Here is a 115,343-nt window from a genome sequence, read left to right as displayed (position 1 = left end):
CTACACGCATATTTGCTACCATTTGTGGCGGTGGAATGGTGATGATTCCTACTGATTTTTGATTGACACCTGCTGCTGCTAACCAGTTTCGTAACCATATATCATGGGTTCCTCCTGGGAAAGTCATAGCGAAGGTAACTTCCTTGCGAGTCTGAACATTTTTTACGGCAGCTACTACTTTATTTACTTCTTTGAAACCAACCATGCCGCAGAAGTCTTTCGAAAGGGTGATACCTTGCCCATTGTTGTTGATTACCATGGCAATCTTCATTTCTGAGCCAGCTTTACCACCAATTCCTGTATATACTGACAAGGGCATCGAGAAAAGACAGTGCGCTCCATCCAATTCACCATTCAAGATTTTATCACGAACATTGGCCCATGAAGCTTCTTTCGAAAGCTCAACATCGACACCATATTTTGCGAATAATCCCAACTCTTTAGCGGCTACTAGCGGAGCGCAGTCTGTCAGTGGAATAAACCCTAATCTTATTTTCTTTCCAGAAGGTGTCGGATTGGCCGACAATTGTAGTGTTGTAGCTACTAAACATACCAACACTAATACTTGCTTCAACAGAGTTTTTGCGTTCATAACGATTATGAAATGGTTTAAACTATCCTTAGACCGACCCCCATCAGTCTAAGGAAGTTGTATAATGAAAAATTAGTAAGTCAGTTAAAAGGTACAAAGTGAACAGGCACAAAGTCACAAAGTGGTTTCATATTATGAGTTAAACTATGGAATTAAGTCTAAATGATATGGAGTTTAGAGTGTTGATAACTTGATGTTTACATTCACAACTCACCACTCAAAATTCATCACTCAAAACTATCTTAACGCTACTGGTTTTGAGTAAAAGAAATCTGGACGAATGTTAATCATTGCATAAAACCATGTGCCTGTTTTGTCGTAAGTTGCTGTTGCACTTTGTGCTTTGGCAATTGGCATACTGTCGGTCGCATTCATGATTGAATAGCCCAATTCGATATTGGTAAACTTGTTCATGTTGTAATTCAACGTAAAGTCTAACTCAGTACCTAATTGGTTGTTAATTGTGTTTTTGATACCATCAGAACCTGTTTTTACCATAGCTTTGTTTAAGGCAAATGAGTGATAATCCAAGCCAACTGTCAATACATTGGTCGTATATTTTACCTTGAAATAAGCATTGTTCAAGCCTCCTGCTGGTGCACCTGTACCTACATAAAAGTAATCCATATAGCCCCAGTGACGGTGTGGTGTTCCATAAAGTGGGTCAAAGCGATTGTCTTTGCCACTAGGATTTACAGCATCATTTCCTGAAAGAACATCATATCCTGGCGTAAAAGCCCATTTGCCTTTTTGGTAAGTTGCCGAAAGCGTGTAGTGATAAGCATCCATGTCTACCCCATCACGATTTTTGCCTGTTTGCGCATAATATGCTCCTTGGAAAGCAATTTTACCAAATCCTGAAGCATTGCCCAACGTGTGATTAACCATCAAACCATAAGTTACACGACTGTTAACCCCTTTTTGTCCTCTAAAATCTTTTCCATACAAATACCCTGTCGTACTGTTTCCAACCAAGGTATCCATCTTATATTTTCCAAAATCATCATTGAAAAATAGACCTGAAAATTTGGTCTGATTAAACTTACGTGATATATATACGCTTTTGAATGATTTGTAATCTTGCGTCGCACCGTTGGTACTTGGATTACTCGTAAATACTGCTCCGTTTGGAATCGTTCCTGCGGGTACTGCTACCAAAGCGCCTTTCGAATTGGGCATATACTGTGGTGTGTTGGCAGGCGTATAAATGGTTCCAGTTGTATTAAAAGCATCAGTATTTTGGTTAAAAGCATAACCAACATCAAACTGCCAACCTGAGTGCATTCCTTTGAGTAATACCATGTCGTGACGACGACCTTGTTGTAACCAATCCAAATTTCCTATTAATCTTACATCGTCATAACTTAATTCTTGGCGACCAATTTTGATTGAAAGTTGATCAACTGCCTTGAATTTAATCGTAGTGTCAGCTTTGTTGGCTAAGGTTACCTCAGCCCATCCTTCATGTAACATCAGGCGACTGCCATCGTTGTTTGAGATACTCGAAGCATCTTGTCCCCATACACGAATGTCCTGAACGGTAGCTCCAAATGTTACTCGATCCCATTTGTATCCAAAAATCAAGCGAGTACGTTGAGAGGTAAATGCCGCAGCATCTGAACCTGTCGGTACTAAATTACCTAGTCCATTACGAACCTCAGTACGAGTTCTAACTTGACCTTGAAGAGTGAATTGTGCCTTCGACACAAAGTGAGTAGAAACCCCCACCAATAAGGCTAAAGCAGCCTTGATTTTGTAAGTTTTTTTCATACTTTTGTAGCTGATTGTAAGATTTTAACAGAGTTTTGCGATTTTCGCCCGAATTGAGACCCCCATCTCATTCGGGTTTTTTTGTTTGTTTTAAAAGAAAAATAGATGTGAATGGTAGATTTTTGATTTCCAATTTTAGGATTTACTACTATAATTCCGAAATCAAAAATCCTAAATCTGAAATATCATTTAGGCCATTTCTGGTTCTAACTTTAATTTTTCTGAAGTTTGTGATTGTTTTTCGAAACGACTTATGGCTACCACTAAGCCAATAGCGCCTACCACTAAACCGATATAGAAGAAAGCTTGGTTATAAGTAATGTTTTCAGATTTGAATAAAAAGCCTGCTAGCACACCACCAAGGTTGCCACCAGCACCTACGATTCCTGAAACAGAGCCTACATTTTTTGAATCAATAAAAGGTACGATTGCATAAGTGGCACCATTTGCCATTTTCAAGAAGAACGCAAAACCTAACATCGCTACCACTGCCATAGCCAAAGAATTGGTTTGAGCAAAGAGAATAATACCTATACCCTCAAAAGTCAACAATCCTGCTAATAACCAACCTTTACCACGCATTCCCATTTTAGCACCTACTTTATCGGCTACGATTCCACCGATGGCTCTTGCAAACAAGTTCATGAATCCGAAGATACCTGCCAATAAGCCTGCTGTTGCTAAATCACATTTGAAGTATTCTGAAAAGTATAAAGCGGCTACATTGTCGAACGTAATTTCGATACCAAAACAAGCTCCATACGCTAAAAACAAAATCCATGTACGAAAATCAGAGGCTGCTGCCCAGAACGAACCTTTTGTTTGTTGTTGGCGAGTAATTTCTGAGAAGTTACCGGCTGGCGTATCTTTTGTATAACGGAAGTACACAAATGCCATTACCAATAAAATTACTCCAGGAATCATCATAGCTAATCTCCATGCTTCAGGTTTGGTATAACCCGCTCCAACAAATGTTGCAAATACTAAAGGCATAACCATGTTGGTGATACCACCACCCAAGTTACCCCAGCCTCCTGCTACAGCGTTGGCGGTTCCTTTAATTTTAGGAGCGAACATCATGGAAGTATGGTATTGTGTAATCACAAATGATGCGCCAATAACACCAATAGCAAGACGAAACAATAAGAAGCTTTCGTAGCTATTCGCCAAACCAATACCAATTACAGGAATAGAGCCAAGGAGTAGCAAACCAGTGTACGTCAAACGTGGACCTAACGTGTCGCATAAACGTCCGATAATCAATCGAGCAAAAATTGTTGCCGAAACCGAAGCAATCATTACATTTCCGATTTGAGCTTTGGTAAGTCCCAAATCATCTTTGACGATTTTCATCAATGGCGCGATGCCAAACCAACCAAAGAAGCAAAAGAAAAAAGTAATCCATGTAATATGAAAAGTCTTCATTTGGATTCCTTTCCACGACAATACATTCAAGGACTCTAACGGAGCCCTGTTTGATACAGAGTTTTGCGATAACATAATTTATTCCTGTTTTCAGTAACATGATTGCCCCCACAATCATAATACAGATGGTTTTACATTCGCCCCCACGAATGACCATTTTCAACTAACTGTTGAAGGGAAATAAAGAACTAAAGAGCCCAGAAAGCGAGCAAGGTATAAGATTTATTAATTTTGAGAGTGTTGATGAAAAATGAAGTAGTCTAATTTATCAAGGTAATTAGTGGAACGGTTTCGCAGAATTATCGTTGAAACCTTTTTGTTTTATATAGTGCTTGATTACGTTCTAACTAAAATGAAATGTCCTTAACCACGCATCGTTCTAATTTCTTCTTTTAGGTAAGTTTCTATAAACTCTGGATGAAGACTTACCACTTCGCCAATGACAATCACTGCTGGATTGCTGAGTTTTTTAGTTTTTACTTTTGATACAATATCCTCAATGGTTCCGACAAGATACTTGGCGTTGTCGCGTGTGCCATTTTGAACTATTGCTACTGGTGTATCTTGTTTTTGGTAGTCTGTAAAAATAGCACAAATCTGTTCTAATTTACTCATACCCATCAGCACTACCACCGTTGCGGTTGACTGTGCCGCTAGTTTAATATCATTTGAAAGTTCGCCTGTTTTGGTCGTGCCAGTAATTACCCAAAAACTTTCAGCATATCCTCTCGTGGTAACTGGAATTCCTACCGAAGCTGGCGCCGCAATGGCAGAAGTAACACCCGAAATCACTTCACAAGGAATATTAAATGAACGAACATATTCTATTTCTTCGAAGCCTCTTCCAAAAACAAAAGGATCGCCACCTTTGAGCCTTACTACATGTCCATATTCAAGTGCCAATTGTACTATCTGATAATTGATTTGCTCTTGCGTATAAACATATTTACCTAAGCGTTTTCCCACATATACTTTTACGGCATCTGGCTTGGCATACGCCAAAAGTTCTTCATTAGCTAAGGCATCATAGAGAATAACATCTGCTGACTCTATTGCTTTGATGCCTTTTAGAGTAATTAACTCTATATCACCTGGGCCAGCTCCAATCAAACTTATTCTTGGAATATTCATATTCTATTCTTTTTTGATATTTTTGCTTATGATTGAAACTACTCAGTTATGATTTCGATACAAAAATGGCATAAAAATGTTTAAATCCAAAATTTAAGTTAAAATTTTAGGTATTTTTTTGAAAAAATTTGCAAAATCAATAAAAATAGGTTTAAATTTGATACATAAATCAAGGGGTTGTGGGAAAAAATGAATAAATTTGTTATAGAATTAATACAATTAGATTCAATTTTTCATTTAGTATTTATAGTGATAAATAACTAATTACACATTCTCTATTTACCACACAGTATCTGAGTATTTATTACTAGTTAGTTAAAAATACTTAACTTTTTTAAAGACAAACTTCACAACGGCTTAAATAGAGTAAAGATACTCACACCTTAATAGGGTATCTATATGAATCAGTAATCAAGCATTTATCATCCTATAAATAACCATCAAATGAAAAAGAAAATTGTCGTAGTGGGGAACGGCATGGTGGGGTATAAGTTTTGTGAAAAGCTTATTGCAAAAGACGCCGCTCAGGAGTTTGATTTGGTTGTATTTGGCGAAGAAATTCGTCCAGCTTACGACCGTGTACATTTGTCTGCATACTTCGCTGGTAAAACAGTAGAAGACTTGACAATGGCTCCTGCAAGTTGGTATGCCGAAAATGGCATTACCCTTCACCTTTCTGACCCAATCGTGGACATCGATAGAGATGCCAAGACGGTTCGCTCGCACCATGGTTTGGTCGAGGCGTATGATTATTTAGTATTAGCTACGGGCTCGGCTGCCTTTGTGCCTCCGATTCCTGGCGTTGAAAAAGACGGAGTGTTTGTGTATCGTACTATTGAAGATTTGGATATGATGCAGAATCATGCCAAAAAAGCCAAAAAAGGTGCGGTGATCGGTGGAGGTTTGTTGGGTCTTGAAGCAGCTAAGGCATTGCTCGACCTAGGATTAGAAGAAACGCATGTAATCGAATTTGCACCAAGACTAATGCCTCGCCAAGTAGATGATGCAGGCTCAAAAATGCTTCAGACTAAGTTAGAAGAATTAGGTTTGAAGATACATTTGAATAAGAATACCCAAGAAATTCGTGGCAATGGCGCTATCTCTTCGATGCTCTTTGCTGATGGAGTAGAGTTGGAAGTAGATATGTTAGTGATTTCGGCAGGTATCAAACCTCGCGACGAAGTAGCTCGCATTGCAGGATTAGAAGTAGGTGTGCGTGGAGGTGTGATTGTAAATGATTATTTGCAGACTTCAGACCCAAATATTTATGCTATTGGCGAATGTGCTTTGGCTCATCACATGATATATGGCTTGGTTGCACCAGGTTATGAAATGGCAGATGTAGTAGTAAATCAATTGGTAAAGGATAAAGATAAATCATTCAAGCCGTTTGATATGTCTACTAAACTCAAATTGATTGGGGTAGATGTGGCAAGTTTTGGAGATGCTTTTATTCAAGAACCCAATTGTCAGACTATCGTTTACGAAAATTCTGCGAAAGGTATTTATAAAAGAATCAATATCTCCAACGATGGCAAGTATTTGCTCGGAGGAATTTTGATTGGCGATGCAGAGCAATATAATATGCTTTTGCAAAATGTCAAAAACCAAACAGTTCTTCCTCCTGACCCAGAGGACTTGATGCTCGGGGCTCGGGGAGGCAAGGAAGAATCAGGTGCTGGTGTAATGGCATTACCAGACGACGCTTCGATTTGTTCATGTGAAGCTATATCAAAAGGACAAATCTGTGGGGAAGTTTTGGCAGGAAATAATACGCTTGACGCTATTAAAAAATGTACGAAAGCGGGTACTGGTTGCGGTGGTTGTGTACCAATGGTAAAAGACCTCATTAACGAAACCATGAAAAGCCAAGGGGTGTATATCCGCAATATCATTTGCGAACACTTTGATTATACACGCCAAGAGCTTTTTGACCTTGTCAAAATCAAAGGATATAAAACCTATGAGGAGGCTTTGGATGGATTGGGTCACGGCGATGGGTGCGAAACTTGTAAGCCTGCTGTAGCTTCTATCTTGGCAAGTTTATGGAACGAGATGATTTTGGTAAAAGGCAATGACACTGTTCAAGATTCGAACGACCGTTATTTGGCTAATATCCAGAAAAATGGCACTTACTCGGTTGTCCCTCGTATCCCTGGCGGAGAAATAACGCCAGATAAATTGATTGTAATTGGACAAGTCGCGTTGAAATACGGACTTTACACCAAAATCACAGGTGGTCAGCGTATCGACCTTTTTGGTGCTCACGTATCAGACTTGCCTGCCATTTGGGAGGAATTGGTCAATGCTGGATTTGAGTCAGGACACGCTTATGGCAAGGCATTACGTACTGTAAAGTCTTGTGTGGGGTCTACTTGGTGTCGTTTTGGTTTGCATGATTCTGTATCTTTTGCCATCGAAATCGAAGAGCGCTACCGTGGACTGAGAGCGCCTCATAAGTTTAAATCGGCAGTTTCGGGCTGTACACGTGAGTGTGCCGAAGCGCAATCGAAAGACTTTGGAATTATCGCTACCGAGAAAGGTTGGAACTTATATGTATGTGGCAACGGCGGCGTAAAGCCTCAACACGCTTTATTATTAGCCAGCGACATCGACTCAGAAACCTGTATTAAGTACATCGACCGTTTCTTGATGTTTTATATCAAAACGGCAGAACCTTTGACTCGTACTGCCACATGGCTCAATAAACTCGACGGTGGAATAGATTATCTCAAAGCCGTTGTAATCGATGATGTATTAGGCTTAAATAAGCAGTTTGAAGATGAAATGAATATGCTAGTAGAGGCATATCGTTGTGAATGGAAAGAGGTAGTAACAAACCCTGAGCTTCGCAAACGTTTTACACACTTTGTCAATGCGCCACACGTAAAAGACCCGAATGTCAAATTCGAGCCAATGCGTGACCAAATTAAAGCAGCAGAGTGGGTGAAATAATGATTCAACAGATTGAAGGCAATAGATTGCTATTGCCCAAAGTCCTTAAAAAGCAAATACAATGAGCAACATATTAGAAGAAGATACTCTTGTTTGGCATTTGGCATGTTCAGAAGCCGACATACCCGAAAATGGCGGAGCTTGTGCACTCATCGAGGGAGAACAAATCGCTATTTATAATTTTAAAAGAAGAGGTGAATGGTTTGCCACACAAAATCTTTGCCCACATCGCCAACAAATGGCTCTTTCGAGAGGCATGATTGGCTCGACGGGCGAAGAACAAGAACCTAAAGTGGCTTGCCCTTTTCATAAAAAGACTTTTTCCTTGAAAACAGGAGCTTGTCTTTCTGGCGACGATTATCAGATTCAAACCTATCCCGTGAAAGTAGAAAACGGAATGGTTTACGTAGGCTTGTAACGACCCAATACAGCTTTGGGCTTGTTTTTAGCTTCTTATTTTAGGACAAGTCCAAAGCAAAATATTATACTTTTAAGATTTTTTTGAAACAATTTGATAACCAGTAAATTACTTGAAACGACTTAGCGATTTATTTCGAAAAATTGGTATATTTCAGGTTATGAGGCCTTTAGATACCCAAGTTTTTCAACGATTGACCCGCTTGTATGTGATTGCACTTACAACGGTTGCCGCTTTGTCTATGTCAGGACAATTGGTTATTCAATTGTTTCTACACCAATTACTAGACGATTCTCATGTTATTAATATCGCAGGTCGTCAAAGAATGCTCAGTCAGCGATTATGTAAAACATCGATTTTGCTTTGTCGCCCTGATATTTTTCCTGCCGATGCCGAGCACTATTCGCAAGATATTAAAGATATTATTCGACTGTGGGAAGGCTGTCACAATGGGTTGAAAGGAGGAGAGTTAGATACGCCTGAGCAAACCTATACGGTTCGCAACAGTCCTACTATTGATAGTTTATTTTTGGAGCTAAATCCGATTTTTACGGTTATGCTTACCAATGCCAAAACTATCAGTTACATTATTGAGAACCCTGTAAAAAACCAAGCAGATACGCTTCATACTTCGCTTCAGCAAATCTTGAGTAATGAGCGTAATTTCTTGAAAATGATGGATAAAATCGTTTTCCAATACGATAAAGAAGCCAGTCAACGAGTGGATACCATTAAGCGTATCGAGTTGATTTTGTTTGTGTTATTATTTGTCGTTTTGGTACTCGAAGGACTCTTGATATTTAGACCAATAGCCAACTATATCAGAGTGGTTATAAAAAAACTGACTGATTCAGAAACAGAATTGCGTGACTCCAATGAGATGCTCGTAACTACCCAAGCGGCGCTAGTTCAGGCTACAGAGGAGAAATATAAATTACAATTAGCAGAAGAAAAAGTACGCTCAGCTTCTTTGATGGAGGGGCAGGAGCTAGAGCGCAAGCGTCTCGCTCGTGAGCTGCATGATGGTATTGGCCAGATGCTCACAGGCTTACGATTGCTTGGAGAAAGAGTACGAAGTACGCCATTTACCAACGAAAAACAAGAAAAGTCTTTTGAGGAGCTACAGAAATTGATTCAAGAAACCATTGAGGCTACTCGTACAGTTTCTTTCAATTTGGCACCATCGGTATTAAGTGATTATGGATTGGGACCTGCCGTGAGAATTTTGGCAGAGCAAACTTCTAAAATGTCAGGAGTGGGAATAGATTTTCATGATAATATTCAGAAGCGACTTCCTGAAAATATTGAAACTACTCTATATCGTATTGCCCAAGAAGCTTTACACAATGCCGTAAAATACGCTGATGCTAGTTTGATAAGTATTCATTTGGAGGAAGCCAATCAACGTGTTTTAATGCATATTATCGACAACGGCAAAGGTTTTGAAGTTGGTCCAAGTAAAAAAGGCTTGGGAAGTAATGGCTTGAAAAATATGCAAACTCGTAGTAATTTATTGAACGGACAATTCAAAATACAGTCAGGAATTGGAAAAGGAACTGCTATTCAGGTGGTTATTCCTTTATCGAATAAAAAGAAGTCATCCACTATTTCAAAGAAAAAACCATTAACTCAACAGACAACGATATGAATCCTATAAAAGTATTACTAGCCGACGACCACGATGTGGTGCGTAAAGGCATGAAAATGCTCCTTGAGGACGAAGAGGGTGTACTTGTAATTGGCGAAGCTGCCGACGGTGCCGAAGCTATCGAAAAAGTAAAAGCTTTGATGCCCGATGTGGTTATCTTAGATCTTACTATGCCCAAAATGACAGGTATCGAAGCTGCCGCTGTAATTTCACAGGAATATCCATCGGTGAGAATCTTGATTTTCTCGATGCACAACAACCGTGAATACATCATCAATTCTGTAGAGAATGGTGCAAGTGGATATTTGCTAAAAGATACAGGTAAAGACGAGTTACTTCGTGCTTTAAGCGTTGTTTCGGAAGGTCGTAAGTATTTTCCACCTGAAATATCCGAAGTGATTATTGACGAATTACTGGCAAAAAATCTTTCGGGAGGTGCGCCTGTGGAAAGCAAGCCTATTTTTCAGAAAATTACGCCTAAAGAGCGCCAAATTCTTGACCTTATTGTGCAAGGATATAATAGCCGTGAAATTGCAGATAAGCTGTTTTTGAGTATTCGTACTGTAGACAATCACCGTGCGAATATGATGAAGAAAACTAAAGCAAAAAATACCGCTGATTTAGTAAAAATGGCAATACAGTAACCATTGAGTGAGTTGAGATTGAGTGAATGAGTGATTTTTATCTATCTCATTCACTCAAATATTAATGGGCAAAACCTTAACCTACAATAGGCTAAAATCTTCAATATGATGCTTGGAAGCTATAAAAAATATTTTACCGAGTACTCATAGCCGATAACCGAAAGCTCAATAATGCAGCATTAAGTTGAACGAGTTAATGAGATAAAAAAATTACACTCAGAACTCATCACTCATACTTATATCGCGCGTTTTAATGTTAAAGTTGTTACAAACAAGCCATTACCTCTTTTTACCACAAAATTGAGAGGTTTTCCTTCGCCTTTTTGGAATAACTTGTACAGCTCACTTATGGATATATCGCGCGAAGATTTGTCATTCACAAATAATAATTTGTCCCCTTCTTGTAAACCTGCACTTTCAGCAGGAGAATTAGCCTCGATTCTTTCAATCAAGTACTCGTTATAGTTCTGACCTTTGGCTGCCAATTCCATTCCTGTCATATTATGTTCAAAAGGCTCTTTAAGATTTTTGTTTGAGGCTTTCAAAACAATATATTGATCTCTGTAGTTGAAAGTAACTCTGAATCTTCTCAAAAACTCACAACCAATATTTCCTTGACGAGGATTTACCATGACATTAGGAATTACTTTGTAGGAGTTACTATCAGGAAAGGACGCAACCAAGTTTTGTAAGGTATATTTCCCAATCTTTAACTTTTGAATACGACCTAATTTGCCATTAATAATACCGCTTAGTCCTCTACCCAACTGAGCGCTAATGAGCTTTTGTGGAAGCTTGATTTTAGAGTTAGCTGTTGCATCCAACGAAAGGGCATGACCTGCTCCTGTATCTAACACTACTTTGATAGGAACGCTAGTAACGCTATCTACAAGCTCAAGTGTATTGAGATAAGGTTTTTTATCTTCAATCGAAATCGGAATTTTTTCTCCTTTTGAAGGTTTGTATTTATAGTTATCAGGATTTTGAAAGGTTATTTCCCTCATATTAAAATCAATAGTTACTGCAAACCTGTCAAATAGTTCATAGCCAATAATTCCATGTATGGGACGTCCAACAAATTCACTTAACTTGAGGATGTCTTCTTTCAGGATAACCAAATTTTGGTGGTATCCTGTCACTTCCCCCATTTGAATGGTATTATTAAGTACGATATTAGCCTCCAATTTTTCACCTTCGCCAGCTCCTGCAATCTTAACTTTTCGAATAGGAATCAGGTTTTGTTTTTGTAGGCAAGTAGGGTCTGTAATCAGGATTGTGCTTACACCAGTGTCGAGGATAAAGTGTAAGGTATCTGAATTATTGATTTTTAATGGGATGATGATTAAATTTGCCTGAAGCTCAAAAGGAATTTTAGTAATTTTCCTATTTTTAATAAATTGAAACCCAAATTTTTCTTCCACAACCTTTTCCTTGGTTCGAGTGGGAGAAAGTGACTTAGGAAAGCCAAGCGACGTCACGAAAGCATGATGGATGAATGCGAATTGCTGCTCATGAGAAATAAAAACAATGAACAGCGCAAGAACAATTTTCAATAAAGAGGTTCTCATATTCTTGTCTGTTTAGTATCTATCTAATTTATAGTATTTTAGGATATAAAACAAATGTTTTTCTTAGATTGTTTAAATTTATCATTGGAAAGATACAAAAGCTAAAAAGAGCCCTTAGAATTAATTATATTTAGGAAAATTAGCAATGATAAAGCAGTAAAACCGCCAGATTTCTGCAAGAATTTTATAGATGATATCAACGATTAATCGCTAGTTTTATAGAACTGATTACCGAGTATTCATCAATACCCACATTCCCATAAAAACCAACGCCCATGTCCAAAGTAGTTATTAAACCAATACTCTATGCTGCACTAGCAGGAGGACTTTTGTCTTCTTGTGTTAGCCAGCAAAAATACCAAGCGCTCATACAAGACAAAGACCGTCTTGACGTAAGTGTCGAACGAGCACACAAAGAAATTAAGGAACTGAAGGAAACCAAGCTCAACTTAGAAGATCAAATCAAATACAAAAACGTGGAGATTGCTAAGCTAGAGAATCAGGTAAGTATCATCAAAAAGCAAGCAGATGCAATGGGGCAAAAATTTGATGAGCTGGAGGACCAAATGAAAAAAATGAGTGCCGACCTAGAAAGCAAAAAATATGAAAGTGCTTTACTTGTGGCAAGTTATGAGCGTAAAATTGCAGAATTACAATTGCTTGGCTCAAAGCTTAAAGCCAAAAAGAAAGCTAAAGTCACCAAAAAGACCGATAAAATACTAGCCGTCAAAAACTAGGCTGTATAAAGATCAATGGGAGCCTCGCAATATTTGTGAGGCTTTTTTTATGAAAGCTAAAAGGTTGATTTTTAGGAAAAGAGTTCTGCCATTTGCGAGAGGATACTCAATTATGCTTCGCCGAAACAAATCCCTAAATTTTTAGTGCAAAGCATATTTTATCTATAAATTTGTAGGGTAATTAAGTTTCAACCAAAAAACAGTGGTTCAATAGATTCAGCGCAAGCTGTTTCTCTCCCCGACTTTACTTAAAAAAATGAGAAAGAAAATCGTTGCTGGTAACTGGAAAATGAACAAAACAGCTGAAGAAGCATTAATCTTAGCTTCTGAAGTGGCAAACATGGTGAAAGATGAAGTTTCTACAGACGTTACTGTAGTTATTGCTTCTCCGTCTTTGTACTTGAGTACTTTGACAAAATATGCTGAGCCAGTAGTAAATTTGGGTATTTCGGCTCAAAACTGCCACCAAAAAGCCTCTGGTGCTTATACAGGTGAAATCTCAGCTCCAATGTTGAAATCAATCGGTGTAGAATATGTAATCTTAGGTCACTCTGAGCGTCGTCAGTACTTTGGCGAAACTAATGAGCAATTGGCTGAAAAAGTAAATATCTCTCTTGAAAATGGTTTGACTCCAATCTTCTGTTGTGGAGAATCTCTAGATCAACGCAATGCTCCAGGATACTTGGAGTTTGTAGCTTCACAATTGACTGATAGCCTTTTCCACTTGTCAGTAGAAGATTTCGGTAAAGTAGTAATTGCTTACGAACCAATCTGGGCAATCGGTACAGGTGTAACAGCATCTTCTGATCAGGCACAAGAAATGCACGCATTCTTGCGCGCTCACGTTGCTACAAAATACGGACAAGAAGTAGCAGATAATACTTCTATTTTGTACGGTGGTAGCTGTAACGAGAAAAACGCTCCTGAGTTGTTTTCTCGTGAAGATATCGACGGTGGCCTAATCGGTGGTGCATCATTGAAATCTCGTGAATTTGTGAATATCGCAAAATCATTCTAGTTGATATAGGTTATAAGTTATTTGTTAGTCGTTATTAGAGACGAACCCAAGTACAAGCGATAAATTAGTAGTGTACGAAGGATTTCCAACTATTTCAGATTTCTGATTTCGGAAATAAAGTAAAATACCTTTATTTTTTACAAAAAAGAAGGTTACACTTCCGAAATCCAACATCCGATATTCGAAATAGAGAGGAGTGAGAGCTCGATAGCAATAACTAACATGACGAAATAGATTAAAGAGCGCCGTAGGTGCGATAGAAGCCCGTTTTCTGTCACATTTACGGTGCTTTTGGTATTTATGGGCTTACCGTAAATAGTAGTTTTTCAGCATTTTACTACTGACATTACACAAGTTTTATACCTTCTTCTCTGAAAGTTTTGAGTTAGAAAAATAACAAGCTAAAAAAAATCATAGTCTTTAAGAACTTTTCTGAAAAACAGCACGTTATAACTTTCCCTATTTCTAAAATCATCATAAACTATGCAGAAATTAAATGTAACTATTTCATTAGAATCTTATGACTCAGAAACTGAATTGAGTGCAAAAGAACAGTTGTTGTTGATGGAAGCTCGTAAGGCTACTTATAAGTCTTATGCGCCTTATTCACAGTTTCATGTGGGTGCTGCTATATTACTAGAAGACGATACTATTATCACTGCCAATAACCAAGAAAATGCAGCCTTTCCATCAGGCTCTTGTGCTGAGCAATCAGCGATATTTTGGGTAGGAGCTAACCATCCAGACAAAAAAATCAAATCTATTGCGGTTATCGCTCGCCCTGGGAAGGGTGATGAGTTTAGAGGCGTTCCTCCTTGCGGTGCTTGTCGCCAAGCAATGCTTGAATACGAAGTGCGTCAAAAACAGCCAATTCGCTTATTGATGCTTGGAGCAAACAACCAAGTATTAGCAACGGAATCAATTGGAGACTTACTTCCTTTGAAGTTTGAAGAATTTTAATCAGATTTCGAGTAAATTTTATTCGAAACCAATCCTTATGAATTCATTTTTTAAACAGAATACCTTTTCGTTGGTCTATGCCTTTTTTTTAGGGGTAATGCCCTTAGTCGTAAGTTCTTCGATTACGGTATGGGTGATGTTTCATGAAGCAAATATCCATCAGTTCGATTTGTCTACATGGACGATGGTATATGCCGCTGCAAGTTTGACAATGGCCTTTGCACTTACGCCAACTACCTTTATAGCGCTATTGAGTGGTTATTTTTTGGGTTGGCAAGCGTTAATTCCTGTTTGTATCAGCTATTGGCTAGCTTCTTGGATTGGATATATAATGGCCGCTAAAATAGATGGTGGACGATTATTGAGTGCTTTGGAGGAAAGAGAAGGGGTAAAGGAACTTCTTCAAAATCTTCAGAAACAAGAGTTCAAAATCATTTTGTTGGCGCGACTTTCACCTGTATTGCCTTTTGCGGTGAGTAACTTATTGTTTTCATGTTCGGGAGCCAAGCTAAAAAACTTCCTTACTGCAGGTTTTATTGGGATGTTGCCCCGCACGCTTTTGTCGATATGGGTAGGAACCCAAGCCAAAGAAATTAAAGCATTAGTCGAGCATCCAAGTGAAGGCGCTGTAGCGCAAGTGGCTATTATACTGATGATTGGAATTTCGTTGTATGGATTATTTAGAGTCGTAAGAAAAGCAATAGGAGAGTAGGTATATTTTAGAAGAGAAAATATACTTGAAATTAGGACTGTACGAAGAATTTCAAGCTATTGCAGATTTGAGATTTTTGATTTCGGAAAGATAATTAAAGAAATAGGTTATACTTCCGAAATCCAACATCCGATTATAATACTTCGTACACAACTAACTTTAAATTGTCCTTTGTTGACGATAGACTCCACATGTATCAATATTAAGGTAAATATTTTTTTCTCATTCATTTTCAGAATATTAGAAAAATTTTATACCTTTGCACCCCCAATCAATTGGGATTAACTAACTATAATTCAATGTGTTTTGCCCGCCACATTGATGTATCAGGGCTTTTATTTAAACATGGCTAATCAATTAGCAGATTTCGACTGGGATTTAGTCGGCACTAAAGGTATCGGTGGTGGTTACTCTACCGAAGAGAGAGCAAGATTAGAAGCTCTTATTGAAGGTACATTGAACCTTGTAACTGAGAAAGAAGTAGTAAAAGGTACTGTAGTAGGTATCACAGACCGTGAAGTGATTTTGAACATCGGTTTCAAATCAGACGGTATGGTTCCAACTTCAGAATTCAGAGATATGCCTGAATTGAAAGTTGGAGATGTAGTAGATGTTTACGTTGAGAACCAAGAAGACAAAGCAGGTCAATTGATTCTTTCTCGTAAATTGGCTAAAGTAATGACTGCATGGAAAAACATCGAAGAAGCTCTTGAGCAAGATATCGTTATCGATGGTTTCGTTAAGCGTCGTACTAAAGGTGGTCTTATCGTTGATATCTTCGGTGTTGAGGCGTTCTTGCCAGGTTCACAAATCGATGTGAAACCAATCCGTGACTTTGATATCTTCGTTGGTAAGAAAATGGAAGTTAAGGTTGTTAAAATCAACCATGCTAACGATAACGTTGTTGTTTCTCACAAAGTTCTTATCGAGAAAGACCTTGAAGAACAACGTCAATTGATCTTGAACAACCTTGAAAAAGGACAAGTTCTTGAAGGTGTTATCAAGAACATGACTAACTTCGGTGTGTTCATCGACTTAGGTGGTGTTGACGGTTTGTTGCACATCACAGATATTTCTTGGGGTCGTATCAACCATCCACAAGAGTTGCTTAAATTGGATCAGAAAATCCAAGTGGTTGTTTTGGACTTCGACGAGAACAAGAAACGTATCTCTTTGGGTATGAAACAATTGCAAGCTCACCCTTGGGATGCTTTGGCAGCTACAGTAGAAATCGGTTCTAAAGTAAAAGGTAAAGTTGTAAACGTTGCTGATTACGGTGCTTTCTTAGAAGTATTGCCAGGTGTTGAAGGTTTGATCCACGTTTCAGAAATGTCTTGGTCGCAACACTTGCGTAACCCACAAGACTTCTTGAAAGTAGGTGACGAAATCGAAGCAGTTGTATTGACTTTGGATCGCTCTGAGCGTAAAATGTCATTGGGTATCAAACAATTGACAGAAGATCCTTGGACTAAACAAGATTTGTTGAGCAAATACGCAGTAGGTACTAAGCACACTGGTACTGTACGTAACTTGACAAACTTCGGTTTGTTCCTTGAATTGGAAGAAGGTATCGATGGTTTGGTTCACGTATCTGACTTGTCTTGGACTAAGAAAATCAAACACCCTTCTGAGTTCATCAAAGTTGGTGAGAAATTAGACGTTGTGGTATTGGAGCTTGACGCGGACAACCGTCGTTTGGCTTTAGGTCACAAACAATTGGAAGAAAACCCTTGGGATACTTTTGAATCAATCTTCACTGTAGGTTCTGTTCACAAAGCAACTATCGTTGCTAAAAATGACAAAGGAGCTACTTTGGAATTGCCTTACGGTATCGAAGGTTCTGTACAGTTGAAACAATTGGTGAAAGAAGATGGTTCTGTTGCTGAAGCTGGTGAACAACTTGACTTCAAAGTAATCGAATTCAACAAAGAAGATCGTAAAATCGCTCTTTCTCACACAAGAATTTTCAACGACGCTAAAGAAGAGGCTGTTCAAGAAGAGAAGAAAAAAACTGCTAAAGATGTAGAAAAAGTTACTAGCTCTGTTGAGAAATCAACTTTGGGTGACTTAGATGCTTTGACAGCTTTGAAAGCTCAAATGGAAGACTCAGCTCGTGAAGAAGCTAAGAAAAAATTGGAGAAGAAGAAATAATCATCTCTGATTAAGTATATAAAAAGGCTCTGCTGACGCATGTTGGCAGAGCCTTTTTTATTGCGTTATCGGGTGTCAGCTTTCAGCTTTCAGTCACTGAAGAACTGCAAAAAATGTATCAAGGACAAATCTCAACTCCCAACTCCGCACTCACAACTCAACACTCACTAATGTCCTAGCGTGATGCTCATCAAACCAATTACTACGTCGTTTGTAAGGGTTTTGAGTGTAATACTTTTGAGTGTTTTCTTTGGATTAAGAGACATATCTAATACTGTTGCGGCACCACCTTCTATCTTTTTACCATTCCAAAACGCCTTGGATTCTTGTCCATTTACTACCTTTCCTGTTGCAAGATGTACTCTAATCGGACGAGACTGCTTTAGTTTGAATGCAAAGTCATCTGTGAAATAATCTTGATCGATAGGCCACCACGTTTCAGGATTTCGCAATGCTAATAGTTCTTCTGTACCATCAGTATATTTAACTGTGATGATACCATTATCTAGCTGACTTTGCATAGGGTTAGTCGAGCCAGCCATCAAAAACCACGCGTGCGAGGCATTTCCTGATAATGGAATCACTTTTTCGTTAGGGTAATTATCCCATTGTGAGGTAAAAACAATATTGTTGACTTTTGGGTTAGAAGGTGTCTTGAAACGAATCCCCTGAGACAACTCGAATTGGTCATTAGTTTGTGCTAATTTTCTCAAACCTTCATCTTTTACTTCAAAGCTTTCATGTGGATGTGGCCAATCTCCAATACCTTGCCAAGGCAACTGCAAAGTCGTAGCCTGTGGACGTGGGGAAAGGTATTTATTTTGAAAAATTTGAATGACTTTATCATTAAAAAAGGCGGTAAGATCAACGGTTTCCTGACGAAGCTGTAGTTTGCCTTGCCAATTGACTAGCGTAGTTTCTATGGTTTGATTTTTCCCAAAAACGATACGCACTTTGTTGGTTCCGCATAGTAAATCGTTTTCAGAAATAGTAATGGTATCAGAGAACTTACCTGCTTCTATTTTCAAATTGGTTCTGAAATGATTGATGAATACCTGAGCCAATAGAGGATTTGACGTATTGTTTTGAAGACAAAACTTAGTAATATTTTCTTCTTTTTCATGACTACTTATTAACTCAATAGCGGGTCTTACCTTAAAACATATAGGCATCCACCAAGATAAACTACCTTGTTGGAGTTGAGCAAAAACGGTGTAATTACCCTCTATGGCTTGTATTTGGGCAGAAAACTGATTGTTTATCACTTGAATATTTCTCAATACTTTTTGAGCGTCAAAAATCTTTAAAACTTTAGCACCTACAAAGCTTTGCTTTATGAATTCCTGATTCGTATAGGTTTTTTCAGTTTTGGGTAAAATTGGCTTTTCACCTTTCCACTCAATAATAATTTCATATTGTGGTAAATAAGGAAGTGCTATTTCAACGACAGGCTTTCCCACAGATTGGTCAAGATTTTTCCACCCAACTATTTTCCCATTTACAACGATTTGAGCTACTTGTCCTTGAGCCAATACCTGAAATTTGAAATCTAAAGCTGTAGGTAGAGTAGGAGTGATTACATAGGTATCTGTTTTTAGTTTTCTCTTAAAATCAAAGCTAATATCAGGTGTTTTGAAAGAAGCATAATCCCAAGTTGTAGGTAATCCTGGGCGAATCAATAAGGTGTTGTTTAGCGCATCAGGAACGATACCAAATAGACCTTCTACCAAGGTGCGTGAGAACATACCAATGGGGTCTGCAAAATCTCGATAAGCCTCGCCACGGGCAGCATCAAAGTACGAAATCTGAACAATATTGCCAGGACTTCCACCCAAATACATCGACTGTAATACTTCGCTTTTGAATAGTTTGAAGGCTTCGTCTGTACGACCAGCTTGCCAGTTTGCCAAAATAATATGCATCGATTCTGCTAAAGCGACATTATTGAGCGACCACATATATGGCATCCAGTTGGTGGTAGAAAGTGTGTAGTAACCTTTGTCTTCCAGCCCCTTCGCTCTAATCGGAATATGTGGAATTTCATTGTCTACATACCTGAGCATTTGATAAGCTTGAAACTTATCTGGCACTTCCGAATCGATGCTATGATAAATCGTCCAAATACCCGCTGAAGGATGCAGTAGCTTATTTCCTAATGCATCTTTAAACTCGGCAAAAGTTCCTTTTTGTGGTATCCATAAAATTTGATTCATGGCTTTCAAAATCTTTTCAGCTTTTTCAAGATAAGGATTCGGATTGTCGCCCATCAATTTGGCTATTTGTGCGGCTTTTTTAAAACCCAAATAATTATAAGCTGAAGTGTGAGTGACATCACCACCGCTATATTGGAGGGCATCACTTGCCCAAATGGCAGCATAGGCATCAAATAGATTGTTTTTATCTATGTCAAAATTTCTTACTTCCCAGTCCAAATGCCTTTTGATGACCGACCATGTTTGGCGCATGAAAGTAGTATCTTTTGTCCAAGCAAAATGGCGTAGTAACTGGTCGATATACACCAAATTCATATCGTAATGGTGTGGACGTAGGTTAGTGCCATTCGGATCACGGTTGATATAGCCACTGGTAAACATTCCTATGCCCGATTTTTCGGTACTTCGAGCAAAGTGCATGGCACTATCGGGTTTGATAGGGCCTGCAAGTGGCGTGGTAAATTGTGATAAAGCATAAGCTTCAAAATGTGTTTTGGCTCTATTGTGCCAACCCAGCACATCGGCAGTATAAGGACCACGCCAACCTGGCAAACGCATCCGCCAGCCAATTGAGCCATGCATATAGGTAGGTGAGTCCCAGATAGCGTCAGAGGCAATGGCTAAAGTGCCTCCAATCGTATTGATAAATGGATCGGGAGTATTGATTTGGATACGATTAGCTAAGGTTTCACGAGTATTTTGAGCTTCTTGAAAAATACGTGGTAACTCATCATATTCAATATTGGCTTTGGTTGTAGGATTATAAATTGTAAAGAAATATTCGGATGGGTTTGTTATAACGAGCTTTCCACAAATGACAGGAGCTTTTTCTGTTTGTGATTGGTATAAAGATAGGGGAGAAGCCAACGCTTGTGCATCTACCACCTTAAGTTCTGATTCGGTCGGGAAAGTGCCTTGGAGGGTCTGTTCTTTGCTTGGTTTGGCAGGCACCTTGGCATCTTCCACAAAATATCGTCCATCACCTGTAGCGGGCAAGCCTGTACCATATTTGAGGATGAATTTTCCTTTTTCTGGAATTACATACTGGTTGTCTTTACAATTGGCTGCTTGTAGGTAAAAATTAGATTCTGGGTCGGGTCCCATATCCCCATCTCTGGAAAACTTTTTGCCTGTTGCTCCTCCAAATGCCCAATATAGCTCGGTAGATTGAGGAGTATTTTTAAACTGGGTTTTCAGAACAAACCCTTCTGCATTGGCTAAAGCTAAAATCTCAATTTCGAGAATACCATTTCCCAATATTGCATCTTTGATGGTATAGAGCCTTGCGCCAGCTCGATAGCGTGCAATAATGCTATCGGCTTGGATTAACCATTTGCTTTGTCGGTTGACAGAAATCCCCAATTTGAAGTTGCCCCCCATGCCTGGCATATACAAGGCAAATTCAGGACGGTCACCTGTTTCGATGCGAAAGGCGGTGTTTGTGCCATAAAGCGCTCGTGTGAATAGTCGTTTGCCATTGGTAATCACAAAGTCTTTGCCCTCGGGACGATAGCGTAATTCTAGTTCTTGATTATGCCATGTTTTAGGAGAAAGTTTTACAGGATATAGTTCTTGAGAAAAGGTGTTCTGTGTAAAGGAAAATAGACATATATACCCTATACAGAAAAGTTTTAAGAATAGATTTAGTTTTTTCGCTTTCATGAAAATAGCATTTTATTGAAAATACAAATAAAAGAAGCTAATCTCATAAAAGCGTCATGCTTACCCGAAGACAGAATACTTTATAAACGTACAATAAAATGCGCTTGAAGACTATGTTCTTCATCGAATTCGATGAGTGAACTACGTTGTCGGTGATTCCACATATAGCCTGTTTCGACCGTAAAATGAGGAGAAAAGTTATGAGAATATCCTAGATAGACCTGATTTTGACTAAATGAATTGGCAGGAATATTTGGAGATACGTTTTGTAGTAACTCTTCACTTATAAAAACATTGTTTTTCGAATTGAGAATATAGCGCAATTGTCCTCTTAATCTAGCACGCCCTTGTGACTCATTCCAAGCATCACCATCATTTTTGAAAAGTCGATATTCATAACCACCTCGTAGTCGAACCATCCACTTTGGACTGAGTGAGTGTAACCATTCAGCCATCAAAAAAGGGCGAAACTCCCAACGGTCTTTTTTGCTAAAATCGGATGTTTTGGCGTAAAGTTGATAAGAATGAAAAAAAGAAGGGAATAGCGATACCACAAGGTTTTGCCCTCGGTGTACCAATCCAAGTCGGTAAGCTTCCATCAATGGGAGTGCTGTTGGATTAATAGAACTCTCACGATAGTCATTTTGGCGTCTATACTGATACTCAAGATTAACCTCGAAGTTCTTATAGATTTTCTTCTGGAGCGCAAAGCGAGTCCAGATTGCATAGTGGTTATAATTTTGGGCTTGGGCACAACAATATGCACATACCCAAAGGGTACATAGGATAATTTTAAATCTCATTTAATCAATCTTGGAAAGAAATACTATGTGCACTAGGAGTCTACTATTTTAGTAGAGAAATCCTAGTGCAAAAGTAATTGATTATAAGAGTTTATGAGTCTTTTTTAGGATTTTTATACTTTATTCCAGAGAAAAGATATAGAAATAATACTCTAGAAATACGGAAGTTGAAAGGAACAAATAACAACGAAATTAAGACAATGGGAATGATATATCCAAGTGGTTCAGGATCACCAAAGAAGTTATAAATCACAAAGCCTCCCACAAGCATAATCCCAACAGTAAATGCATAACTCACATACATAGCACCATAGAAGAACCCTGGTTCACGCTCATAACGAAGTCCGCATTCAGAGCAATGTTCATGCATTTTATCAAATTTGAATATGTTCCACCATGGGTGTGTAAATAATTTACCTTTATGGCATTGTGGACATTTGGCTTTGACCATTGCCCCTACTTTGCTATCGTTGTTCATAGAGTTATTTAGATAATTCGTTAATATTAAAGATAAGTAAATTTTGCACGCAATAGATAGGCATTAGGCTTTATGCCATAAGTTAAAAGTTGTACTTGAATATATTTTATCTAATGCCTACGACTTATGTATCGTAAGAAAATTAAGCAAATTGCTTTACCGTGTATTCCAACTGATGTACAGGAACTACACCCGACTGTCGCCAAACTTGCTGTCCATTTTTGTATAGAATTAAGGTAGGAACGCCACTAATTCTAAGCTCTTGTGCTAGTGCCTGAGCTTTATCTACGTCTATTTTAATGATCTTTATATCCTCGCCTAATCGCTTTTTGAGGTCTTCTAAAATGGGTGCCATTGTCTTACATGGACCACACCATGTGGCAAAAAAATCAACCAAAACAGGCTTGTCTGAGTTGATAATATTTTCAAATGAACTGTTCATGGAATGAATTAGCTATAGGCTTTAGGCCGTTATTGGTTAATAGAAAGCTGTTATTAGTTAATAGAAGGTCGTTTTACTCACTAGTTCAAGACTAAGTCTCAAGCTAGATAATAAAACAATCTTATTTTACCCGCATTAGGCTCTAGATTTTATGCTGTGGGCTAAAAGTTGAAAAGAATTTTTCATGAAATAATTTAAGCTTTTTTGCCTAATGCCTATAGCTTACAGCCTAATGCAAATTAATACTTACAAGTCCTTTTTTACCCATTTTACAAATAACTCATTGCCTTGGCGTGGGCGGATTGAATTACGGCATGGCTCCAAAATAGCATCAGTAAAATAAGGACTAAATAGTTGTAAATACTCCTCTGTTGTTCCGCCAAAAGGAGGTCCTGCTTTGTCAAATTCTGTGGCAAATAATAATCCTACCAATTTACCTTGTGGAACCAAGAGTTCAGCCATTTTTTGCACATATTGCTCTCGCATACTTGGTGGTAAAGCGCAAAAAAAAGTTTGCTCCAAAATTAGGTCATAGTTATCGACATGCTCAAAAAAATCTTCACAAAGAATCCTAACCGATGGGTAACTCTGTAGTCTATCTTGGAGCTTTTCCACTGCTAAAGGAGCTATATCTAAAACTGTCAGATTAGTAAAGCCCAATTCCGCCATCAATAATGCTTCATACCCATTTCCACAGCCAGGAAGAAGAATTTTTAGGTCTTTATTACCAAGCTGCTTTATATAATCTTCAAGAGGAGGAGAGGCTTTTCCCAAATCCCATCCTGTTTGTCCTGCTGCATAGCGCTCGTTCCAATAGTCTTTATTCATCTTTTTACTAATTTATAACTAAATGATTATATGAATGTTTTTTCATGTATTTTTCGTTAAAAAAAGCCAGAAAAGAGATAAGCAAAATCTTATGTTTTCTGGCTAAATCTATTCCTAGGTTGATAATTTTCTAGTCCTAAAAATTACAATTACAATTCTCAATACATTCAATTAACTTGGTTACATCACGTTCTTTTAAAGAATAAAATACATTGAGTCCATCCTTTTCTGAGCGTAAAATTCCTTTTAATTTCATATTGATAAGATGATGTGAAAGTAGCGACTGTTCACATTCCAGAATCGTACATATTTCATTTACTGAAAGTCGCTCTTGCATCGATAATAAATCTACGATAGCCAACCTCGTAGGATGCGCTACCGTTTTGAGAATAAAAGCGGCTTTTTCGAGTTTTTCTTTGTTGATTTTGTAGGCTACAGCTGCCATAGCAAAAATATTTTAATATTTTAAAGGGATGATTCTCTTGTTCTTGATTCGACGGATTGTCTATAAATCAGAACTTTACTATACAAATATATGATTGTTTATTCATATTTAAAAGTAAAAAAATAGTTTATCTAGTGTATTTGTAGACCTTTGCTGGTTTTATGAAAAGCTCTTTGCTTAAACTGCCCCGCTATTCTAAAATATAAGCCTATGTATTGGTGATGATTTTATAAAAAATCTCTAATTTCGTCGTCCCAAACACCATGATTATGGTGGAGGCGGATACGAACTTCTTCAACAACAACTATGATAAAAAATCCTATTACAACTTCCATTTTTGATTTATTCAAAATTGGACCAGGACCATCGAGTTCACATACCATTGGACCGATGAAAGCTTCGTACGATTTTTTAAAGGAACTTAATGCGCTTTCTCCCAACCAAATCGACACTTCTTTACAAATCCAAATTCATTTATACGGTTCATTGAGCGCTACAGGCAAAGGACACGGCACCGACCGAGCAGTTATTGCTGGGCTTTTGGGCTGGACTCCTGAAACCTGTGATCCTGTTTTGTTTTCAGCTCTTCTCAAAGACACAACAGAGCAGTATCCCGTAAAAGTTCATGAAATAGAGATTCCTATTTCGGCTGAGAGTATTGTATTTGAAAAAGGAAAATATGACTCTCCTTACGCCAACACTATGGTACTAAAACTGCTTCGTGCTGAGCAAGTTGTACTTCAGCATGAATACTATTCTGTAGGAGGTGGGTTTATTTATCGTAAGGGTCAAAAAGTAACAACGAGTACGCTTACACCTGCGTATCCATACACCAATATGAAAGAGTTGAAAGCGCAGTTACAAAGTAATGGCTTGACACTTTCAGAACTAATGTATGCCAATGAAATAGCCTTGACAGGAGCTAGTCGTAAAGAAATAGACAAAAAAATAGATGCCATCTTGGACTTTATGCACAAAGCGGTAAAGCGTGGTTTGAAAGACAAACGAGTATTGCCTGGCACCATCAAGCTTCGTAGAAAAGCACCGTTACTTTACGAAAAGGCCAAAAAACTTGCTTTGACGAGTGATAGTTTTCTTATCTTTTTGAACGCTTATTGTTTGGCAGCATCAGAAGAAAATGCTGCTGGGAATATCGTAGTTACTGCTCCAACTTCAGGTGCCTCTGGTGTTATTCCAGGCATTACGTATTTGTTGAAAAATCACTTTCATTATTCTCCCAACGAGATGCGTGAGGGAATGTTGGCGGCTGCGGCTGTTGGTTTTTTGGTAAAACATAATGCAAGTATTTCGGGTGCCGAGATGGGTTGTATGGGCGAAATTGGCTCGGCTTCGGCTATGGCAGCGGCTATGCTGACGTATTGTGCTACCAAAAGTATTCACGCTATGGAATCGGCAGCCGAAATTGCTATCGAACACCATTTAGGGATGACTTGCGACCCAATTGGAGGCTATGTCCAAATTCCATGTATCGAGCGCAATGCCATGGGAGCTGTAAAAGCCTACAATGCGTTTTTGTTGGCAACAGCAGGGGATAGTTCTTTACAAAAAATCTCGCTCGATAGCGTGATAAAAGTAATGAAGGCAACAGGAAAAGATATGTCTAAAAAATATAAAGAAACCTCCGAAGCAGGCTTGGCATTGAGCGCCACAGAATGCTAATAGGCTTGCAGGAGTCATTTAAAATTGAGTGATTTGTGATTGAGCGAGTGAGTGATTATTGGTAGATACGCAATGCTTCGCGTCTTTTAGCTAGTGTACAAATTTTCAAATAATCACTCATACACTCAATTGCCATTTGGCTTTCAGCTATGAGCCGTAGGCTAAAAGTTGAAAAAAATTCTCATGAAATAATTGGAGCTTTTTTGCCTAATGCCTACAGCCTAAAGCGCATTAATGCATTTTATTTTGCATTAATACTTAACTATTAAACCTTACAGTAAAACAAGTTCCTTTGCCGATTTGACTATGACAGCTTACGGTTCCGTCCAGTTGTTCGGTTAATTCTTTGACAATAGAAAGCCCCAACCCCGTCGAAGACTCATTGGAGGTAGGTTTGGCACTTAATTTTTGAAAACGACCAAACAATAAATTCATTTCTTCTGGCAAAATCCCTTGCCCTTGATCTTGTACTGAGATTTCGAAATAGCTACTCGTACACTCCAATTTTACAGATACGGAAGAATCGGCATACGAAAACTTAATGGCATTTGAAACCAAGTTATCAATGATTTCGGTAAGATATTCTTGGTCTGTTTTTGCCATAAACAATGGTGCTTGGCTCTCAAAATGCAAGCTTATGCCTTTGCGATTGGCAATTTCTTCAAAGCGATTGAGCGAGGTAGTCAATAGCTGAACAATATTGTGATAGTCGATTTCGGGCGTAATAGACTCTCTTTCAAGGCGATTAACACTTAACATATTCTTGATAAGCGACGCCATTCTTTCTGAAGTACTCACCAATTCATCAATCCAACGTTTTTGACTATCAGTTAGATTTTGAGCGGTTTTTCTAAACTTTCCCGCAATGAGCTTAATATTAGTAATGGGATTTTGTAAGTCGTGAGAGGCAATACCGATGAAGCGATTTTTTTCTTGATTAATATGAAAAAGCTGTTCGTTGAGATGGTTCAGCTCCTGATTTTTTTCCATCAACTCCTTCTCCAAAGCTTTTTTGTGAGTAATATCTACTATCACCGAATTACTAGCGATAAAGTTGCCGTCTTTGTCATAAATCGCATTGGCGTTGAGGAGCACTTGTACGTGGTTTCCTGTTTTGGAAACTAACTCTAGTTCAAGGTTTCGGGTAGTACCTGTTTGCTTGAATTGGCGATAAAACTCCTCTGCACTTTCGGTTAGAAGGGTGATTTGTAAATCAAAAAAACGTTTTTTCCCGATGAGCTCTTCACGGGTATATCCGAGCATTTTGAGTTCGGTATCATTGACTTTTAAGAAGTAGCCATCGGCGTCCAATGAATGATAGGCATTGGGCGCATTGTTATAGAATTCTTCAATAAAAGAAATGTAGTCAGAGGAATGTTCAGCGGAGAATTTTTCTCCGAAAAACCCAATTAACTCTTTCAAAATACAAGCGGGATTGAATTGGATTATTTTTGACCAAATTTAACACAAAAAAGCAGTCCTGAACATCAAGACTGCTTTCTTTTTTAACCTCTAAACCTACAAGTATGAAGTAAATCTACCACTTGATGACACAAAGTTCGTATTTCGGCACTTCTTAAACCTTGACCAGATTCAAGGTTTAATTATGATAGTCGTCAGTATTTATCAAGATTGAGAATCTGAATTTTGTAGAAATCTCTTTGTATATTAGTCAAATTGTGTTGTGGTATCGGGTGTTATTTTGGGAGAATTCGTGCGTTTGAAAAACATCCGAGCATAGATATTAGTGCTCATAAAAGTAAACCAAAACGATTCACATATAAATTAATATCCAGTCCTAAATTCATGCTTAACCCCACACTAAAAGATGCTATACTCGATGCTTTGCTCACACACTTAAATGTTTTTGTGAGTATCTATAACTATGAAACCAATGAGGTAGTTCTAGTAAATGACTCTGGTTTAGAGTTATTTAAGGTTCGAGACGAGAAAGAGTTTGCTGAGAAATACGGAGTTGAAGTGCGAGAAATGCCCATTACAAGCGAGCAAAATGCCAAACTTAGGAAAAGCCTAGACGAAAGTGGTAAATGGTCGGAAGAAGTACAATGTAAAGTGCATGATGGTACTACTTTTTGGGCTATTATCAATATTGATGCATTTCAATGTGATTCTCAAACGTATTTAATTACCCGTATTATTAATTTGGAGAAACTTTTACAATTTGAAAAAGAAAACGGTATCAAGGGTCGTGAATATTTTAAAAATCAAATCGACCAAATGATTTCGTATCGCACTTCAGCGTTGCTCGAAACGCTTACGAAATTAGAGCATTCGCAACATGAATTATCGGAAGCATTGCACCGCGAGCATCGACTCAATGGGCTAAAATCTCAGTTTATTACTTACGCCTCACACGAGTTTAGAACACCACTGGGGATTATATCATCTTCGGCGAATCTTCTAAGTAAATACAACAAAATCGGGAACGTACAGAAGCAAGAAGAACATATCCAAACGATTTTGGAAAATGTAAAAACGCTCACAGCACTTTTAGAAGAATCATTGAGCATGGGAAGATTGGATGATAACGCCATCGAACGGCCTTTAAATTTTTATCTTTCCAAAGTGATGCAACAAATGAACGATAGCTAGGATAATTGATCATGAGCTGATGATGTCTTTTCGGTAAAGTGTTAATGCTTTTACCCCAATAAATACAAAACAATCACCAAGAATATGCAAAAAATATTGCTCATAGAAGACGATGACCAGTTGCGGAGAAATACCGCCGAAATACTCGAGTTGTCCAACTATGAGGTGTACACCGCCGAAAATGGAAAAATTGGAGTTGAAAAAGCCCTGCAATGTCAACCCGATTTAGTGATTTGTGATTTGATGATGCCTGTATTGGACGGCTATGGTGTACTGAAGGTTTTACACAAAAATCCTGTTTTGAATACAATACCTGTAATTTTATTAACCGCCAAATCAGAAAGAGGGGATTTTAGAAAAGGAATGGAACTTGGCGCAGATGATTACCTGACTAAGCCTTTTGATGAAGTAGAACTGATTTCAGCAATTGAAACTCGCTTGAGTAAAGTCGAACATCAACAGCATAGTGTCACTCCTCAAACTAATGTGGTAGAAGAAGCGCATGTGAGTGCTAATTTTAACTATGCATATCTGACTGAAGGGTTACAGCAACTCTTAGAAGATAAGCGTCCGCATCATTACAAAAAGAAATCGGTAATATATGCCGAAGGCGATGACGCCATCCGTTTGTATTATGTACAGTCAGGAAAAGTAAAGGTGATTTTGCAAAATAATGAAGGCAAAGAATTGGTGACAGGTTTGTATAAAGTAGGTGATTTTGTCGGAATACAAGCACTCTTGAGCGGTAGCGCTTATGTAGAAACTGCTGTTGCATTAGAAGAAACAGAATTGCTGTATGTTCCAAAGGATTTGTTTTTACAGGCGATTCACCAAAATCGTGCTATGGCCAATGGGTTGATTCAATGGATGGCGCAAGAAATTATCCAACAAGAAAAGTATCTGTTGGGATTGGCTTATAATTCTTTGAGAAAACGTGTGGCAGAGTCTTTGGTGTTTTATGCCAAACATATTCATCCTGATCAAACCGTTGACATTATTGTTCAGCTCTCAAGAGAAGATTTGGCGTCGATAGCAGGTACGGCTACAGAGTCGCTGATTAGAACGCTTTCTGATTTTAAACAAGAAGGATTAATAGAAATAACGTCAGGAAAAGTAATTATCCTAGATTTATTGAAAATACAACACTTGAAATATTAAAGAAGCTTTAGACTATGAGCTGTAGGCATTAGGCAAGATGTTTCTGTTGATAAAAAACAAAAATGCGGTCGAAAAAATAATTTCGACCGCATTTTTGATACTATATTTTCTTTAGACGCAAGCATTGCGTCTCTACGACAGAGGCATTTAATAAAAACACTCAATCTCCATTCTCTCAATATCCTAGTGAACATCCGAGCCACCTGTTACGCTCTTTTTCACAACTCTGGCATTGCCCGAAATATATACATCTGAACCACCTGTAGCAGAGATACTAATTTCTTTTTCAGCCCAAACATACGCATCCGAACCACCTGTTGCGGATACACTACAAAAACTTGAACGTAGTTTGTTGGCCTTTAAGTCACTACCGCCAGTTGAGCTTGCCTTCAAAACGGTTGTATTACCAATGAGCGTAACATCCGATCCTCCTGTTGTACTACAGTCAATTTCGTCGGCGTCTATTTCTAGTTTAATATCCGAACCACCCGTTGCACGAATCGTAAGTTTAATCAATTCGAGTTTCTTTTCAGAATATACATCCGAACCGCCTGTTGCCGAAATAGAATTGAGGTCTTTCACCGTCACGTAGGCTTTTACGGGTTTATTGTTCCATTTGAACCAGCCCCATTTTGAGTTTTCGATATATATGCGGATTACGCCGCCATTGTTATCTACTTTAATATCATCTTGGCGATCTTCAGCGGCACTAATACTAACAGATTCGCTAGAGCCTTGTGTGAGGTACAAATCGATTCCGCCCGAAATTTGAATACCTTTAAATGAACCCACATTACGTTTTTGTGTTACTACCTGTGCTTGAATGACAGTAACGCACGAAATCAATACAATAGAAACGAGGAAAAGAATCTTTTTCATAGTAAAACCTTTATTTGATGACAGTATATTTTATGTCTATTAGATGCAAGGCTTAAACTAAAGGTTGCATCTACAAAAGATTATTCTCTAAGAATTTAAGAAGGAAAAGAAATTTTTCCCATGGTTACCGAAGGAATTCCTCTACGAGTACCAAAATCAGACTCGCCACCCGCTACGGTTTCGTTTGCTAAAATGGCAAACAATACGGCTTCTTTCGCATCGCCATTGATACCCAGTTCATTGGTTCTTGCAAATTTGGCGGGAATAAGTTCTTGAAGCCATTCCATTAGCAAAGGATTGTGCATCCCTCCACCCGAAGTGTACACCGTAAAATCAGAAAGATTGGATAAATTGAGCGAATGCACAGCTTCGGCAATCGTCTCAGCACTAAATCGTGTGAGTGTTGCCAATAAATCATGACTCGGAATATGTAGCGTGTCACTGACTTCTTGAGCACGATATACATAAGCTTTGCTAAATAATTCGGGTCCTGTAGTTTTTGGAAAAGGCTTTTTGAAAAACTCATCTTGCTTCAACGCCTCCAATAAGGCTTGATTGACAATACCTTGTTTTGCCAAAAGGGCATCTTTGTCGTAAGCCATATCAGGATAGAAGGTTCTGGTAAAAGCATCGAGCAAGGTATTACCTGTGCCTGTATCGGTCACAAAAACCTCTTCAGGGTTCATATTGGCAGGTAAATAGGTAAAGTTGGCAATGCCGCCCATATTGAGCATAATACGATTTTCGCCTTTCTTACCAAAAATAAAATAGTCTCCATATACAGCTAATGGCGCACCTTCGCCACCTGCGGCTACGTGCTTTTGTCTAAAGTCAGCTATGGTGATAATACCTGTATTGACTGCTATATGGTCGCCATCTCCAATTTGAAGCGTTGCATTTGGGAATTTTTCGATACCATGCAAAATTTTTGGTGCGTGCATCACCGTTTGTCCATGTGAGGCAATAAGGTCAACGTCCTCGGGTGAAATGTTCCATTTTTGAAGGCATTCCAAAATCATATTGGCATGCAATACCCCAATCCACTCGTTGAGCATCGCCAAATGAGGAAAGTTGATGGTTTCTTTGGCAAAAACCTGTCGAATTTCTTCTTTAATATCTTCGGTGTAAGGAATGGTGTCAAAATCTAACAATTTGACTTCCGTGCTTTCGCCCGCACCCGAAATCTCGCAAAGAGCCACATCAAGTCCATCCATTGACGTTCCCGACATCAAACCAATAATTTTACGAGAAGGTTTTTGGGCAATTTGATAAAGAGATTGAAGGTTTTTGTTCATGAGGTCGATTTTTGTTGATGATTTTCAAATTTACGAAGTTGGAATGTATTTAGTGTATCAACGTGAGGTTTTGTTTTTTACCCCAAAACTGTTTTAAATAATAAATCCTTTATCTGTGTGTAACAAATAAAGGATTTACCAAAAATACTATCAAGAATACTATTCAAGTAATTACTTCGCTACTGCAATGGTGATGTTTCTAAACTCAATTGGGCCGTGATCACCTTGGAACATAATTGGTCCTGCTTCTGCCTCATTGCTATCAATAGCACCACCTGTAATGCCTGGTATCTCAGCTTTGTAGATGGTTGTTTTGCCATTTAGCATTACAGTCACAACTCTTCCAACTAAAGTAATATCATAACTTTGCCATTCTCCCGCTTTTTTAGCAGGCATTTCTAAAGGCTTCACAAAACCATAAATTCCTCCCAGTTCAATAGCAGATGGTTCAATGCCGAAGCCGTCTGTAATCTGTACTTCATAACGTCCACGAAGATATACACCGCTATTGCTACCTTCTGGCACACGGAATTCAACATGTAATTTGAAATCGCCAAAGGTTTTTGTCGTTCTGATATTGGCACCTGATTTTGGACTTTTCAAAACACCATTCTCAACAATCCATTGATTTTCGCCTGCGGCAGGACGGTCTTCTCTTCCAATAATTTCCCATCCGTCTAAGTTTTTACCATTGAAAATAGGCATTGGTTTTGCGAAAATAGGCTCACTAGACTTGATCAATTTTGGAGCTTTTACACCCACCCAATTCAGCACTTCGCCATTAGGCTGATTCATCGTTCCTTCTAATTTTCCATCTTTCAATTCAGCCTCTACCACAAGATCTTTATCTTCTCTGTCCCACTGTGGCGGAATGGAAAAAGACATTTTATTATCCTTAAAATAGACTCTAGAGATAGGTCTAGCACTACCGCCACTACCTACAAAACGCCCATTGAAGTATTTTACCCCAGAGTGGTTAATTTCCAACCAAGACGGGAATTTTTTATTTCCTTTCGTAATGGTAATATCCCAACGTCCTTCTACACTTTGAGCCGTAACGACCAATGTTGAGCATAAAATACACAGAATTATCAAAGGTAATTTTGTAATGAGTTTTTGCATGGTAGTATTGTTTTTGGTTAAATGGTTCACACAACTATTTGTCATTGTCGGGGAGACAACGATGCTAAAATTAGTTAAAATTTTGTAACATAAACCATTGAATAGAAATGGAAGGCATATAGATAATGATAGGAGGGCATTATCTATTGAGTGAATTGGTGATTGAGCCAATGAGTGATTATGGTAAAATTTGTATGCTAGCAGTAGAGACGTAATACTTTACGTCTTGAGCCAAGTTAGCCATAGGATGCTGATAGCAAAAAAGCGGTCGAAAATTGTTTTTCGACCGCTTTTTAATGAATTTCATAAAATCCTCCTAGTCTCAATATTGGGGATAATTTATGTTTAGCTTGCTGTTGTGGAGACTATTTGAGTTATTTCAATCGAACAAAGCCAAAAATCTCTTCAATTCTGCCAAAACAGGAGAATCTAAATCCCAGATATGGGTTTTATTTTGAAGACTATATTCCAAAGTACAGTATCTCCCTACATGTTGTCTTTCTTGATGAGTGGCGGTATCATATTTGAGGTAATAATGAACCCAAAGTTTATCAAATTCCTTTTGGCTTACCTTTTCTGATAAACAATTTTGCCATTGTTCTAAGCAATCAGCATTGCTTGATGGATGGTTTTTTATTAATCGTAAAATTGTTTCTAACTCTCCTTTTCCACCGACATTCATGAAATAGCAAGCAATTTGTAGAGGAATTTTATCAATTGTTAAATCTACAAATGTTTGACTATCTGACAATTATATATCAAAACTTTCTTGTAAACATTCATTTATAAACGCTAATCTTTCTTCCCTTGTAAATGAATCTTGGTCGATGATAATACCCAGTTTTTCAAAAGGATTTTTGAGGAAACCAGTCTTTAAACTAGCTAAACGTTTTGTCAAAGCATCTTTACTTAAACCTTCTAAAATATTAACTGAAAACTCTTTAACATCAACACCTTGTATTAAATATTCGATGAAAGCTTTGTCGTCTTTTCCTTCTACTAAAATGATATTTTTCATTATTCTCCTCTGATAGGTGTATTGGTTGCTAATTCATATTCAAGGGTATCGATGTCATGTTTTATACCAATAATTTGATTGGTTTTAGCGTGACGAGCCATTTCAAAATAGGCTCCTTCTCCTTTAAATTCTTCACAAACTTCTTCAAAGGCGGTAATCATTTCATGGCTATGAGTTGTGGCAAATAATTGAATATTATGATGTTTGCATAATTTAAAAAGCATTTGCCAAACTTCTTTTTGGGCGGTGTAGTGGATGCCGTTTTCTATTTCGTCTATGAGGAGATAGTTATAAATGGATTTTTTATAATTCAATATAATACCAATATAAAGTATAACCTTACCTAAGGCATCACCATGATAACTAATAGGCTGAAATATAGTTCCTTCCTTTTTTAGAAATAGCGTATTTGGATAACTTCCGAATGTTCTAATCTCTGTAATTGTACTGTCGATGATTTTTACACTATCTAATATTTCTTTATCTAAACCTGTGATTTGAGCTTGGTCAAATAGCTGAACTAAATTTATTGAGCTATTATTTTTTTCGTTTATCTTTTTAGGCTCATTAAGATTAAGTGTTGATAATTGTGGATATTTTCTGTTCTTATCAAGAATTAATTGTACATCATTATTGTGAGTAAAGTTTTCTCCTGTTTTATCATCTTTAAACGAAAATTCAGGCTGATATTTAAAACCAAACTCTTCATTATTTACAGTAAATTTGAAATTTATGGCTCCTATATCTTGGTTTTTCATTAAAGAGTAACCTGTGTTTTCTGTTCCTTCGTAACTACGAGTATCAATCGTTCCTTTAGTATCCTGACTCAAACCAAAATACAAAGCCTCCAACAAACAAGTTTTTCCAGAGTTGTTCTTTCCAGTAATGACATTTATCCTTGAAAAACCTTTTATTTCGGTTTTATCAAAACATCTAAAATTCTCTATTGAAATATTTTGTATCATATCCTGTCAATTATTTTTCTAAATATACTCTATTCGCTCGAAAGCCAAATCTGCAATCCCAAATCGTAATTCCAAAATCAAAAAAGCTCCTCTTTCAAGAAATGTGCTGTAAAACTACCTTTTACCTTGGCTACTTGTTCTGGCGTACCTTCAGCGATGATTTGTCCACCGTTGCGACCACCGTCTGGACCCAAGTCAATCACATGATCGGATACTTTAATGACATCCAGATTGTGCTCGATAATCAAAACGGTATTTCCTTTATCGACAAGTTTTTGTAAAACTTCCATCAAGGCTTTAATATCTTGAAAATGAAGACCAGTCGTTGGCTCGTCGAGGATATAAATTGTTTTTCCTGTATCTCTTTTCGAAAGTTCCTCTGCTAGTTTTACTCGTTGAGCTTCGCCACCCGAAAGGGTCGTAGCTTGCTGCCCTAAAGTCAGATAGCCCAAGCCAACCTCATGTAAGGTTTGAACTTTACGCTGAATTTTAGGTTGATTTTCAAAAAAGCTCACCGCCTGTTCCACCGTCATATCCAACACATCGGCAATGGATTTTCCTTTAAATCGAACTTCTAATGTTTCTCGGTTAAAGCGTTTGCCTTTACAAGTTTCACAAGCGATATGTACATCAGGTAGGAACTCCATTTCGATTTTTTTCATCCCTGCGCCTTCACAATCTTCGCAACGACCGCCTTTTACGTTAAAACTAAAACGTCCTGCTTTGTAACCACGAATTTTAGATTCTGGCAACTCACAAAAAAGCGAACGAATATCCGAGAACATTCCCGTGTAAGTGGCAGGGTTGGAGCGTGGCGTACGACCAATCGGTGACTGATCCACTTCAATTACTTTATCCAAAAACTCCAAACCTTCTACAGCCTTAAATGGCATAGGTTCACGTTTGCTATTGAAGAAATGGCGATTGAGAATCGGGAAAAGTGTTTCGTGAATCAAGGTAGATTTGCCTGAACCACTCACACCAGAAATCGCAATCATTTTGCCCAAAGGAAGTTTTAGCGTAACATTTTTGAGGTTATTGCCATTAGCACCTTTGATTACTAAAGTATTGCCATTGCCTTTACGACGTTGTTTGGGAACTTCAATATTGGTATCGCCACTCAAAAACTTAGCAGTAGTCGAATTATTTTTCAAAAACTCCTCTGGTGTTCCCTGACCCACAATCGAGCCACCATGACGACCAGCACCAGGACCAATATCCACGATATAGTCAGATTCGAGCATCATATCTTTGTCGTGTTCTACTACCAAGATAGAGTTACCCAAATCACGCAAATCTTTGAGTGCTTGAATCAATTTTACGTTGTCACGTTGGTGCAAGCCAATACTTGGCTCGTCCATGATATACAAGACATTGGTCAGTTGTGTACCAATTTGGGTTGCCAAACGAATACGTTGTGCCTCGCCACCCGAAAGCGTTTTGAGTGGGCGATTGAGCGTAAGATATTCTAAGCCGATACCCGTCAAGAAACCGATACGTTTGCGGATTTCTTTGAGTACCTCACGACCGATTACATTTTGGCGTTCAGACATGCGCTCTTCGAGTCCCTCAAACCATTTGGCTAAGTCCGAGACATCTAATTGGGCTAATTCCGCAATATTTTTGTTATCTATTTTGAAGAAAAGCGCTTCTTTTTTCAGACGTGCCCCATTGCAATCTGGGCAGGTGCGAATCATCATAAAATCCTTGAGCCACTCTTGAATTTTATCAGAGCCACTTTCTTGTTGTCTTTTCAAGAAATTGATAATTCCCTCATATTTGGTATTCCATTCGGTACCTTCATATTTTTTAGAAGGAACTGGAACAGGCTCGTCAGAACCATACAACATGATTTCGACAGCTTCTTTAGGAAATTTATCGAGCGGAGTGGTCAAACTCACTTTAAAAGGTTTGAGTAATACCTCTAATTGTTTGAAAATCCACATTTCACGGTATTCACCGATAGGAGCAATGGCTCCACGGCTAATACTGAGGCTTTTGTCGGGAAGGATAGCTTCTTCTGTAATTTCCTCAACCACTCCCAAACCTTGACAACAAGGACACCAGCCATAAGGAGAGTTAAATGAAAAGGTATTAGGCGCAGGCTCGTCGTAAGAAATCCCAGTTTTAGGATCCATCAAGAATTTTGAAAAATTACGGACTTCACCTTTTTCGTCACGAATCATCATCAAACCTTTTCCTTGGTTCAAGGCTGTTTGAACAGACTGCGATAAGCGGAAGCGGTCTTCAGTTTTTACCACAATACGGTCAATGACAATCTCTATATCGTGGATTTTGAAACGGTCGAGCTGCATTTTGGGCTGAATGTCCATCACCACGCCATCGACACGTACTTTGGTATAACCCAATTTGGCAATCTGCACAAAAAGCTCACGGTAATGTCCTTTACGACCTTTGACAATCGGAGCCAAAATGATTAGTTTTTGATTGTCATAATCATTGAGAATTACATCAATGATTTGATCGACAGACTGTTTAATCATTTTTTCACCCGACAAATAACTAAATGCTTCTCCTGCACGAGCATAGAACAAACGCATAAAGTCATAGATTTCGGTAACAGTACCTACGGTCGAGCGAGGGTTTTTGGAAGTGGTCTTTTGCTCAATCGAAATTACAGGCGAAAGCCCATTGATTTTATCCACATTGGGGCGCTCCATTCCACCGATAAAGCTTCGGGCATAGGCCGAAAAGCTTTCCATATAACGACGCTGTCCTTCAGCATAAATGGTATCAAATGCTAATGAAGATTTCCCCGAACCACTGATGCCAGTAATAACGACAAGTTTGTTGCGAGGAATAGTGAGGTCAATATTCTTTAGGTTATGTTCTCTTGCTCCGAGCACTTCGATATGCTCATAGCCTGTGTTGTCTGTGAGGTTGGACATGAAATAAGGAATATAATTGAATGCAAAGGCAAAGGGGTAATTCACCAAGCCGTTAATTGGATAACATTAATTGCCTTAGTAAAGTTACCAAAATTTATGAAGGTTTTAGAAGAAAGCTTTTAATAGTGGAGAAGGTGCAAAGGCACAGAGGCACAAAGTGGGGAAAGGATTAAGTGAAATTGAGTGATTTTAAGAAAAATTTATTCTGTAGAGATGCAAAACCATACATCTCTACAGAATGGTTGAGTATTTCAATAATCACTCAATCACAAACCACTCAATCACTCAATATCTCTAGCTTAAATAAACGCCAACTTCATCAGGGTTATCTAGGATAACTTTTACGTGCTCGTTAATCGTTGTAGACAATTCGTACCCGATATAATTTGCGGCAATTGGGAAACGATGGTAGCCACGGTCTACGATAACGGCTGTTTGAAGACGCTTTACATGCAAACGCAAAAATGGCGATAAGCCATAAGCAAAAGTACGACCAGTATTCAATACGTCGTCTACTACGATAATGGCTTTTTGCTCGAGTAGGCTATCCTCGCAATCAAAAGTGATACTTGGATTAGGCACTTCCTTGTCCATGTCAATAAGTACTGCAATAGCCTTGATAGAGGAAATATTCCCAATCATTTCGGCAAGTAATTTGGCAAATGAATACCCTTGACCCTTGATACCAGCAATGATAATTTCTGATTCTTCGAAATTGTTTTCGTATATCTCAAACGCAATACGTTTAATTTTTTGGAGTACCTGCGTTTGGTTTAGTATTTGATTATCTGTTAGTTCCATGCTGCGAAGATATTAAAACTTTATTGACCTCTATAGCTCTTTCTTAGCAATTATAGAGACGACTCTAATTGCAAGTCGCAATATTAAGACTTGAAAGATAAATTTTTAGATAATTGGATAAATAATATTCAAAAAAAAAAGCTTTCAAGAGGGCTGGCACAATTTGTGCGGATTCACTGTCATATAACTTCATCCAGTTATATTGACACACAACATGAAAATACTACTTTCATTTATTCTTACTTTAATATTTTGGACTTCGTGGGGCGGTGCTGACCCACAAAGTTTTGCGGTTGGAAAATTACTTACGTCACTCAAACAAGGTCAAGCAAGTGAGCTAGCTTCGATGTTTGACGAGAATGTGGATTTATTGATTGATGCTGAGCAAATTGATTTTAGTGAGATTTCACAAACGCACGCCGAAATCATCCTAAAGTCGTTCTTTAAACGTTGGCCACCTCAAGATTTTCAGTTAGTTCATCAAGGTGCCAATTCTTTGTCTCAGTATTACAGAGGTCTGTATAAGACAAATCGGGGGAATTATGCGGTGTATATCCTGCTCAAAAGAAATCAGGATAAGTTTTTAGTCGAAAGTATTCAGTTTAGAAAAGAAAAGTAATGGTTTGGAATGTGTTGGAGATGTAGAGGTTAGCGCAAATAACTTGGTGTAATTCCTCTCATAATTTAGATTTGTTAAGAAATATTGACAGCGTAGCAAGTGAAAATACTTAGCTACGCTTATTTTTTGTACATTTGCAGTCTGTTTGCGAACAATAGCATAATTTACAATAAAGCATAAAGAACAACGACATGGCAAAAGGATATGCACAGGGTCAGCAAAGACGAATGGTGCAAATGCCAGTAAATCCACTGGCTATCAAAACAAAAAAGTATGCGCTTGATAAAAACAAGTTTATTACTCTCAATATGAGCCAAATGGTCAAAAATCAATGGTATTGGGGTTTTGTACCACTTGGACTTATCGCTGTGAACGCGGTGCTCAATATTACAGGTATTTATCATAACTACTGGATTTATGTATTGACGCTTATTGGGGCGATTGGTTATGTTGCTTTCTGGGCAATTCAATTTACGGGTGTAACGCAGTTGGATCAATACAAACAACTTTTTGAAAAATATCGCTACGAAATCGATAGCCGTCAAATTTTGATGAAAATTACAGACGAGCAAGGTGGTGTTATCAAATGGGATATGATTAAAACTGCTAGAAAAGAAAAAGAAGCTTATGTGTTGGATTTAGGTCAATATCAGTTTATTTATTTGCCATTCAATATTTTCTCAAGCGATAACGATAAAAAATTGATGGATAAAATCTTGAGAGATAAAGGTTTTATTTCTTAGAATATGGTTGAATATTTTATCTGGTATTTGTAAAAAGAACAAAGTTTCCATTTGCCACTGCTTACTTTTCTTGTCTTGACACAAGAAAAGTACCCGCAGCGGCGGCCGCAAAAGAAAGTCAAGAAATCCTAAACTCGCCTGCGGCTCAAACAGTAGGATTTCATAAAAATCGAATACTCAAAACAGTATGGTCACCATTTTTATTGGCTTATAAAATTTAAACATATTCCTACAAACATAAAAAACCCCAAACGATAATTCGTTTGGGGTTTTTTATGTTTGTAGGCGATGGGTATCAGCTTTGGGTTATAGCTAAGTTATTAGACATTAATCATAAACTTTTCAATTTGTAATAAATCAATTTTCAAATCTTCAAATCATCCTAATTTTCAAATTATCCCTCTGTATTTAAGATTTTAATTAAAAGTTTATCGACTTTTGCGCCATCCATATCAATAATTTCGAAGCTCATATTTTGCCAAATAATCGTATCACCTTGTTGTGGTAAATCCGTCAATTCATTCAGAATTAACCCAGCGACTGTATTGAAAGAGTATTCTTGAAAATGATTAGGCAAATCAAAGAATTGTAAAAAATCTACCAGTGGATACTGCCCATCAATCAACCAAGAATCATCTTCTCGCTTGTCTAAACGATAACCATCATGGTCAAAATCTGATACGTTTCCTACCAATGCTTCTAGCAAATCATTGAGCGTAACAATACCTTGTGTTTGACCATACTCATCAATGACAATTCCGTAATGAATTTTACTATCCTTAAAACGCTGCAAAGCTTGGTAAGCCGAAGCATTTTCTAGAATAAATTGTGGAGGAGAAAGATATAAGCTCAAGTCAAAGTCTGTTTGACTCAGAGGCAAAAACAAATCTTTCAGGCGCACTACGCCGATAATATGGTCTTTGTCTTTTTCGTAAACAGGATATAGCGAGTGTAATTCTTCATGAATCACTTCTCTGATTCGGTCAGAAGAATAGCTAGATTTTAAAAATACCACATCGTTGCGGTGCGTCATCAACGACGATACATTTCTATCGCCCAGACTAAACACCCTACCCACAATATCTTGTTCTATTTCATGAACCTCACCACTTTCGGTACCTTCTTGCACAATTGCCTTGATTTCTTCTTCGGTTACTTTACTGTCGGTAGAAGGTTTGATGTTGAGAATTTTGATTAGTAAATCCGAAGAAAATGTCAAAAGCCAAACAAAAGGAGCTGTAAGCGTCGATAGCATATTCATCGGACGAGCTACCGTTTTGGCAATAAATTCGGGATTGGTGAGTCCAATACGCTTTGGTACAAGTTCTCCAAATACCAACGAAAGATAAGTAATCAACAAAACCACTGTTGTGACCGCCAAAGTATGTTGGTAAGGAGCAAACAATTCAAATTGTCCGTAAAAAGCTTTTATATCATTGGTCATTTTTTCTCCTGAAAAAATACCTGTTAAAATTCCAATTAAGGTAATACCAATCTGGACTGTTGAAAAAAAACGGTTAGGTTCGTTGGCAATATTTAAAGCTATTTTGGCATTGGTATCGCCTTTTTTGGCAGAAGATTCCAATCGCGCCTTTCGTGCAGACACAAGTGCTATTTCTGACATTGAAAAAATGCCATTGAGCAGAATTAATAAAAATATGATAAGTAGTTCCATGAAATAAAATCAATCAGTCGAATGATTTGAGAGTGAGTATTTGACAGCGCTAAGTTAGGGATTGTGTGCGAAAAATTATCACCTGCGACTTAGCATTACACTTTGTGTTTCACAAAATGATGGCGTAATAATAAAAACCCTAGCATCGAAGTCAAACATAATCCTCCCATGACATACCAAAGTTCCGCAAAATTCCATCGTTGAATAATCTGTGCACCGATGGTGGGAGCGCTGATTTGAGCAATAGAATAACACATTGAATAGAGCGCTAGATATTGACCTCTATTTTTTTCATTAGCTCTATCTACGACTAAAGTTTGCATGAAAGGCATCGCAAACATTTCGCCAATGGTATTAAAGGCAATCGAAAACCAAATAAACATTATAGCCGTGGATACATTCAGCACAAAAAACGAACAAGCTGTAAGTAACAAACCTATAGCGATCAATATAGGGCGTGGTAGGCGTTTTTCGACCGTATGAACAAATATCATTTCGGTGGTAGCAATTAACAAACCATTGAAAACCATAAAAGCACCAATTCGAGACTCTGAAAGCTTTATGACTGTTCTAAAATATAAAGGTTCCAAAGAAAATAACTGGAAGAACGGTATCGCATACATGACCACCAATGCCAAAAATACCCAGTAAAATTTATCCTTGTACGCCGAATTGGGTAAATTACTCACATGAGTTTCAGCAGACTTTGAGGAGGTCGTATCAAGCACTGGAGGTTTTATTAAAATCCTTAATAAAATAGCAGCTACAATACAAGTTACTCCGTCGCCCCAAAACAGATAGTTGTAATCCATCTCTGCCAAAATACCTCCCATACCGCCACCAATCGACCAGCCTAAATTGATAGCCAAACGATTGAGTGTGTACGAGCGAGTGCGGTTTGCAGGCGTGCTATAATAAGCAATAGAGGCGCCATTGGCAGGGCGAAACGTATCACCAAGCGTTGTAAAAATAAATACTCCTGCACAAATACTGTAGAGGGAGGTTAATTGCATCAAAACCAATAATGCAATGCCTGACAATAATAAACTGTAAAATTGGATAGGGTAAAAACCTATTTTATCAGTTAGTTTTCCACCTAAAAAAGTGCCAAATAACGCTCCTGAGCCATAAAATGCCATGACAATCCCTGCGTCTGCCACCGAGAAGTGAAGTTTTTGAGTAAGATATAAGGTTAAAAATGGCAAAACCATCGTCCCGCTACGGTTGACAAACATGATTGCTGATAGCAACCAAACCGATTTGGGAAGTCCGCCAAATGCATTTTTGTAAATATATAAAGGTTTGAAAAACATATTTTTAGTTTGAGATTGAAGCGAATTTTTATTCAATTTAGCCCCTCATAAAATTGGAAATATCGATGATTGATTTGGTATGATTTTTGGGTGCATTTCTAAAAAAATCTATCTTTGGTTAACGGTCAAGCAACGAATTTTGTAACTTTGTTGTTAACTAGTTGAATAACAATTGTTTCTCTCCTGTTCCGTGTAAAAGATTGTTTTAACCACACAACCCACCAAAAGAATAGTGTTATGAAAGACTCGCCAGTAATTTTAACGCCAGAATCTGTAGAGCTTCTTGTTGCGAATATTGCAGAGGAATTATTGAGAGGGCAAAATACTTATAAATCTGAAACGCAAGCAGTGCGTAAAAGAATCAAAATAGGCATGTTGAAAACCCTTTCTTATCAAGAAATTTTGTACTCAAATAAACAAACGTCGAGATTTGAGCCTGCTCAATCTGATGTAGCTTAGCGTTTTCCTTACCGCCATAAGGTGTAAAAAATAAGCTCCTTAATCCTTCCTGACTTTATATAATCCTTTTAAAACTTTGTATCAACTTTTCAGTACTATTGTAGCAGTTTGAGCTATAGTAGATGAATTGTTATGACTTTAAAAATTCAGATGTCAGCCACACAAGGTATGCGTGGCTGACATCTGAGTGAGACGCTGTAGCTTATAATTTCTCTTTCAAAAAAGTAGCAGTAAAGCTATTTCCTTCTTTTACCATGTCTTCGGGTGTTCCCGCAAAAGTGATATAGCCTCCTTGATTGCCGCCCTCTGGACCAAGATCAATGATATAATCTGCCGATTTGATGACTTCCATGTTATGCTCGATAATAATCACTGAATCGCCTTGCTCAACGAGTGCGTTGATGGCTTTCAATAGTTTTTTAATATCGTGGAAGTGTAAACCTGTTGTAGGTTCGTCAAAAATAAAGAGGGTCTTCCCTTTACTTGAATTCCCCTTTCCTAAGAAACTAGCCAATTTGACACGCTGTGCTTCGCCACCCGACAAAGAGCTTGAAGACTGACCCAGTTTGATATAACCCAAACCAACTTCTTGTAACGGAATTAGTTTGTCAGCCAGTTTAGGGTCTTCTTTTGAGAAAAGTATAATCGCTTCATCAACGGTCATATCCAAGATTTCAGCAATATCCTTTTCTTGGTATTTTACGTCTAAGATTTCTTGTTTAAAACGCTTTCCACCGCATGACTCGCATTTGAGGCGCACGTCTGCCATAAACTGCATCTCAATGGTAACTTCACCCTCGCCTTGGCAGGTTTCACAACGACCACCGTCTACGTTGAACGAGAAATGCGCAGGTTTATAGCCACGATTTTTTGAAATAGCTTGTTCTGAATACAACAAGCGAATTTGATCATACGCCTTGATATAGGTAACGGGGTTTGAGCGTGATGACTTTCCTATGGGATTTTGGTCAATCATTTCAACAGCCTCAATTCGATTAAGACTGCCACTTAATTCTGTAAATTTCCCTGTTTCATCAGTGAATGTCCCCAAATGTCTTCCTAGTGCAGGAAATAACACTTTACGAATAAGTGTTGATTTTCCAGAACCACTTACCCCCGTCACCACTGTGAGTACTCCAAGTGGAAATTTGACATCTAAGTTTTTAAGATTATTTTCTCTTGCACCTTTGATGTCTATGAAAGCAGTGGATTTTCTACGAAACTTTGGTACAGGAATACTATCTTTTCCAGTTAAGAAATTAATCGTATGACTTTGTATTTCGGTGACTTGTGCGTCGCTCAATTGTTCGTAATTCCCTTGAAATACAAGCTGCCCACCATGACTTCCCGCATCAGGACCAATATCAATGATTTGGTTGGCCACTCGCATTACCTCTTCTTCGTGTTCAACCACAATAACGGTATTGCCCAAATCTCTCAACGATTCTAATACCGAAACCAAACGTTGTGTGTCACGTGGGTGCAAGCCAATCGAAGGCTCATCTAGGATATACATTGACCCAACAAGCGCACTTCCCAACGAAGTTGCTAGCTTGATACGCTGAAATTCACCACCTGATAAAGTTGAAGTAAGACGATTGAGTGTAAGATATCCCAAACCTACACGACTCATAAAATCTAGTCGATTTTGGATTTCTTGTACAATACGCTTCGATAATTCCATTTGATAATCAGGAAGTTCTAGTTTTTCAAAAAACTCTGTTACTTCTGAGATAGGCATCAATACCAGGTCGATAATAGACTTACCGTTAATTTTGACATATCCTGCATCTTTACGCAAGCGTGAACCTTGGCAATCTGGGCAAGTAGTACGACCACGGTAGCGAGAAAGCAAAACTCTAAATTGGATTTTGTGCGTCTCGGTTTCGAGCATTTGGAAAAAGGCATTGAGACCAGAAAAATATTCGTTTCCTGTCCACAATAATGCTTTTTCCTGTTCTGTCAAATCTTTATAGGCTCTATGAATAGGAAAGTCGAATTTGATACCATTGCGTAACAGCGGAATAAGCCATTCGCCCATTTTTTCGGTACGCCATGGCGCAATAGCCCCTTCATAGACTGATAAATTATGGTCTGGGAAAATAAGGTCGTGGTCCAAGCCTAATACTTTACCAAAACCTTCACAACGCTTACAAGCGCCATAAGGGTTATTAAAGCTAAAAAGGTTGAGTGAAGGTTCTTCAAAAACGATACCGTCAGATTCAAATCTATCTGAGAAAACACGAGTTTCTTGTCCTACAAGCTCAATGTAACAAGTGCCACTTCCTTCAAAAAATGCCGTTTGTACTGAGTCTGATGCACGAAACTGTGTTTCTTCATCTGGCTGACCGTCGTCTTCTTTTTTGATAACTAATCGGTCTATTAATATTCTGAAGTTGTTTTTGACCAAGTCAATAGGAGGGAGCTCTTCTATTCGCGTTGGATTTTCTAATAGTTCTTCCAGAAATAAAGTCTCCTCATCCACCACAATACGGGTATAGCCTTTTTGCATCAATACCTGTATTTCGGCTTGCAAACTACGTCCTTCTCTCAAAAATAAGGGCGCCAGAATTAAGACTCTTTGCCCTGATTCTTGTTCGAACAACCAGTTGACCACATCAGTAACGGTATCTTTTCTGACAATATTTCCAGAAAGAGGCGAATACGTAATTCCTGTGCGAGCAAATAATAATTTGAGATAATCATAAATCTCGGTAGTCGTACCAACCGTCGAACGAGGGTTTTTAGTAGAAACCTTCTGCTCAATCGCAATCGCTGGCGATACGCCTTTGATATAGTCTACATCAGGCTTTTCCATTCTTCCCAAAAACTGACGGGCATACGAACTTAAGCTTTCGACATACATACGTTGCCCTTCGGCAAACAGTGTGTCAAAAGCCAAAGATGACTTTCCTGAGCCAGATAAGCCCGTAATAACCACAAGCTGGTTACGAGGAATAGCGACATCAATATTTTTGAGGTTGTTGACTCTTGCCCCTTTAATAATGATATTCTTTTTAGGGTCGAGGTTTTCTATGGAAGACTGTTGGTTCAGCGTGATTTCGGCAGTATTCATCAAAATGTCGGATAGTTGAATTTTGGCAATATGAGAATGATTGAGTGTTGCCAAATTTTGTCCAAAACAATTACAGGCAAAATAAGGATGAACAAACCTTGAATTGTCATAGGTTTGTTGTCCTCTCAAAGTTAGACAAAAAACTAGACAAGATTGTTTCGTATGTACGCAAGAATGTAGCAAACTTTCCATTAATTTAAGGGTTTGATACAAGTGATTGCAACGAAATGATGTGTAAAATGTGTCTTTATGAATAAAGGATGACTATTTATAAAGACAAAAAAGCAACTAGGATTCACAACGAAGACTTTTTGTTCGAGGATAACGTCTTTTTGTTGATAGATGAAACATCTATAGCTTATTGAAACACAATAGATTAATTTTCAAACCATGAAAAAAATACTTCTTATTCTCTGCTTACTAACCGCAGGTAACATAACAAAAAGCTGGGCGCAGGAGCCGGTTGTAATTAAACAAGATGGCGCAACGGGTGACCTCGACGCCGAGGAAAACGAAGAACCAGACGTAAGAGATTTATCCTTCCGCGAAAGATTGAAATTTGGGGGCGGTATCGGTGGTTTGCAGTTCGGTAACCCAACGCTTATCTCTGTGTCGCCAATGGCTGGGTATTTGCTTACCAACGAAATGACAGTTGGTCTGGCGGTAGATTATCAATACACCAAATACACTGGTGCAACGGCTTATAATCTATATGGGCCTAGACTTTTTACGCAATATCGTCTTCGTTTCCTAGAGTCTATCTTGTCTAAAGCATTTGCACAAGGAGAGGTTCAACAGTATTATGGCAGTGCAGGAACCTATAAACTCAATTATGACCCTCAATTTTTGGCAGGTGTTGGTCTAGGATATGGAGGTTTCCAGATTTCAGCATTATATAACTTTAGTTATTCGTCCAATAATCTAACATCTCCTTATGGTAGCCCTATCGTTATCCGAGTAGGAGGCTTTTTCTTCTAAGATTATGGTAAACGAAAAACGCGGTTTTGATGGCCTTCGCCAGCTCATTGTACAAGTGATGATTGGCATAATGAGTTTTTTCCAAATAGTGCTTACTCTGATATTGGCAATTATTGCTTTTAAAGTGTATCAAGATCCTAATTTTTGGGAGGAGGCTAATGGTGTCAAAATCGTAAGTATTACCGTAGCGTTACATATTGCCTTACTGATTTTGAAAAAAAGATTCAAACAAATGAGTTAGGTCCTGAACAAGTAACATATTTTTTGGTGTAGTAGCAACTCTTGCAGTTTCCATTTTGAAGGCGGCAACTGCAAGAGTTGCCACTACACCAATTTTATTTTATTGGCAATGCTCAAATTATCATCCCTAATTTAGTGAATGAACGAATGAGTGATTCTGTTAAAATTTGTATTCTAGAAGTAGAGACGCAATGATTGCGTCTTAAGCGGAGTAAAATCTAGCATGGTTTCATCAAAAAAGGCGCTCGGAAAACAATTTTCGAGTGCCTTTTTTGATACTTAAATGCAGGATTACACATCTTTCAGACGCAATCATTGCGTCTCTACTGGTAAATTTCTTTTTTAAATAATCACTCATTCACTCAATCTCAACTCACTCAATAATAAAACGCACAGGTTTCTGTTTTTAATTTCCACTGAATAATAGAGTGAAATCAAAACATTCATTAAATTTGGAAGATACGGTAAGCGTGTCTTATCGTATGAATCAATACTTTTTAAATCTCATAACTTTAAAACTTTCATGAAAAAAGTTGTTCACCTAATTGCTACAGTTGCTTTAGGAATCTCTTTGAGCTTTGTAGGCTATGGACAAACCGATTTGAGCCAAAAATTACCTATGGATCCGTCGGTGCGTGTGGGCGTATTGCCCAATGGAATGAAATATTTTATCCAGAAAAATGCTGAACCTAAAAACCGTGCTCAGTTGCGCCTAATGGTAAAAGCTGGCTCTGTACTCGAAACCGACGAGCAACAAGGCTTAGCACACTTCATGGAGCACATGAACTTTAACGGTACTAAAAACTTTCCGAAAAATGAATTGGTCAATTTTCTTCAAAAATCAGGGGTTCGTTTTGGTGCTGACTTAAATGCTTATACTGGTTTCGACGAAACGGTGTATATGCTTCCTGTACCAACAGACTCTATCGAGGTTTTCAAAAAAGGTATCCAAATTCTGGAAGACTGGGCACATAACGCAACACTCGAACCTAGCGAAATCGACAAGGAACGTGGTGTCGTATTAGAAGAATCTCGTTTGGGGAAAGGTGCTCAAGCTCGTATGCGTGACAAGTATTTTCCTTTGATTTTGAATAACTCGCAATATGCTAAGCGTTTGCCTATCGGGAAAGATGATATTTTGAAAAACTTCAAATATGATGTTTTAAAACAATTTCATCAAGATTGGTATCGCCCCGACTTACAAGCTGTGGCGGTAGTAGGTGATGTGGATGTGGACATGGTCGAAAAAATGATTAAAGAAAAATTCGGCGCAATTCCTGCGGTAGCCAATCCAAAACCAAGAGTAAAATATGATATTCCGTTGACTGGCGGAACAGACGTTGCTATCGTTACAGACCCAGAACAACCTAATACGGTGATTCAGGTAATCTCGAAACAACCAAAGAAAAAAGACGTAACTTATCAAGACCGTCGTGATGGCATCGTTCGTTCATTGTTCAATATCATGCTTTCTTCTCGTATTCAGGAACTAACGCAAAAGGCTGATCCTCCATTTTTGTATGGACAAGCAGGTTACAGCGGTTTCTTGAGTAATCTAGACGGCTTTAGCTCGATTGTAGTAGCCAAAGGCGACAATATCGAAGGCGGTTTGAAAGCTATTTTGGAAGAAACTGCTCGTGCGAAAAAATTTGGTTTTAATGCAAGCGAATTTGAGCGTGCGAAAAAAATGTATTTAGTAAGTCAAGAAAATGCTTTTAAAGAAAAGGATAAGACTAGCTCAGAGGACTTGGTAGATGGTTTGGTAAGTGCATTTTTAGAAGATGAAGTACTTACTTCTATTGAGTTTGGTTATGATTTTACGAAAAAGTATATCGAAACAATCAAGCTTGAGGATATCAATGCTGCAGCTAAAGCGCTGATTACAGACGATAACCGTGCGGTTGTTTTGATGGCGCCAGAAAAAGATAAAGACAAGTTGCCTTCTGCCGAAAAAATCAAAGAATTGTTGAATAATACAGGTAAAGATGTAACAGCTTACGTTGACCAATCTGTACAAAAACCATTGATTGAAAAATTACAGAAAGGAAGTAAAGTTGTTGCTACAAAACAAATTCCTGAAATTGGCGTAACGGAGTTGACTTTGGGTAATGGAGTAAAAGTAGTAGTAAAACCGACAGACTTTAAAAATGACGAGATCTTAATCAGTGGCTATAGTGTTGGTGGTTCAAACTTGTATGCTGATAAAGATGCTGATAATGCAAAACTAGCTTCAACAATTGCATCTATTTCGGGCGTGGGTGATTTCAATACCATCAATTTACGCAAGTTATTGACAGGTAAAACGGTGAGAATTGCACCATATATTGGCGCTACTACCGAAGGTATTAGTGGCTCAGCGACTCCAAAGGATTTTGAAACAGCATTAGAGTTGATTTACAGCTATTTCATGCAACCACGTTTAGATGCTGAGGTTGTAAAAGGATTTTTGAGCAATCAGCGTGATGGGTTGTTGAGTCAACAAAAAACTTTGACACCAGAAAAAGTATATAGCGATTCATTGACTGCAGTATTGTCGAGCTATCACCCACGTAGTATGCCTATTACTGCTGAACGTATTGAGAAAATTGATGCAAACAAAGCTTTTGCTATTTACAAAGAGCGTTTTGCTGATGCTTCAGATTTCACATTCTTCTTTGTGGGTAATATCAATTTGAAAGAATCACAACCATTATTTGAAAAGTATTTGGGTGCTTTACCTTCATTAAAACGTAAAGAAATTGCCAAAGACTTGGGTATTTATCCGCCAAAAGGTAAGGTTGAAAAAACGGTTTACAAGGGCACAGAACCAAAAGCAAGAGTAACAATGGTATGGTCGGGGCCGTTGGTGTACAATGCCGAAACTGATAAACAAATCGAAGCACTTTCGGAAGTATTAGAAATCAAGTTGATTGAAAAATTACGTGAAGAAGAAGCAGGTGTGTATGGTGTTCAAGTAGGAGGTTCGGCCTCAAAAATCCCTTCGGCGCGTTATAGCTTCAGAATTGGTTTTGCTTGTGCTCCTGAAAATGTTGAAAAATTGGTTACTCGTACTTTAGCCGAAATTACTGCTGTACAAACCAAAGGTGCTGAACAAACAGACATCGATAAATTCAAAGCTGAATCAAAACGTCAAACAGAAGTACAATTACGTGAAAACGGTTTCTGGTTGGGCTATCTTCAAGGACAATACCAATACAAAGAAGACTTGAAAGATGTATTGAAAGAAGAGGCTTTGATGAAACAAGTAACGGTAGAAAGTACTAAAAAAGCTGCCAATCAATACTTAGGTAAAGACTTTATTAAAGTTATTCTTTTACCAGAGAAAAAATAGTATTGAGATTATTCTCCAAATTTTCATTAAAAAAGGCGTTCGAAAAATTCATTTCGAACGCCTTTTTTGATGAAAATTTCAGAATCCTACCGCCTTAGACGCAAAGCGTTGCGTCTCTACTGCAAGAAGATAATTTTTAACATAATCACTCATGCACTCAATCACAAATCACTCAATTTATGACTAAGTATTAGCTCATCAACTTAAATCCTTCACCGTGAAGGTTGATGATTTGAATAGTTGGTTCTTCTTTAAAAAACTTACGCAGTTTGGTGATATATACGTCCATACTACGGGCATTGAAATAAGTATCATCACCCCAAACCATTTTCAGGGCAAAGCTACGGCTTACGGGTTTGCCGATATTTTCGCAGAGCAATTTTAGCAATTCACTTTCTTTAGAAGTTAATTTTTGCTGACCTGAGGCATGAAATAATAGTTGTTTTTCGGAATCAAACTCATAAGCGCCTATCACGAAAGTATTACTTTTGACAGCATTTTCTGTAGCTTGCTTTTGACTTCTTCTCAAGATTGCTTGGATACGAGCCAAGAGTTCTTCCATCGAAAAAGGTTTTGTCATATAGTCATCAGCTCCAACTTTAAAACCTTGCAAAGTATCTTCTTTCATGGCCTTTGCTGTCAGAAATATGATAGGTGTATCTTTATCAGACATTCGTACCTCTTTTGCCAAAGTAAACCCATCTTTTTTAGGCATCATTACATCGAAGATGCATAAATCATAATCTGTCAATACAAACTTAGAGAGCGCATCGTCACCATCTTTGGCTAAGGTGGCTTCAAAACCTTTGATGGTAAGATATTCTTGCAAAAGCTGTCCTAAATTTGGGTCGTCTTCGGCTAATAAGATTTTATTCATAATGTGTAAGCGTTATACGTGTTGTCGATGGAATAGGTAAGGATTCCAATGTAGTAAAAGTGCGTTCCTTTATCGTGCAGTAGGCAAAAGGCGATAGATATTAGACAAAAATGTTTCCTTCATTTTATCAGAAACCCTTTACTTTAATTAACTTTTGGCAATTGGTAAAATAATCTCGAAGGTACTACCTTCGCCTAGTTTGCTTTGCACACGGATTTTACCTTTATGTTCTTCTACGATTTTTTTGACATAGCTCAAGCCTAATCCAAAACCCTTGACATCGTGAAGGTTACCAGTAGGTACACGATAAAATTTCTCAAAAATGTTTTTGATCGATTCTTTTGTCATACCAATTCCATTGTCACTTACCCTAATGGCAATCCCTTCGGGAGTATCTTCTGTTTGGATAGATATCTGAGGTTTTTCGGGTGAATATTTATTGGCGTTGTCGAGCAAGTTAAAAATTATATTGGTAAGATGCACTTCATCGGCTTCAATTTCGGGATTATCTGCTTTAAAATCAAAGCTCAAATCACCTTCACGTAGCTCGATTTGTGGACTCATATTTTCGAGAACATGTTCTATGACCTGATGCACATTTACCAAACCTAGTTTGAGTTTCAACTCTCCACGTTCCATTTGGGCAGTTTGTAGCACTTTTTCCACCTGCGACCCTAGCCGTTTATTCTCTTCCTTGATGATATTCAAATAGCGACTAAACATCGTTTTGCTGGCTGCCACATCGTTGTCTTGTAACATCTGAGTAGCCAACGAAATGGTCGAAATAGGCGTTTTGAACTCATGGGTCATATTGTTGATAAAATCGTTTTTAATATCGGCCAAATGCTTTTGTTTCACAATCGTATTGACAGCAATATAAAAACACCCCAACATAACCAAAATCAACATCAGTGAGCTTGCGTACATGACCCACATGGTACGTATGATGTAGCGGTCTTGGTTGGGGAAATATAGTCTTAAATAGCTTTCAGAGGCATTTAAGTCATTGGGGAAAAGGTTGACAATATAAGTGTCTTTATCGCTTTTTAAGCCATTTTCTTTGTATTTCAACGAAGAGGCGTAATGTAATACTGGAGCTTCTTTTGTACTAATTCCGTATTCAAATGGCAGTGAGATACCCTTATTTTTAATTTCTTGTTTCAACAAAGAATCCAGAATGACAAAATTGATGCGTTCGGTAATTTTACGCTTTTTAAATAAGAAATCACTCAAAACCTCTTTGGCCATTTGCCCTTGCGAATCGATATCCGTATGTTCTCGGGCAATAAGATGATCTTTTTGCTGTTCTCTGACTTTTTGTTCTTGTTTACGTTTTTCGGCTATTTTTTGAGCTTTCTTGGCCGAATCTTGTTTGTATTTAGCGACTGTAGCGTGGTTATTTAATGCTTCTGCCAAAATCTCATCCAAACGCTTATTTTCATTGAGTCTTTTTTGTACTTCCTCCATGTCCATATTCACCGACCATTCCTCATATTCGCGAACTTCGCCATTGGGTAAAATTTCGGTGCTTTTAGATACCAAAATATCAGAAGGCAATGAGCTTTTGGCGAGGGCTTCGATTCCTGCGGGCAAATTAGGATAAGTTTTAGTAGCAACGGGTACTTTATGAGTTTCTTTGGCTTTTTGGGGAGTAGGATTCGCAATGGCAACTAATTGCTTTTGCTTTTCTTCAATCTCCATTTTTTGTTTTGCCAAATAAAAAAACTCTTGTTGTCCCAATCGTCTTACTACTCGCTGCATGGCATCACGGACATCGCTACCAAATTGTTCGTTTTTGGCACGAAGCGTAAAGCCCAACCAGTAAAATTGGAAGATGATTAGCCCTAGCGAGCCAAATGCCATCAGGGCGATAATATATTGAATCTTACGTTTTGTCATGCGAATGTCAAGCCAATTAGTGCTTTGCTAATTACATCAAATTCAAGGTATTGATGCAACATTTTGTTTAAAGTGGTTTCTTTGAAATGTTCAAACGCATTGGTAGCGTGAATCAATTCAAAAGGTATATCGCAAAATTAGAAGGAATAGTATTATCATAAAGCCCTTTTAACATCTTTTAACAGAGTTCAACGCTTTGATATTGAATTGGTTCATTATGTTTGTTCTTGATAACAAAAACGCATTTACCACTAGCGTTTGGAAACGATAACTTGTACGTTGTTCCATTAAAATTTACAAAACTATGAAGGTTACTTTTAAATCATTTAGCGTAGCTATTTTGTGCTTGGCAAGCGTATCATCTTTTGCCCAAAGCAAGAGTATTTCTCAAACGGTTCAAGAGAAAGACGGGAAATTGAAAGTACATGTCGAAACGACCGAAAATGGCAAAAAGGAAGTTTTTGAGCGTAATTATAACGTGGAGGGTTTGAGTAGCGAAGCTAAAGAAAAATTAGTTTCTGGTATTACGGATTCTCTAATGGCTAAGGCGGATGGACCAAAAGCAAAAATTAAAATGAAAATTTTTGCTGATAAGGATGCTCAAAAAAATAACGATGTTGAAATCCAGTCATTCTCACTTAATGATGGGGACTCTCTTGCTATGGCTCGTCCTGGCAAAAATATGAAACGTCGTATTATCATCAAAAAAGATGGTCAAACGATTGAACGTGAGTTGGATGGCAATGATGAAAACTTCAACTTTAATTTCGATTTTAAAGGTCTGGATAAAGACATGCAGAAAAGATTCAAGGACTTTAATACAGACGAATGGATAGCGAAAGCTCAACCACGTTTGAAAAGCCTGCAAAATGGCGCTAAAAACCTTTTCTTTTTTGATGGAAATGGCACTTTCCCAGGCATGAGCGAGTCCAAAACGATTCATGGTTTGAGAGTATATCCTAACAAACCTTTTGATGCTAAACTAAACCTTCGTTTTGACGCTCCACAAAAGGGAAATGTGACTATTTCGGTTACTGATGTAAATGGTAAAGAAGTGGGTCATCAGGTAGTAAAAGACTTTGAAGGCGAATTTATGGGTCAAGTAGATTTGAAGAAAAACACAAAAGGTACTTTGTTCGTTACAGTTACACAGAATGAAGATGGTACCGTTAAACGTGTAGTAGTAGAATAAAAGTATTTGATAGAATTAAGTATTACTGCAAAATTAGATTTATATGTTTTAGGGAACAGGCAACAGGCACAAGGCAAAGAGTGTTAAATATTTTTTTAGTAAAGATAGCTATGGTTTTGCAGAATGCCGATATCTGAAAGCCAAAGGCTTAAAAATTTAAGTTTATTTTGCATACTAACTTATCCAATCAGAATGCCATCGGTGAAAGCTGATGGCATTTTTTTGATAGAATAAGTATGAGTGCTTCATTACGAGTTGAGAATTTGGGCTGTACGAAGGATTACTAAAACCATTTATTTCGGATATCGGATGTTGGATTTCGGAAGTGTAAGCTTTTCTATTTTGTAAAAAATAAAGGTGTTTTACTTTATTTCCGAAATCAGAAATCCCCAATCTGCAATAGTTAGAATTACTTGAATAGTATCCTTCTGATGATGAGTGCAATCCAATAACTGATATACTATTAACTAATAACTTCTTTTATCCATGAAGATTAAATTACTAATAGCTTTCTTATTTTTGACGTGGACAGGGCTGGCTCAAAAACGCCAAACTTATCAGTATTCAGATGAGGTTTTAGTCAAATATCAGCTCGAAATACACCCTGCTCAAACTCCTAAAGGCTGGGTGCTGTTATTGCCAGGTTTTGGAGAAACGCCCGAATCCGTCTTGAAAGAATCGGATATTCCAGTGGTAGCCGCACAAAATGGTTTGTTGGTAATTATTCCTTTTTTGAATGCCAGTCCTCCGTCATTTTACATAGATGAGCTTTCTCAAAAAGCCCTTGAATCTATTGTAAATAAAACTTCCGAAAGATTAAAGCTCCATAAAACGCCTTTCTTTTTAGGAGGATTTTCATTAGGTGGAAGCGGTGCAATCAGGTTAGCAAAGCGCTTAGTTGAACACAATAGTCCCATTCCAAAAGCTATTTTTGGAATAGATCCACCACTCGATTTTGCTCGTTTTTATCAATCTATCGAACGAACCATCTGGCTCAGTCAATCGGCTATTGCGAGCGAGGAGGCGAAATATTTGGTAGAAAGACTCAAAACGGAGTTTGAAGGTACTCCCGAAAATAATCCACAAAAATATCAGGACTTATCATGCTTTTCATACCAATCAAAAGACCTCAATCAACTAGATTGGTTAAAGAAAATCCCTCTGAGACTATATACCGAAATAGCGATTGAATGGCAAATGCAGGAAAGAAATAGGGATTTATATGATATTAATGCTATCGACTGTGTAGCGATGATTAATACCTTGAAAATTTTGGGAGCAACTCAATCTGAATTGATTGTGACTAAAGACCAAGGCTGGCGACGTCAACAAAAGATGCGAAATCCTCATTCATGGTCCATTTGCGAACCAAGAGCTTTGGTGAAATGGCTACTGAAATGGACTTTGTAGAGACGTAACAGGAATGTATTGCGGAGTTATAAATGAGTCTCAGAGCATGTTTATCATTAAAAACAAAAAAGTGTATTTATTTTTCTGAAATCCTGTTGTTTGAGCCGCAGGCGAGTTTAGGATTTCTTGACTTTCTTTTGTTACTTTTCTTGTGTCAAGACAAGAAAAGTAAGGAGTGTCGATAGGAAATTTTGTTTTTTAATAAATGCCAAATAAAATTTTCAAACATGCTATCATATCTCCCAAATCCACAATCGTTACGTTTTCTCAAAAAAACATAATCATAATATATTCACCAAGGGCAAAGCCTGACCAGAGTAACATGGCAAGGCATAAAGCAATTTTTCCAACCATGCCCGTAATAAGTCCTATAAACGAACCTATGGCAGCTTTCAAAGCTTTTGAAAAATCAGCGCCATTGATAAGTTCGCCAATCAAAGCGCCTAAAAATGCACCTAATAACATCCCTACTGCTGGAATAAAAAACATACCAACCAATAAACCTATCGTAGACCCAATGGCTCCGTATTTGCTTCCTCCAAACTTTTTGGTTCCCCAAACTGGTGCATAGTAATCAAAAATAGCCATTGCTACTGTCAGTACAGTGAAGACCACCAAAGTACTTTTGTTGAACTCGACAAAGCGGGTATAGTGTAAACAAAACATTCCCGCCAAACTCAAGGGTGGACCTGGGATAGGAAGTACAGCCCCAGCTAAACCACCAAGTAATAAGCCAATCGCAAGAATCGTCAGAATAATGTCCATAGAGATAAAAGTTGTAAGTTTTGAGGTAGAAATAGCCAATGCTGACTCCTTACAATCGTTAGCCTATGGCAATGTATAGGATGCCGAAATAGGATAATGGTCGGAGTATTTTATTTCGCTGTGTGTAGTAAAAGAATGTATTTTGATTTTATCACTAAAAAATTGATTGTCAATTCTTACAAACTTAGGGCTTCGATTCAAGGTGAAACCAAACCCATTACCAGCTTTTTCAAAAGCATTTTCAAGTCTATCTCTTACATGACCATAAGCTAGTCCATAAGGCACTTCGTTGAAATCACCACAAACTATAACAGGGTAGGGGCTTTCATCAATGAGTTTTTCGATAGACTTAATTTCGCGAGCATGGTCAATAAAGCCTTTTTTCAAAGATGATAGAATATCTTTTCCTTCGGTTTTTACCATGGCTTCATCTTTATTATTGAACGCTTTGGCTACCTTCCCCACACGAATACCCATTGATTGTAGCTGAAGGTTGATAATACGAACAGTATCTTTTCTGAAAATTATATCAGCCAATAAATACCCATTACTTGTACTATTGCCAGGAAAAGCTTTACCTTTTTTGTTGATGATAGGATACTTCGAATAAATTACCAACGTAGAGTAATATCCCTTTGGATCAGCATTTATGGCTCTGTATGGATATTCTTTTTTGAGTAAATCTGCGGCAAATCTTCCGTCTTCATTAGAGGTTTTGCTAAACTCCTGAAAGCATTTAATATCTGCATCGAAGTGTTCCACATAGTCAAACAAGGATTCTTTATCGGATGGCTTTAGTCCTTGAAAACTGAAGACATTGTAGCTCAAAACGCTTAGTTCGTCGTTGGTAGTTTCATGAGTAGGCGAAAACTGAATTGTGCGTACCGTAAATGGCCATCCCATAAACCAAATAATCAAAAATACCCAAGCTCTAGATGGACGAATATATAGCCAGATTAGCCCCAGAATTAAACAAGCTCCTTGGGCTATAGGAATGGACATCATCACAAACCCTGCGAACCAATGTTCCCATACAATGGTATAGCCCAAAAAGTACGCGAACAAAGTGTACATACACAGCGGTAAACTGCTGAGCCAAAGCAAAGAAGTGGCAATCTTTTTTATCATAAGGTATTATTTGATATACAAATTTGGCAGGTTTTCTTTCAAAAACGATAGAATTTGCGAAAACTTGATATGATAGCATAAATCTTTTCATAATAAATTGCGAGTTTACAAAATAATTCATACTTTTGCGTTCCAATTTCAGAAAACACTGATTATCAAGTCTATTACATCGCCGAATATAGTATTAAGTTTAATTCTGAATTATCATAAAGTCTTTTGATGAAAATGATTTATTATCAGTAAAAAGACTAAATATAGTAAAGAATTTTTTGATAGTGAGGCGATTAACACATAAACAATTAACGCATTTTTATCATGGCGAAGGTTTGTCAATTAACAGGAAAGAAAACTCAAGTGGGTAACAACGTTTCTCACGCTAATAACAAAACTAAAAGAAAGTTTTATCCAAACTTGCACACTAAAAAATTCTTTTTAGAGTCTGAAGGTGTATGGGTAACTTTGAAAGTTTCAGCGAAAGCAATCCGTACAATCAACAAGAAAGGTTTGGAAGCTTCTTTGATTGACGCTGCTCGCAAAGGAACATTGAACGTTTAGTTATACTTGTCTCCGACAATTTTAAAGCCTCTTCGTAATTATATTGCGAAGAGGCTTTTGTTTTGTCTGGAGTTTGTGGCTTATCAAGCTGTTGTTCTAGAGCAAAACTAAAGAATGAACCATAGCCCTATTTCAAAAAATGGATACATCTATCAAAGAACGCCAAATTGCAGAGTTCTGTCGTAAAGACTTATTAGAAGAGAACCAAAATCAAGTGATTAAAGTATCTTGTCAAACTGGAAGGGATGTAAAGAATGTCCGTACCTCTATTGGTACATATTTTTATGATGAGTCACTTTCTAATATTTTGGTTCGAAAGAAAGAATTTATTTCGGAATACTATGATGGATTAAAAGAGCTACTAATTTACAAAGCTAATCATGGTGAAATATATAGTGATGTACTAATCACATTATATCCTGATGGAAGTTATCAGTTTAATTATTGGTTTGATGAAGAACGACTTTACAATGAGGAATTTAAAGATGCTGCAATGCTTTCACAAAGATATCCTCATCATGTTGCAGCTGATCTATTAGATTATGATTTACCTGATATCAACTTTAAGAAGAAATATGCTAAAATTATAATGACTCTCGAAATTAGAGCAGGGGAACCAGCTGTTGATTTACGCTATAGAAATGGTAGAAATCAAATAAAACCTGTGTTTGATTTTATGGATAATACTAGTCAATCGTACAGAGATAATGTTGAAAATGTGTTGACAGTTCTTAAGGAGGGTATCTTAGATCAATACAATGTCACGCATGGAATCATGAAAGAGTTTTGGGAACCATGGAACAAAATCATTATAGAAGTCCCGCCAAGTGGTATTTTGAATGAGTTAGAGGATATACATTATTACCTAGACGATAAACTATTAGACAAAAAGTATTTTACACGGGGTTATTTTGACATGGAAAAATGGGAATATGTGAAATATAAGTAAAATCATGTTTTTAACCTCAGCACTCCAATATATTCACAACCAATGCTCTATTTTATTTTAAATTTATGAAACAAAATAGCGCTCGATAACCGTTTAGTTATTGCTTGTCAGTGATATGATTAACTCCTGACAACTTAATACCTCAATATACTATGCTGACATCTTCTGAAAAAACTCGTTATCAAAAACATTTACTACTTCCTCAAATAGGCATTGAAGGACAAGAGAAGCTCAAATCTACCAAAGTGCTTGTGGTGGGAGCTGGTGGTTTGGGTTGTCCAGTGCTTCTTTACCTAGCCGCAGCAGGTATCGGCAAAATTGGAATTATCGACAATGATGCTGTAGACTTGACCAATCTTCAACGTCAGGTTTTATACAAAGTGGAAGATATCGGCAATCCCAAAGCATTAGTGGCTACCAAGCGTCTTTTGGCGATGAATGATAGCATCGAAGTCGAAGCCATTTTACATAGACTCAAAAAAGAAAACGCTCTTCAGTATATTCAGCAATATGATATTGTAGTTGACTGTACCGACAACTTCACAACTCGTTATTTGATCAATGATATTTGTGTCAAGCTCAATAAGCCTTTTGTCTACGGAGCAATCCACCAGTTTGAAGGGCAAGTTTCGGTATTTAATTACACTGATGCCAATGGTCAACAAGGACCTACATACCGTTGTTTGTTTCCCGAACAACCTTCAGAACTAGAAATTCCTAACTGTGCTACTATTGGCGTATTGGGTATTTTGCCTGGCACGCTAGGTATGTACCAAGCCAACGAAGTCGTAAAAATGGTAACAGGCATAGGCAAAGTATTGAGTGGTGAGTTTTTGATGATTGATTTATTAGAAAATACTTCTAGAAAAATAAAAGTAAAACGCCGTCCAGACGCCGAACAACTTGCTCGCCACTCTGAGACACAAGAACAAGAAGAAATTGCCTGTAAAACGAATATTATGAAAACACTTTCAGTGGAGGAATTACAAGAGAAAATCGAGGCTCAAGAAGATTTATTTCTCCTAGATGTCCGTAATCCTAATGAGTATGAAATTTGTAATTTAGACAATTCGGTATTGATTCCGATGAATCATATTCCTAATAATATCAAGCATATCCCACGTGACAAACCTGTAGTGGTATATTGTCATCATGGAATGCGTTCGGCTTCGGTTATTCAGTTTTTGGAGCAAAATCATCAATTCGATAATCTTTATAACCTCACAGGAGGAATCAATGCTTGGGCTTACGAAATAGACCCACAAATGGATACTTACTAAATTTTGACACTATCGATGCAACTTCTTCGTTAGTTTTTACATCTAGGATGTAATGTTTAACCTAAAGTTTGTGTAGAAATGAGAAAAATATTGATGGCGAGTATAGCAATACTCTTAGTAAGTGTAAGTGCTTGGGCACAAAATTCTCAAGAAATGACTGTTCAGGCTTTTACTAAAGTAGACTTTCAAGGAATCATGAAAGTAGAAATCGTAAAAGGAAACACCAATAAAGTTACAGCTGAAGCCCATGGCAATCTTAGCTTGGATGATTTGACGATTTCTGTTTCAGGGGGTGAGTTGTCGGTAAAAACAAAAATCTTTAAACAACTTACCGAAAAAGATAAAAAAGCAAATGCAGGGAGCTACTATGAAGTCAAAGTAGTGTATAGCGCCGATTTGAGTAGTATCAAAGGTGGTCGTGGTGCCGAATTACAATTTGGCAATGTTTTGGCAGGCAACCATTTGATTTTAGAAGGCAGCTCTGGGGCAATCATTAAAGCCGATTTAGACCTCAATACACTCGAAGTAGCAAGTTTGCAAGGAGCTATTGTAAATCTAGAAGGAAAAGCAAAATACCAGTCAGTCCGTGTAAATACAGGAGGACAATTGCACGCTTTTGATTTGAAAGCAGAACAAACCGATGCCAAAGTTAATACAGGAGGAATGGCAGAAGTTGCAACGTCACAATCGCTCGATGCCTCTGCGGGTACAGGAGGCTCTTTGACATATAAGGGAAATCCTAGTCAGAAGAGTATCAAATCTAATTTGGGAGGAGAAGTGAAAAGCTTATAGTTGCCAAAAGGCTGACCACAATCATGAATGCTTTATGAATACCATCATAAAGCATTTTTGCTTTTAAGGGCAAATTTGTCATATACAAAATCTATTCCCTTGTGTTATGAAGCCATCCCAAGATAAACTATCTCTATTCAATTGGTTAATACAAAAATATCAGCGTAAGATTTATTGGCATGTGCGTAAAATGGTTGTCTCACACGACGATGCAGACGATTTGACGCAGGAGGTATTTTTGAAGGTATGGCAAGGACTTGATAATTTTAGAGGCGATTCTCAATTATTTACTTGGATATACCGTATTGCAACCAACGAATGTCTCAATTTTCTGAGAAATAAACGTAAAATGCAATTTTGTGAAATCGAAGATTTTTCAGAAGTATTTGTATCAGATAATAACCGTGACGTACTAATTTCGGGTGATGATATTCAGTTGGCGCTACAAAATGCTATCATGACTTTGCCCGATAAACAACGTTTAGTATTTAATATGCGCTATTTTGATGAAATGCGCTATGAAGAAATTGCCAGAATAACAGGCACATCAGTAGGAGCACTAAAAGCAACGTATTCGATAGCAGTACATAAAATCGAAAACTTATTACATGTCAATCAACATAAATTGCACTATGCTGCCTAATGAGATTGAGTGAATTGTGATTTAGTGAATTGTGAGTTGTGAATTGTGAATTAAGAATGAGTAATTCACAATTCATAACTCACAATTCGTCTATTCTTTACGAGCTTGGTATTCGTCAGAAATTAATTTGAACACATAACCGCTAATCCATGCTACGTCACCACCTTTGATGAAATAGAAGCGTTTTTGAACGCCATCACGGTTCATTTCTTTAATCAAAGTTTCTAACAATGCCGCACCAGCAATAATATCTTGTTGGTTATAGATTTTCGTAGTGATATTCTTTACGTCTTCTTCTGCAATAGCACGAACTGCTGGGTCTGTCACACGAGAGAAATCTGGGTTAATCAACTCCTCGTAGCTACTAGCACTCATTTGACGAAATTTACGAATATCTTCCAAACTTACTTCTACTGGACGACCGATAATCGCAGCGCGTTCTGGGTGTAAGAATGAATTCATTACAAACACGATACCTCCCAATAAAAATACGTTTTTGCGGTTTTTCAAACCTACTTTACGGTTAAGTTCAAGCGCCAACTCTTCGCCAACTACTTTTACCTCGTCGTTTACTCCCTTGGTATATTCTTCCAAATTAGCATCTGGGAGTTTTTTCTTCACAATTTTTACAAAAGCCTTTGTACCATAAGGGAAGTTTACTGCTTCAAATTTGGTACGGCTCAATAAATAACCACCTTTGATATTACCACCACCAATATCCATTACAGATGATGACAAGTGTAATTCAGGAGCAACCATTGATAGTGCACCGTATTTAGCTTCGTCTTCAGCCGAGATAATATCAATTTTCTGATTAGGATTTTTCAACGCTTCACGGATGGCAGCAATTACTTCTGCTTCTTTGCCTGGTTGTTTGTCGGTAGCTTGTTTCAATCCGCTACTCATTACAATAAACATACGGTCAGACAATACGTTGTTACGAACTGTAGCTGTATCTACTAAGTCTTTGATAGCAGTTGCGGTTTCTTTGATAGCTTGAGGAGTCAAAGCACTTGGCTCAGTGTTGATTGACATACTCTTTTTGAGGTTGTAAGTAACTCCCTTTTTCGGCGAAACGGTTACCCCAATAATACTTAATTTAACGCCTTTTGAGCCAATATCAATACCAGCGTAAAGTTCTTCAGCTTCTTTCAAGCCATCGAGTAATTGCGAAATAGCTTTTTCGCTCATACCCATTTTCAATTTCTTATAAATATCAATCGCTTTGGAGAAGTTACGTGAGGCTTCCAACACGTTTTCTTGATCACGATACAAAAAGCCAAGGTTTTCATAAATAGCGGCTTCCCAATATTCGTTTCGTCCACGAACCATTCCCAATGCTTTATTGAGATATTCTTCAGACTGATCAAATTGTTTTACTTCGCGAAGGGTGTTAGCAATTTTAAGGTAACGTAATGCAGTATTTACATCTTGGGCTGTGGTTACAATAATACTACTAAGGAGCAAAAAAAGAGTAAAAATGAGTTTTTTCATGTTAAAAGAATTTTATTAAATCAGTCGTTGTGATTGAATACATATTATCTAATTCAAGAAGTAAGGAGAGAATGTTGGAGTGAGAACGAACCTTACCCTGTTGAGTGTTAGAAATGACACTGAGCGACTTGTGGCTAGAAATGTACGATGGGCTTCAAACTATTGCTGATTAGGGATTTCTGATTTCAGAAATAGGGGCATACTACTTAGCTTCTTCTACAATAAGAGTCCAAAAAGCAGGTAGTGCTTCCGCAATCCAACATCCGATATCCGAAATAGATGATGCTTAAAATCCTTCGAACAGTCCCGACCTGTGGCTAGGGATTTTGATATAAAGGAACTTTTACTTGAGTAGGATCAAGGTCTGTTGTATCTACTTTAGCAACTCGTTTACTCTTATTACCTTTTTTCTTTTTACTCTTAGTAGCTGATTTACTACTAGTGGTTGTTTTAGTACTTGGGCTTGGTTTAGCTTTTGTACTAGTTGCAGGTTTTTGTTGGAGTTTACTACTTACGGCAGAAAGTACAGACATACTACTCATGCTAATAACAAATAAGCATAGCCACACACTTGACCATGTTTTGAGTGGGGATAACACACGATTTAGCATAGGAGAATGGGTTTTACGGGTTTGGATAAGAAGGAATTATCCTTTTTTGACTTTAGTAAAGTAAGATAAAAAAAGCCTTTTTATCAATAAAATATTTGATAAATAAGCACTGTCACCTTACTCAGTGATTTTAGTTAACCCTATTAGGTCAAAAAACATACCATTACACTATAAAAAAACACGTAGCTCCTTGGTTTTTTCAAGGAACTACGTGTGAAAGAAAAGTTTAATGGGGCTTATCTATCTGAAAATTAATTGATTATTTCTTTTTTAGCCCTGGCTGGAAAATTTCAAAATTTTCAGTCTTTTTTGCCTCTGCTACTATTTTGCGAACATCTTCCAAAAGCTTTTTTGCATCATAAACCACTCCGTCTTTGATCGTATATTTTACGCCACCTACTCGTTTTACTTCGTTACCTTCTGTCAAACGGATAGCGCCTGTGCCATATAACACTTTGAGGTTTTTGAGGGGATTTTCTTCCAAAATTACCAAATCCGCTAGCTTGCCAGTTTCTACACTACCGATTTTATCTTGCATACCAATAGCCTCAGCACCTTTGAGAGTTGCCGCACGAATGACTTCAAGTGGATGAAAACCTGCCTCTCTCAACAACTCAAGCTCACGGATATACGCAAAGCCATAAAGTTGGAAAATAAAGCCAGAATCCGATCCCGCAGTAACACGTCCCCCACGGTTTTTGTACTCATTGATAAAGTTCATCCACAAACGATAATTTTCTTTCCAAGCTACCTCTTGTTCTGTACCCCAATCTTGCCAATATGAGCCATGTGATATACGAGATGGTTGATAAAAACGCCATAATTGAGGCAGAGTATATTCTTCATGCCATTCGGCACGACGAGCCAACATTAATTCACGATTAGCTTCATAGATATTGAAAGTTGGGTCAATCGTAAAATCAAGTTTCAATAATTCATCCATAACCTCATTCCAACGTTTTGAGCCAGGCTTGGCAGCCTGTTTCCAGAGTTTACCAGCTTCTTCAAAACGATTTTGCTCGTTGCCATAATTGTAGTCTGCTGGATAGTCCTGAATCGTTTGACTATCGAACAATGCTTCTGGCAAACCATACCAGTGCTCCATAGAAGTCAAGCCAGCTCTGGCGGAGTTGAGTACGTTCCAACGAGCCACATCGACTTGTGCATGGTGGCAAGCCGAACGAAGTCCTAATTCTTTATTACGACGTAGCGCAGCATCCATAACCTCAGGTCTGGCTCCAAAAAACTTAATACCATCTGCGCCTTTTTTAGCATTTTCTTCTACCCAAGCGCGAGCTTGGTCTGCTGTAGTGATGCTTTCCTTCGAACCCATTCCAAAGGCTGTATATGCCAAGATACGAGGAGCTGTGATTTCGTTTTTTTCAGACTTTTGTTTTTGGTCTAATACCCAATCCAAACCGTTTCCTGCCGATGGGTCGCGAATCGTAGTGATACCATGTGCTAGCCAAAGCTTGAAAACATACTCGGCTGGCGTACCTTGCGAGCGACCACCAATATGTCCGTGCATATCCACAAAGCCTGGGAGAACATACATGCCAGTACAGTCTAGTTCTTTGTCGCCTTTGTCAGCTTTGGGTCTGTCCTTAGGGTCAATGGGTACGCCAGGGTAGCCAACTACCTTGATTTGAGTGATTTTGTTTTTCTCGATAACAATATCACAAGGACCCTGCATAGGAGACCCCGTTCCATTGATGACGTTAACTCCCCGAATAATCATGCGATTAAACTGACCTTCGCCTTCTACGCGAGTAGGTGCTTTCGGAATTTGGGCAATGGCAGTTATGCCTGCGCATAGTGTCAGGAGTAAAAGTTTGATGCGTAAAATTTTGTGCATGAGCTATATAAAGGTTGATGAGGAATGAGAGATGATCAGGCTTTTTGTCATAGGAAAAGGTAAGTGGGAAACAAATGCGCATAACCATCCTTACACAAGTTAGTGAATTTGACTAAAATGTGTAACTTGCTGTGGAACAATTCAACAAACTTCTTAGATATGAATCTACAAATACTCGACAAATGGATTCGAGGGAATTTCCTTTTTCTCTGTATTATCTTGGCTTGCCTCTTTGCTGTGTTTAAAAAAGCGACTATTTTTCAAATAGAAAACCCCACCAATACTACCGCACCCTTGGAGGATAACCCGCTCGCCAAAGATCAAGCTTTTCAACAGTATTGGAATACAGGATTGTCAGAGGTTAATACTTACGAAGTAACACAAACGATTGATACAAGCCAAAAGACTCGACAAGCACAACTGATTTTTAGGATAGTAGATTTTGATACTAAAAAACACGGTCAAGCTACTTCATCGAACAAATCTGAGTCTACAACTGTACTCAAACAAAATTTAATACAGAAAATAGATACAGGAGTATATGAATATTCTTTGATGAACTCTACTTTTACGCCCACAAATTATGTGGTATTTCCTCATGCCTTAAAGGTAGAATATGCTAAACAAAATACACAAGGTCAGGAATACACCCAAGTGGATTGGCAGGGGCAAACATTTTTGTATAAAGGGAAAAGTGATTTCCAACCAAAAGCTCAACAAGATACTAGTGTAAAAACGGCATGGCTCGAGGACGAAATCTGGAATAGAGTACGCCTTAGTCCACAAACTTTACCAGATGGCGAAATTGAGATGATTCCCAGTCTTGAGTACCTTCATGGTACGAATCAAAAAGTGGAGGCTATTTCATGCAAAGCTACTCTTGAAGAGAAAACAGATTCTTTGAGTAAGCAAGTTTTAAAGAATTATATCATAGAATATCCAGAAAAGCATCGTAAAGTTAGTATTCAATTCGAAGCCCAATTTCCCTATAAAATTTTGAATTGGGAGAGTTCTTTCGAGCAAAATGGCAAAGTCAATACTATGAAGGCTCGCTTAGTTCAATCTAAGCAGGTAGCCCTAAAATAAGCAGAGGTAAGGCACAACGCTAACTTTACAATTCATAAGACAAAACGTCCGTTTATGTGTTTGCACAATAGATTGGTCAAAATGATGAACCTTCTTGGATTTTGAATTGTAATTTTATCATCCTCATATATAATGTTAAACAACAAACATGAAATTTCTCGGATTTAACGTTTCGAGTAAGCTTACAGGTTTTAGCCTCTGTTTAATGGTGGGCATATTACTTTGGGCTTGTTCTGGACAAGACAAAAAACAAGAAAACACATTACCCGAAACCAAGATTTGTTCCATGATATTTATTGACAAATCAGTGAGCGTAAATGTGGATAAAGGTTTTGCGAATGAGAAATACACAAAAATTATCAATGACTTAGTAGAAAAGAATATCAGAGGAAAAGGCGATAAGTTAATTGTGTATTTTATTCATGAAAACACCGCAAAAGCCAAAGTGGCAGAAGTAATCAGTCGTACCGAAATGGACGAAACTGATGGCGCTAATGCCAATGACTCGGAAGCACTCAAAACAGAATTTTCCCTCGATTTGAGTCGTGAAAAAAGTATTTTTAAACAATTAGTGGTAAAACAGCTCAATGCTCGTAATGCCTCTAGTAGCAATGAGAATACAGATATTCTTGCCTCTCTAGAACTAATTGACAAGGAAGCTGCCAGAGGGTATGATGTAAAAGTGTATTATCTGTCCGACATGGTCGAAAGCATGAAAGGCGAACATCGTCGCGATTTTCACAAAAACCCTCCTGTCGATGATGCTGCCGCAGTAGGTTGGGCCAGAGAAGATGCCAGTAATTTAAAAGCAAGCCTCAATAACCTGACTTCTATACAGGTATTTGTCGCCAAACCTTTTGAACCAACTGCCTCAACTCGTGTAAACAATCCAGCCGTTTCGGCATATTGGGAAAGGCTATTTGCGGAATTGGGCGTAAGTACCGAAGTAGAAGAATTGTAAAAAAAGGCTGTGAGAAACGATAAAGGTTTCGCACAGCCTTTTTCGGTAAATTATAGCCTCGATGCTCGACCCAAGTTTGCCAAAATCCTCATTTCTAAGTTTTTTGTTGTAACTTTGCAGACTTAATTAAAATGGAGAATTTATGACAAGTGACGAACCCAAGTTTAGGTGTTGCTTAGAACATATATGATTTTCATAAAGTATTAAAAATGAGTGCTTAATAGCTTGCGTGTTGAGTTTTGTGAAATCCTATTGTTTGAGCCGTAGGCGAGTTTAGGATTTCTTGACTTTCTTTTGTTACTTTTCTTGTGTCAAGACAAGAAAAGTAAGGGTGTCGAGTAGGAATTTTGTTTGATAAATACCGAATGGAATTTTTAATCACCTTAAGATGGAGGTCAGACTATAGCTATAACAACCTTATTCTTTCCTCGAACAAGATATATATCATAAATTCAACATCAGATTCTCGCAATTACAAATTTTATTAAGCTAGAAAACGACTTTCAAGCAACTAATTGAATGAAAACGAAAACGTTAAAAAAGAATAAAGTAAATATAGTTACATTAGGCTGTAGCAAAAACGTGGTAGATTCTGAAGTAATTTATACCCAGCTCAAAGGCAACGGTATGAATGTAAGTCATGAGTCTAAAAAAGACGATTCAAACATTGTTATCGTAAACACTTGTGGCTTTATCGATAATGCCAAACAAGAATCTATTGATACAATTTTAAGATATGTAGATGCCAAAGAAGCAGGAGTTATCGACAAACTTTACGTAACAGGCTGTTTGTCGCATCGTTACAAAGATGATTTAGAAAAAGAAATCCCAACGGTTGATGCTTTTTTTGGTACAAATGAATTACCTCGTTTGCTCAAAACCCTCAAGGCAGATTACAAACATGAATTGATTGGAGAGCGCTTGTTGACAACTCCAGCACATTATGCCTATCTAAAAATTGCGGAAGGTTGCGATCGCCCTTGTTCGTTTTGTGCAATTCCATTAATGCGTGGAGGTCACATTTCTCGTCCGATTGACGAACTTGTGACAGAAGCGAAATCATTGGTAAAGAGAGGAACAAAAGAGCTTATCCTAATTGCGCAAGATCTTACGTATTACGGATTAGATATTTACAAAAAACGCAACCTTTCCGAATTACTTGATCGTCTATCAGACATCGAAGGTATGGATTGGATCCGTTTGCAATATGCTTACCCAGCAGGTTTTCCAATGGACGTATTAGATGTAATGGCAGCCAAACCAAATATCTGTAATTATTTGGATATGCCTTTACAAAGTGGCTCGACAGAGGTATTGAAGAAAATGCGTCGTGGTATCACTCGTGAAAAAACAGAAGACCTTATCAATGCGATTCGCGACAAAGTGCCTAACATTGCTTTGCGTACTACGTTAATTTCTGGTCACCCTGGCGAAACGGAAGAAGATTTTGAAGAAACGTATCAATTTGTTGAAAAAATGCGTTTTGACCGTCTTGGGGTATTTACCTACTCGCACGAAGAAAATACACATTCACATACTTTCGAAGACGATATTCCAGAAGACGTAAAACAAGAACGTGCCGACGAAATTATGGCATTGCAACAAGAAATCTCTTTGGAATTGAATCAAGCAAAAATTGGTAATACTTACAAAGTGTTGTTTGACCGCAAAGAAGGAGGGTATTTCATTGGTAGAACCGAATTTGACTCACCAGAAGTAGACAACGAAGTATTAATTCCAGCCAGTCAATATGTTCGTTTAGGTGATTTTGCTGATGTAAAAATCACTTCAGCTGAAGAGTTTGATTTGTATGGAGAGTTAGCTAAATAAACAAAATGCCTGCAAGAAAATTTTCTTGCAGGCATTTTGTTTATTATTCCTCAATGTCGTAAGCCAGTAGGCTAAAGCATATCTTATGGCTTGAATTTTTCATATACTTCTTTGCCTGTTGCTGCGTCCTTGCCCCAAAGCTCGATATAGTTAACTGATGGCATCAAACCGCTCTCATCTACACTCACAAATACTTTTTTTAAGACTTGCATTTTTCCGTTAATAGGAAACAATGCAATTGGCTCGCCATGGCTATCTAATTTTACAATAAATCTTCTTTTACGATATGCCAAAAAGTGACCTTCATAAGCATTGGCTTCACCTTCCAGAGCGCTAGTATGTAAGCCATACGCCAACGTTCTTTGAATATTTGACAACTCCTGCTTTTTACCACCTTCTGTATATCTAATCCAATAAGTGTGGACAGGATTTTTGTGGTCTAATTTATTGTTAGGCAATACATTAGCGTCATAGAGGATAGTGTTGATATTGGAGCTACGCTGAATATAAAAAAGGCGATTTGGCCCATCGGCTGGAATAGGAAACTGTTCGACTGATGCGGGAGTATTATGCTTATTCTTTTGCGCAAAGCTTTCTGAGTGATTAACGAATAATGACAGAGATACTACAAAGGTGAATATGGCTGTCTGAGTGACTTTTAAGAGTTGCATTATTTTTGAAATAGTCCTGTTATAAATTTAAGTCTGCAAAGGTAATCAACGCCGTTGAGTTAATCCGTAACAGAAGGTTAGTATTTTGTAAAAAAATGAAGACGAAACAAGAACGAAGAGAATGTGTAAAGTGACATATTGGCTTCTGATTATCAGGTCGCAGTAGTTATTTTTTGTAAAAAATAATTACTTTAGAAAATCGGATTACTTATTTGCTCAATCTCTAATCATTCAATTCATGTTAATTCGTCAAGCGTCCACAAGCGATTTGCCCTCAATTCTTCAGTTATATGCAGACGTGCTAGACAAGGGGAAGGTATTATCTGTACCAGAAGCAGAAGCGTTGTTCCTGAAAATGTCCAACTATCCCAATTACAAAGTGTATGTGGCAGAGCTAGATAATCAAGTTGTAGGTACTTTTGCGTTACTCATTATGGATAATCTGGCACATCAAGGTACGCCATCAGGAATAGTCGAAGATGTAGCAGTACAAGCAAGTTTGAAAGGAAAAGGAATTGGCAAGCAAATGATGCAATATGCCATGCAAGTTTGTGGCGAAGCTGGTTGTTACAAACTAGTTCTTTCAAGCAACCAAAAGAGGGTAGAAGCGCACGCTTTTTATGAATCCTTAGGCTTTGATAAACACGGCTTTAGTTTTCTTGTTCCTACGCTTCTCTAAAGAGGAAAAAATAATATCTTTTTGTTTTTTTATAAAAAAAGTACTAATTTTGTACCAGAAAAATTAGGAAGAGGGGTCGGAAATCCCTCTTTTTTATTTTGTATTACACATTCAGACCAGAAAGTCATAGAGGAGGGTGAAGTGGTGGTTTTCTAGAGTTTTTCATCTTCATGCTTTCTTTTTTCTTTCCTGTAGGCTTCAAAAACAAGTATGTTAAAAGATAAAATTGCAGAAATGCTTGAACCACTTCTCGAAAACGGATTGTTTTTCGTGGTGGATTTACAAGTCAATGTCCTAAAAACACGTATCAATATCACGATTTTAGTGGATTCTGATGAGGGCATCAAAATTGAGGAATGTGCCAAGATTAGCCGAAAATTAGCTAATGGTATCGAAGCACAAGAACTCATTCCAACAGCTTATAACCTTGAAGTGTCTTCTCCAGGTATCGACCAGCCTTTAGTATTGACTCGCCAGTACATCAAAAATATTGATCGTACTCTCAAAGTTCAATTTAAAGATGGAGCTGAGAAGGTAGGCGTGTTGCAAGAAGTAAAAGAAGATGGAATCATTCTGTTAGAAGAACCTAAGAAGAAATTGAAAAAAGGTGAAGTAATCGAGCCAGAATTTATTCCATTTTTGAATATAGAAAAAGCAAAGGTACAAATATCGTTTAAATAGTGGCTGCGTTACTTGGCGTAGAACTTGTTGAGCGAATTAGTCATAATTCAAAACTCCAGAGTCTTTTCTGTCAAGTTATTCAATCATTAAAAATTATGAACCAATGAATAGTGCAGAGTTAATAGCGTCGTTTGCGGATTTTGCCAAAGAGAAAAGCGTTGACCGCCCGACGATGATTAAGGTGTTGGAAGAGGTGTTTCGTACAATGATTCGTAAAAAATACGGAACAGACGCCAACTTCGATGTAATCATCAACCCGGAAAGCGGGGACTTAGAAATGTGGCGTACCCGCGAGATTGTCGATGACAACTCAGAAGATATTTGGGACTATGACAAAATTCCATTGGAAGAAGCTCGTAAAATTCAGCCTGACTTCGAAATTGGCGAAGAAGTGGCTGAATTGGTAAAGCTAGAAGACTTTGGTCGCCGTATTGTTCAAACGGCTCGTCAAACCCTAATCCAAAAGGTTAAGGACCTTGAAAAAGAAAGTCTTTACGACAAATATAAAGACTTGGTAGGTGAGATGGTTTCTGGCGATGTTTACCAAATTGTTGGTAAAGAATTAATCATTTCTGATGCAGAAAAGAATGAATTGATTTTGCCTAAAGCAGAAATGATTTCTAAAGATCGCTACAAAAAAGGTGAGCCAGTACGTGCGGTTATCCACCGTGTAGAAATGAATAATGGTACGCCAAAAATCATTTTGTCTCGTACTTCTCCTGTATTTTTGGAAAGATTATTCGAACAAGAAATCCCTGAAATCTATGATGGTCAAATCATGATTCGCAGAATTGTACGTGAGCCAGGCGAGCGTGCTAAAGTAGCTGTTGAATCGTATGATGATCGCATTGATCCAGTAGGAGCTTGCGTGGGTATGAAAGGTTCTCGTATTCATGGAATTGTTCGTGAATTACAAAATGAAAATATCGATGTTATCAACTATACCGAAAACCTTGAGTTGTTGGTAGCGCGTGCTCTTAGCCCAGCTAAAGTAAGCTCGATGAACATTGATAAAGAGCGTAAACGTATTGCGGTGTATTTACAACCAGATCAAGTGTCTTTGGCAATTGGTAAAGGTGGACAAAACATTAAGCTTGCTGGTAAATTAGTAGGCTACGAACTAGATGTGTACCGTGACATCAAACAAGAAGAAGTTGATGATGAGGATGTGGATTTGACAGAATTCTCAGACGAAATCGAAGACTGGATCTTGGAAGAGCTTCACCGTATTGGTCTAGATACAGCCAAGCAAGTACTTAAATTGAGTAGCGAAGAACTTGTTCGTCGTACTGAATTGGAAGAAGAGACAGTGAACGAAGTACTGTCTATTTTACGTTCTGAGTTTGAATAAGATTGATTGAGTGAATGATAGAATGATAGAATAGTTGTTCGAAAATTTCGAGCTTAGGCTTGAGCATATCATTTACTCAATTCAAAACTATTCTATCATTCAGTCCGGTCAACAGGTTTTCTCAAATAGGCTTCTATTTGATGAAAATGCAGACAAAACAGAAACATTCATAACATTAATCAATTAGTATTATAGAAAAGGAGATAAGCAAAAGTATGGCAGAAGATAAAATGATGCGTTTGAGCCTTGTGGCAAAGCAGATTAACGTGGGTATCTCAACCATTGTTCAGTATCTCTCTGCCAAAGGTCATAAGGTTGATAACAACCCCAACACCAAGTTGAATTTTGAGCAGCTAAAATTATTGGCGAAAGAATATCGCAATGATAGCTTACTCGAAGGTATGCAACCAGCAGCACCAGTTGTACCAAAAGCAGTAGAGGAAGCACCAGCACCAAGTCCTAAAAAACAGGATGATGGTATGCCTCTGTACTTCCGTGAAGGAGCAAGTGATGCAGGAAAAGCAGAAGATAAACCCAAAGAGGTAGTAACTTCGACTGAGCCTGAGAAAATCTCAGCTCGTGCAGAGGTAACTTTCAAAGTATTAGGAAAAATTGAATTAGACGGAAAAGGAAATCCTGTGCCACCAAAGCCAGTAACACCACCTGTTGAACCCAAGCCAGAGCCTAAAGTTGAAAGTGTCATTGTTGAAACGCCTGTAGTCGAAACCAAAGCGCCTGAAGCACCACAAGCAACAGCGACTCCTACAGAAACGCCAGCTCCAGTAGCACCAACTCCGATTACTGCTGAACCTAAAGCTGAGTTACCAGTAACAGTAGCGCCGACACAGAATGAGAATACTCCTAAAGAGGAGGTAGTTGTTGAAAGTAAAAAAGTAATTGCAGAAGAAAAACCAACAGTTAAAGCTGAACCTGCTCCAGTGGTAGAAGAGAAAAAACAGCCAGAGCCACAGCCACAACCTGTAGCTAAAACAGAAACGCCTACTGCTGCTGAAGTAAAGGCACAACCTCATGCTCAAGGGCATCAAGGCAATCGCCCGCAACAACATAATCAGCAAGCGAATCAACAGCGCAACAACCAACAGAATCATCAAGGCCAAAAGCCTAACAATAATCAGTCAAATCAAAACAAACTGCAAAATCCTGTGCAACAGCCACAACAGCCTAAGCCACAGCCAAAGCGTTATGATGAGGTTCCTACAGATAGAAATATCGAGCTTATCGAAGCTAAAGGAGAAACCTTAAAAGGCTTAACTGTATTAGGTAAAATTGAATTACCAGTAGAACAGCCTCGTTCTTCTAATAACAAAAACAAGAAGAAACGTAAACGTATTAAGCCTGCTGAAAAGGTTACTGAAGCAGAAATCCGTAACGAAAAAGGTGCACCTCGTCCTAAGAAAGACGAACCTAACAAACCTGGAGATGGTAACAAAAAACCTCAAGGACCAAATTCTGGAGGTGGAAATAACAACCATAACCACAATAACAATAATAATAACAACAGTAACAATAATAACAACAAGAAGAAGCCTAAAAAGGACGAAAAAGAGGAAGTTTCTGACAAACAAATTCAGGAACAAATCAAAGCGACAATGGCTCGTCTTCAAGGACAAACCTCAAAAGCAAACTTTGGTGCAAAAGAACGCCGTGAAAAACGTAAAGTTCGTGCCGAGCGTGAAGAAAAACGCCAAATGCGTGAAGAGGAAGAAGCAAAAATCCTTAAAGTTACTGAATTTATTTCTGCTAGCGAGTTAGCGTCATTAATGGATGTTTCTGTAAACGAAGTAATCTCTACTTGTATGAGTTTAGGTATGTTCGTTTCAATCAACCAGCGCCTTGAAGCAGATATTATTGCGATTATTGCTGAAGAGTTTGATTTTGAAGTACAATTTGTATCAGCAGAAGAAGAAGTTGAAGCTGCTCTTCAAGAAGAAGCAGATGCTCCTGAAACTTTAGAAATGCGTGCTCCAATCGTAACGATTATGGGCCACGTTGACCACGGTAAAACTTCCTTGCTTGACTACATTCGTCGTGCTAAAGTTGCCGCTGGTGAAGCAGGTGGTATTACTCAGCACATTGGTGCTTACTCTGTAAAACAAGAAGATGGTCGTCGTATTACATTCTTAGATACTCCTGGTCACGAAGCCTTTACAGCGATGCGTGCTCGTGGTGCTAAAGTAACCGACGTTGCTATTATTGTGATTGCTGCCGATGATGCCGTGATGCCTCAAACGGAAGAAGCTATCAACCACGCAATGGTAGCAGGTGTACCAATTGTATTTGCATTCTCTAAAGTAGATAAGCCTGGTGCCAATACAGATAGAGTTCGTGAGCAATTAGCTGCCCGTAATATCTTGGTGGAAGAATGGGGTGGTAAATACCAATCTCAAGAAATCTCTTCTAAATCAGGTATGGGTGTCAACGAATTACTTGAAAAAGTATTATTAGAAGCAGAATTACTAGAATTGAAAGCCAATCCAAACAAACGTGCCGTTGGTACGGTTGTCGAAGCATCTTTGGACAAAGGTCGTGGTTATGTAGCCAATATCTTGGTTCAAGCAGGTACGCTTCGTGTTGGTGATATGATGTTGGCTGGTGCACACTACGGTCGTGTAAAAGCAATGTTTGACTATCGTGGTAAGAAATTGAAAGAAGCTGGTCCAGCTACTCCAGTACAAGTACTAGGCTTGAGTGGTGCCCCAGCTGCTGGTGATAAGTTGAACGTAATGGAAAATGAGCGTGATGCACGTGAAATTGCAAACAAACGTGAGCAAATTATCCGTGAACAATCATTGCGTACTCGTAAGCACATTACACTCGAAGAAATCGGTCGTCGTAAAGCAATCGGTACATTTAAAGAACTTAACGTTATTGTTAAAGGTGACGTGGACGGTTCAGTAGAAGCGTTATCAGATTCATTATTGAAGCTTTCGACAGAAGAAGTACAAGTACGTATTATCCACAAAGGTGTTGGTCAAGTATCCGAGTCAGACGTATTGTTGGCTTCTGCTGCCGATGCCGTTATCGTGGCATTCCAAGTACGTCCAAGTACAAACGCTCGTCGCTTAGCTGAAACTGAACAAATCGAAATCCGTACTTACTCAGTAATCTACCAAGCAATCGACGAAATTCGTGATGCAATGGAAGGTTTATTGGCTCCTACGTTCGAAGAATCAGTTACTGCTAATATCGAGGTTCGTGATGTATTCAAAATCTCTAAAGTTGGTACTGTGGCAGGATGTTACGTATTGGACGGTAACGTTAAACGTAATAACAAAATCCGCGTAGTACGTGACTTCGTAGTAGTTCATGAAGGTGAAATCTCTGCTTTGAAACGTTTCAAAGATGATGTAGCTGAAGTGAAATTTGGATACGAATGTGGTCTTTCTATCAAAAACTTCAACGATATTCAAGAAGGTGATATCATCGAATGTTACGAAATGAAAGAGGTTAAGCGTACGCTTTAATATTGAAGAGTTGAAAGTGTTAAGCATTAAATATGCTTAAGCGCAACTCACTTTATATAGTAAAAGCACCGTAGGTGTGACAATAACCCCACAATGTTGGGTAAGGTCGCACTTACGGTGCTTTCTTTTGAAGCGAATCAACATCTTCTGTAATCCTGATACTAAAGAATGTTCCTACTTGATATCAATAGGAACACCATTAACGGCATATCCAGTAATTTTAATCTCTGTGCGACGATTCGCTGCGTGTTCTACTTCACTACAATTTATCCCATCAGCACATTTGTTGATTAATTGGCTTTCACCATACCCTTTTGCAGAAATACGAGTCTTCGCTATTTTTCCATGATTTACAATATATTCCACAGCAGCTTCGGCTCTTTTTTGTGAAAGACTTAAATTATAATCAGCACCAGCTCGACTGTCGGTGTGTGAGCCAAGTTCCACACTTATCCCAGCATTATCAGTTAATAATTGGATCAACTTATCTAATTCTTTTGCAGCATCAGGTCTGATATTTGCCTTGTTAAAGTCGTAAAGAATGTTTTCGACTTTGAATATATCGTTCAATTTGATACGCTTCATTCCGATCGCTCCTTCGATGAGGTCTGTTCCACCACCCATTCTCGACATATTTTCAATTTCAATACCTGCAATACAAAATACTTTTTGAGGGTCTTGTAAATAACAAGCTGCGTTGAAATTAGCTCTTTTGGTTAAATACCTTGTTCGCTGTCCAACAATATCATAATCAAAACCTCTTTCAAGCATAAAAGTGGCATATCCATCGAGTACTACTGTCGAGTCCGCTAGCTTGTTTTTTGTTAAGTTGATTAATTTAAGATATGCGCCTGTGAGTTCCTCTTGTGTTTCTTTGTCATATACCCTTATTTTAACTTGATATTTTTTGGCAGGTTCTTTCATTCCTTGCGAAAAAATGAACGTTGAAACAAGGCAGAACAAACCCATAAGGGAGATTTTGAGGAGTGTGTTTTTCATGATTTAAAATAATGTTTAATAGAAGTTGGGCAATTTTAATGAAAAATATATTTCAAAATGCTTATTTTACGTTTTCTATTTGCAAACTAGTTTAACTATTTCAATCTTTTGAGAGAACATAGGATGAAAAAGCTATATTTATCACTATCAATATTCTTAGGAATGCTATCGGCGCAGAGTTGTGACGAAGCAATCAGTCCCAATGCCGAAATGATAGCTTCGCTTCAGTTAATAAACGCAAGAAAGAAGCTATTAGTAGATAAAACTTGGAAGTTTTATTTATACGTGACCAAAAATCCCGATGGCTCTACTTTTACAAATTATTCTGTAAAAGATGGTATAGGACTTTCTTCCGACTATGCAAAGTTTACTTATACCTTTAAGTCTGATGGTACCTTTGTGTTGTCGTCTGCTAATACCTCTCTTCAAGGAAAATGGGAGCTTAGTTCAGATGGAAATGCCATTAGTACTCAAATTGGCGTTGGCTCACCGATTACGTATGCTATAGAGACTCTAACGAGTGATGAGTTAGAAATCGAATCCAGTTCAAGTAAATTGAAGCTGAAAATTTAAGATATATCGCTCGAATGCGTATGATATAAGCCCGTAAGAATAAAAACCTTACGGGTCTTTTTGTATCTTTGTGGTCTGTTAAAAAAAATCATAAGATATTGACAATGCAACAAGATATTATAGTAATTGGTGGCGGAATCGTTGGTTTGGCAACGGCACTCAAAATAAAAGAACAACGACCTGAGTTGAAAGTGTTGGTATTAGAAAAAGAGACCGAAGTAGCCAAACATCAAACAGGTAACAACTCGGGTGTAATTCACTCAGGTTTGTATTATAAACCAGGGTCACTAAAGGCTACTAATTGTATTCGTGGCTATAATATGCTGATTGATTTTTGTGAAAAAGAAGAAATACCATTCGAGATTACAGGCAAGGTAGTAGTAGCAACAAATGAGGAGCAACGACCTTTATTGAATAACCTTTATGTGCGTGGTCAGCAAAATGGCTTGGAAGGGCTACGTAAGATTTCGGCACAAGAAGTAAAAGAATACGAACCTTATGTAACGAGTGTAGAAGGTATGTGGGTACCTCAAACGGGTATTGTAGACTATAAGGTGGTAAGTGAAAAATATGCAGAAAAACTTCGTAGTTATGGTGCAGAGTTGAATTTTGGAGAAAAGGTAATCGGAATAACAAAAGGACATTCTTTGTCTATCGTTAAAACCGAACGAAATACTTACGAGACCAAATTAGTGATAAATTGTGGTGGTTTGTATTCTGACAAAGTAGCTCAAATGTCACAAGAAAATCCCATCAACGTTCGTATTATTCCATTCCGTGGTGAGTATTACAAGATTCGTCCTGAAAAACACTATTTGGTAAAAAACCTCATCTATCCAGTACCAGATCCTAATTTCCCTTTCTTGGGCGTTCACTTTACTCGTATGATGCGTGGTGGTATCGAGGCTGGTCCAAATGCTGTATTAGCATTCCGTCGTGAAGGATATAAGAAAATGGATATTAATGCGAAAGAACTTTATGAAACGCTTACTTGGCCAGGCTTCCAGAAGGTAGCAATGAAATATTGGGAGACAGGTTTGGGCGAAATGTACCGTAGTTTCTCAAAAGCAGCCTTTACCAAAGCACTCCAAGAGCTTATTCCAGATATTCAAGAAAGTGATTTGATTGAAGGTGGGGCAGGAGTTAGAGCACAAGCTTGTGATCGCGAAGGAGGTCTACTTGATGATTTCTCGATTATCGAAGATACAAAAGTGATCAATATCTTAAATGCTCCATCGCCAGCTGCAACCTCGTCCTTATCGATTGGGCAAACGGTATCTGAAATGGCATTGAAACGTTTTTAAGAATAAGTCTATTAATTTGGAATAGTAATGCCTAAAAAATTACTTAAATCCAATAATCCAGTATAGTTACCATTCTTAATACCTTTGATATTTTTATTTGATAATATAACTTATATTTGTTTTACTAATCCACCAAGTACAGAGATAGTTACTAGCGAATTAGATATTTCTCTAAATTAATGTAATTTTTTCTGGCTATAATAATAAAAATATTACAAAACGTTTAAAGTTTCATTACATTCTTTTAATTTGCAATGTTTTAGCAAATACATTTACGCTAAAATAACCACTTAAAAAATTGCGTTTGTAGTTCTGCCCAACCGCACACGCTAACCATGAGATCAAAACGTTAAACTTTATTTTGTACAATTTTAGAAATGGTAAAGTTTGAGAATAAAACCTTCACCCTCGGTGAGAAGTTAACCGATGAACAAAAGGAGTATTTCCGCAAATATGGAATTATTCAGTTCAAAAACTTCATAAATCAAGATACAATAAAACTTTTCATCAGCGAGTTGCAAAAAATCGAAAAGCAATGGCTTGATGAAGGTGTTGAAAAAATCAATGGTATTCCGCTGAAGTTCGGGAAGAATGAAAATGGGGACAAGATGATTCAGCGTATGTGCTTTACTAACAAGTACAGTAAAGTATTGGGCGAATTAGTTAAAGATCCTCGTTTGCAATTGCTGATCGAATTGTTAGCACCTTACGATGGACGTATCAGTGAGAATGAAAAAGATGGTCTTGTATTTAACCATTATATCAACGCTCAAAACTCGAAATTCTCGCAAATGGGATGGCATACAGACAGCCCTCGTGATTTGTTCTTGGGACAGAAAATCCTTCCTATGCTCAACGTAGGGATTCACTTGGATGACTGCCCAATGTCAAATGGAGGATTGAGAGTATTGCCTGGTACTCAAAACCAAAGTGTGTTGAAGTTGTTGTTCGGTAAAAAACAATTTATCGATCATACACCAGATGCTCGAGAAGTAGGTTTTGATATCAATGCTGGAGACTTAACTGTACACGATGGTCGTTTATGGCATCGCGTAGAAGTATCTCCAAACTTTGGTGAAGCTTCTCGTCGTCGTGTAATGTATGTGCCAATTATTACTGGTAAATACATGCCAAAAGATTCTAATAGTAAAACTCCTTTCTACCACAGATTTGCAAAAGTGGTTCAGAAATAAGTAAGCAGGAGTTATTCCTAATGTTCAAATTAGGATTATTCTCCAAGCATCAAAAAAGCGGTCGAAAAACAATTTTCGACCGCTTTTTTGATTAATGATACATCTTCAGAAGCAAAGCATTGCGTTTCTACTGGTGAAATGTAGGGTAAAATAATTACTCATTCGCTTAATCCTAATTCACTAAATTTTATAGACCACCAAACGACATTTTCTCCATAAAGGATTGCAAAATAATGGTGGCAGATACCTTATCTATATTTCCTTTCTGACTTCTGTCTTTTTTAGAAGCGCCTCCAAGTATCATAGACTGTAAAGCCATACGTGACGTAAAACGCTCATCGTGTAAATGAATTGGCTTTTCAGGAAAAGCTTTTTGTAGATGTTTCACAAAAGTTTTTACATGTACCGTATTGTTGGTGTCTGAGCCGTCCAAATGCACTGGCATTCCTACCACAAAGCATTCAACTTCCTCTTTCTTTGAATAATCTATCAAATATTGAATGACATCTTTTGAATGCACTGTATCCAAAGCCGATGCAATAATTTTGAGCGGGTCAGTCACAGCTAGCCCGACACGCTTGGTTCCATAATCTACTGCAAGTACACGTCCCATTGATTTTAAGTTAGTTTTAACAAAGTTACGTCAAAATGATTGGTCAGGTAGTAGTTTTTTGTAACTTTATATAGATTTGAAAGTATGAAGATTAATTAAATTAGCATGATGAAGGATAAGCAGCCAGTTAATAGTTCACTTGTCGTCAAACTTCCCATTATTGTGGCTATTTCGGTCGTAGGAGGAATGCTTATTGGAGCCAACTTTTTTGGAGGACAATCCAAAATGAGTAATATTTCTCGTGGAGTAAACAAATTCAGAGAAATCCTTTCACTTGTCGAAACGAGTTATGTTGACTCTGTCAATACCGATACATTGGTAGATTTTTCTATCAAAAAAATGCTCGAAAAACTAGATCCACACACAGCCTATTTTGGAACGGAAGAGGCTGCTATGGCTCGTACGCAATTAGAGTCAGGATTTGATGGTATTGGTATCGAATACAATCTTTTCAATGATACGGTGTATGTAATGAGTGCGATGCCAGGTGGCCCTGCTGAGCTAGTGGGTATTCGCAGTGGTGATATGCTCGTGGCAGCCGACGGAGCTTCTTTAGTGGGTCCCAAGGTCAACTCAAATGTTATTTTCAATAAACTTCGAGGAAAAAGAGGTACGGAAGTAAAAGTAGAAATTTTGCGTCATGGAGAGTCATCTCCACATACTTATACGGTTACACGTGACAGAATTCCTACTTTTTCGGTAAGTGCAGGATACATGGTCGATAATCAAACGGCATATATCAAGATAGATCGATTCATGGAGTCTACTTATCAAGAGTTTCGCAATATTTTGACCATACTTAAAAACCAAGGTGCCAAGCGTCTTATGTTAGATTTGCGTGGAAATCCTGGTGGATATAAAGATAGAGCTGAAAAAATAGTTGATGAGCTACTGGGTGGTGACAAAATGATTGTGTACACCGATGGTAAAGGAACACAGTATGATTCCAAAACCATGACGAAGTTTGATGGTATCTTTGAGAAAGGTGCTGTCATGGTACTCATTGATGAAAATAGTGCTTCGGCATCGGAAATCGTGGCTGGGGCTTTACAAGACAACGACCGTGCCTTGATTGTTGGGCGTCGTTCCTTTGGTAAAGGATTAGTCCAAATGCCAGTGAGTTTATCAGATGGCTCTGAACTACGATTAACGATTTCTAGATATTATACTCCAAGCGGACGAAGTATTCAGAAACCGTATTTATTAGGACATGAAGAGGAGTACGATAAGGATTATGATGACCGTATTAAACGAGGAGAGTTATTTAATTCGGATAGCATCAAATTTAACGAGAAGCTAAAATATCGTACCACAGGCGGTAGAATTGTATATGGAGGTGGTGGTATTACGCCAGATGTATTCGTAGGTCGTGATACAACCTATTACACAAAATATATTTCAGACCTATGGGGTAAAAATATCATTCGTGAAATAGCCCTCGACTATGCCAATAGCCATCAAAATGAACTTAGCAAACAGTCATTTAAAGATTTTAACAAGCAATTTATGGTTTCTGATGAGATGTTAGCTACTCTTAAGGATTTGGCAAAGCAAACAAAGGTAAAACATAATGAAAAGGAATATCAACGTTCACTTCCTTATATAAAAGCTCAAATAAAGGCCTATATCGCTAGGAATGTTTGGTCAAAGAAAACAATCAATAACGGCTTGAATAATGAATATTATCAAGTAATGAGTACCACTGACGAAACTTTTCAGAAAGCATTAAGAAGCTTCGAAAAAGCCGAAAAGTTAGCAAGAGGTGAGTTAGTCGAAACACTTTCTCATTCTCTGAAAAGATAAAAAAAGCTCGGTTATAATTAACCGAGCTTTTTCTTTACCCCCTTATATTTCTTCGTAATCGACTCAATGATTGAGGTGTAATGCCTAAAAAATTAGAAAGATATACTTGTGGCACTCGATTGATTAGCTCAGGTTGGAATTTGAGAATCTTTTCGTAACGCTCTTGTGCTGTTTCTGATATAAACGAACGCAATCTAATTTCTTGCTCGAGGGCTACCTGCTCGTAAGTCAGTCTCCCAAATTTATCCCAGTTATGATATTGGCTACATAACTTTTCAAGAGTTTCTTTCGAGATAACACAAATATCAGTATCCTCTATAGCCTGAATGTAATCATTACTCGGTTGATTGAGTACATAACAAGTCATACTGGTTACAAACTGGTTTTCTAAGGCTAATTGAAAAGTGGTTTCTTGGTTATTTTGCACAAAAAAAGTCCTCATTAAGCCCTTGTTGATAAAACCAATAGCGGTATTATATTCACCAGACTTGATGAGATATTCTCCTTTTTTAATAAACTTTTCTTCAAAGAGGCTATGAGCGGCTGCGATTTCTTCATCAGTAAAATCTACAAAGCGTCTCACAAATGCAATCATATTGGGTTTCATAAAGTAAAATCTTGTTAGAAGAGATTAACTTTGAATAAGTATCAATGCTTATTGATAGGTTATTAGCGTAATCGTCAATTTAAGTTTCGATTTTTAAATATAAGTATTTGGAAGAAGTATTTAAGACATTGTAGAATATTATCTGCCAGAGAAAGGAATAAATCTTTTTAAAGGAAGTATTCTACTAAGTAAAAGAATAATTAACCATTGATAAACAACTCATTTGTAAAATGCAACAGTATGTAATTTATGCCTATGATGGCACCGACGAACAAGCCCTTGAACGTAGAATGGCTGCCCGTCCACATCATCTAGTTGTGGTAAAGCAACTCAAAGCTAATGGTAATTTTATTGTTGGAGGGGCTATTCTCAACGAAGCAGGCAATATGATTGGCTCGACGATGCTAGTACAATTCGAAACAGAAGAGGCATTGTATAATTGGTATAACAACGACCCTTACATAACAATGAAGGTTTGGGAAAAAGTAGAAATCAAGCTCTTTAAAATCGCAGATGTATAATCAAAGATGTTTGGCAATCACATATTCTGGCTGATTGCCAAACATTTTAAAATTAAGTAAATAACTGACTAATCTTCGAAAGAGGTTTCATCCAAAGAGTATACCATTTTGGTTGCAATTGATTGAGCTCCCAAGCACGACGGTCTTCCATATTGGCACGGTAGCGGTGTTTCCACGATGCTGTACTCGTACCACCATTTCTCATCGTCATCAATACCTTAGGAAGGTAACCCGCAGATAGCTTATGTTTGTACATCATGCGAAGCATAAGCTCATAATCTCCAGAACAAGTGAAGTCCGTGATATAGTTACCGTATTTCACAAAAGCCTCTCTTTTGATATAGCATGAAAGATGTGGTGGCATCCAACCTTTCAGCCAATTTTCAATCTTATATTCTCCCGAACTCCAATACCTAACAATTTTTTCTTCGTTATCAGGATTGATGTATTGTAAATCTCCGTAAATAACATCTTTTCCCGTTTGGATAAAGGCCTCTGCTACATGACCCAATACGCTGGAATTAGGTAAAAAATCATCTGAACCAATTGTGCCAACAACATCGCCAGTAGCCAGCTTTAGTCCTTTGTTTAGCGCATCATAGATTCCTTTATCTTTTTCTGAAATATACTTAATGCGGTCGCCATACGATTTTAATATATCCGCTGTCCCATCTTTTGATGCTCCATCCACAACGATATATTCAACATTGGGATAGTCTTGTGCCAAAACGCTATCAATCGTTTGTTTGATAGTTGCTTCACTATTAAAAGAGACAGTAATAATGGTTATTTTCATAAATCAAGGTATTAATATTTTACAAAGATAAAGAAGACCATTGGTTTATGAAGGATAACTATTCTTTGAAGCTCTAAATATTTACGATATGAAATAAATACATTTAATCTTCTATCAAATCAGCTATGGATAATAGAAAAACATATTTGATTTTATTGATAAAAAATAAAACAAATGCCAGTCAACTCTGGATTGAGTTGTAGAAAAAAAGGAGTAACTTGAGATTTTTGAAACGAGTTATTCAAGTCCCAATTTTCAAAGACTTATGTATATTTTACCAAATAAAGAAAAGAATACTTACGATGCCATTGTGGTGGGCTCGGGTGTAAGTGGCGGATGGTCAGCCAAAGAACTTACCGAAAGAGGACTGAAAGTTTTGGTGCTCGAACGTGGTCGAATGATTGAACACGTAAAAGACTATCATACAGCATTGATGAACCCTTGGGAGTTTCCACATGGGGGACAAGTGCCGCTTGAGGAAATGAAGAATTATCCTATTCATCAACGTACAGGATTTACGATTACCGAATCAACCAAACATCACTTTGCCAAAGACATAGATTTTCCTTATGTCGAAGAAAAACGCTTTGATTGGATTCGAAGTTGGCAGGTTGGAGGAAAGTCTATTACTTGGGGGAGAGTTTCTCTGCGCTTGAGCGATATGGACTTGGAGGCTAATGCCAAAGAAGGTATAGGAGTGGATTGGCCTATTCGTTACAAAGACCTTGCTCCTTGGTATGCCCATGCCGAAAAGTTTGCAGGTATTGCAGGCAATCGTGATGGTATTCCTCATTTGCCTGATGGTGTTTACCAGCCACCCATTCCCATGACTTGTGTTGAAGAGCATTTCGGGAAAGAGCTCAAAACAAAATTTCCTAATCGTCATGTGATTCACTCACGTACCGCAAACCTTACTCAGCCAACACCTGAACAATTGGCATTGGGGCGTGCTAAGTGCCAACTTCGAGATATGTGTATGCGAGGATGTCCGTTTGGTGCCTATTTTAGTTCGCAGTCTGCCACTTTTCCTGCAGCACGCAAAACGGGTAATCTTACTATTCGTCCACACTCAATTGTCAACTCCATTATATACGATGAGAAAAAAGGGAAAGCAACAGGTGTAAGAGTTATTGATGAAAATACCCATGAGTGGACGGAGTTTTATGCAAAGGTGATTTTCTTGAATGCTTCAGCATTAGGTTCAACCTATATTTTGATGAATTCTACTTCCAATCGCTTCCCGAATGGATTAGGTAATGACAGTGGTGCGCTGGGACACTATTTGATGGATCATCATTTTGGGATTGGTGCACGAGGAAAGCATGATGGTTATAATGATAAGTATTACCTAGGGCGACGTCCCAATGCGATTTATATTCCTCGTTATCGGAACATTGGAAGCGATAAGCGTGATTACTTACGTGGATTTGGCTATGAAGGAGGTAGTTCAAAAGATAGAGGAGAGTCGCAAGAAGAGTTTGGCGCTGATTTTAAAACACAAATTACACAGCCACTCGGAGAGTGGAATTTAGATATTATGGGATTTGCAGAAACATTGCCAGATTATAAAAATCATGTCAGATTGAGCAAAGACCAAAAAGATAAGTGGGGACAGCCACAAATGGTTATGTCAGCAGCATTTGGCGAGAACGAACGTAAAATGCGAATCGATATGAAAAATGATGCGGCCGAAATGCTCGAAGCTTCAGGTTTTAAACATATAGAAACGTATGATTATGAACCAGGCTTTGGTTTGAGTATTCATGAGATGGGTACTGCACGGATGGGGCGCGACCCCAAAACATCAGTTTTGAACTCACATAATCAAGTTTGGGGATGTTCAAACGTCTTTGTAACCGATGGCGCTTGCATGACGTCATCATCTAATGTGAATCCATCGCTTACGTATATGGCATTATCGGCGAGAGCAGCAGACTTTGCAGTAAAAGAATTGAAAAAAGGCAATTTATAGTCGATTTATACAACGGAGATAAGTAGGTCAAAAGGAGGAATATGCATAGGCATTTCCTCCTTTTTTTTAAGGGTAAAAAAAAACTAAAAAAAAATATTTTTTTTTAGTGTAACTCATTGTATTTCAAAAACTATTCTCTAATTTTGCAGTCCAATTAGGGCGCCACGATTCGCTGTGTCTTACAAAGGGTTGGCAGAACTCAGTAAGAAATTAGAGAATACGAATCAAACGGCAAACTTCTTTGGAAAGTACAACCACGCAGCCCGCAAAGAACTACAGTGGTTGATTAGTGTCAGAACTGATACTGGCTTGCTTTACTGAATGCCCAGTTTGCAAAGTTGAGTATTAAGCTACACAGGACTCGTCTCACGAGCATAGCCTCGTCCGCACTTTTCTTGTCGCTTTTTTCCTCAATTTTCTGTCACTCAAATAGTTTTGAGATTTTTTTGTGTACTTTTTTGTTAGTGCCAAATAAAATCCCGACCTTTGCAGTCCGTTTTGCGTCGAGCCAATAGCTCAAAAACGTAACTCGTTGTAAATAAGTTTTTTATTTTATTTTTTAACGTTTTATTCAATAATAAAATGTCTGGAATTATCGGAAAAAAAATCGGTATGACTAGCCTCTACAACGCGGATGGCACTGCTGTTCCTTGTACGCTAATCGAAGCCGGCCCTTGTGTTGTAACGCAAGTAAAAACAGTAGAAAAAGAAGGCTATAGCGCTATTCAGTTAGGCTACGGCGAGAAGAAAGAGAAGCACACTTCTAGACCATTATTGGGTCACTTCAAAAAAGCTGGAACTACTCCAAAGAAGAAATTGGTTGAGTTCAAGTCTTTCGAACAATCACTTGAATTAGGTGCAGTTATCACAACTGAGCTTTTTGTAGAAGGCGATTTCGTTGACGCAATCGGTACTTCAAAAGGTAAAGGTTTCCAAGGTGTTGTTAAGCGCCATGGATTTGGTGGTGTAGGTGGTCAAACACACGGTCAACACAACCGCGGACGTCACCCAGGTTCAATTGGTGCATGTTCATTCCCATCTCGCGTATTCAAAGGTCTTCGCATGGCAGGTCGTACAGGTGGTAACCGCGTAAAAGTTCAAAACTTACAAGTATTGAAAGTTTATGCTGAGAAAAACCTTATCGTAGTGTCAGGTTCAGTACCAGGAGCGAAAAACTCTTATGTTATTCTTGAAAAATAATCAATTTGAAGATTTGAAAGGATGCTAGCCTTTCACACAATTGTAGGTTCGGCCATCAAGAATAAAGATTTTCAAATTTTCAAATTCACAAATTTTCAAATTGAAAAATGGAATTATCAGTATTAAATATACAAGGCAAAGATTCAGGTAAGAAAGTAGTACTTTCTGACGAAATCTTTGGTATCGAGCCAAACGAGCACGTTGTTTGGTTAGATGTAAAGCAATTCTTGGCTAACCAGCGTCAAGGAACGCACAAAGCAAAAGAAAGAGCTGAAGTTGCTCGTTCAACTCGTAAGTTGAAGCGTCAAAAAGGTACAGGTGGTGCTCGTGCAGGTTCAATGAAGTCACCATTGTTCAAAGGTGGTGGTCGTATTTTCGGTCCAGTTCCACGTGACTACTCTTTCAAATTGAATAAAAAGGTTAAAACTTTGGCTCGTCAGTCTGCATTTGCTGCAAAAGCACAAGCAGGTGAGGTTTCTGTATTAGAGAACTTCTCTTTGGAAACTCCAAAAACTAAAGGCTTCTTGGCTATCTTGAATGCATTGGCATTGACAGATACTAAGACTTTGGTGATTTTGCCAGAAGATAACCAAAACATCTACTTGTCGGGTCGTAACTTGCCAAAAACTAAAGTTATTTCAGCAGCGCAAGTAAACACGTATGACTTAGTAAATGCAACTCGTCTTGTTATCTTAGAAGATGCTGTTGCAAAAATCGAATCATCTTTCAGCAAATAGTTATCAGTATTTAAGCTGGTGACAATTAACGTCATAAAGAAATGAGCATCATCAAAAGACCAATTCTTACTGAAAAAACTCAGGAGTTGCAGAAAGGCGGTCAGTACGTTTTCGAAGTAGCAGTAAAATCAAACAAGATTGAAATTGCGAAAGAAATCAAGAAAATGTACGGAGTTGACGTAGAATCTGTAAATACACTTCGTCAATTTGGTAAGAAAAAATCAAGAAGTACAAAATCTAAAATCACAACTGGTTATACTTCTACTTTCAAGAAAGCAGTTATTACAGTAGCTAAAGGCGAAGTAATCGATTTCTACGAAGGTATCTAAGACCAGTGAGAAAGCGAAAGCTTTCAAACAATTTATGGGTGTTCACCCCGATAATTTGAACAAACTAGAGAAATGGCAGTTAGAAAATTAAAACCAACGTCTCCGGGTCAACGTCAACGTATCGCTCCAACTTTCGAAGAAATCACAGCTTCGAAACCGTATAAACCGTTGTTGGCTCCAATTAAGAAAACAGGTGGTCGTAACGCCTTTGGTCACCGCGCAATGCGCTATATTGGTGGTGGTCACAAGCGTCGTTATCGTTTGATTGACTTCTATCGTGATAAATTTGACGTAGAAGCAACAGTATTAACAATTGAATACGATCCAAACCGTACAGCTCGTATCGCATTGATCGAGTACACAGATGGTGAAAAATCATACATCATTGCTCCTTCAGGTTTGAAAGTTGGTCAGACAGTAATGTCTGGTACAGTAGTAGCTCCTGAAGTTGGTAACACAATGCCATTGTCAAGCATTCCAGTAGGTACAATTGTACACGCTATCGAGCTTCGTCCTCGTGGTGGTGCTGAATTAGCTCGTTCTGCAGGTACTTATGCTCAATTGTTGGCTCGTGATAGCAAATATGCTACATTGAAGTTGCCTTCAGGCGAAATGCGTATGGTGTTAGTTAACTGTTTGGCTACAATTGGTTCAGTATCTAATGCTGACCACATGAACACAAACTTGGGTAAAGCTGGTCGTCACCGTTGGTTAGGCCGCCGTCCAAGAGTTCGTGGTGTAGTAATGAACCCAGTTGATCACCCAATGGGTGGTGGTGAGGGTCGCTCTTCAGGAGGTCACCCACGTTCACGTAACGGCTTGTTAGCGAAAGGTAAGAAAACTCGCGACAAGAAAAAGCATTCAAATCGTCTAATCATCAGTAGAAAGAAATAATACATAGATGGCACGTTCATTAAAAAAAGGACCTTATATTGACTACCGCCTTGACAACAAAGTAATTGCTATGAATGAGTCAGGTAAAAAGTCAGTTATCAAAACTTGGTCAAGACGTTCAATGATTTCTCCTGATTTCGTTGGACACACTTTCGCAGTGCACAACGGTAACAAGTTTATCCCAGTATATGTAACAGAAAACATGGTAGGACATAAACTTGGTGAATTTGCTCCAACACGCAATTTCCGTGGTCACATCGCTAAAAAAGATAAAGGCAAAAGATAATAGGGGATAGTGGAATGAGGATTGCGGATTGTAAGATTCAATCCTGATAATCCAAAATCCCAGAACCTAAATCCGAAATTATAGAAATGGAAGCAATAGCTAAATTAAACAATGTTCCGACTTCACCTCAGAAAATGAGAATCGTGGTAGACATGATTAGAGGTCAGAAAGTTAACAAGGCTTTAGGTATCTTGAAATATGAGCCTAAAGTTGGTGCTAGATTTGTTGAGAAATTGTTACTCTCAGCAATTGCTAACTGGCAAAACAAGCACGAAGACGTTAAGTTGGAAGATGCTGACTTATACGTTAAAACCGTTACGGTAGATGGCGGTAGCTCTTTGAAGCGTTTGCGTCCAGCTCCACAAGGTCGTGGGTACAGAATCTTGAAGCGCTCAAACCACATTACATTAGTGGTTGCTTCTGCAAGTGCTCCATCAATCGTAACATCAGAAGAATAATTAGAGAAAACATCTAAATATCATAAAATGGGACAGAAAGTTAACCCCGTTGGTCTTAGACTTGGTATCGTCAGAGGTTGGGATTCTAACTGGTACGGCGGTAAAAATTTTGCCGACAAGTTAGTTGAGGATGAAAAAATCCGTAAATACGTAGCCGCTCGTATTCCAAAGGGTGCAATCTCTAAGGTAATTATTGAGCGTACTTTGAAACGTATTACTTTGACTATCAATACTGCTCGCCCAGGCGTAGTAATCGGTAAGGGTGGTCAAGAAGTAGATAAAATCAAAGAAGAATTAAAGAAAATCACAGGCAAAGATGTTCAAATTAACATCTTTGAAATTAAACGTCCTGAGATTGATGCTAAATTGATTGGCGAAACTATCGCTCAACAATTAGAAGCACGTATTTCTTTCCGTCGTGCTATGAAGCAAGCTATTGCTTCTGCGATGAGAGTAGGTGCTCAAGGTATCAAATTGAAACTTTCTGGCCGTTTGGGTGGTGCTGAAATGGCTCGCTCAGAAGGATACAAAGAAGGACGTATTCCTCTTCATACTTTGCGTGCCGATATCGACTATGCAGTATCTGAAGCTTTGACAGTTTATGGTAAAATTGGTATCAAAGTTTGGGTATGTAAAGGCGAAGTGTACGGAAAACGTGATCTTTCTCCAAACGCTGGTATGTCAGCTCAACAAGCTGGTGGCGATTCTCGCGGTGGTAACCACAATCGTGGTGGTCGTGATGACGATAACGGACGTCGTGGACGCGACAACCGTGGTGGCCGTGGTGGCGATCAGCGTCGTAACAACAACAATAACAACAACCGTGGTGGTGGTAAAGGAGGAAATACCAACAACAGAGGAGGCGGTAAGAGATAATTTTTAATCTTAGTTTCAAGTCGCAAGTCCTAAAGCTACTCCAAAGTACTTTAAGACTTACGACTTAAAACTGCAAGACTTCATAAGACAATGTTACAACCAAGAAGAACCAAGTTCCGTAAGCAACAGAAAGGTAGAGTGAAAGGTTTGGCTACTCGCGGTCATGAAATTGACTTCGGTACATTCGCTATCAAAGCTCTGGAGCCAGGACGTATCACTGCTCGTCAGATCGAAGCAGCTCGTATCTCAGTAACTCGTGCAATGAAACGTGAAGGTCAGGTTTGGATTCGTATCTTCCCTGACAAACCAATCACTAAGAAACCAGCCGAAGTTCGTATGGGTAAAGGTAAAGGTGCTCCAGAATACTGGGTAGCTAATATCAAACCAGGAACTATCTTATTCGAATCTGCTGGGGTACCTTTGGAATTGGCACAAGAGTCACTTCGTTTGGCGGCTCAAAAATTGCCACTTCGTACTAAATTCGTAGTTCGTAGAGATTATCAAGAATAGTATATCATGTCGTTGGAAGCCTCAAAACTTCTAACGACTCCATGACTGATAAAATAATGAAGAACGCAGAAATCCAAAAATTGAGCCTAGATGAGTTGAAAGCAACTCTAGCTTCAGAAAAAGATGCTTTGGCACGTTTGAAGTTTGCTCACGCTATTTCTCCAATCGAGAACCCTTTGCGCTTGCGTGAATCTCGCAAATTGATCGCTCGTTTGGAAACTGCTATTACAGCAGCTTCTAAATAATAGGAATTTCCTATCATTTTATTTAAACTGAACAGACCTCATCAACATACCGCTTGAGGTCAATCTAAAACAACCAAATCCAACGATGGAAAGAAATCTAAGAAAAGTAAGGATTGGGCGTGTGGTGAGCAACAAGATGGATAAATCTATCACCGTCGCCGTAGACAGAAAAGTTAAGCACCCTCTTTATGGTAAGTTTATGTTGAAAACTTCCAAATTGATGGCTCACGATGAAAATAACGAATGTGGAATCGGTGACACAGTGAAGGTTATGGAAACCCGTCCTTTGTCAAAGAACAAGCGTTGGAGATTAGTTGAAATTATCGAGAAAGCGAAATAATTCACTACTCCAGTTTTTATCCAACGTTCAACATCACTTCCCTATTCAGTTAGTGGTGTATCGTTAAATTTAATTTTTTCGCAATCTTTAATATACCAAACAAACAATGGTACAGCAAGAATCAAGACTCGGCGTTGCTGATAACTCAGGTGCAAAAGAGGTACTGGTTATCCGCGTGTTGGGCGGTACAGGAAAAAGATATGCTTCTATTGGTGACAAAATTGTAGTAACAGTGAAGTCTGCTTTGTCGTCATCAAGCATGAAGAAAGGTACGGTTTCTAAAGCCGTAGTTGTAAGAACTAAAAAAGAAATTCGTCGTAAGGATGGATCATATATCCGTTTCGAAGACAATGCAGCAGTTCTTTTAAACAACAATGACGAGCCACGTGGTACTCGTATTTTTGGACCAGTTGCACGTGAATTGCGTGACGCAGGTTTCATGAAAATTGTTTCATTAGCTCCAGAAGTACTTTAATCATAATTTGTAATCATCATGGAAAGAAAGTTTAATAAGCAACCTAAGTTGCACATCAAAACTGGTGATACTGTTGTGGTTATCGCTGGGAACGCTAAGGGTCAAACAGGCGTAGTTAAAAAAGTTTTAGTTGATAAGCAACGTGCTATCGTAGAAGGCGTAAACTTTATCACAAAACACGTTAAGCCTAGCGCTGCTAACCCTCAAGGTGGTATCGTTAAAACAGAAGGTACTATCCATATCTCTAATATTGCAGTTTCTGAGAACGGTAAAGCTGTTCGTACAGGTCGTAAATTGAACGAGAATGGTAAGTTGCAAAGATATTCTAAAGCAACAGGTAAATTTATCTAATAATTCAATGAAGCGGTGTCTACTATATGATACCGTGAAAAGTGGGTCGGAAATCCACATAAAGTTTTCATAATAATGGCAACTACAACAAGATTAAAGGACAAATACGTTAGCGAAATCGTTCCTGCTCTAAAAGAGAAATTTCAATTCAAATCAGTAATGCAAGTTCCTAAGATTACTAAAATTGTAATCAACAAAGGTATCGGTGCTGCTGTAGCTGACAAGAAATTGATCGACACAGGTGTTGAAGAACTAACTCTTATTGCTGGTCAAAAAGCAGTAGCTACAATGTCTAAAAAAGCTATCTCAAACTTTAAGTTACGTGAAAACATGCCAATCGGTGTGAAAGTAACTTTGAGAGGAGATAAAATGTACGAATTCCTTGATCGTTTGACGACAGTGGCTCTTCCACGTGTACGTGACTTCAAAGGTATCTCAGACAAAGGTTTCGATGGTCGTGGTAACTATACTTTGGGTGTGAAAGAACAAATCATTTTCCCAGAGATTTCTATCGACAAAGTGAGCAAAATCTCTGGTATGGATATCACTTTCGTTACGACTGCAAATACAGATGCTGAAGCTTACGCTTTGTTACAACAAATGGGTATGCCTTTCGCTAATTCGAAGAAGTAATAAACTATGTTATCCGTTATTCGTCGTCCCGACTTCGAAAACGCTATGCGGATAACGAATAACAGATAACAGACAACTGATAAAAAGATTCAACCAACATGGCAAAAGAATCAGTTAAAGCAAGAGAAAGAAAAAAAGAAGCAACAGTTGCTAAATACGCTGCTAAGCGTGCTGCTTTAAAAGCTGCTGGCGACTACTTAGGTTTGGATAAATTGCCTAAAAACGCTTCACCAGTACGTTTGCACAACCGTTGTAAGCTTACAGGACGTCCAAGAGGTTATATGCGTAAATTCGGCATCAACCGTGTGACTTTCCGTGAAATGGCTTCAGCAGGATTGATTCCAGGTGTGACAAAATCAAGCTGGTAATACTCTTACGATAAAAATTTGTCGTAATCTTTATTAAAATCAGCCACTTATGGTTGTTTTTTTAAATCCAATTCCGTAATTTTGCGAGCCTTTTCCCAAAGAAAAGTTCGTTTCAAATATCGAAAACAATGACAGATCCAATAGCAGACTACTTAACACGATTGAGAAATGCCATCAAGGCACGTCACAGAATCGTTGAAATTCCTGCTTCTAACATCAAAAAGGAAATCACTAAAGTGCTTTTTGATAAAGGATACATTCAAAACTACAAGTTTGACGATTCATCAGTACAGGGTACAATCAAAATCGCTTTGAAATACAACCCAGTTACTAAACAACCTGCAATCGTTAAATTGGAGAGAATTTCTAAACCAGGTTTGCGTAAATACAAAGGAGCAGATGAATTGCCTCGCGTATTGAATGGTTTAGGTGTAGCTATCCTTTCAACATCAAAAGGTGTTATTACTGACAAAGAGGCTCGCACACTTAATGTAGGTGGCGAAGTTCTTTGCTACGTATACTAATCTTACATTTGGGGAATAAGTCTTATACAGGTTTGTTCCCTAACTTATTTTCAAATAACGCTGAAAGAGGAGTCTCTCCTCCATTTAAGCAAAAACACACAAGTCATGTCACGCGTTGGTAATAAAGTTATCACACTTCCTGCCGGTGTTACTGTAACAGTAGAAAAAAGCACAGTAACTGTAAAAGGCGCAAAAGGTACTCTTTCTCGTTCAATCGATCCAGATATTACTGTAGAAATCGAAGGTAGCGAATTACGTGTACAACGTCCTACAGATCAAAAACGTCACAAAGCTCTTCACGGTCTATACCGCGCTTTGATTAACAACATGGTTGTTGGCGTAAACGATGGTTTCAAAAAAGAAATGGAAATTGTCGGTGTAGGTTACAAAGCTTCTAACCAAGGAAACCTTCTTGAATTAGCGTTAGGTTACTCTCACGCAATCTTCATGCAAATCCCATCTGAGTTGAAAGTTACAACTGCAATGGAAAAAGGTCAAAACCCTAAGGTTACTTTAGAAGGTATCGACAAAGAATTAATCGGCCAAGTTGCAGCTAAAATTCGTTCTCTTCGTAAAGTTGAGCCTTACAAAGGTAAAGGTATTCGCTTCGTGGGTGAGCAAATTCGTAGAAAAGCTGGTAAAGCTGGTGGTAAGAAATAGAATTTAATCATCGTGGGTCGGTAATCCACAAAACTATATAAATTAATGGCTTCGCAAAAAGAATCAAGAAGACTTCGTATTAAGTTGTCTATCAGAGCTAAAATCTCTGGTACAGCTGAAAAGCCAAGATTGTCAGTGTTCCGTTCAAACTCGGGTATCTATGCTCAGTTGATCGACGATACAAAAGGCTCTACATTGGCTGCTGCTTCATCTAAGGAATTAGGTTTGAAGAATGGTAATGTTGAAAGTGCAAAATTAGTAGGTGCTAAAATTGCAGAGAAAGCTTTGGCTGCAGGTGTTTCAACAGTTGTTTTTGACCGTAACGGTTACTTGTACCATGGTCGTGTTAAAGCAGTTGCTGAAGGTGCAAGAGAAGGAGGTCTTAAATTTTAATTAGTCAATTTGAATTTGTGCAATGCGGATATCCGCCGTTCCAAAATGAAAGTTTTTGATGTTAAAGCACAGATTTCAAATTTTCAAATTCAACAATTTTCAAATTAGAAAAAAATGTCGCAATTAATATCAAAACCTATCAAGGTTAACGAAGGCGAACTAAAAGAAAGAGTTGTTGCTATCAACCGCGTAGCGAAAGTAGTAAAAGGTGGACGTCGTTTCAGCTTCTCTGCAATCGTAGTAGTTGGTGATGGCAAAGGTGTAGTTGGCTTCGGTTTGGGTAAAGCAAACGAAGTAACTGACGCTATCTCTAAAGGTATCGAAGACGCTAAGAAAAACTTATTCCAAGTTGCTCTTTTGAAAGCAACTGTACCTCACGAACAAATCGGTAAGTTCTCAGGAGGTTTCGTATTGTTGAAGCCAGCAGCTCCAGGTACTGGGGTAATTGCAGGTGGTGCAATGCGTGCTGTATTGGAAGCTGCAGGTGTTCATGACGTATTAGCTAAATCAAAAGGTTCTTCTAACCCACACAACGTGGTAAAAGCAACAGTTGATGCGCTAGTTAAAATGAGAAACCCTCATACAGTAGCCTTCCAAAGAGGAGTATCTTTAGCAAAAGTATTTAACGGATAATTTATTTTAGTTGATGTAATAGGGCTTGTAGCACTACTTCAAGCCCTATACTGAGACTCCAAAATATAAGACCATGTCAAAGGTAAAAATTACTCAAGTTAAGAGTACAATCAAGCGTCCAGAAGTTCAAAAACGTACTATTCAAGCTTTAGGTTTGGGTAAATTGAACAAAAGCGTAGAGAAAGAATTGAACCCAGCTATCGCAGGTATGATTCGTGCGGTTCAACACTTGATTGTAGTTGAAAATCTTTAATCTGAACCATAAGGTTTGATTAAGCGAGTCATCTCACGGTGAGATGGCGTTTAGCAATTATTTAATTTCAAAAAAAATGAATTTATCGTCATTAAAGCCCGCAGTGGGCTCTACTAAGGTAAGAAAAAGAGTTGGTCGTGGTGCAGGTTCTGGTTTAGGTGGTACTTCTGCTCGTGGTCACAAAGGTGCTCAATCACGTTCAGGTTACTCTCGTAAATCTGGTTTTGAAGGTGGTCAAATGCCTCTTCAACGTCGTATTCCTAAATTCGGCTTTAAAAATATCAACCGTGTTGAATACAAAGCAATCAACTTGGATACAATCCAAGCTTTGGTTGACACTACAGGTGTAACTGTAATCACTCACGATGTATTGTACCAAAATGGTTTGGTTTCTAAAAATGACTTGGTGAAAATCTTGTCACGTGGCGAAATCAAGTCTGCTGTAGAGGTACAGGTTAAAGGTTTCTCTGCTTCTGCTAAAGCTGCTATTGAAGCTGCAGGAGGTAAGGCAGTTGTAGCTTAATTTTCAATTGAAAAATCGATAGACAACAGAAATAATTGAGTAATCATTGTAAAATCTGGCAACGGATTTGTAAATAACGAAAAAGTTGAACATCTTTCGAGTTATATTCTATAACGATTACTTAAACAGATAGCATGAACAAGTTTATTAGCACTATCAAAAACATTATCTCAATAGAGGAGTTAAGAACTCGTATTCTTAACACCCTGTTGTTTATCACCTTTTTTCGCCTTGGATCTTACGTTGTTTTACCAGGTGTAGATGCCACGAAGTTAGCGCAGAAGGGTGAAGGCGGTTTATTAGGTTTGTTGAATATGTTCTCAGGTGGAGCGTTTAATAACGCCTCTATTTTTGCCTTAGGCATCATGCCATATATCTCTGCTTCTATTGCAATCCAACTTCTTACAATTGCATTGCCATATTTCCAAAAGATGCAGAAGGATGGTGAGTCTGGTCGCAAAAAGTTAAACCAAATCACTCGTGTTCTAACAATTTTTGTGACAGCTGCACAAGCCTTTACATATTTGCAAGTAACTATCCCTGCTGAAGCTATTCTAGTTTCTCCTTGGTCATTCCGTTTGTACTCAGTAATCATCTTGGTTGCTGGAACTATGTTCTGTATGTGGCTTGGTGAGAAAATCACTGACAAAGGTATTGGTAACGGTATTTCAATGCTAATTATGATTGGTATTGTGTCTCGTTTTCCAGCTTCTTTATTAGGTGAAGCTCAATCAAGAGGTATGTCTGGTGCTTTATTATTCATTATCGAGGTTGTTGCCTTGTTCTTTGTAGTAATGGGCGCTGTGATGGTAACTCAAGCTGTACGTCGTATTCCAGTACAATACGCGAAGCAAGTAGTAGGAAATAGAGTTTCAATGAGTGGTGAACGTCAGTATATTCCTCTTAAGTTGAATGCTGCTGGTGTAATGCCAATCATTTTTGCTCAAGCATTGATGTTTGTTCCAGGCCTTGTTGCTCAATCATTAGCTGATAAGAGTGAAGTAGCTCAATCAATCGCTCAAGCGTTTGGTGATTTTACTACTTGGCAGTACAATTTGTTATTTGCATTTTTAATTATTGTATTTACATTCTTTTACACTGCTATTTCTATCAACCCAACACAAATTTCAGATGATATGAAACGTGGTGGTGGTTTTGTTCCAGGTGTTAAACCAGGCGAAGCTACTTCATCTTTCATCGCTGATATTCTTGATAGAATTACGCTTCCTGGTGCATTTATGTTGGCAATCATTGCGATTTTACCAGCAGTTGCAAGCATCTTCGGAATCACTCGTGGATTTGCTTCCTTCTTCGGAGGTACTTCTCTTTTGATTTTGGTTGGTGTTGTGCTTGATACTCTTCAACAAATTGAAAGTTATCTTTTGATGCGTAAATATGAAGGGTTGATGCAGTCGGGTCGTGTAAAAGGTAGAACTGAAGCAATCGCTCAGTAATATCAGATGATTTATTTAAAAACATCTTCAGAGTTAGAAATTATCCGTACTAACGGTGTTATTCTAGGGAAAACTCACGCTGAAGTAGCTAAGGTTATTAAACCTGGCATTACTACTAAAGAACTCGATAAAGTAGCCTACGAGTATATTAAAGATAATGAAGCTCATCCTTCATTCTTGAATTATAATGTAGGTGGTCATAAATACCCAGCATCTTTATGCATTTCGGTAAATGACGTTGTCGTACATGGGATTCCTAATAATTACGAACTAAAGGACGGAGACATTATTTCGATTGATTGCGGAGTTTATAAGAATGGCTTTCACGCAGACAGTGCATATACTTATGCAGTAGGCAATGTCAAAGAAGAAACGCTTCAACTCTTACGTGTCACTAAAGAGTCGCTATACTTAGGTATTTCGCAAGCTGTAGCTGGCAAGAGAATTGGGGATATTGGATTTGCTATTCAGTCATATTGCGAGAAAGCAGGATTTACAGTTGTGCGAGAACTTGTTGGGCATGGTGTAGGTAAATCACTTCACGAAGGCCCAGAAGTAGCCAACTACGGAAGAAGAGGTGATGGCCCAAAACTAAAAGAAGGAATGGTAATTGCAATTGAACCAATGATTAATCTTGGAAAAAGAGCAATTCATCAAGAAAACGATTACTGGACTATTAGAACCCAAGATCGTAAACCTTCAGCACATTTTGAACACACAGTTGCTGTTAGCAAAGACCAAGCAGGTATATTGACAACGTTTGAATACATCGAAGATGTTTTAAAAAGTAACGAATACTTAGCTGAAATCTAAAACTCTTTGAAGGTAGTTGTTAATCGTTGACTCGTACAAATTCATTTATCACGCGAATTACGACTAACAAATAAAACAATTTTATGGCAAAACAATCATCCATTGAAGTTGATGGTATTATCATTGAAGCACTTTCAAACGCTATGTTTAGAGTTGAACTTGAAAATACTCACCAAGTGATTGCCCATATTTCTGGTAAAATGAGAATGAATTACATCAAAATTTTACCAGGAGATAAGGTGAAGCTAGAAATGTCACCTTACGACTTGTCAAAAGCAAGAATCGTGTACCGTTACAAATAAAAAGACAGTTGTTAGTTAGCTGGGCAGTTTGCAAAAGCTAATACTTTGGCACTGTCAGAATGAATTGATAACTTATAAGACAATACTACAATGAAAGTTAAAGCGTCTATCAAAAAGCGTAGTGCTGAATGTAAAGTAATCCGTCGTAACGGTAAACTTTACGTTATTAACAAAAAAAATCCAAAGTTCAAACAAAGACAAGGGTAATAGTATTTGAGGCAGTAGTTGCGAAATTACTTTCCTTAAATTCCCTAAAAAACTAAAAAAGCTTTAGAACAATATGGCTCGTATTGCAGGGGTTGATATTCCCGATAAAAAAAGAGGCGAAATCGCTTTGACCTATATCTTCGGTATCGGTCGTAGCACTGCTCAGAAAATTTTAGCTCAAGCTGGTATTTCTTTAGATAAGAAAGCTGGTGAGTGGAACGATGAGGAAGCTAGTGCCATCCGTAACATCATTGCAGCTGAATTCAAAACAGAAGGTCAACTTCGTTCTGAAATCCAGTTGAACATCAAACGTTTGATGGATATTGGTTGTTACCGTGGTCTTCGTCACCGTAAAGGTCTTCCTTTGCGTGGTCAAAGAACTAAAAATAACTCTCGTACTCGTAAGGGTAAACGTAAGACAGTTGCTAACAAGAAAAAAGCTACTAAGTAATAATTAATATAATGTAGCAGGATGTACCCAAGATTCAATTTAGTTTGAAAAACTCGGTATAGCGCATTATTAACCAAACTCTTAAAATGGCACAAGCTAAAAGAAAAGATAAAGCAAAAAAGAGAGTTGTGATTGTAGAGGCAGTAGGCCAAGTACACATCAAAGCTTCTTTTAACAATATCATTATCTCTATCACTAATAGCCAAGGACAAGTTATCTCTTGGGCTTCAGCTGGTAAAATGGGCTTCAAAGGCTCTAAGAAAAACACTCCATACGCTGCTCAAACAGCGGCTAGCAACTGTGCTGCTGTAGCTGTTGAAGCTGGTATGAAGAAAGCTGAAGTTTTTGTTAAAGGTCCTGGTGCTGGTCGTGAATCAGCTATCAGAACTGTAGCAAATGCTGGTATTGAAGTTCTTTCTATCAAAGATATTACTCCACTACCTCACAACGGTTGTCGTCCTCCAAAACGTCGTAGAGTATAGTTTGAAGTCGTTACATTTTGTAACACTTTTATAAAAGCATTGCGAAGGGTAATTAGTAATTATTACCCTTCGTTTTCATGTTTCCAATAACTTAATTACTTCATTGAGCAAAAGAGGCTCATTGACTCAATTTCTTAATAATAATGGCAAGATACACAGGTCCAAAATCAAAAATTGCTCGTCGTTTCGGTGAGCCAATCTTAGGTCCAAGCAAAGCGTTATCACGCAAAAACTACGGTCCAGGTCAACACGGAAAAGGAAAACGTGCTAAGCAATCAGAATATGCTTTGCAGTTGAAAGAAAAACAAAAAGTGAAATACACTTACGGTATTCTTGAGAAACAATTCGAAAATCTTTTCCATAAAGCTGCCGTAAGAGAAGGTATCAAAGGTGAAAACCTTTTGAAACTTTGTGAAGCACGTCTTGACAATACAGTTTACCGTTTAGGTATTGCTCCAACTCGTCGTGCTGCACGTCAGTTGGTTATCCACAAGCATATCCTTGTTGACGGAGAAATTGTTAACATCCCATCATATTCATTAAAGCCAGGACAATTAGTTGGTGTTCGTGAAAAATCGAAGTCATTAGAAGTTATCACTAACTCTCTTGCTGGAAGAGCAATTAAGCGTTTTAACTGGTTGGAGTGGGAAGCATCTACTTTGACAGGTAAATTCCTTTCTTACCCAGAGAGAAGTGACATTCCTGAAAATTTCAACGAGCAGGCAATCGTCGAGCTTTACTCGAAGTAATCGTAGCTTTAACAAAACTATTTATCTACTTGTTTTGTTAGTTGTAAATACGAAAAACTTTGTTAGTTGTAAAATATCGAATATCAATTTACTTGGTATTCGATATTTTATAAAACGCAGTAGAGTAATTGCAGTTATAATTCTTGCTTTGAAAATTGTATTATAATAAAAAAAAACAATTTTGTCAAGATTTTTCTCAAAAAATACTCCACAAATTCCTAAAACTCACGAAGTTATTTAGTATATTACGCTCGGTTACTCTATTCTTATAAAATCTAAGATAAATTAAGCTACGAAATATGTCAATATTAGCATTCCAAATGCCCGACAAAGTCGTTATGGAGAAAGCTGACGACTTTCACGGGTTATTTGAGTTTAAGCCTCTCGAAAAAGGCTATGGCGTTACAATCGGTAACGCACTTCGTAGAATCTTGTTGTCTTCACTTGAAGGCTACGCTATTACTAGCGTGAAAGTAGGTGGAGTATTACACGAGTTCTCTGCTATTGAGGGTGTTATTGAGGATATGACTGAGATTATCTTGAACTTGAAAAAAGTTCGTTTTAAGAAAACTCAGGAAATTCTTGAAAACAAAATCAATGTAAGAGTAAAGGGCCAGACTACGTTGACTGCTGGAGACATTAACAAATTTACAAACTATTTCGAAATCCTTAACCCAGATTTAGTAATCTGCAACTTGGATGAGTCGAAGGAGTTTGAAATGGAGATAATCGTTGAAAAAGGTCGTGGTTATGTTCCTGCTGACGAGCCTCGTAATGTAGAGCCTCCATTTGGTCATATCCCAATCGATGCTATCTACACTCCAATTAAAAACGTGAAGTTTAGTGTAGAAAACACACGTGTAGAACAAAAAACTGACTACGAAAAGTTAATCTTGGATATCGAAACTGATGGTTCGATTCACCCAGAGGATGCTTTGAAAGGTGCAGCGTATATATTGATTCAGCATTTCATGTTGTTCTCTGACCAAACAATGACATTTGAAGCTATGAAGGCTGAAGATGAAAATGTAGTGGACGAAGAAATGCTTCACATGAGAAAACTGTTGAAGACACCATTGGCAGATCTTGATTTGTCAGTTCGTGCTTACAACTGTTTGAAATCAGCAGACGTTAGAACTTTAGGCGATTTAGTTAAATTGGAAATTTCTGATATGATGAAATTCCGCAACTTCGGTAAGAAGTCATTAACTGAATTGGAACAATTAGTAGAAGAAAAAGGTCTTCACTTCGGTATGGACGTAGCTCGCTACCGCTTGGATGAAGATTAATAATAGGAAATGCAAAGTTATACTTGGTAAGTCATTACACATTGTATAACTTTGCACTCCAATTTTAACCAGTAGTAATAGGTGGATGCCCCCAAGGTTATCTAACCGCAGCGAAACTCGATTTCGCTTTTAACTTACGAACAATAATGAGACACGGAAAAAAATTCAACCACTTAGGCAGAACTGCCTCTCACAGAGCCGCTTTGTTATCAAACATGGCTTCTTCTTTGATTCTTCACAAAAGAATTCAAACTACTGTTGCAAAAGCTAAAGAATTAAGAAAGTATGTTGAGCCTTTGATCACAAAATCAAAGACTGACGATACTAACAGCCGTCGTGTTGTATTCTCTTACTTGCAAAGCAAAGAAGCTGTTAAAGAACTTTTCGGTACAATCTCTGAGAAAGTTGCTAACCGCCCAGGTGGATACACAAGAATTATCAAGTTAGGAAATCGTCTTGGTGACAACGCTGATATTTGTTTAATTGAGTTAGTTGACTTCAACGAAACTTTATTGGCTGCTGTTACTGAGAAATCTGCTAAGACTCGTCGTAGCCGTCGTTCGACTAAGAAAGCTGATGCACCTGCTGCAGAAGTTGTTGCTGAAACTCCAGCTGTTGAAGAAGCTCCTGAAGCTCCAGCTGCTGAAGAAAAATCAGAAGAATAGTCATGATGTAGTCCTGACATAAAAGCCTCAATCGTTTTTGATTGAGGCTTTTTTTTGCGCCCTCTGATGAGCAGTTCTACTCAAACTTTTAATAATTCTAAATTTCAATGGGAAAATGATAAATCTCATTTTTCAAATTTGAAATTGTCATGATATACAAGGAGTTGATTACAAAATCTCTTCATTTTTATTCATTTTCGCTTAACTTTGCATAATTTTTTAACCAAAGAGCAACCAATGAAAGTAACACAAAGCCAACCAGCGATTTTGTTGTTGGAAGACGGCACAGTTTTTAGAGGCAATGCCCTCGGAAAAATCGGGACTAGTGGCGGCGAAATCTGCTTCAATACGGGGATGACTGGGTATCAAGAAATTTATACCGACCCTTCGTACTTTGGACAGGTAATTGTAAACACAACCTCTCACATAGGTAACTATGGTGTAGTCAATGAGCTTGAAGAAGAATCAGCTTCAGTGAAGATTGCAGGGATGGTTTGTAATGAATTTTCGCCAATTCACTCACGCAAGACTGCTGATGGGTCATTGCAAGAGTATTTTGAAAAGGCGGGTATCGTAGGTATTTCGGGCGTTGACACTCGTCAAATTGTGAGACATATCCGCGAAAAAGGTGTAATGAACTGTATCATTTCATCTGAAATTTTAGAGATTGAAGCGCTTAAAGCTGAACTAGCTAAAGTTCCTCCAATGGAAGGATTAGAGTTATCTTCTCAAGTATGTACGCAAGAGCCTTATTTCTTGGGCGAAGAAAGCGCTGAGAAAAAAGTAGCAGTTCTTGACCTTGGTGTAAAGAAAAGTATTTTGTCTAACTTGACAGATAGAGGTTGTTATTTGAAAGTATTCCCTGCAAAAACTAGCTTTGCTGAAATGGAAGCATGGGCTCCAGATGGGTACTTTATCTCAAATGGTCCTGGTGATCCAGCGGTAATGCCTTATGCTGTAGCAACAGTAAAAGAGATTGTAGAGAACGAAAAACCAACTTTTGGAATCTGTTTAGGACACCAAATTTTAGCGCAAGCATCTGGTTTGTCTACTTATAAAATGAAAAATGGACACCGTGGCTTAAACCACCCTGTAAAGAACTTGATTACAGGTTTGTCGGAAATTACTTCTCAAAACCACGGTTTTGCAGTTAAAATGGAAGAATTAGAGGCTAATCCATCAGTTGAATTGACTCATATCAACCTTAATGATAAAACAGTTGAAGGTTTACGTCGTGTTGATAAACCAGCATTTTCGGTACAACACCACCCTGAAGCTTCTCCTGGCCCACACGATTCAAGATACTTATTTGATTCTTTTGTGGAAATGTTATAAAATTGCAAGCGGTTCGAATTTCGAACCGCTTTTTTTATAAAGTAGCTGGAGTGATATTCAACATTCTGGCTATATCCTAGTTTATTCTTATCAAAGGCTAGTTTTGTCAATCATTGAGTGAATGACAAAATAATAGATACAAGTACATTCTATTTGCAAATTATGATAGAGTTAATACTTACCAAAGATGGTTCACATACATTATATGACTCAGAGTTAGGAGTGTGGCATCACTCTGTAAATGGAGCATTGCAGGAGTCAACAAGAATTTACATTGAATTAGGTTTGTGGGAAAAAGCTCAAGCTGGTAAAGAGATAAGAGTTTTCGAAATGGGCTTTGGAACAGGGTTAAATGTATTACTAACATTCATTGAGGCACAAAAACATGATTATCATGTTGATTATACCACCTTAGAGGCATTTCCCTTATCAGTCGAAAAGTATAGCGCTCTGAACTATGACTCATTATTGGGTTCGGACGTGTTACAACGATTGCATCAGCTTTCGTGGAATCAGCAGCACGAGGTAATGAAAAACTTTTCTTTGACGAAGATTCAAGATGATTTACTAAAATATCAGTTTACTCAAAAAGTAGATTTAGTGTATTTCGACGCTTATTCACCCAATACGCAGCCTGAGTTGTGGACTGAAGAGGTTTTTCGAAAAATTTATGAAGCTATGAATGAAGGGGGAGTTTTGACGACTTATTGCTCAAAAACGGTCGTAAGAAAGGCATTGATAGCTGCTGGATTTATTGTAGAGAAACATCAAGGACCACGTGGCAAGAGAGAGGTCTTAAAAGCTATTAAAATATAAGAGCGAGCTACCTAGGTAGCTCGCTCTTATGGTTATACTAATTGACAAGGAAAGCCGAATAAACAGTTTTCTTTAATCATTTTTGCAACACTTTTAGGAACATAATCTTCCCAACCACTTTCACCTGACTGAATCATTTTTAAAATGCTATCGGTGTGAATACTCAAAAGGTTTTTGTCGTAATTCAATACATCTTCAAATTTGTCATTGTCGAGCATATACTGAAACAATCCTCTAAGATGAGCAGGGGGACTAAATTCTCTAGAGGTAACCACATTTCCATCTGTGTCTGCCGTTGGATATAAATACAACTTTATTTTAGGACCAAAGAGCGTAGCGAAAGCCGCTAAAATACCTCCTGTTAGGTTTTGATAGTGTTTTTCTTCGAAAATATAGGCAAGGTTAGGCATACCCATAATCAATGCCATACGTTTCTGGGTGAATCTGTTTAGATATGAAATGAGCTTATAGTACTCATGAAAATTCGAAATCAATACGGTTTGTCCAAGCGAACACAAAATATCTACACGGTCGAGGAAGTCTTTTTCATTAATTTCCTCATCACCACTTTGTAAGCTTCGTAAGGTAAGTTCTGATAACACAACTACCTTATCATCATCAACATCAGGCTCATTTTCGAACTGCATTTGACCTTTTTTCAACATATCCACAAATACATTGGTTACAGGACGGAAACGTCCGCGAACTGCCAAAATATGTTTTTTGTAGAATGCTTCCGAAGGGTTCATTACGTTGCCATCAGGCCCAAATAATGCAGCATTTGTAAAACCTTTCTTTACAAGATATAAAGACATCAAACGGTTATCAACATCAGCAAAGTCAGGACCCGCAAAACGAATCATATCAATCTCGATACGGTCGGTATGGAGGTCGTCCATCAACGACTGTAAAAGGATTTCAGGTTGCTCATGGTAAAAGAAACAACCATACACCAAATTGACTCCAATAACGCCTAAAGCCTGTTGCTGAAGAATGTTGTCATTATCCTTCATTCGAACGTGGATAATGACATCGTTGGGTTCAGAATCAGGACGAAGCTGAAAGCGTAGACCAATCCAGCCATGAGGGTCATTCGTTTTTTGATAGTTCAAGGCTGCCACTGTATCAGCAAAAGCAAAGAACATTTTTTCTGAAGCACTTTCTGTAAGACGAACATTGAGGAGTTTGTACTCACGATTGAGCATCTTCACCAAGCGCGGTTCACACACATATCTACCCGAAGCTTCTTCGCCATAAATTGCATCCGAAAATGCCATATCGTATGCCGAAATAGTTTTGGCAATCGTACCAGAGGCACCACCAGCTTTAAAAAAGTTGGCTGCCACATCTTGACCAGCTCCAATCTCAGCAAAAGAACCGTAAATGCGACGGTCTAAGTTGATACGTAGAGCCTTTTGTTTTGTGCCTAAATTTTTATCGTAAGTAATCATTAACAGTTGATAGTTTGCGGTGACTGGTTGTATAAAGATAACCTAAATTCTCTACTAATTTATATAAATAACCCTAGTTTTAAACTATTTTCTTGAAAAGATACAATTTTAATTCAAAAAATCTTCAGAAAATCAAAACAGAATTAAAATCCAATTAGAAATCAAAAAACTGGGTTAACATAGTGTAGGAATTGTCATATTTAAACAACATAACTCCTTCTTAATTAGTTTGTTGATGGTACAACGTGAGTCCTGCAATGGGTGTTTCGGCAATAATACCAACGGTACAATCCTTACTAGCAGCTACTTGGCGTAGAATATCAGAGTAGTAAAAGGCTACAGAGCCTGTAAAATGAATTTTATATTGACTAACTTCTGGATATTTAAGTAGGTATTTCTCAAAGAAATCAGTAAATGCGTCGAACAATAAGCGATATACAAATGGGTGCTGGCGATTGTCAAACAAAAACTTTGAAAACGAGGCAAAATAACGATTTGGAAAAGGCTTATGATAGGCATTATCCAGAATCTCCAAACGGTCTTTGGCGCCATATCTTTTCTCAAACTTGTCACGCAGGTCCATAGGCAGATCCTTGTGCAGATATGCGAGTACCAATTGTTTGCCCAGATGCCCACCGCTACCTTCATCGCCAAGCCAGAAGCCTAATGGAGGAACTTGATGTGCAATTTGCTCTCCATCATAAAAACATGAATTAGACCCCGTACCCAGAATACACACAATACCACTGTGATGCCCAGCTAAGGCTCTTGCTGCTCCCAACATATCGTTGTGAACATGAATGCTGTCACAATCAGGAAAAACAGTTTTGAAGGCGTCAATTAAGACCTGAGACTTTTCAAGATTGGTAATACCAGTGCCGTAATAATAAATTTGTGTTATGGATTCTTGAACTTTAGGTAAAAGTTGAAGTTTTAGTTCCTCAGCAATAGAGGTGCTATCTTGATAATATGGATTGAATCCAATAGTTTTGACTTGCTGAATGCTGGCATCGGATGCCACAAGACGCCAATCTGTTTTGCTAGACCCACTGTCTGCGATTAGAATCATAGTTTTTTAGTTTATTTTGAAGTGAAAATCAACTTCCATACAACCTTTTCTAGTAAAAAATAGTCATAATAAATGCAGACTAAGTAAGTTGACCAACTACAGTAAACTTCTCGAAGACGGCGTCATTGTGTGGAGCATCAGCCAGTTCAGAGGTTAGGTCTTGGCCAGCCCAATGCTCGTAGTGCTTACCATTTTTCCAAAGACGAGATTTGCCAACATCATAAATGACTCCTTTGTAGGCAATCCAAATTTCTTCACGGTCTTGGCCGTTGCGTAAAGCGAGTTGTGATTTGGTAAAGGTTGGTAGCATAATACAGTAAATGTCGAAGAATTTTGGGTGCAAAAATTCATTATCTCTTTGTTGAATTCAACTAATTTTATCTATTTTTATCAAAAAAATTAAAAATTTTAATTGTTATGAAAAAAATATTGACCCTATTGCCTTTAATTGTATTAATCTCTGGAGTACTTTTGGGTTGCAAAGGTACAGAGGCTGAACCTACTGTAGAAGCAAAATTAACACGTATTTGGACTGCAAAAGTTGTAAAAGAAGGTTCGGATATTGTTTATGATAAAACGGCTTCAAGTAATAAAATCCCTGGTTATGCCAATTACAAACTAGACCTTACCAGCAAAACAGCTGCTAAATTAACGGAAAAAGACGGAGTGACATTTACAGGAACATGGTCTATTTCAACAGATAACACAACTTTGACTATTTCTGGCTTGACAAGCTCGTCGGGCGTTCCTACTGGTACAAATGGTACATTGACTTACAAAATCGTAGGTACACCAACTACCTCAGCTGTAACACTCGAAACTGCAACAGCATATATTAAGGCAAGTAATACAATTGCAAATTATCAATTGACCAATCCTTAAATCAAACTCAATACATATCATTGAGCCGTTCGACTAGTTTGAACGGCTTTTTTTTTGATATAGTACAAAATTGCTCGGCACTAAAAGACTGATTAACTTTGCAGTATGGAAACAAGAACTGAATTGAGTACAATTGGCGAATTCGGATTAATTAAAAGAATCGCCGAAAAATTTCCGATAGTGCAATCTGGCTCTATCAAAGGTATTGGAGACGACGCCGCTGTAGTAGACACAGAGGGCAAAAAATTATTGATTTCAACGGATTTGTTGATGGAGGGTGTTCATTTTGACTTGGCTTACACTCCTTTGCGACATTTGGGTTATAAGGCAGTAGCCGTAAATGTTTCGGATATTGCTGCCATGAATGGGATTCCTAATCAGATAACCGTAAGCTTGGGTTTGAGCAATCGTTTTTCAGTAGAAGCCATTGAAGAATTATACGAAGGAATCAAAATTGCTTGCGAAGAATACAATATCGATTTGATTGGCGGAGATACTTCTTCTTCAAGAGGCGGCTTGGCTATCTCTATTACTGTTCTTGGCACTGCGGATGAGCATCAAATCGTGTACCGTAATACTGCCCAAAAAGGGGATATTGTTTGTGTAACAGGTGACCTTGGCGCTGCATTCATGGGCTTACAGGTATTGGAAAGAGAAAAGCAGGTTTTCATGGCAAATCCCGATATGCAACCAGAGTTGAGCGATAAAGATTATGTTGTAGAACGCCAACTGAAGCCTACTGCTCGTATGGATGTGATTCACGAATTGAGGGCTTTAGATGTAATTCCTACTGCAATGATTGATGTGTCGGATGGTTTAGCTGCCGAGTTACTTCATATCTGTAAAAATTCTGGTATTGGAGGGGTGATTTTTGAAGATAAAATGCCAATCGATGACCAAACATACTTGACTGGCACAGAATTGAATTTCAGCCCAATGACAGCCGCCTTGAATGGGGGAGAAGACTACGAATTATTATTTACAGTAAGTCAAGAAGATTATCAGAAAATCGAGCAGGTAAGTGAAATCACGCCAATAGGTTATATCACTAACGAAGTAGAAGGCGCGCATATCATGATGAAATCAGGTAATTTGGTGAAATTAACTTCTCCTGGTTACGAACATTTCTAATAATTTCAACGGACCCTTTGAATAACCAATCATTCCTAGCCATGTTATTGCAGATAAATGTTACAGAATTAGGTTCTTTCCTCAAATACGGAGTAACAGGTTTAAGTGCTATTGCATTTATTCTTTCCTACTTCTTGTTATTTAGAGAAAGTAGTCGCCCAAAACCCAGACCTGAAATTATCAAGACAATTCGCTTGTTTATGTGGGTTACAGTTATACTTGGTGTGGTATCAGGGGTATCTTCTATCTTGAAACCTGATACCGCTGAGGATACAACTGTGGTGTCTAAGCCTAAAAAGACAAGTCCGAAGAAAATCGTTTCACATAATTCATTGACATCATCGAACGATGAATATACGGTAGAGATTTTTTATGAAAATCCTAAAAAGGCTTTAGCAGAAGATTTGGCGGATGTATTGAAAGATAAAACATCCTACGAGGTGAAAGTGTCGGCATTGTCAACTACTAAAAAAAGCTCTCTCAAAATAACTAGTTGTCAGATTCGACATGAGTTACAGGAATCAAAAATTGCGGGAAAACTCAAAAGTATCGCTGAGAATGTTTTACAAGACGATGGTGTAGAATTTAAGCTGAAACAAATAACATCAAGCTCTCCTAATTATGTGAGTATGTTTGTTTGTAAGTAAAAATAAACATGAGTCATCCCGAATTTTAAGATTAGGGTTATTCTCCAAATTTTCATCAAAAAAGCGGTCGAAAAATAGTTTTCGACCGCTTTTTTGATGCTACTACACTAGATTTTATTCAGCTCAAGACGCAATCATTGCGTCTCTACTACTAGAATACAAATTTTAACATAATCACTCATCCGCTCAATCTCTAAATTAGAGATGACTCATGTTTATGGCAAATTATCTACTTTTTACAAATATTGCGTAAACAGTTTTTTTAAAGCAGATTCTTCCTGATATCCAATCGCACGCATTTTTTGTGTACTATCTTTGAAGATTAAAAACGTTGGAATTTCGTCAATATGATATTTTGTTAAAATAGCACGATTGGCATCGGCATCGACTTTTACGATTAATACCTTTCCTTTGTATTCTTCAGAAAGCTTTTCTACGGCTGGCATCATTTTGATACAAGGACCACACCATGGCGCAAAAAAATCTAAAATTACTATCGAATGCTGCGCCAATATTGCTTCTAGTTCTGCATCAGTGATAGCTTTTACATCCTTGGTAGCACTGATACCTTCCACTGGTTTCATTTTGGTAGTCCATTTCAAATATCCACCTTGTAAGTCATATACTTGCGAAAAACCGCTTTTACGAAGCGCTTCTGTAGCAGCGGCACTTCGTCCTCCTGATAAGCAATAGACAAAGACAGGTTTAGTTTTGTCGAGAGTTTTGATTTTTTCCTGAAAATCAGCTCCACGATAATCAATGTTGGTTGCTTTGGGTAAATGCCCCCCTCCATATTCGCCTGAAGTACGTACATCAATTAATTGAGCTCCAGTAGATTCAGAATATTTTTTTTCAAAATCCTCTACAGACAAAACTTGTGCATTGGAAAAACTATAAAATCCCAAATAAACGATTGAAAATAATATAATTTTAGAAATAATATTTTTCATTTTTTTGTGCATTGACATTAATAGATTATGAAACAATTGGAAAAGTACAAGGAATCTTGAAAAAACACTTATTTTTGTGAGAAAATTATTCCTTTTTACTGGGTTGATAGAGGAAAATTTGACGAACTTACAGTCAAATTCATTTAGAGATACATCTCAAGAATCATTTCCCCTAAATTCACAAGTTTTTAACCAAAAACAAAAATTACAAAAGATGAGTGCTATTCAGTATGTTCATGCTAGACAAATCTTGGATTCACGTGGTAATCCAACAGTAGAAGTAGATATTCGCACAGAAGCTGGTGCTTTTGGTCGTGCAGCTGTTCCATCAGGTGCATCTACAGGTATTCACGAAGCTGTTGAGTTACGCGATGAAGATAAATCAGTTTATGTTGGAAAAGGTGTATTGAAAGCCGTAGAAAACGTAAATGAGGCTATTGCTGCGGAAATTCTAGGCATTGAAGTAACAGAGCAAAACCTTATTGACAAATTGATGATTGAACTCGACGGAACTGCTAACAAAGGCAAGTTGGGTGCAAACGCAATCTTGGGTGTATCTTTGGCAGTAGCTAAAGCAGCAGCACAAGAGTCTGGTTTATCTCTTTATCGTTATGTAGGTGGTACAAACGCAAATACTTTGCCAGTACCAATGATGAACATCTTGAACGGTGGTTCACACGCTGATAACTCAATCGACTTCCAAGAGTTTATGGTAATGCCTGCAAAAGCTGAGTCTTTCTCTCACGCTTTGCGTATGGGTACTGAAGTTTTCCACGCTTTGAAAGGTGTATTGAAATCTAAAGGTTATTCTACAAACGTAGGTGACGAAGGTGGTTTTGCTCCAAACATCAAATCAAACGAGGAGGCTATCGAAATCGTATTGCAATCAATCGAAAAAGCTGGCTACAAACCAGGTGAAGAAATCTTCATCGCAATGGATGCTGCTTCTTCTGAATTCTATAACGAAGAAACTGGTCTTTATACATTCAAAAAGTCTGATGGCAAGCAATTGAACAACATGGAAATGGCTGCTTACTGGAAAACTTGGGTTGACAAATATCCAATCATCTCTATCGAAGACGGTATGGCTGAAGATGACTGGGCTGGTTGGGCTGAGCAAACTAGATTAATTGGTAGCAAATGCCAGTTAGTAGGTGATGACTTATTTGTAACTAACGTAAAACGTTTGCAAATGGGTATCGAGCAAGGTGTAGCTAACGCTGTATTGGTGAAAGTAAACCAAATCGGTTCTTTGACTGAAACTATCGATACAATCAACTTGGCTAAACGTAACTCATACAAAAACATCATGTCTCACCGTTCTGGTGAAACTGAAGATGCTACAATTGCTGACTTGGCAGTAGCATTGAACACAGGTCAAATCAAAACTGGTTCGGCTTCTCGTTCTGACCGTATGGCTAAATACAACCAATTGCTTCGTATCGAGGAAGAATTAGGCGCTAACGCTTACTTCCCAGGTTTGAAATTCTAATTGGAAAAACCATATTTACAAAAAGACTGGCAAAGCAATTTGCTGGTCTTTTTTTTTACCTCAACAAAGTTAGCTCTATCGTCGACTTCTTAAGTTTTTAGGTCGTAGCCTGATAGTAGCCTGCCAACAAGCGTAATTTCTCTGATTCGGTTTACTGATAGCCAAATAAATATGATAATTTTACATGATTGAATAATCTATATAATCCTATGATACGTTTGTTGTTCACAAAATACCGATTTTACACATTAAGCTTTCTCGCTTTGACAGGGTGGATGCTAGTTTTTGACGATAATGATATTTGGACACAGTTCAAAAGACGAGGAGAATTGGGTCGTTTGGAAGATGAAAAAATTTATTATCAAGAAAAACTCAAGGATGTTCAGCGTGAGCGTGAAGAGGTGTTGGGTAATCCAAAGTT

113 protein-coding genes (2 of these 113 cut by a window edge) are annotated in these 115,343 nt (G+C 38.0%); 74 read left to right on the top strand and 39 right to left on the bottom strand.

Annotation, left to right across the window (positions count from 1 at the left end):
- The 4 genes from QM481_RS12535 to cobA form a co-directional block, all read right to left on the bottom strand.
- Positions 1 to 592 carry the start of a CmpA/NrtA family ABC transporter substrate-binding protein gene (locus QM481_RS12535; protein WP_283371473.1) on the bottom strand. It extends 620 nt beyond the left edge of the window, so the window shows 592 of its 1,212 coding nt (coding positions 1-592); its start codon is at positions 590 to 592; the stop codon falls past the left edge of the window.
- Positions 593 to 829: 237 nt separating this feature from the next.
- Positions 830 to 2,362 (bottom strand): alginate export family protein, encoded by a 1,533-nt coding sequence (locus tag QM481_RS12530; RefSeq protein ID WP_283382008.1) that lies wholly within the window; start codon positions 2,360 to 2,362, stop codon positions 830 to 832.
- 189 nt (positions 2,363 to 2,551) lie between these two features.
- Complete coding sequence (locus QM481_RS12525; RefSeq protein ID WP_283382007.1) at positions 2,552 to 3,862, bottom strand: NarK family nitrate/nitrite MFS transporter; 1,311 nt, start codon at positions 3,860 to 3,862, stop codon at positions 2,552 to 2,554.
- Between the two features lie 288 nt (positions 3,863 to 4,150).
- Entirely contained in the window at positions 4,151 to 4,918 is a 768-nt protein-coding gene (gene cobA / locus QM481_RS12520) for a uroporphyrinogen-III C-methyltransferase (protein WP_283382006.1), read from the bottom strand.
- A 444-nt stretch (positions 4,919 to 5,362) separates the two neighbouring features.
- Here cobA and nirB point away from each other — a divergent pair, with 444 nt between their 5' ends.
- The 4 genes from nirB (at position 5,363) to QM481_RS12500 (ending at position 10,583) form a co-directional block, all read left to right on the top strand.
- Positions 5,363 to 7,873, top strand: a complete 2,511-nt coding sequence (nirB, locus tag QM481_RS12515; protein ID WP_283382005.1) for a nitrite reductase large subunit NirB — start codon at positions 5,363 to 5,365, stop codon at positions 7,871 to 7,873.
- Positions 7,874 to 7,934: 61 nt separating this feature from the next.
- Positions 7,935 to 8,291 (top strand): nitrite reductase small subunit NirD, encoded by a 357-nt coding sequence (gene nirD / locus QM481_RS12510; protein ID WP_283382004.1) that lies wholly within the window; start codon positions 7,935 to 7,937, stop codon positions 8,289 to 8,291.
- Between the two features lie 160 nt (positions 8,292 to 8,451).
- Positions 8,452 to 9,939, top strand: coding sequence for an ATP-binding protein (locus QM481_RS12505; protein ID WP_283382003.1), 1,488 nt, complete (start codon positions 8,452 to 8,454; stop codon positions 9,937 to 9,939).
- Complete coding sequence (locus QM481_RS12500; protein WP_166549641.1) at positions 9,936 to 10,583, top strand: response regulator; 648 nt, start codon at positions 9,936 to 9,938, stop codon at positions 10,581 to 10,583. The genes QM481_RS12505 and QM481_RS12500 overlap by 4 nt, the downstream gene beginning before the upstream one ends.
- A gap of 236 nt (positions 10,584 to 10,819) precedes the next feature.
- Here the strand turns inward: QM481_RS12500 and QM481_RS12495 are convergent, their stop codons facing one another.
- Positions 10,820 to 12,151 (bottom strand): aspartyl protease family protein, encoded by a 1,332-nt coding sequence (locus QM481_RS12495; protein WP_283382002.1) that lies wholly within the window; start codon positions 12,149 to 12,151, stop codon positions 10,820 to 10,822.
- Between the two features lie 275 nt (positions 12,152 to 12,426).
- Between QM481_RS12495 and QM481_RS12490 the strand changes: the two genes are divergently transcribed.
- The 5 genes from QM481_RS12490 (at position 12,427) to rpsA (ending at position 17,729) form a co-directional block, all read left to right on the top strand.
- Entirely contained in the window at positions 12,427 to 12,888 is a 462-nt protein-coding gene (locus QM481_RS12490) for a coiled-coil domain-containing protein (protein ID WP_283382001.1), read from the top strand.
- A 256-nt stretch (positions 12,889 to 13,144) separates the two neighbouring features.
- Positions 13,145 to 13,906 (top strand): triose-phosphate isomerase, encoded by a 762-nt coding sequence (gene tpiA / locus QM481_RS12485; RefSeq protein WP_166549644.1) that lies wholly within the window; start codon positions 13,145 to 13,147, stop codon positions 13,904 to 13,906.
- Between the two features lie 483 nt (positions 13,907 to 14,389).
- Positions 14,390 to 14,866 (top strand): cytidine deaminase, encoded by a 477-nt coding sequence (locus QM481_RS12480; protein WP_166549645.1) that lies wholly within the window; start codon positions 14,390 to 14,392, stop codon positions 14,864 to 14,866.
- Between the two features lie 37 nt (positions 14,867 to 14,903).
- On the top strand, positions 14,904 to 15,578 hold the full coding sequence (locus QM481_RS12475) for a TVP38/TMEM64 family protein (protein WP_166549646.1): 675 nt from the start codon (positions 14,904 to 14,906) through the stop codon (positions 15,576 to 15,578).
- A gap of 345 nt (positions 15,579 to 15,923) precedes the next feature.
- Positions 15,924 to 17,729, top strand: coding sequence for a 30S ribosomal protein S1 (rpsA, locus tag QM481_RS12470; protein WP_166578328.1), 1,806 nt, complete (start codon positions 15,924 to 15,926; stop codon positions 17,727 to 17,729).
- 167 nt (positions 17,730 to 17,896) lie between these two features.
- Here the strand turns inward: rpsA and QM481_RS12465 are convergent, their stop codons facing one another.
- From QM481_RS12465 to QM481_RS12440, 6 genes are all read right to left on the bottom strand, one after another.
- Complete coding sequence (locus QM481_RS12465; protein WP_283382000.1) at positions 17,897 to 21,604, bottom strand: DUF4450 domain-containing protein; 3,708 nt, start codon at positions 21,602 to 21,604, stop codon at positions 17,897 to 17,899.
- Between the two features lie 80 nt (positions 21,605 to 21,684).
- Complete coding sequence (locus QM481_RS12460) at positions 21,685 to 22,407, bottom strand: DUF2490 domain-containing protein (protein ID WP_283381999.1); 723 nt, start codon at positions 22,405 to 22,407, stop codon at positions 21,685 to 21,687.
- 91 nt (positions 22,408 to 22,498) lie between these two features.
- Complete coding sequence (locus tag QM481_RS12455) at positions 22,499 to 22,885, bottom strand: DUF983 domain-containing protein (protein ID WP_283381998.1); 387 nt, start codon at positions 22,883 to 22,885, stop codon at positions 22,499 to 22,501.
- Between the two features lie 142 nt (positions 22,886 to 23,027).
- The gene (gene trxA / locus QM481_RS12450; RefSeq protein WP_283381997.1) at positions 23,028 to 23,327 is read right to left on the bottom strand and encodes a thioredoxin; all 300 of its coding nucleotides are present in this window, start codon (positions 23,325 to 23,327) and stop codon (positions 23,028 to 23,030) included.
- Between the two features lie 246 nt (positions 23,328 to 23,573).
- Entirely contained in the window at positions 23,574 to 24,155 is a 582-nt protein-coding gene (locus QM481_RS12445) for a methyltransferase domain-containing protein (protein WP_166549652.1), read from the bottom strand.
- Between the two features lie 136 nt (positions 24,156 to 24,291).
- Complete coding sequence (locus QM481_RS12440; RefSeq protein WP_095166866.1) at positions 24,292 to 24,600, bottom strand: ArsR/SmtB family transcription factor; 309 nt, start codon at positions 24,598 to 24,600, stop codon at positions 24,292 to 24,294.
- A 306-nt stretch (positions 24,601 to 24,906) separates the two neighbouring features.
- Here QM481_RS12440 and QM481_RS12435 point away from each other — a divergent pair, with 306 nt between their 5' ends.
- The gene (locus QM481_RS12435; protein WP_283381996.1) at positions 24,907 to 26,280 is read left to right on the top strand and encodes an L-serine ammonia-lyase; all 1,374 of its coding nucleotides are present in this window, start codon (positions 24,907 to 24,909) and stop codon (positions 26,278 to 26,280) included.
- A 258-nt stretch (positions 26,281 to 26,538) separates the two neighbouring features.
- Here QM481_RS12435 and QM481_RS12430 read toward each other — a convergent pair whose 3' ends face one another.
- Positions 26,539 to 27,702, bottom strand: coding sequence for a PAS domain-containing sensor histidine kinase (locus QM481_RS12430; RefSeq protein ID WP_283381995.1), 1,164 nt, complete (start codon positions 27,700 to 27,702; stop codon positions 26,539 to 26,541).
- A 384-nt stretch (positions 27,703 to 28,086) separates the two neighbouring features.
- On the opposite strand from QM481_RS12430, the gene QM481_RS12425 reads away from it, so the two are divergent.
- Together QM481_RS12425 and QM481_RS12420 are read left to right on the top strand one after the other, a co-directional pair.
- Complete coding sequence (locus tag QM481_RS12425) at positions 28,087 to 28,893, top strand: PAS domain-containing sensor histidine kinase (RefSeq protein WP_166549655.1); 807 nt, start codon at positions 28,087 to 28,089, stop codon at positions 28,891 to 28,893.
- A gap of 84 nt (positions 28,894 to 28,977) precedes the next feature.
- Positions 28,978 to 30,051, top strand: coding sequence for a response regulator (locus tag QM481_RS12420; protein ID WP_283381994.1), 1,074 nt, complete (start codon positions 28,978 to 28,980; stop codon positions 30,049 to 30,051).
- A gap of 183 nt (positions 30,052 to 30,234) precedes the next feature.
- On the opposite strand, the gene QM481_RS12415 is transcribed toward QM481_RS12420, so the two are convergent.
- The 8 genes from QM481_RS12415 to QM481_RS12380 all read right to left on the bottom strand — a co-directional run bounded on the left by QM481_RS12415 (position 30,235) and on the right by QM481_RS12380 (position 39,040).
- A complete protein-coding gene (locus tag QM481_RS12415) occupies positions 30,235 to 30,930 on the bottom strand; it encodes a head GIN domain-containing protein (protein WP_283381993.1) in 696 nt (231 codons plus the stop codon).
- 95 nt (positions 30,931 to 31,025) lie between these two features.
- Positions 31,026 to 32,225: an anhydro-N-acetylmuramic acid kinase gene (locus QM481_RS12410; protein ID WP_283381992.1), complete on the bottom strand. Its 1,200-nt coding sequence runs from the start codon at positions 32,223 to 32,225 to the stop codon at positions 31,026 to 31,028.
- A gap of 171 nt (positions 32,226 to 32,396) precedes the next feature.
- Positions 32,397 to 33,347 carry a 3-keto-disaccharide hydrolase gene (locus tag QM481_RS12405; protein WP_283381991.1) on the bottom strand — a complete coding sequence of 317 codons (951 nt, stop codon included), beginning with the start codon at positions 33,345 to 33,347 and terminating at the stop codon, positions 32,397 to 32,399.
- A gap of 379 nt (positions 33,348 to 33,726) precedes the next feature.
- The gene (locus QM481_RS24915; protein WP_283381990.1) at positions 33,727 to 34,029 is read right to left on the bottom strand and encodes a hypothetical protein; all 303 of its coding nucleotides are present in this window, start codon (positions 34,027 to 34,029) and stop codon (positions 33,727 to 33,729) included.
- A 69-nt stretch (positions 34,030 to 34,098) separates the two neighbouring features.
- Complete coding sequence (locus QM481_RS24910; protein ID WP_283381989.1) at positions 34,099 to 34,365, bottom strand: DUF3226 domain-containing protein; 267 nt, start codon at positions 34,363 to 34,365, stop codon at positions 34,099 to 34,101.
- The gene (locus tag QM481_RS12390) at positions 34,365 to 35,330 is read right to left on the bottom strand and encodes an AAA family ATPase (RefSeq protein ID WP_283381988.1); all 966 of its coding nucleotides are present in this window, start codon (positions 35,328 to 35,330) and stop codon (positions 34,365 to 34,367) included. The genes QM481_RS24910 and QM481_RS12390 overlap by 1 nt, the downstream gene beginning before the upstream one ends.
- Before the next feature lie 77 nt (positions 35,331 to 35,407).
- Entirely contained in the window at positions 35,408 to 38,239 is a 2,832-nt protein-coding gene (gene uvrA, locus QM481_RS12385) for an excinuclease ABC subunit UvrA (RefSeq protein ID WP_283381987.1), read from the bottom strand.
- 294 nt (positions 38,240 to 38,533) lie between these two features.
- Positions 38,534 to 39,040, bottom strand: coding sequence for a phosphoribosyltransferase family protein (locus QM481_RS12380; RefSeq protein ID WP_283381986.1), 507 nt, complete (start codon positions 39,038 to 39,040; stop codon positions 38,534 to 38,536).
- 214 nt (positions 39,041 to 39,254) lie between these two features.
- Here QM481_RS12380 and QM481_RS12375 point away from each other — a divergent pair, with 214 nt between their 5' ends.
- Both QM481_RS12375 and QM481_RS12370 read left to right on the top strand, forming a co-directional pair.
- Positions 39,255 to 39,659 carry a DUF4783 domain-containing protein gene (locus QM481_RS12375; protein WP_166549663.1) on the top strand — a complete coding sequence of 135 codons (405 nt, stop codon included), beginning with the start codon at positions 39,255 to 39,257 and terminating at the stop codon, positions 39,657 to 39,659.
- Between the two features lie 191 nt (positions 39,660 to 39,850).
- The gene (locus QM481_RS12370; protein ID WP_283381985.1) at positions 39,851 to 40,402 is read left to right on the top strand and encodes a YcxB family protein; all 552 of its coding nucleotides are present in this window, start codon (positions 39,851 to 39,853) and stop codon (positions 40,400 to 40,402) included.
- A gap of 394 nt (positions 40,403 to 40,796) precedes the next feature.
- On the opposite strand, the gene QM481_RS12365 is transcribed toward QM481_RS12370, so the two are convergent.
- Positions 40,797 to 42,077, bottom strand: coding sequence for a hemolysin family protein (locus QM481_RS12365; RefSeq protein WP_283381984.1), 1,281 nt, complete (start codon positions 42,075 to 42,077; stop codon positions 40,797 to 40,799).
- A gap of 95 nt (positions 42,078 to 42,172) precedes the next feature.
- The gene (locus QM481_RS12360) at positions 42,173 to 43,390 is read right to left on the bottom strand and encodes an MFS transporter (protein ID WP_283381983.1); all 1,218 of its coding nucleotides are present in this window, start codon (positions 43,388 to 43,390) and stop codon (positions 42,173 to 42,175) included.
- A 237-nt stretch (positions 43,391 to 43,627) separates the two neighbouring features.
- On the opposite strand from QM481_RS12360, the gene QM481_RS12355 reads away from it, so the two are divergent.
- A complete protein-coding gene (locus tag QM481_RS12355) occupies positions 43,628 to 43,849 on the top strand; it encodes a hypothetical protein (RefSeq protein WP_166549666.1) in 222 nt (73 codons plus the stop codon).
- 202 nt (positions 43,850 to 44,051) lie between these two features.
- On the opposite strand, the gene uvrA (QM481_RS12350) is transcribed toward QM481_RS12355, so the two are convergent.
- Positions 44,052 to 46,925, bottom strand: a complete 2,874-nt coding sequence (gene uvrA, locus QM481_RS12350) for an excinuclease ABC subunit UvrA (RefSeq protein WP_283382052.1) — start codon at positions 46,923 to 46,925, stop codon at positions 44,052 to 44,054.
- 390 nt (positions 46,926 to 47,315) lie between these two features.
- Between uvrA (QM481_RS12350) and QM481_RS12345 the strand changes: the two genes are divergently transcribed.
- From QM481_RS12345 to QM481_RS12335, 3 genes are all read left to right on the top strand, one after another.
- Entirely contained in the window at positions 47,316 to 47,903 is a 588-nt protein-coding gene (locus tag QM481_RS12345; protein WP_166549667.1) for a hypothetical protein, read from the top strand.
- Between the two features lie 4 nt (positions 47,904 to 47,907).
- Positions 47,908 to 48,144, top strand: a complete 237-nt coding sequence (locus QM481_RS12340; protein WP_166549668.1) for a hypothetical protein — start codon at positions 47,908 to 47,910, stop codon at positions 48,142 to 48,144.
- 522 nt (positions 48,145 to 48,666) lie between these two features.
- Complete coding sequence (locus QM481_RS12335; protein WP_283381982.1) at positions 48,667 to 51,474, top strand: M16 family metallopeptidase; 2,808 nt, start codon at positions 48,667 to 48,669, stop codon at positions 51,472 to 51,474.
- Between the two features lie 190 nt (positions 51,475 to 51,664).
- On the opposite strand, the gene QM481_RS12330 is transcribed toward QM481_RS12335, so the two are convergent.
- Complete coding sequence (locus QM481_RS12330) at positions 51,665 to 52,351, bottom strand: response regulator transcription factor (RefSeq protein WP_166549670.1); 687 nt, start codon at positions 52,349 to 52,351, stop codon at positions 51,665 to 51,667.
- Positions 52,352 to 52,498: 147 nt separating this feature from the next.
- Positions 52,499 to 54,250 (bottom strand): sensor histidine kinase, encoded by a 1,752-nt coding sequence (locus QM481_RS12325; RefSeq protein WP_283381981.1) that lies wholly within the window; start codon positions 54,248 to 54,250, stop codon positions 52,499 to 52,501.
- A 304-nt stretch (positions 54,251 to 54,554) separates the two neighbouring features.
- Here QM481_RS12325 and QM481_RS12320 point away from each other — a divergent pair, with 304 nt between their 5' ends.
- Together QM481_RS12320 and QM481_RS12315 are read left to right on the top strand one after the other, a co-directional pair.
- Complete coding sequence (locus QM481_RS12320) at positions 54,555 to 55,442, top strand: T9SS type A sorting domain-containing protein (RefSeq protein WP_283381980.1); 888 nt, start codon at positions 54,555 to 54,557, stop codon at positions 55,440 to 55,442.
- A gap of 486 nt (positions 55,443 to 55,928) precedes the next feature.
- Complete coding sequence (locus QM481_RS12315) at positions 55,929 to 56,852, top strand: hypothetical protein (protein WP_283381979.1); 924 nt, start codon at positions 55,929 to 55,931, stop codon at positions 56,850 to 56,852.
- A gap of 267 nt (positions 56,853 to 57,119) precedes the next feature.
- Here QM481_RS12315 and QM481_RS12310 read toward each other — a convergent pair whose 3' ends face one another.
- Both QM481_RS12310 and QM481_RS12305 read right to left on the bottom strand, forming a co-directional pair.
- Complete coding sequence (locus tag QM481_RS12310) at positions 57,120 to 57,617, bottom strand: DUF456 domain-containing protein (RefSeq protein ID WP_283381978.1); 498 nt, start codon at positions 57,615 to 57,617, stop codon at positions 57,120 to 57,122.
- Between the two features lie 63 nt (positions 57,618 to 57,680).
- A complete protein-coding gene (locus QM481_RS12305; protein ID WP_283381977.1) occupies positions 57,681 to 58,745 on the bottom strand; it encodes an endonuclease/exonuclease/phosphatase family protein in 1,065 nt (354 codons plus the stop codon).
- A gap of 315 nt (positions 58,746 to 59,060) precedes the next feature.
- Here QM481_RS12305 and rpmB point away from each other — a divergent pair, with 315 nt between their 5' ends.
- From rpmB to QM481_RS12280, 5 genes are all read left to right on the top strand, one after another.
- The gene (rpmB, locus tag QM481_RS12300; protein WP_095160780.1) at positions 59,061 to 59,300 is read left to right on the top strand and encodes a 50S ribosomal protein L28; all 240 of its coding nucleotides are present in this window, start codon (positions 59,061 to 59,063) and stop codon (positions 59,298 to 59,300) included.
- A 139-nt stretch (positions 59,301 to 59,439) separates the two neighbouring features.
- On the top strand, positions 59,440 to 60,249 hold the full coding sequence (locus QM481_RS12295) for a hypothetical protein (protein ID WP_283381976.1): 810 nt from the start codon (positions 59,440 to 59,442) through the stop codon (positions 60,247 to 60,249).
- Between the two features lie 152 nt (positions 60,250 to 60,401).
- Complete coding sequence (gene moeB / locus QM481_RS12290) at positions 60,402 to 61,529, top strand: molybdopterin-synthase adenylyltransferase MoeB (RefSeq protein WP_283381975.1); 1,128 nt, start codon at positions 60,402 to 60,404, stop codon at positions 61,527 to 61,529.
- 78 nt (positions 61,530 to 61,607) lie between these two features.
- Positions 61,608 to 62,321 carry a head GIN domain-containing protein gene (locus QM481_RS12285; RefSeq protein WP_166549677.1) on the top strand — a complete coding sequence of 238 codons (714 nt, stop codon included), beginning with the start codon at positions 61,608 to 61,610 and terminating at the stop codon, positions 62,319 to 62,321.
- Between the two features lie 106 nt (positions 62,322 to 62,427).
- A complete protein-coding gene (locus QM481_RS12280; RefSeq protein WP_166549678.1) occupies positions 62,428 to 62,964 on the top strand; it encodes an RNA polymerase sigma factor in 537 nt (178 codons plus the stop codon).
- A gap of 90 nt (positions 62,965 to 63,054) precedes the next feature.
- Here QM481_RS12280 and QM481_RS12275 read toward each other — a convergent pair whose 3' ends face one another.
- The 3 genes from QM481_RS12275 to QM481_RS12265 all read right to left on the bottom strand — a co-directional run bounded on the left by QM481_RS12275 (position 63,055) and on the right by QM481_RS12265 (position 66,924).
- Positions 63,055 to 64,458, bottom strand: coding sequence for a tetratricopeptide repeat protein (locus QM481_RS12275; RefSeq protein WP_283381974.1), 1,404 nt, complete (start codon positions 64,456 to 64,458; stop codon positions 63,055 to 63,057).
- Between the two features lie 317 nt (positions 64,459 to 64,775).
- On the bottom strand, positions 64,776 to 65,069 hold the full coding sequence (locus tag QM481_RS12270; RefSeq protein WP_166549681.1) for a hypothetical protein: 294 nt from the start codon (positions 65,067 to 65,069) through the stop codon (positions 64,776 to 64,778).
- 259 nt (positions 65,070 to 65,328) lie between these two features.
- Complete coding sequence (locus QM481_RS12265) at positions 65,329 to 66,924, bottom strand: amidohydrolase family protein (RefSeq protein WP_283381973.1); 1,596 nt, start codon at positions 66,922 to 66,924, stop codon at positions 65,329 to 65,331.
- A 159-nt stretch (positions 66,925 to 67,083) separates the two neighbouring features.
- On the opposite strand from QM481_RS12265, the gene QM481_RS12260 reads away from it, so the two are divergent.
- The 3 genes from QM481_RS12260 to rimO all read left to right on the top strand — a co-directional run bounded on the left by QM481_RS12260 (position 67,084) and on the right by rimO (position 70,801).
- Positions 67,084 to 68,010, top strand: coding sequence for a hypothetical protein (locus QM481_RS12260; RefSeq protein ID WP_283381972.1), 927 nt, complete (start codon positions 67,084 to 67,086; stop codon positions 68,008 to 68,010).
- Between the two features lie 148 nt (positions 68,011 to 68,158).
- Positions 68,159 to 68,971, top strand: coding sequence for a hypothetical protein (locus QM481_RS12255; RefSeq protein ID WP_283381971.1), 813 nt, complete (start codon positions 68,159 to 68,161; stop codon positions 68,969 to 68,971).
- Between the two features lie 519 nt (positions 68,972 to 69,490).
- Positions 69,491 to 70,801: a 30S ribosomal protein S12 methylthiotransferase RimO gene (rimO, locus tag QM481_RS12250; protein ID WP_283381970.1), complete on the top strand. Its 1,311-nt coding sequence runs from the start codon at positions 69,491 to 69,493 to the stop codon at positions 70,799 to 70,801.
- A gap of 83 nt (positions 70,802 to 70,884) precedes the next feature.
- Here the strand turns inward: rimO and QM481_RS12245 are convergent, their stop codons facing one another.
- Entirely contained in the window at positions 70,885 to 71,472 is a 588-nt protein-coding gene (locus QM481_RS12245; RefSeq protein ID WP_283371021.1) for a DUF4833 domain-containing protein, read from the bottom strand.
- 238 nt (positions 71,473 to 71,710) lie between these two features.
- On the opposite strand from QM481_RS12245, the gene QM481_RS12240 reads away from it, so the two are divergent.
- From QM481_RS12240 to infB, 4 genes are all read left to right on the top strand, one after another.
- On the top strand, positions 71,711 to 72,151 hold the full coding sequence (locus QM481_RS12240) for a GNAT family N-acetyltransferase (RefSeq protein WP_283381969.1): 441 nt from the start codon (positions 71,711 to 71,713) through the stop codon (positions 72,149 to 72,151).
- A 210-nt stretch (positions 72,152 to 72,361) separates the two neighbouring features.
- Positions 72,362 to 72,832: a ribosome maturation factor RimP gene (gene rimP / locus QM481_RS12235; protein ID WP_166549687.1), complete on the top strand. Its 471-nt coding sequence runs from the start codon at positions 72,362 to 72,364 to the stop codon at positions 72,830 to 72,832.
- A 103-nt stretch (positions 72,833 to 72,935) separates the two neighbouring features.
- A complete protein-coding gene (gene nusA / locus QM481_RS12230; protein WP_095160765.1) occupies positions 72,936 to 74,183 on the top strand; it encodes a transcription termination factor NusA in 1,248 nt (415 codons plus the stop codon).
- A 215-nt stretch (positions 74,184 to 74,398) separates the two neighbouring features.
- On the top strand, positions 74,399 to 77,668 hold the full coding sequence (gene infB, locus QM481_RS12225) for a translation initiation factor IF-2 (protein WP_283381968.1): 3,270 nt from the start codon (positions 74,399 to 74,401) through the stop codon (positions 77,666 to 77,668).
- Positions 77,669 to 77,842: 174 nt separating this feature from the next.
- Here the strand turns inward: infB and QM481_RS12220 are convergent, their stop codons facing one another.
- Positions 77,843 to 78,667, bottom strand: a complete 825-nt coding sequence (locus tag QM481_RS12220) for an OmpA family protein (protein WP_283381967.1) — start codon at positions 78,665 to 78,667, stop codon at positions 77,843 to 77,845.
- A 123-nt stretch (positions 78,668 to 78,790) separates the two neighbouring features.
- Between QM481_RS12220 and QM481_RS12215 the strand changes: the two genes are divergently transcribed.
- The 3 genes from QM481_RS12215 (at position 78,791) to QM481_RS12205 (ending at position 81,737) form a co-directional block, all read left to right on the top strand.
- The gene (locus tag QM481_RS12215; RefSeq protein WP_166549690.1) at positions 78,791 to 79,240 is read left to right on the top strand and encodes a lipocalin-like domain-containing protein; all 450 of its coding nucleotides are present in this window, start codon (positions 78,791 to 78,793) and stop codon (positions 79,238 to 79,240) included.
- A 104-nt stretch (positions 79,241 to 79,344) separates the two neighbouring features.
- The gene (gene lhgD / locus QM481_RS12210; RefSeq protein ID WP_283381966.1) at positions 79,345 to 80,544 is read left to right on the top strand and encodes an L-2-hydroxyglutarate dehydrogenase; all 1,200 of its coding nucleotides are present in this window, start codon (positions 79,345 to 79,347) and stop codon (positions 80,542 to 80,544) included.
- A 377-nt stretch (positions 80,545 to 80,921) separates the two neighbouring features.
- Positions 80,922 to 81,737 (top strand): phytanoyl-CoA dioxygenase family protein, encoded by an 816-nt coding sequence (locus tag QM481_RS12205; protein ID WP_166549692.1) that lies wholly within the window; start codon positions 80,922 to 80,924, stop codon positions 81,735 to 81,737.
- Positions 81,738 to 81,924: 187 nt separating this feature from the next.
- On the opposite strand, the gene ruvX is transcribed toward QM481_RS12205, so the two are convergent.
- On the bottom strand, positions 81,925 to 82,350 hold the full coding sequence (gene ruvX / locus QM481_RS12200; RefSeq protein ID WP_166549693.1) for a Holliday junction resolvase RuvX: 426 nt from the start codon (positions 82,348 to 82,350) through the stop codon (positions 81,925 to 81,927).
- Positions 82,351 to 82,455: 105 nt separating this feature from the next.
- Between ruvX and QM481_RS12195 the strand changes: the two genes are divergently transcribed.
- Positions 82,456 to 84,153: a S41 family peptidase gene (locus QM481_RS12195; protein WP_310589665.1), complete on the top strand. Its 1,698-nt coding sequence runs from the start codon at positions 82,456 to 82,458 to the stop codon at positions 84,151 to 84,153.
- A 34-nt stretch (positions 84,154 to 84,187) separates the two neighbouring features.
- Here QM481_RS12195 and QM481_RS12190 read toward each other — a convergent pair whose 3' ends face one another.
- Positions 84,188 to 84,760 carry a Crp/Fnr family transcriptional regulator gene (locus tag QM481_RS12190; protein ID WP_166549694.1) on the bottom strand — a complete coding sequence of 191 codons (573 nt, stop codon included), beginning with the start codon at positions 84,758 to 84,760 and terminating at the stop codon, positions 84,188 to 84,190.
- A 230-nt stretch (positions 84,761 to 84,990) separates the two neighbouring features.
- On the opposite strand from QM481_RS12190, the gene QM481_RS12185 reads away from it, so the two are divergent.
- Positions 84,991 to 85,281: a YciI family protein gene (locus QM481_RS12185; protein WP_283381965.1), complete on the top strand. Its 291-nt coding sequence runs from the start codon at positions 84,991 to 84,993 to the stop codon at positions 85,279 to 85,281.
- 52 nt (positions 85,282 to 85,333) lie between these two features.
- Here QM481_RS12185 and QM481_RS12180 read toward each other — a convergent pair whose 3' ends face one another.
- Complete coding sequence (locus QM481_RS12180) at positions 85,334 to 86,077, bottom strand: glycosyltransferase family 2 protein (RefSeq protein ID WP_283381964.1); 744 nt, start codon at positions 86,075 to 86,077, stop codon at positions 85,334 to 85,336.
- 265 nt (positions 86,078 to 86,342) lie between these two features.
- Here QM481_RS12180 and QM481_RS12175 point away from each other — a divergent pair, with 265 nt between their 5' ends.
- The 32 genes from QM481_RS12175 to mnmC2 all read left to right on the top strand — a co-directional run bounded on the left by QM481_RS12175 (position 86,343) and on the right by mnmC2 (position 107,300).
- Positions 86,343 to 88,049 (top strand): GMC oxidoreductase, encoded by a 1,707-nt coding sequence (locus QM481_RS12175; protein ID WP_166549697.1) that lies wholly within the window; start codon positions 86,343 to 86,345, stop codon positions 88,047 to 88,049.
- Between the two features lie 582 nt (positions 88,050 to 88,631).
- Positions 88,632 to 89,249, top strand: coding sequence for a 50S ribosomal protein L3 (rplC, locus tag QM481_RS12170; RefSeq protein WP_166549698.1), 618 nt, complete (start codon positions 88,632 to 88,634; stop codon positions 89,247 to 89,249).
- 107 nt (positions 89,250 to 89,356) lie between these two features.
- Positions 89,357 to 89,986, top strand: a complete 630-nt coding sequence (rplD, locus tag QM481_RS12165) for a 50S ribosomal protein L4 (RefSeq protein ID WP_166549699.1) — start codon at positions 89,357 to 89,359, stop codon at positions 89,984 to 89,986.
- Positions 89,987 to 90,027: 41 nt separating this feature from the next.
- Positions 90,028 to 90,315 (top strand): 50S ribosomal protein L23, encoded by a 288-nt coding sequence (rplW, locus tag QM481_RS12160; RefSeq protein ID WP_095160753.1) that lies wholly within the window; start codon positions 90,028 to 90,030, stop codon positions 90,313 to 90,315.
- Between the two features lie 72 nt (positions 90,316 to 90,387).
- The gene (gene rplB / locus QM481_RS12155; RefSeq protein WP_166549700.1) at positions 90,388 to 91,209 is read left to right on the top strand and encodes a 50S ribosomal protein L2; all 822 of its coding nucleotides are present in this window, start codon (positions 90,388 to 90,390) and stop codon (positions 91,207 to 91,209) included.
- Between the two features lie 7 nt (positions 91,210 to 91,216).
- Positions 91,217 to 91,495, top strand: coding sequence for a 30S ribosomal protein S19 (rpsS, locus tag QM481_RS12150; protein ID WP_095160751.1), 279 nt, complete (start codon positions 91,217 to 91,219; stop codon positions 91,493 to 91,495).
- 86 nt (positions 91,496 to 91,581) lie between these two features.
- On the top strand, positions 91,582 to 91,953 hold the full coding sequence (gene rplV, locus QM481_RS12145; protein ID WP_095160750.1) for a 50S ribosomal protein L22: 372 nt from the start codon (positions 91,582 to 91,584) through the stop codon (positions 91,951 to 91,953).
- Positions 91,954 to 91,980: 27 nt separating this feature from the next.
- A complete protein-coding gene (rpsC, locus tag QM481_RS12140) occupies positions 91,981 to 92,829 on the top strand; it encodes a 30S ribosomal protein S3 (protein ID WP_095160749.1) in 849 nt (282 codons plus the stop codon).
- Between the two features lie 90 nt (positions 92,830 to 92,919).
- Entirely contained in the window at positions 92,920 to 93,339 is a 420-nt protein-coding gene (gene rplP, locus QM481_RS12135; RefSeq protein WP_095160748.1) for a 50S ribosomal protein L16, read from the top strand.
- 56 nt (positions 93,340 to 93,395) lie between these two features.
- Positions 93,396 to 93,584, top strand: coding sequence for a 50S ribosomal protein L29 (gene rpmC / locus QM481_RS12130; protein ID WP_095160810.1), 189 nt, complete (start codon positions 93,396 to 93,398; stop codon positions 93,582 to 93,584).
- Between the two features lie 85 nt (positions 93,585 to 93,669).
- Positions 93,670 to 93,924, top strand: a complete 255-nt coding sequence (rpsQ, locus tag QM481_RS12125) for a 30S ribosomal protein S17 (protein WP_095160747.1) — start codon at positions 93,670 to 93,672, stop codon at positions 93,922 to 93,924.
- A gap of 106 nt (positions 93,925 to 94,030) precedes the next feature.
- A complete protein-coding gene (gene rplN / locus QM481_RS12120; RefSeq protein WP_166549701.1) occupies positions 94,031 to 94,399 on the top strand; it encodes a 50S ribosomal protein L14 in 369 nt (122 codons plus the stop codon).
- 18 nt (positions 94,400 to 94,417) lie between these two features.
- On the top strand, positions 94,418 to 94,750 hold the full coding sequence (gene rplX, locus QM481_RS12115) for a 50S ribosomal protein L24 (protein WP_166549702.1): 333 nt from the start codon (positions 94,418 to 94,420) through the stop codon (positions 94,748 to 94,750).
- A 75-nt stretch (positions 94,751 to 94,825) separates the two neighbouring features.
- The gene (gene rplE, locus QM481_RS12110; protein ID WP_095160744.1) at positions 94,826 to 95,383 is read left to right on the top strand and encodes a 50S ribosomal protein L5; all 558 of its coding nucleotides are present in this window, start codon (positions 94,826 to 94,828) and stop codon (positions 95,381 to 95,383) included.
- A 98-nt stretch (positions 95,384 to 95,481) separates the two neighbouring features.
- Positions 95,482 to 95,751: a 30S ribosomal protein S14 gene (gene rpsN, locus QM481_RS12105; RefSeq protein ID WP_166549703.1), complete on the top strand. Its 270-nt coding sequence runs from the start codon at positions 95,482 to 95,484 to the stop codon at positions 95,749 to 95,751.
- A 128-nt stretch (positions 95,752 to 95,879) separates the two neighbouring features.
- On the top strand, positions 95,880 to 96,275 hold the full coding sequence (gene rpsH, locus QM481_RS12100; protein WP_095160743.1) for a 30S ribosomal protein S8: 396 nt from the start codon (positions 95,880 to 95,882) through the stop codon (positions 96,273 to 96,275).
- Between the two features lie 105 nt (positions 96,276 to 96,380).
- Entirely contained in the window at positions 96,381 to 96,935 is a 555-nt protein-coding gene (gene rplF / locus QM481_RS12095; RefSeq protein ID WP_166549704.1) for a 50S ribosomal protein L6, read from the top strand.
- Between the two features lie 45 nt (positions 96,936 to 96,980).
- Positions 96,981 to 97,328, top strand: coding sequence for a 50S ribosomal protein L18 (gene rplR / locus QM481_RS12090; RefSeq protein WP_095160741.1), 348 nt, complete (start codon positions 96,981 to 96,983; stop codon positions 97,326 to 97,328).
- A 114-nt stretch (positions 97,329 to 97,442) separates the two neighbouring features.
- Positions 97,443 to 97,961: a 30S ribosomal protein S5 gene (rpsE, locus tag QM481_RS12085; protein WP_095160740.1), complete on the top strand. Its 519-nt coding sequence runs from the start codon at positions 97,443 to 97,445 to the stop codon at positions 97,959 to 97,961.
- A gap of 73 nt (positions 97,962 to 98,034) precedes the next feature.
- Complete coding sequence (gene rpmD, locus QM481_RS12080; protein WP_166549705.1) at positions 98,035 to 98,214, top strand: 50S ribosomal protein L30; 180 nt, start codon at positions 98,035 to 98,037, stop codon at positions 98,212 to 98,214.
- 76 nt (positions 98,215 to 98,290) lie between these two features.
- Positions 98,291 to 98,737 carry a 50S ribosomal protein L15 gene (rplO, locus tag QM481_RS12075; RefSeq protein WP_166549706.1) on the top strand — a complete coding sequence of 149 codons (447 nt, stop codon included), beginning with the start codon at positions 98,291 to 98,293 and terminating at the stop codon, positions 98,735 to 98,737.
- Positions 98,738 to 98,871: 134 nt separating this feature from the next.
- Positions 98,872 to 100,191, top strand: coding sequence for a preprotein translocase subunit SecY (gene secY / locus QM481_RS12070; protein ID WP_166549707.1), 1,320 nt, complete (start codon positions 98,872 to 98,874; stop codon positions 100,189 to 100,191).
- A gap of 6 nt (positions 100,192 to 100,197) precedes the next feature.
- Entirely contained in the window at positions 100,198 to 101,004 is an 807-nt protein-coding gene (map, locus tag QM481_RS12065; RefSeq protein ID WP_166549708.1) for a type I methionyl aminopeptidase, read from the top strand.
- 83 nt (positions 101,005 to 101,087) lie between these two features.
- Positions 101,088 to 101,306, top strand: a complete 219-nt coding sequence (gene infA / locus QM481_RS12060; protein ID WP_095160735.1) for a translation initiation factor IF-1 — start codon at positions 101,088 to 101,090, stop codon at positions 101,304 to 101,306.
- 90 nt (positions 101,307 to 101,396) lie between these two features.
- On the top strand, positions 101,397 to 101,513 hold the full coding sequence (gene rpmJ, locus QM481_RS12055) for a 50S ribosomal protein L36 (protein WP_044172008.1): 117 nt from the start codon (positions 101,397 to 101,399) through the stop codon (positions 101,511 to 101,513).
- A 73-nt stretch (positions 101,514 to 101,586) separates the two neighbouring features.
- A complete protein-coding gene (gene rpsM, locus QM481_RS12050) occupies positions 101,587 to 101,964 on the top strand; it encodes a 30S ribosomal protein S13 (RefSeq protein WP_095160734.1) in 378 nt (125 codons plus the stop codon).
- 86 nt (positions 101,965 to 102,050) lie between these two features.
- On the top strand, positions 102,051 to 102,446 hold the full coding sequence (gene rpsK, locus QM481_RS12045) for a 30S ribosomal protein S11 (protein WP_095160733.1): 396 nt from the start codon (positions 102,051 to 102,053) through the stop codon (positions 102,444 to 102,446).
- A gap of 143 nt (positions 102,447 to 102,589) precedes the next feature.
- Positions 102,590 to 103,195: a 30S ribosomal protein S4 gene (gene rpsD, locus QM481_RS12040; protein ID WP_166549710.1), complete on the top strand. Its 606-nt coding sequence runs from the start codon at positions 102,590 to 102,592 to the stop codon at positions 103,193 to 103,195.
- 299 nt (positions 103,196 to 103,494) lie between these two features.
- Entirely contained in the window at positions 103,495 to 104,484 is a 990-nt protein-coding gene (locus QM481_RS12035; protein WP_095160731.1) for a DNA-directed RNA polymerase subunit alpha, read from the top strand.
- A gap of 146 nt (positions 104,485 to 104,630) precedes the next feature.
- Complete coding sequence (gene rplQ / locus QM481_RS12030; protein WP_166549711.1) at positions 104,631 to 105,149, top strand: 50S ribosomal protein L17; 519 nt, start codon at positions 104,631 to 104,633, stop codon at positions 105,147 to 105,149.
- Positions 105,150 to 105,386: 237 nt separating this feature from the next.
- Positions 105,387 to 106,484, top strand: coding sequence for a glutamine-hydrolyzing carbamoyl-phosphate synthase small subunit (carA, locus tag QM481_RS12025; RefSeq protein ID WP_283381963.1), 1,098 nt, complete (start codon positions 105,387 to 105,389; stop codon positions 106,482 to 106,484).
- A 162-nt stretch (positions 106,485 to 106,646) separates the two neighbouring features.
- On the top strand, positions 106,647 to 107,300 hold the full coding sequence (mnmC2, locus tag QM481_RS12020; RefSeq protein ID WP_205749620.1) for a tRNA (5-methylaminomethyl-2-thiouridine)(34)-methyltransferase MnmC2: 654 nt from the start codon (positions 106,647 to 106,649) through the stop codon (positions 107,298 to 107,300).
- 32 nt (positions 107,301 to 107,332) lie between these two features.
- Here mnmC2 and QM481_RS12015 read toward each other — a convergent pair whose 3' ends face one another.
- The 3 genes from QM481_RS12015 to QM481_RS12005 all read right to left on the bottom strand — a co-directional run bounded on the left by QM481_RS12015 (position 107,333) and on the right by QM481_RS12005 (position 110,130).
- Positions 107,333 to 108,751 carry a TonB-dependent receptor gene (locus QM481_RS12015; RefSeq protein WP_166549713.1) on the bottom strand — a complete coding sequence of 473 codons (1,419 nt, stop codon included), beginning with the start codon at positions 108,749 to 108,751 and terminating at the stop codon, positions 107,333 to 107,335.
- A gap of 220 nt (positions 108,752 to 108,971) precedes the next feature.
- The gene (locus QM481_RS12010) at positions 108,972 to 109,820 is read right to left on the bottom strand and encodes an acetate and sugar kinases/Hsc70/actin family protein (protein ID WP_166549714.1); all 849 of its coding nucleotides are present in this window, start codon (positions 109,818 to 109,820) and stop codon (positions 108,972 to 108,974) included.
- A gap of 79 nt (positions 109,821 to 109,899) precedes the next feature.
- Positions 109,900 to 110,130: a cytochrome b5 domain-containing protein gene (locus QM481_RS12005; RefSeq protein ID WP_166549715.1), complete on the bottom strand. Its 231-nt coding sequence runs from the start codon at positions 110,128 to 110,130 to the stop codon at positions 109,900 to 109,902.
- A 107-nt stretch (positions 110,131 to 110,237) separates the two neighbouring features.
- Here QM481_RS12005 and QM481_RS12000 point away from each other — a divergent pair, with 107 nt between their 5' ends.
- The 3 genes from QM481_RS12000 (at position 110,238) to QM481_RS11990 (ending at position 112,480) form a co-directional block, all read left to right on the top strand.
- Complete coding sequence (locus tag QM481_RS12000) at positions 110,238 to 110,702, top strand: hypothetical protein (protein ID WP_283381962.1); 465 nt, start codon at positions 110,238 to 110,240, stop codon at positions 110,700 to 110,702.
- Between the two features lie 105 nt (positions 110,703 to 110,807).
- Positions 110,808 to 111,833 carry a thiamine-phosphate kinase gene (gene thiL / locus QM481_RS11995; RefSeq protein ID WP_166549717.1) on the top strand — a complete coding sequence of 342 codons (1,026 nt, stop codon included), beginning with the start codon at positions 110,808 to 110,810 and terminating at the stop codon, positions 111,831 to 111,833.
- A 41-nt stretch (positions 111,834 to 111,874) separates the two neighbouring features.
- A complete protein-coding gene (locus QM481_RS11990) occupies positions 111,875 to 112,480 on the top strand; it encodes a hypothetical protein (RefSeq protein ID WP_283381961.1) in 606 nt (201 codons plus the stop codon).
- A gap of 236 nt (positions 112,481 to 112,716) precedes the next feature.
- On the opposite strand, the gene QM481_RS11985 is transcribed toward QM481_RS11990, so the two are convergent.
- Positions 112,717 to 113,430, bottom strand: coding sequence for a thioredoxin domain-containing protein (locus QM481_RS11985; protein WP_283381960.1), 714 nt, complete (start codon positions 113,428 to 113,430; stop codon positions 112,717 to 112,719).
- A 214-nt stretch (positions 113,431 to 113,644) separates the two neighbouring features.
- Between QM481_RS11985 and eno the strand changes: the two genes are divergently transcribed.
- Positions 113,645 to 114,922, top strand: coding sequence for a phosphopyruvate hydratase (eno, locus tag QM481_RS11980; protein ID WP_283381959.1), 1,278 nt, complete (start codon positions 113,645 to 113,647; stop codon positions 114,920 to 114,922).
- A gap of 209 nt (positions 114,923 to 115,131) precedes the next feature.
- On the top strand, positions 115,132 to 115,343 hold the 5' portion of the coding sequence (locus QM481_RS11975; RefSeq protein ID WP_166549721.1) for an FtsB family cell division protein. Its footprint extends 97 nt past the window's final position; the window shows 212 of its 309 coding nt (coding positions 1-212); its start codon is at positions 115,132 to 115,134; the stop codon falls past the right edge of the window.

Origin of the sequence: Flectobacillus rivi (assembly GCF_030056655.1) — a bacterium.
GTDB lineage: Bacteria > Bacteroidota > Bacteroidia > Cytophagales > Spirosomataceae > Flectobacillus > Flectobacillus rivi.
This window is presented reverse-complemented; position numbering and strand designations above follow the sequence as displayed.

Bases quoted from the DNA above. Each gene is read 5' to 3' on its own strand.
- QM481_RS12530 (WP_283382008.1), bottom strand. From the start codon at position 2,362: ATGAAAAAAACTTACAAAATCAAGGCTGCTTTAGCCTTATTGGTGGGG.
- QM481_RS12525 (WP_283382007.1), bottom strand. From the start codon at position 3,862: ATGTTATCGCAAAACTCTGTATCAAACAGGGCTCCGTTAGAGTCCTTG.
- cobA (WP_283382006.1), bottom strand. From the start codon at position 4,918: ATGAATATTCCAAGAATAAGTTTGATTGGAGCTGGCCCAGGTGATATA.
- nirB (WP_283382005.1), top strand. From the start codon at position 5,363: ATGAAAAAGAAAATTGTCGTAGTGGGGAACGGCATGGTGGGGTATAAG.
- nirD (WP_283382004.1), top strand. From the start codon at position 7,935: ATGAGCAACATATTAGAAGAAGATACTCTTGTTTGGCATTTGGCATGT.
- QM481_RS12505 (WP_283382003.1), top strand. From the start codon at position 8,452: ATGAGGCCTTTAGATACCCAAGTTTTTCAACGATTGACCCGCTTGTAT.
- QM481_RS12500 (WP_166549641.1), top strand. From the start codon at position 9,936: ATGAATCCTATAAAAGTATTACTAGCCGACGACCACGATGTGGTGCGT.
- QM481_RS12495 (WP_283382002.1), bottom strand. From the start codon at position 12,151: ATGAGAACCTCTTTATTGAAAATTGTTCTTGCGCTGTTCATTGTTTTT.
- QM481_RS12490 (WP_283382001.1), top strand. From the start codon at position 12,427: ATGTCCAAAGTAGTTATTAAACCAATACTCTATGCTGCACTAGCAGGA.
- tpiA (WP_166549644.1), top strand. From the start codon at position 13,145: ATGAGAAAGAAAATCGTTGCTGGTAACTGGAAAATGAACAAAACAGCT.
- QM481_RS12480 (WP_166549645.1), top strand. From the start codon at position 14,390: ATGCAGAAATTAAATGTAACTATTTCATTAGAATCTTATGACTCAGAA.
- QM481_RS12475 (WP_166549646.1), top strand. From the start codon at position 14,904: ATGAATTCATTTTTTAAACAGAATACCTTTTCGTTGGTCTATGCCTTT.
- rpsA (WP_166578328.1), top strand. From the start codon at position 15,924: ATGGCTAATCAATTAGCAGATTTCGACTGGGATTTAGTCGGCACTAAA.
- QM481_RS12465 (WP_283382000.1), bottom strand. From the start codon at position 21,604: ATGAAAGCGAAAAAACTAAATCTATTCTTAAAACTTTTCTGTATAGGG.
- QM481_RS12460 (WP_283381999.1), bottom strand. From the start codon at position 22,407: ATGAGATTTAAAATTATCCTATGTACCCTTTGGGTATGTGCATATTGT.
- QM481_RS12455 (WP_283381998.1), bottom strand. From the start codon at position 22,885: ATGAACAACGATAGCAAAGTAGGGGCAATGGTCAAAGCCAAATGTCCA.
- trxA (WP_283381997.1), bottom strand. From the start codon at position 23,327: ATGAACAGTTCATTTGAAAATATTATCAACTCAGACAAGCCTGTTTTG.
- QM481_RS12445 (WP_166549652.1), bottom strand. From the start codon at position 24,155: ATGAATAAAGACTATTGGAACGAGCGCTATGCAGCAGGACAAACAGGA.
- QM481_RS12440 (WP_095166866.1), bottom strand. From the start codon at position 24,600: ATGGCAGCTGTAGCCTACAAAATCAACAAAGAAAAACTCGAAAAAGCC.
- QM481_RS12435 (WP_283381996.1), top strand. From the start codon at position 24,907: ATGATAAAAAATCCTATTACAACTTCCATTTTTGATTTATTCAAAATT.
- QM481_RS12425 (WP_166549655.1), top strand. From the start codon at position 28,087: ATGCTTAACCCCACACTAAAAGATGCTATACTCGATGCTTTGCTCACA.
- QM481_RS12420 (WP_283381994.1), top strand. From the start codon at position 28,978: ATGCAAAAAATATTGCTCATAGAAGACGATGACCAGTTGCGGAGAAAT.
- QM481_RS12415 (WP_283381993.1), bottom strand. From the start codon at position 30,930: ATGAAAAAGATTCTTTTCCTCGTTTCTATTGTATTGATTTCGTGCGTT.
- QM481_RS12410 (WP_283381992.1), bottom strand. From the start codon at position 32,225: ATGAACAAAAACCTTCAATCTCTTTATCAAATTGCCCAAAAACCTTCT.
- QM481_RS12405 (WP_283381991.1), bottom strand. From the start codon at position 33,347: ATGCAAAAACTCATTACAAAATTACCTTTGATAATTCTGTGTATTTTA.
- QM481_RS24915 (WP_283381990.1), bottom strand. From the start codon at position 34,029: ATGAATGTCGGTGGAAAAGGAGAGTTAGAAACAATTTTACGATTAATA.
- QM481_RS24910 (WP_283381989.1), bottom strand. From the start codon at position 34,365: ATGAAAAATATCATTTTAGTAGAAGGAAAAGACGACAAAGCTTTCATC.
- QM481_RS12390 (WP_283381988.1), bottom strand. From the start codon at position 35,330: ATGATACAAAATATTTCAATAGAGAATTTTAGATGTTTTGATAAAACC.
- uvrA (WP_283381987.1), bottom strand. From the start codon at position 38,239: ATGTCCAACCTCACAGACAACACAGGCTATGAGCATATCGAAGTGCTC.
- QM481_RS12380 (WP_283381986.1), bottom strand. From the start codon at position 39,040: ATGGAACTAACAGATAATCAAATACTAAACCAAACGCAGGTACTCCAA.
- QM481_RS12375 (WP_166549663.1), top strand. From the start codon at position 39,255: ATGAAAATACTACTTTCATTTATTCTTACTTTAATATTTTGGACTTCG.
- QM481_RS12370 (WP_283381985.1), top strand. From the start codon at position 39,851: ATGGCAAAAGGATATGCACAGGGTCAGCAAAGACGAATGGTGCAAATG.
- QM481_RS12365 (WP_283381984.1), bottom strand. From the start codon at position 42,077: ATGGAACTACTTATCATATTTTTATTAATTCTGCTCAATGGCATTTTT.
- QM481_RS12360 (WP_283381983.1), bottom strand. From the start codon at position 43,390: ATGTTTTTCAAACCTTTATATATTTACAAAAATGCATTTGGCGGACTT.
- QM481_RS12355 (WP_166549666.1), top strand. From the start codon at position 43,628: ATGAAAGACTCGCCAGTAATTTTAACGCCAGAATCTGTAGAGCTTCTT.
- uvrA (WP_283382052.1), bottom strand. From the start codon at position 46,925: ATGAATACTGCCGAAATCACGCTGAACCAACAGTCTTCCATAGAAAAC.
- QM481_RS12345 (WP_166549667.1), top strand. From the start codon at position 47,316: ATGAAAAAAATACTTCTTATTCTCTGCTTACTAACCGCAGGTAACATA.
- QM481_RS12340 (WP_166549668.1), top strand. From the start codon at position 47,908: ATGGTAAACGAAAAACGCGGTTTTGATGGCCTTCGCCAGCTCATTGTA.
- QM481_RS12335 (WP_283381982.1), top strand. From the start codon at position 48,667: ATGAAAAAAGTTGTTCACCTAATTGCTACAGTTGCTTTAGGAATCTCT.
- QM481_RS12330 (WP_166549670.1), bottom strand. From the start codon at position 52,351: ATGAATAAAATCTTATTAGCCGAAGACGACCCAAATTTAGGACAGCTT.
- QM481_RS12325 (WP_283381981.1), bottom strand. From the start codon at position 54,250: ATGACAAAACGTAAGATTCAATATATTATCGCCCTGATGGCATTTGGC.
- QM481_RS12320 (WP_283381980.1), top strand. From the start codon at position 54,555: ATGAAGGTTACTTTTAAATCATTTAGCGTAGCTATTTTGTGCTTGGCA.
- QM481_RS12315 (WP_283381979.1), top strand. From the start codon at position 55,929: ATGAAGATTAAATTACTAATAGCTTTCTTATTTTTGACGTGGACAGGG.
- QM481_RS12310 (WP_283381978.1), bottom strand. From the start codon at position 57,617: ATGGACATTATTCTGACGATTCTTGCGATTGGCTTATTACTTGGTGGT.
- QM481_RS12305 (WP_283381977.1), bottom strand. From the start codon at position 58,745: ATGATAAAAAAGATTGCCACTTCTTTGCTTTGGCTCAGCAGTTTACCG.
- rpmB (WP_095160780.1), top strand. From the start codon at position 59,061: ATGGCGAAGGTTTGTCAATTAACAGGAAAGAAAACTCAAGTGGGTAAC.
- QM481_RS12295 (WP_283381976.1), top strand. From the start codon at position 59,440: ATGGATACATCTATCAAAGAACGCCAAATTGCAGAGTTCTGTCGTAAA.
- moeB (WP_283381975.1), top strand. From the start codon at position 60,402: ATGCTGACATCTTCTGAAAAAACTCGTTATCAAAAACATTTACTACTT.
- QM481_RS12285 (WP_166549677.1), top strand. From the start codon at position 61,608: ATGAGAAAAATATTGATGGCGAGTATAGCAATACTCTTAGTAAGTGTA.
- QM481_RS12280 (WP_166549678.1), top strand. From the start codon at position 62,428: ATGAAGCCATCCCAAGATAAACTATCTCTATTCAATTGGTTAATACAA.
- QM481_RS12275 (WP_283381974.1), bottom strand. From the start codon at position 64,458: ATGAAAAAACTCATTTTTACTCTTTTTTTGCTCCTTAGTAGTATTATT.
- QM481_RS12270 (WP_166549681.1), bottom strand. From the start codon at position 65,069: ATGCTAAATCGTGTGTTATCCCCACTCAAAACATGGTCAAGTGTGTGG.
- QM481_RS12265 (WP_283381973.1), bottom strand. From the start codon at position 66,924: ATGCACAAAATTTTACGCATCAAACTTTTACTCCTGACACTATGCGCA.
- QM481_RS12260 (WP_283381972.1), top strand. From the start codon at position 67,084: ATGAATCTACAAATACTCGACAAATGGATTCGAGGGAATTTCCTTTTT.
- QM481_RS12255 (WP_283381971.1), top strand. From the start codon at position 68,159: ATGAAATTTCTCGGATTTAACGTTTCGAGTAAGCTTACAGGTTTTAGC.
- rimO (WP_283381970.1), top strand. From the start codon at position 69,491: ATGAAAACGAAAACGTTAAAAAAGAATAAAGTAAATATAGTTACATTA.
- QM481_RS12245 (WP_283371021.1), bottom strand. From the start codon at position 71,472: ATGCAACTCTTAAAAGTCACTCAGACAGCCATATTCACCTTTGTAGTA.
- QM481_RS12240 (WP_283381969.1), top strand. From the start codon at position 71,711: ATGTTAATTCGTCAAGCGTCCACAAGCGATTTGCCCTCAATTCTTCAG.
- rimP (WP_166549687.1), top strand. From the start codon at position 72,362: ATGTTAAAAGATAAAATTGCAGAAATGCTTGAACCACTTCTCGAAAAC.
- nusA (WP_095160765.1), top strand. From the start codon at position 72,936: ATGAATAGTGCAGAGTTAATAGCGTCGTTTGCGGATTTTGCCAAAGAG.
- infB (WP_283381968.1), top strand. From the start codon at position 74,399: ATGGCAGAAGATAAAATGATGCGTTTGAGCCTTGTGGCAAAGCAGATT.
- QM481_RS12220 (WP_283381967.1), bottom strand. From the start codon at position 78,667: ATGAAAAACACACTCCTCAAAATCTCCCTTATGGGTTTGTTCTGCCTT.
- QM481_RS12215 (WP_166549690.1), top strand. From the start codon at position 78,791: ATGAAAAAGCTATATTTATCACTATCAATATTCTTAGGAATGCTATCG.
- lhgD (WP_283381966.1), top strand. From the start codon at position 79,345: ATGCAACAAGATATTATAGTAATTGGTGGCGGAATCGTTGGTTTGGCA.
- QM481_RS12205 (WP_166549692.1), top strand. From the start codon at position 80,922: ATGGTAAAGTTTGAGAATAAAACCTTCACCCTCGGTGAGAAGTTAACC.
- ruvX (WP_166549693.1), bottom strand. From the start codon at position 82,350: ATGGGACGTGTACTTGCAGTAGATTATGGAACCAAGCGTGTCGGGCTA.
- QM481_RS12195 (WP_310589665.1), top strand. From the start codon at position 82,456: ATGATGAAGGATAAGCAGCCAGTTAATAGTTCACTTGTCGTCAAACTT.
- QM481_RS12190 (WP_166549694.1), bottom strand. From the start codon at position 84,760: ATGAAACCCAATATGATTGCATTTGTGAGACGCTTTGTAGATTTTACT.
- QM481_RS12185 (WP_283381965.1), top strand. From the start codon at position 84,991: ATGCAACAGTATGTAATTTATGCCTATGATGGCACCGACGAACAAGCC.
- QM481_RS12180 (WP_283381964.1), bottom strand. From the start codon at position 86,077: ATGAAAATAACCATTATTACTGTCTCTTTTAATAGTGAAGCAACTATC.
- QM481_RS12175 (WP_166549697.1), top strand. From the start codon at position 86,343: ATGTATATTTTACCAAATAAAGAAAAGAATACTTACGATGCCATTGTG.
- rplC (WP_166549698.1), top strand. From the start codon at position 88,632: ATGTCTGGAATTATCGGAAAAAAAATCGGTATGACTAGCCTCTACAAC.
- rplD (WP_166549699.1), top strand. From the start codon at position 89,357: ATGGAATTATCAGTATTAAATATACAAGGCAAAGATTCAGGTAAGAAA.
- rplW (WP_095160753.1), top strand. From the start codon at position 90,028: ATGAGCATCATCAAAAGACCAATTCTTACTGAAAAAACTCAGGAGTTG.
- rplB (WP_166549700.1), top strand. From the start codon at position 90,388: ATGGCAGTTAGAAAATTAAAACCAACGTCTCCGGGTCAACGTCAACGT.
- rpsS (WP_095160751.1), top strand. From the start codon at position 91,217: ATGGCACGTTCATTAAAAAAAGGACCTTATATTGACTACCGCCTTGAC.
- rplV (WP_095160750.1), top strand. From the start codon at position 91,582: ATGGAAGCAATAGCTAAATTAAACAATGTTCCGACTTCACCTCAGAAA.
- rpsC (WP_095160749.1), top strand. From the start codon at position 91,981: ATGGGACAGAAAGTTAACCCCGTTGGTCTTAGACTTGGTATCGTCAGA.
- rplP (WP_095160748.1), top strand. From the start codon at position 92,920: ATGTTACAACCAAGAAGAACCAAGTTCCGTAAGCAACAGAAAGGTAGA.
- rpmC (WP_095160810.1), top strand. From the start codon at position 93,396: ATGAAGAACGCAGAAATCCAAAAATTGAGCCTAGATGAGTTGAAAGCA.
- rpsQ (WP_095160747.1), top strand. From the start codon at position 93,670: ATGGAAAGAAATCTAAGAAAAGTAAGGATTGGGCGTGTGGTGAGCAAC.
- rplN (WP_166549701.1), top strand. From the start codon at position 94,031: ATGGTACAGCAAGAATCAAGACTCGGCGTTGCTGATAACTCAGGTGCA.
- rplX (WP_166549702.1), top strand. From the start codon at position 94,418: ATGGAAAGAAAGTTTAATAAGCAACCTAAGTTGCACATCAAAACTGGT.
- rplE (WP_095160744.1), top strand. From the start codon at position 94,826: ATGGCAACTACAACAAGATTAAAGGACAAATACGTTAGCGAAATCGTT.
- rpsN (WP_166549703.1), top strand. From the start codon at position 95,482: ATGGCAAAAGAATCAGTTAAAGCAAGAGAAAGAAAAAAAGAAGCAACA.
- rpsH (WP_095160743.1), top strand. From the start codon at position 95,880: ATGACAGATCCAATAGCAGACTACTTAACACGATTGAGAAATGCCATC.
- rplF (WP_166549704.1), top strand. From the start codon at position 96,381: ATGTCACGCGTTGGTAATAAAGTTATCACACTTCCTGCCGGTGTTACT.
- rplR (WP_095160741.1), top strand. From the start codon at position 96,981: ATGGCTTCGCAAAAAGAATCAAGAAGACTTCGTATTAAGTTGTCTATC.
- rpsE (WP_095160740.1), top strand. From the start codon at position 97,443: ATGTCGCAATTAATATCAAAACCTATCAAGGTTAACGAAGGCGAACTA.
- rpmD (WP_166549705.1), top strand. From the start codon at position 98,035: ATGTCAAAGGTAAAAATTACTCAAGTTAAGAGTACAATCAAGCGTCCA.
- rplO (WP_166549706.1), top strand. From the start codon at position 98,291: ATGAATTTATCGTCATTAAAGCCCGCAGTGGGCTCTACTAAGGTAAGA.
- secY (WP_166549707.1), top strand. From the start codon at position 98,872: ATGAACAAGTTTATTAGCACTATCAAAAACATTATCTCAATAGAGGAG.
- map (WP_166549708.1), top strand. From the start codon at position 100,198: ATGATTTATTTAAAAACATCTTCAGAGTTAGAAATTATCCGTACTAAC.
- infA (WP_095160735.1), top strand. From the start codon at position 101,088: ATGGCAAAACAATCATCCATTGAAGTTGATGGTATTATCATTGAAGCA.
- rpmJ (WP_044172008.1), top strand. From the start codon at position 101,397: ATGAAAGTTAAAGCGTCTATCAAAAAGCGTAGTGCTGAATGTAAAGTA.
- rpsM (WP_095160734.1), top strand. From the start codon at position 101,587: ATGGCTCGTATTGCAGGGGTTGATATTCCCGATAAAAAAAGAGGCGAA.
- rpsK (WP_095160733.1), top strand. From the start codon at position 102,051: ATGGCACAAGCTAAAAGAAAAGATAAAGCAAAAAAGAGAGTTGTGATT.
- rpsD (WP_166549710.1), top strand. From the start codon at position 102,590: ATGGCAAGATACACAGGTCCAAAATCAAAAATTGCTCGTCGTTTCGGT.
- QM481_RS12035 (WP_095160731.1), top strand. From the start codon at position 103,495: ATGTCAATATTAGCATTCCAAATGCCCGACAAAGTCGTTATGGAGAAA.
- rplQ (WP_166549711.1), top strand. From the start codon at position 104,631: ATGAGACACGGAAAAAAATTCAACCACTTAGGCAGAACTGCCTCTCAC.
- carA (WP_283381963.1), top strand. From the start codon at position 105,387: ATGAAAGTAACACAAAGCCAACCAGCGATTTTGTTGTTGGAAGACGGC.
- mnmC2 (WP_205749620.1), top strand. From the start codon at position 106,647: ATGATAGAGTTAATACTTACCAAAGATGGTTCACATACATTATATGAC.
- QM481_RS12015 (WP_166549713.1), bottom strand. From the start codon at position 108,751: ATGATTACTTACGATAAAAATTTAGGCACAAAACAAAAGGCTCTACGT.
- QM481_RS12010 (WP_166549714.1), bottom strand. From the start codon at position 109,820: ATGATTCTAATCGCAGACAGTGGGTCTAGCAAAACAGATTGGCGTCTT.
- QM481_RS12005 (WP_166549715.1), bottom strand. From the start codon at position 110,130: ATGCTACCAACCTTTACCAAATCACAACTCGCTTTACGCAACGGCCAA.
- QM481_RS12000 (WP_283381962.1), top strand. From the start codon at position 110,238: ATGAAAAAAATATTGACCCTATTGCCTTTAATTGTATTAATCTCTGGA.
- thiL (WP_166549717.1), top strand. From the start codon at position 110,808: ATGGAAACAAGAACTGAATTGAGTACAATTGGCGAATTCGGATTAATT.
- QM481_RS11990 (WP_283381961.1), top strand. From the start codon at position 111,875: ATGTTATTGCAGATAAATGTTACAGAATTAGGTTCTTTCCTCAAATAC.
- QM481_RS11985 (WP_283381960.1), bottom strand. From the start codon at position 113,430: ATGAAAAATATTATTTCTAAAATTATATTATTTTCAATCGTTTATTTG.
- eno (WP_283381959.1), top strand. From the start codon at position 113,645: ATGAGTGCTATTCAGTATGTTCATGCTAGACAAATCTTGGATTCACGT.